The 105611-nt window shown below is 64.0% G+C and carries 110 protein-coding genes, 2 tRNA genes and 1 other RNA gene; 79 read left to right on the top strand and 34 right to left on the bottom strand.

All coding sequences use genetic code 11. The features are described 5' to 3' along the window. The first annotated feature begins 4 nt into the window (after nt 1-4). Entirely contained in the window at nt 5-400 is a 396-nt protein-coding gene (locus A3E77_RS18160; RefSeq protein ID WP_293648648.1) for a hypothetical protein, read from the top strand. A gap of 73 nt (nt 401-473) precedes the next feature. Here the strand turns inward: A3E77_RS18160 and A3E77_RS18155 are convergent, their stop codons facing one another. Further along, nucleotides 474-1019 (bottom strand): (2Fe-2S)-binding protein, encoded by a 546-nt coding sequence (locus tag A3E77_RS18155; RefSeq protein WP_293648645.1) that lies wholly within the window; start codon nt 1017-1019, stop codon nt 474-476. Between the two features lie 27 nt (nt 1020-1046). Then, nucleotides 1047-1811 (bottom strand): class II aldolase/adducin family protein, encoded by a 765-nt coding sequence (locus A3E77_RS18150; protein ID WP_293648642.1) that lies wholly within the window; start codon nt 1809-1811, stop codon nt 1047-1049. 279 nt (nt 1812-2090) lie between these two features. On the opposite strand from A3E77_RS18150, the gene rpsU reads away from it, so the two are divergent. Both rpsU and A3E77_RS18140 read left to right on the top strand, forming a co-directional pair. Then, the gene (gene rpsU / locus A3E77_RS18145) at nt 2091-2297 is read left to right on the top strand and encodes a 30S ribosomal protein S21 (RefSeq protein WP_037510267.1); all 207 of its coding nucleotides are present in this window, start codon (nt 2091-2093) and stop codon (nt 2295-2297) included. Nucleotides 2298-2324: 27 nt separating this feature from the next. Then, nucleotides 2325-2486 (top strand): hypothetical protein, encoded by a 162-nt coding sequence (locus A3E77_RS18140; RefSeq protein WP_293648639.1) that lies wholly within the window; start codon nt 2325-2327, stop codon nt 2484-2486. Here A3E77_RS18140 and mtgA read toward each other — a convergent pair. The 4 genes from mtgA to A3E77_RS18120 form a co-directional block, all read right to left on the bottom strand. Continuing rightward, a complete protein-coding gene (gene mtgA, locus A3E77_RS18135; protein WP_293648636.1) occupies nt 2477-3184 on the bottom strand; it encodes a monofunctional biosynthetic peptidoglycan transglycosylase in 708 nt (235 codons plus the stop codon). The two genes, A3E77_RS18140 and mtgA, sit on opposite strands and share 10 nt — an antisense overlap. A gap of 60 nt (nt 3185-3244) precedes the next feature. Continuing rightward, nucleotides 3245-3814 (bottom strand): hypothetical protein, encoded by a 570-nt coding sequence (locus A3E77_RS18130; protein ID WP_293648633.1) that lies wholly within the window; start codon nt 3812-3814, stop codon nt 3245-3247. Between the two features lie 91 nt (nt 3815-3905). Next, complete coding sequence (rpoH, locus tag A3E77_RS18125) at nt 3906-4808, bottom strand: RNA polymerase sigma factor RpoH (protein ID WP_293648630.1); 903 nt, start codon at nt 4806-4808, stop codon at nt 3906-3908. A gap of 80 nt (nt 4809-4888) precedes the next feature. Then, nucleotides 4889-5845 (bottom strand): RluA family pseudouridine synthase, encoded by a 957-nt coding sequence (locus A3E77_RS18120; protein WP_293648627.1) that lies wholly within the window; start codon nt 5843-5845, stop codon nt 4889-4891. A gap of 139 nt (nt 5846-5984) precedes the next feature. On the opposite strand from A3E77_RS18120, the gene A3E77_RS18115 reads away from it, so the two are divergent. From A3E77_RS18115 to A3E77_RS18070, 10 genes are all read left to right on the top strand, one after another. Next, nucleotides 5985-6638 carry a histidine phosphotransferase family protein gene (locus A3E77_RS18115; RefSeq protein WP_293648624.1) on the top strand — a complete coding sequence of 218 codons (654 nt, stop codon included), beginning with the start codon at nt 5985-5987 and terminating at the stop codon, nt 6636-6638. A 278-nt stretch (nt 6639-6916) separates the two neighbouring features. Continuing rightward, nucleotides 6917-9349, top strand: coding sequence for a chemotaxis protein CheA (locus tag A3E77_RS18110; RefSeq protein WP_293648622.1), 2433 nt, complete (start codon nt 6917-6919; stop codon nt 9347-9349). After that, the gene (locus A3E77_RS18105; RefSeq protein WP_293648619.1) at nt 9346-9783 is read left to right on the top strand and encodes a chemotaxis protein CheW; all 438 of its coding nucleotides are present in this window, start codon (nt 9346-9348) and stop codon (nt 9781-9783) included. Before A3E77_RS18110 ends, A3E77_RS18105 begins: the two co-directional genes overlap by 4 nt. A 76-nt stretch (nt 9784-9859) precedes the next feature. Continuing rightward, complete coding sequence (locus A3E77_RS18100) at nt 9860-10234, top strand: response regulator (RefSeq protein ID WP_058802094.1); 375 nt, start codon at nt 9860-9862, stop codon at nt 10232-10234. 67 nt (nt 10235-10301) lie between these two features. After that, entirely contained in the window at nt 10302-11351 is a 1050-nt protein-coding gene (gene cheB, locus A3E77_RS18095) for a chemotaxis-specific protein-glutamate methyltransferase CheB (protein ID WP_293648616.1), read from the top strand. Then, nucleotides 11348-12205, top strand: a complete 858-nt coding sequence (locus A3E77_RS18090; RefSeq protein ID WP_293648614.1) for a CheR family methyltransferase — start codon at nt 11348-11350, stop codon at nt 12203-12205. Before cheB ends, A3E77_RS18090 begins: the two co-directional genes overlap by 4 nt. Nucleotides 12206-12284: 79 nt before the next feature. Beyond that, nucleotides 12285-12974 carry an N-acetylmuramoyl-L-alanine amidase gene (locus tag A3E77_RS18085; RefSeq protein ID WP_293648612.1) on the top strand — a complete coding sequence of 230 codons (690 nt, stop codon included), beginning with the start codon at nt 12285-12287 and terminating at the stop codon, nt 12972-12974. 76 nt (nt 12975-13050) lie between these two features. Further along, an RNA gene (gene rnpB, locus A3E77_RS18080) (RNase P RNA component class A) lies at nt 13051-13445 on the top strand. 76 nt (nt 13446-13521) lie between these two features. Next, a complete protein-coding gene (locus A3E77_RS18075) occupies nt 13522-13677 on the top strand; it encodes a hypothetical protein (protein WP_293648609.1) in 156 nt (51 codons plus the stop codon). 222 nt (nt 13678-13899) lie between these two features. Continuing rightward, a complete protein-coding gene (locus tag A3E77_RS18070) occupies nt 13900-15672 on the top strand; it encodes a caspase family protein (protein WP_293648606.1) in 1773 nt (590 codons plus the stop codon). A gap of 3 nt (nt 15673-15675) precedes the next feature. Here the strand turns inward: A3E77_RS18070 and greB are convergent, their stop codons facing one another. Beyond that, on the bottom strand, nt 15676-16158 hold the full coding sequence (gene greB, locus A3E77_RS18065; RefSeq protein ID WP_293648603.1) for a transcription elongation factor GreB: 483 nt from the start codon (nt 16156-16158) through the stop codon (nt 15676-15678). 6 nt (nt 16159-16164) lie between these two features. Continuing rightward, on the bottom strand, nt 16165-18195 hold the full coding sequence (locus A3E77_RS18060; RefSeq protein ID WP_293648600.1) for a lytic transglycosylase domain-containing protein: 2031 nt from the start codon (nt 18193-18195) through the stop codon (nt 16165-16167). A gap of 100 nt (nt 18196-18295) precedes the next feature. Here A3E77_RS18060 and dapA point away from each other — a divergent pair, with 100 nt between their 5' ends. From dapA to A3E77_RS17995, 13 genes are all read left to right on the top strand, one after another. Then, the gene (gene dapA, locus A3E77_RS18055) at nt 18296-19171 is read left to right on the top strand and encodes a 4-hydroxy-tetrahydrodipicolinate synthase (RefSeq protein WP_293648597.1); all 876 of its coding nucleotides are present in this window, start codon (nt 18296-18298) and stop codon (nt 19169-19171) included. Nucleotides 19172-19179: 8 nt separating this feature from the next. Further along, nucleotides 19180-19665 (top strand): SsrA-binding protein SmpB, encoded by a 486-nt coding sequence (gene smpB / locus A3E77_RS18050; protein ID WP_293648594.1) that lies wholly within the window; start codon nt 19180-19182, stop codon nt 19663-19665. Further along, nucleotides 19662-20276 carry a DUF2062 domain-containing protein gene (locus A3E77_RS18045; protein ID WP_293648591.1) on the top strand — a complete coding sequence of 205 codons (615 nt, stop codon included), beginning with the start codon at nt 19662-19664 and terminating at the stop codon, nt 20274-20276. The genes smpB and A3E77_RS18045 overlap by 4 nt, the downstream gene beginning before the upstream one ends. 96 nt (nt 20277-20372) lie before the next feature. Further along, nucleotides 20373-22433 carry a M13 family metallopeptidase gene (locus A3E77_RS18040; RefSeq protein WP_293648588.1) on the top strand — a complete coding sequence of 687 codons (2061 nt, stop codon included), beginning with the start codon at nt 20373-20375 and terminating at the stop codon, nt 22431-22433. Between the two features lie 122 nt (nt 22434-22555). Further along, nucleotides 22556-24907 (top strand): hybrid sensor histidine kinase/response regulator, encoded by a 2352-nt coding sequence (locus A3E77_RS18035; RefSeq protein WP_293648663.1) that lies wholly within the window; start codon nt 22556-22558, stop codon nt 24905-24907. Then, complete coding sequence (locus A3E77_RS18030) at nt 24897-25250, top strand: response regulator (protein ID WP_293648586.1); 354 nt, start codon at nt 24897-24899, stop codon at nt 25248-25250. Before A3E77_RS18035 ends, A3E77_RS18030 begins: the two co-directional genes overlap by 11 nt. Nucleotides 25251-25370: 120 nt before the next feature. After that, a complete protein-coding gene (gene recA / locus A3E77_RS18025) occupies nt 25371-26450 on the top strand; it encodes a recombinase RecA (protein ID WP_293648584.1) in 1080 nt (359 codons plus the stop codon). Nucleotides 26451-26574: 124 nt separating this feature from the next. Next, the gene (gene speB / locus A3E77_RS18020; RefSeq protein WP_293648581.1) at nt 26575-27426 is read left to right on the top strand and encodes an agmatinase; all 852 of its coding nucleotides are present in this window, start codon (nt 26575-26577) and stop codon (nt 27424-27426) included. Between the two features lie 11 nt (nt 27427-27437). After that, nucleotides 27438-28064: a glutathione S-transferase family protein gene (locus A3E77_RS18015; RefSeq protein ID WP_293648578.1), complete on the top strand. Its 627-nt coding sequence runs from the start codon at nt 27438-27440 to the stop codon at nt 28062-28064. Beyond that, nucleotides 28054-28650, top strand: a complete 597-nt coding sequence (locus A3E77_RS18010) for a hypothetical protein (RefSeq protein WP_293648575.1) — start codon at nt 28054-28056, stop codon at nt 28648-28650. Before A3E77_RS18015 ends, A3E77_RS18010 begins: the two co-directional genes overlap by 11 nt. A gap of 123 nt (nt 28651-28773) precedes the next feature. Next, a complete protein-coding gene (locus A3E77_RS18005; protein ID WP_293648572.1) occupies nt 28774-29514 on the top strand; it encodes a hypothetical protein in 741 nt (246 codons plus the stop codon). Nucleotides 29515-29577: 63 nt separating this feature from the next. Continuing rightward, nucleotides 29578-32229, top strand: coding sequence for an alanine--tRNA ligase (gene alaS, locus A3E77_RS18000; protein WP_293648570.1), 2652 nt, complete (start codon nt 29578-29580; stop codon nt 32227-32229). An 11-nt stretch (nt 32230-32240) separates the two neighbouring features. Further along, nucleotides 32241-32717 carry an SRPBCC family protein gene (locus tag A3E77_RS17995; protein WP_293648567.1) on the top strand — a complete coding sequence of 159 codons (477 nt, stop codon included), beginning with the start codon at nt 32241-32243 and terminating at the stop codon, nt 32715-32717. Between the two features lie 248 nt (nt 32718-32965). On the opposite strand, the gene A3E77_RS17990 is transcribed toward A3E77_RS17995, so the two are convergent. Both A3E77_RS17990 and A3E77_RS17985 read right to left on the bottom strand, forming a co-directional pair. Further along, nucleotides 32966-33379 carry a holin family protein gene (locus A3E77_RS17990; protein WP_293648564.1) on the bottom strand — a complete coding sequence of 138 codons (414 nt, stop codon included), beginning with the start codon at nt 33377-33379 and terminating at the stop codon, nt 32966-32968. 61 nt (nt 33380-33440) lie between these two features. Continuing rightward, a complete protein-coding gene (locus A3E77_RS17985; RefSeq protein WP_293648561.1) occupies nt 33441-34010 on the bottom strand; it encodes a glycoside hydrolase family 108 protein in 570 nt (189 codons plus the stop codon). Between the two features lie 71 nt (nt 34011-34081). Here A3E77_RS17985 and A3E77_RS17980 point away from each other — a divergent pair, with 71 nt between their 5' ends. Both A3E77_RS17980 and A3E77_RS17975 read left to right on the top strand, forming a co-directional pair. Beyond that, complete coding sequence (locus A3E77_RS17980; RefSeq protein WP_293648558.1) at nt 34082-35059, top strand: NADPH:quinone oxidoreductase family protein; 978 nt, start codon at nt 34082-34084, stop codon at nt 35057-35059. Nucleotides 35060-35157: 98 nt separating this feature from the next. Continuing rightward, nucleotides 35158-35478, top strand: a complete 321-nt coding sequence (locus A3E77_RS17975; RefSeq protein ID WP_293648555.1) for an EF-hand domain-containing protein — start codon at nt 35158-35160, stop codon at nt 35476-35478. On the opposite strand, the gene A3E77_RS17970 is transcribed toward A3E77_RS17975, so the two are convergent. Next, nucleotides 35475-36248 carry a TSUP family transporter gene (locus tag A3E77_RS17970; RefSeq protein WP_293648552.1) on the bottom strand — a complete coding sequence of 258 codons (774 nt, stop codon included), beginning with the start codon at nt 36246-36248 and terminating at the stop codon, nt 35475-35477. The genes A3E77_RS17975 and A3E77_RS17970 overlap by 4 nt on opposite strands. Nucleotides 36249-36678: 430 nt before the next feature. On the opposite strand from A3E77_RS17970, the gene A3E77_RS17965 reads away from it, so the two are divergent. From A3E77_RS17965 to A3E77_RS17930, 8 genes are all read left to right on the top strand, one after another. Further along, nucleotides 36679-37998, top strand: a complete 1320-nt coding sequence (locus A3E77_RS17965; RefSeq protein ID WP_293648549.1) for a site-specific integrase — start codon at nt 36679-36681, stop codon at nt 37996-37998. Next, on the top strand, nt 37998-38204 hold the full coding sequence (locus tag A3E77_RS17960) for a hypothetical protein (protein WP_293648546.1): 207 nt from the start codon (nt 37998-38000) through the stop codon (nt 38202-38204). Before A3E77_RS17965 ends, A3E77_RS17960 begins: the two co-directional genes overlap by 1 nt. Nucleotides 38205-38286: 82 nt before the next feature. Continuing rightward, nucleotides 38287-38541, top strand: coding sequence for a DNA-binding protein (locus A3E77_RS17955; RefSeq protein WP_293648543.1), 255 nt, complete (start codon nt 38287-38289; stop codon nt 38539-38541). A 5-nt stretch (nt 38542-38546) separates the two neighbouring features. Continuing rightward, nucleotides 38547-39947 (top strand): AAA family ATPase, encoded by a 1401-nt coding sequence (locus tag A3E77_RS17950; RefSeq protein WP_293648541.1) that lies wholly within the window; start codon nt 38547-38549, stop codon nt 39945-39947. A 180-nt stretch (nt 39948-40127) separates the two neighbouring features. Beyond that, a complete protein-coding gene (locus A3E77_RS17945; protein WP_293648540.1) occupies nt 40128-40667 on the top strand; it encodes a hypothetical protein in 540 nt (179 codons plus the stop codon). A 218-nt stretch (nt 40668-40885) separates the two neighbouring features. Beyond that, nucleotides 40886-41044 carry a hypothetical protein gene (locus A3E77_RS17940; RefSeq protein ID WP_293648537.1) on the top strand — a complete coding sequence of 53 codons (159 nt, stop codon included), beginning with the start codon at nt 40886-40888 and terminating at the stop codon, nt 41042-41044. Between the two features lie 351 nt (nt 41045-41395). Then, nucleotides 41396-42013, top strand: a complete 618-nt coding sequence (locus A3E77_RS17935) for a hypothetical protein (protein WP_293648534.1) — start codon at nt 41396-41398, stop codon at nt 42011-42013. A gap of 68 nt (nt 42014-42081) precedes the next feature. After that, a complete protein-coding gene (locus A3E77_RS17930) occupies nt 42082-42531 on the top strand; it encodes a hypothetical protein (protein ID WP_293648531.1) in 450 nt (149 codons plus the stop codon). Between the two features lie 82 nt (nt 42532-42613). Here the strand turns inward: A3E77_RS17930 and A3E77_RS17925 are convergent, their stop codons facing one another. The 5 genes from A3E77_RS17925 to A3E77_RS17905 form a co-directional block, all read right to left on the bottom strand. Further along, complete coding sequence (locus tag A3E77_RS17925) at nt 42614-42856, bottom strand: hypothetical protein (protein WP_293648528.1); 243 nt, start codon at nt 42854-42856, stop codon at nt 42614-42616. A gap of 150 nt (nt 42857-43006) precedes the next feature. Then, nucleotides 43007-43591, bottom strand: coding sequence for a Swt1 family HEPN domain-containing protein (locus tag A3E77_RS17920; RefSeq protein WP_293648525.1), 585 nt, complete (start codon nt 43589-43591; stop codon nt 43007-43009). Then, entirely contained in the window at nt 43584-44207 is a 624-nt protein-coding gene (locus A3E77_RS17915; protein WP_293648523.1) for a DUF5343 domain-containing protein, read from the bottom strand. Before A3E77_RS17915 ends, A3E77_RS17920 begins: the two co-directional genes overlap by 8 nt. Before the next feature lie 69 nt (nt 44208-44276). Next, on the bottom strand, nt 44277-44858 hold the full coding sequence (locus A3E77_RS17910; RefSeq protein WP_293648520.1) for a hypothetical protein: 582 nt from the start codon (nt 44856-44858) through the stop codon (nt 44277-44279). 116 nt (nt 44859-44974) lie between these two features. Next, nucleotides 44975-45051 (bottom strand) — tRNA-Pro (locus A3E77_RS17905). A gap of 279 nt (nt 45052-45330) precedes the next feature. Here A3E77_RS17905 and yajC point away from each other — a divergent pair. The 3 genes from yajC to secF are packed head-to-tail and all read left to right on the top strand — an operon-like array spanning nt 45331 to nt 48323. Next, a complete protein-coding gene (gene yajC / locus A3E77_RS17900; RefSeq protein WP_052182143.1) occupies nt 45331-45660 on the top strand; it encodes a preprotein translocase subunit YajC in 330 nt (109 codons plus the stop codon). A gap of 52 nt (nt 45661-45712) precedes the next feature. Then, nucleotides 45713-47326: a protein translocase subunit SecD gene (gene secD, locus A3E77_RS17895; RefSeq protein ID WP_293648517.1), complete on the top strand. Its 1614-nt coding sequence runs from the start codon at nt 45713-45715 to the stop codon at nt 47324-47326. A 16-nt stretch (nt 47327-47342) separates the two neighbouring features. Further along, nucleotides 47343-48323: a protein translocase subunit SecF gene (secF, locus tag A3E77_RS17890; protein ID WP_293648515.1), complete on the top strand. Its 981-nt coding sequence runs from the start codon at nt 47343-47345 to the stop codon at nt 48321-48323. Between the two features lie 63 nt (nt 48324-48386). On the opposite strand, the gene A3E77_RS17885 is transcribed toward secF, so the two are convergent. Both A3E77_RS17885 and A3E77_RS17880 read right to left on the bottom strand, forming a co-directional pair. After that, complete coding sequence (locus tag A3E77_RS17885; protein ID WP_293648513.1) at nt 48387-49556, bottom strand: glycosyltransferase; 1170 nt, start codon at nt 49554-49556, stop codon at nt 48387-48389. A gap of 103 nt (nt 49557-49659) precedes the next feature. Beyond that, a complete protein-coding gene (locus tag A3E77_RS17880) occupies nt 49660-50220 on the bottom strand; it encodes a helix-turn-helix domain-containing protein (protein WP_293648511.1) in 561 nt (186 codons plus the stop codon). An 88-nt stretch (nt 50221-50308) separates the two neighbouring features. On the opposite strand from A3E77_RS17880, the gene A3E77_RS17875 reads away from it, so the two are divergent. After that, nucleotides 50309-50791: a DUF6456 domain-containing protein gene (locus A3E77_RS17875; protein WP_366652648.1), complete on the top strand. Its 483-nt coding sequence runs from the start codon at nt 50309-50311 to the stop codon at nt 50789-50791. 3 nt (nt 50792-50794) lie between these two features. Here A3E77_RS17875 and A3E77_RS17870 read toward each other — a convergent pair whose 3' ends face one another. Both A3E77_RS17870 and A3E77_RS17865 read right to left on the bottom strand, forming a co-directional pair. Continuing rightward, a complete protein-coding gene (locus A3E77_RS17870) occupies nt 50795-51292 on the bottom strand; it encodes a DUF2569 family protein (RefSeq protein ID WP_293648508.1) in 498 nt (165 codons plus the stop codon). Between the two features lie 62 nt (nt 51293-51354). Beyond that, nucleotides 51355-53130 carry an ABC-F family ATP-binding cassette domain-containing protein gene (locus tag A3E77_RS17865; RefSeq protein ID WP_293648505.1) on the bottom strand — a complete coding sequence of 592 codons (1776 nt, stop codon included), beginning with the start codon at nt 53128-53130 and terminating at the stop codon, nt 51355-51357. Nucleotides 53131-53264: 134 nt separating this feature from the next. On the opposite strand from A3E77_RS17865, the gene A3E77_RS17860 reads away from it, so the two are divergent. Further along, complete coding sequence (locus A3E77_RS17860; RefSeq protein WP_293648502.1) at nt 53265-54011, top strand: SIMPL domain-containing protein; 747 nt, start codon at nt 53265-53267, stop codon at nt 54009-54011. Between the two features lie 197 nt (nt 54012-54208). Here the strand turns inward: A3E77_RS17860 and A3E77_RS17855 are convergent, their stop codons facing one another. Then, the gene (locus tag A3E77_RS17855; RefSeq protein WP_293648499.1) at nt 54209-54889 is read right to left on the bottom strand and encodes a prolyl hydroxylase family protein; all 681 of its coding nucleotides are present in this window, start codon (nt 54887-54889) and stop codon (nt 54209-54211) included. A 114-nt stretch (nt 54890-55003) separates the two neighbouring features. On the opposite strand from A3E77_RS17855, the gene A3E77_RS17850 reads away from it, so the two are divergent. The 13 genes from A3E77_RS17850 (at nt 55004) to A3E77_RS17790 (ending at nt 65303) form a co-directional block, all read left to right on the top strand. After that, nucleotides 55004-55080, top strand: a tRNA-His gene (locus tag A3E77_RS17850). 116 nt (nt 55081-55196) lie between these two features. Continuing rightward, a complete protein-coding gene (locus A3E77_RS17845; RefSeq protein ID WP_293648496.1) occupies nt 55197-56249 on the top strand; it encodes a Glu/Leu/Phe/Val family dehydrogenase in 1053 nt (350 codons plus the stop codon). Nucleotides 56250-56296: 47 nt separating this feature from the next. Next, nucleotides 56297-56650 carry a YbaN family protein gene (locus tag A3E77_RS17840; RefSeq protein WP_293648493.1) on the top strand — a complete coding sequence of 118 codons (354 nt, stop codon included), beginning with the start codon at nt 56297-56299 and terminating at the stop codon, nt 56648-56650. A gap of 222 nt (nt 56651-56872) precedes the next feature. Then, nucleotides 56873-57607: a heme ABC transporter permease CcmC gene (ccmC, locus tag A3E77_RS17835; RefSeq protein WP_293648491.1), complete on the top strand. Its 735-nt coding sequence runs from the start codon at nt 56873-56875 to the stop codon at nt 57605-57607. A 3-nt stretch (nt 57608-57610) separates the two neighbouring features. After that, complete coding sequence (locus tag A3E77_RS17830) at nt 57611-57766, top strand: hypothetical protein (protein ID WP_293648489.1); 156 nt, start codon at nt 57611-57613, stop codon at nt 57764-57766. Further along, complete coding sequence (gene ccmE / locus A3E77_RS17825; protein ID WP_293648487.1) at nt 57763-58197, top strand: cytochrome c maturation protein CcmE; 435 nt, start codon at nt 57763-57765, stop codon at nt 58195-58197. The genes A3E77_RS17830 and ccmE overlap by 4 nt, the downstream gene beginning before the upstream one ends. A 106-nt stretch (nt 58198-58303) precedes the next feature. After that, a complete protein-coding gene (locus A3E77_RS17820; protein WP_293648485.1) occupies nt 58304-60274 on the top strand; it encodes a heme lyase CcmF/NrfE family subunit in 1971 nt (656 codons plus the stop codon). Continuing rightward, nucleotides 60271-60801, top strand: a complete 531-nt coding sequence (locus A3E77_RS17815; RefSeq protein ID WP_293648482.1) for a DsbE family thiol:disulfide interchange protein — start codon at nt 60271-60273, stop codon at nt 60799-60801. Before A3E77_RS17820 ends, A3E77_RS17815 begins: the two co-directional genes overlap by 4 nt. Before the next feature lie 47 nt (nt 60802-60848). Continuing rightward, a complete protein-coding gene (locus A3E77_RS17810; protein ID WP_293648479.1) occupies nt 60849-61235 on the top strand; it encodes a cytochrome c-type biogenesis protein in 387 nt (128 codons plus the stop codon). Continuing rightward, entirely contained in the window at nt 61232-61885 is a 654-nt protein-coding gene (locus tag A3E77_RS17805) for a tetratricopeptide repeat protein (protein WP_293648476.1), read from the top strand. Before A3E77_RS17810 ends, A3E77_RS17805 begins: the two co-directional genes overlap by 4 nt. Before the next feature lie 44 nt (nt 61886-61929). Then, nucleotides 61930-63891 carry a potassium transporter Kup gene (locus A3E77_RS17800; protein ID WP_293648473.1) on the top strand — a complete coding sequence of 654 codons (1962 nt, stop codon included), beginning with the start codon at nt 61930-61932 and terminating at the stop codon, nt 63889-63891. A gap of 105 nt (nt 63892-63996) precedes the next feature. Beyond that, the gene (locus A3E77_RS17795) at nt 63997-64827 is read left to right on the top strand and encodes a hypothetical protein (RefSeq protein WP_293648470.1); all 831 of its coding nucleotides are present in this window, start codon (nt 63997-63999) and stop codon (nt 64825-64827) included. After that, a complete protein-coding gene (locus A3E77_RS17790; protein WP_293648467.1) occupies nt 64827-65303 on the top strand; it encodes an AHH domain-containing protein in 477 nt (158 codons plus the stop codon). The genes A3E77_RS17795 and A3E77_RS17790 overlap by 1 nt, the downstream gene beginning before the upstream one ends. A gap of 65 nt (nt 65304-65368) precedes the next feature. On the opposite strand, the gene rsmA is transcribed toward A3E77_RS17790, so the two are convergent. The 4 genes from rsmA to A3E77_RS17770 form a co-directional block, all read right to left on the bottom strand. Further along, nucleotides 65369-66184, bottom strand: a complete 816-nt coding sequence (gene rsmA / locus A3E77_RS17785; RefSeq protein ID WP_293648657.1) for a 16S rRNA (adenine(1518)-N(6)/adenine(1519)-N(6))-dimethyltransferase RsmA — start codon at nt 66182-66184, stop codon at nt 65369-65371. A gap of 20 nt (nt 66185-66204) precedes the next feature. Then, complete coding sequence (gene pdxA / locus A3E77_RS17780; RefSeq protein WP_293648464.1) at nt 66205-67224, bottom strand: 4-hydroxythreonine-4-phosphate dehydrogenase PdxA; 1020 nt, start codon at nt 67222-67224, stop codon at nt 66205-66207. Further along, nucleotides 67224-68564, bottom strand: a complete 1341-nt coding sequence (locus A3E77_RS17775) for a peptidylprolyl isomerase (RefSeq protein ID WP_293648461.1) — start codon at nt 68562-68564, stop codon at nt 67224-67226. The genes pdxA and A3E77_RS17775 overlap by 1 nt, the downstream gene beginning before the upstream one ends. Nucleotides 68565-68809: 245 nt before the next feature. Next, the gene (locus A3E77_RS17770) at nt 68810-71113 is read right to left on the bottom strand and encodes an LPS-assembly protein LptD (RefSeq protein WP_293648458.1); all 2304 of its coding nucleotides are present in this window, start codon (nt 71111-71113) and stop codon (nt 68810-68812) included. 132 nt (nt 71114-71245) lie between these two features. On the opposite strand from A3E77_RS17770, the gene A3E77_RS17765 reads away from it, so the two are divergent. The 3 genes from A3E77_RS17765 to ndk all read left to right on the top strand — a co-directional run bounded on the left by A3E77_RS17765 (nt 71246) and on the right by ndk (nt 73670). Further along, complete coding sequence (locus A3E77_RS17765) at nt 71246-72691, top strand: leucyl aminopeptidase (RefSeq protein WP_293648455.1); 1446 nt, start codon at nt 71246-71248, stop codon at nt 72689-72691. A gap of 19 nt (nt 72692-72710) precedes the next feature. Continuing rightward, nucleotides 72711-73160, top strand: coding sequence for a DNA polymerase III subunit chi (locus A3E77_RS17760; RefSeq protein ID WP_293648452.1), 450 nt, complete (start codon nt 72711-72713; stop codon nt 73158-73160). A gap of 87 nt (nt 73161-73247) precedes the next feature. Next, a complete protein-coding gene (gene ndk / locus A3E77_RS17755; RefSeq protein WP_039575124.1) occupies nt 73248-73670 on the top strand; it encodes a nucleoside-diphosphate kinase in 423 nt (140 codons plus the stop codon). A 57-nt stretch (nt 73671-73727) separates the two neighbouring features. Here ndk and purN read toward each other — a convergent pair whose 3' ends face one another. Further along, nucleotides 73728-74633 (bottom strand): phosphoribosylglycinamide formyltransferase, encoded by a 906-nt coding sequence (gene purN, locus A3E77_RS17750; protein WP_458574469.1) that lies wholly within the window; start codon nt 74631-74633, stop codon nt 73728-73730. A gap of 159 nt (nt 74634-74792) precedes the next feature. After that, complete coding sequence (gene purM, locus A3E77_RS17745) at nt 74793-75899, bottom strand: phosphoribosylformylglycinamidine cyclo-ligase (RefSeq protein ID WP_293648446.1); 1107 nt, start codon at nt 75897-75899, stop codon at nt 74793-74795. 175 nt (nt 75900-76074) lie between these two features. Between purM and A3E77_RS17740 the strand changes: the two genes are divergently transcribed. Genes A3E77_RS17740 through A3E77_RS17725 form a run of 4 tightly spaced genes read left to right on the top strand, consistent with a single transcriptional unit; the run spans nt 76075 to nt 81572 of the window. Then, on the top strand, nt 76075-77256 hold the full coding sequence (locus tag A3E77_RS17740; protein WP_293648443.1) for a heavy-metal-associated domain-containing protein: 1182 nt from the start codon (nt 76075-76077) through the stop codon (nt 77254-77256). A gap of 11 nt (nt 77257-77267) precedes the next feature. Further along, on the top strand, nt 77268-77915 hold the full coding sequence (locus tag A3E77_RS17735; protein ID WP_293648440.1) for an HdaA/DnaA family protein: 648 nt from the start codon (nt 77268-77270) through the stop codon (nt 77913-77915). Then, nucleotides 77906-80077 carry an RNA degradosome polyphosphate kinase gene (locus A3E77_RS17730; protein WP_293648438.1) on the top strand — a complete coding sequence of 724 codons (2172 nt, stop codon included), beginning with the start codon at nt 77906-77908 and terminating at the stop codon, nt 80075-80077. The genes A3E77_RS17735 and A3E77_RS17730 overlap by 10 nt, the downstream gene beginning before the upstream one ends. Nucleotides 80078-80084: 7 nt before the next feature. Then, nucleotides 80085-81572 (top strand): Ppx/GppA family phosphatase, encoded by a 1488-nt coding sequence (locus tag A3E77_RS17725; RefSeq protein WP_293648435.1) that lies wholly within the window; start codon nt 80085-80087, stop codon nt 81570-81572. On the opposite strand, the gene rnd is transcribed toward A3E77_RS17725, so the two are convergent. Further along, the gene (rnd, locus tag A3E77_RS17720) at nt 81569-82756 is read right to left on the bottom strand and encodes a ribonuclease D (protein WP_293648432.1); all 1188 of its coding nucleotides are present in this window, start codon (nt 82754-82756) and stop codon (nt 81569-81571) included. The two genes, A3E77_RS17725 and rnd, sit on opposite strands and share 4 nt — an antisense overlap. Nucleotides 82757-82877: 121 nt before the next feature. On the opposite strand from rnd, the gene A3E77_RS17715 reads away from it, so the two are divergent. From A3E77_RS17715 to A3E77_RS17685, 7 genes are all read left to right on the top strand, one after another. After that, nucleotides 82878-83207 carry a hypothetical protein gene (locus A3E77_RS17715; protein ID WP_293648429.1) on the top strand — a complete coding sequence of 110 codons (330 nt, stop codon included), beginning with the start codon at nt 82878-82880 and terminating at the stop codon, nt 83205-83207. After that, on the top strand, nt 83207-84718 hold the full coding sequence (locus A3E77_RS17710; RefSeq protein ID WP_293648426.1) for an FAD-binding protein: 1512 nt from the start codon (nt 83207-83209) through the stop codon (nt 84716-84718). The genes A3E77_RS17715 and A3E77_RS17710 overlap by 1 nt, the downstream gene beginning before the upstream one ends. A gap of 102 nt (nt 84719-84820) precedes the next feature. After that, nucleotides 84821-86602 (top strand): aspartate--tRNA ligase, encoded by a 1782-nt coding sequence (aspS, locus tag A3E77_RS17705; protein ID WP_293648423.1) that lies wholly within the window; start codon nt 84821-84823, stop codon nt 86600-86602. A 3-nt stretch (nt 86603-86605) separates the two neighbouring features. Continuing rightward, nucleotides 86606-87481 (top strand): alpha/beta hydrolase, encoded by an 876-nt coding sequence (locus A3E77_RS17700; protein WP_293648420.1) that lies wholly within the window; start codon nt 86606-86608, stop codon nt 87479-87481. 92 nt (nt 87482-87573) lie between these two features. Then, nucleotides 87574-88359 (top strand): polyphosphate kinase 2 family protein, encoded by a 786-nt coding sequence (locus A3E77_RS17695; protein ID WP_293648417.1) that lies wholly within the window; start codon nt 87574-87576, stop codon nt 88357-88359. A gap of 67 nt (nt 88360-88426) precedes the next feature. After that, a complete protein-coding gene (locus A3E77_RS17690) occupies nt 88427-88963 on the top strand; it encodes a J domain-containing protein (protein WP_293648414.1) in 537 nt (178 codons plus the stop codon). A 246-nt stretch (nt 88964-89209) separates the two neighbouring features. Further along, on the top strand, nt 89210-89737 hold the full coding sequence (locus A3E77_RS17685; protein WP_293648411.1) for an FKBP-type peptidyl-prolyl cis-trans isomerase: 528 nt from the start codon (nt 89210-89212) through the stop codon (nt 89735-89737). 36 nt (nt 89738-89773) lie between these two features. Here the strand turns inward: A3E77_RS17685 and A3E77_RS17680 are convergent, their stop codons facing one another. Genes A3E77_RS17680 through pyrE form a run of 6 tightly spaced genes read right to left on the bottom strand, consistent with a single transcriptional unit; the run spans nt 89774 to nt 93874 of the window. Next, nucleotides 89774-90883 (bottom strand): AI-2E family transporter, encoded by a 1110-nt coding sequence (locus A3E77_RS17680; RefSeq protein WP_293648408.1) that lies wholly within the window; start codon nt 90881-90883, stop codon nt 89774-89776. Between the two features lie 18 nt (nt 90884-90901). Further along, nucleotides 90902-91738, bottom strand: a complete 837-nt coding sequence (gene lepB, locus A3E77_RS17675) for a signal peptidase I (protein ID WP_293648405.1) — start codon at nt 91736-91738, stop codon at nt 90902-90904. A gap of 7 nt (nt 91739-91745) precedes the next feature. Beyond that, nucleotides 91746-92147: a holo-ACP synthase gene (gene acpS, locus A3E77_RS17670; protein WP_293648402.1), complete on the bottom strand. Its 402-nt coding sequence runs from the start codon at nt 92145-92147 to the stop codon at nt 91746-91748. 3 nt (nt 92148-92150) lie between these two features. Beyond that, complete coding sequence (locus A3E77_RS17665; protein ID WP_293648399.1) at nt 92151-92498, bottom strand: Rap1a family protein; 348 nt, start codon at nt 92496-92498, stop codon at nt 92151-92153. A 45-nt stretch (nt 92499-92543) separates the two neighbouring features. After that, nucleotides 92544-93287 carry a pyridoxine 5'-phosphate synthase gene (locus A3E77_RS17660; protein WP_293648396.1) on the bottom strand — a complete coding sequence of 248 codons (744 nt, stop codon included), beginning with the start codon at nt 93285-93287 and terminating at the stop codon, nt 92544-92546. Continuing rightward, nucleotides 93284-93874 carry an orotate phosphoribosyltransferase gene (pyrE, locus tag A3E77_RS17655; protein WP_293648393.1) on the bottom strand — a complete coding sequence of 197 codons (591 nt, stop codon included), beginning with the start codon at nt 93872-93874 and terminating at the stop codon, nt 93284-93286. The genes A3E77_RS17660 and pyrE overlap by 4 nt, the downstream gene beginning before the upstream one ends. Before the next feature lie 232 nt (nt 93875-94106). Here pyrE and coxB point away from each other — a divergent pair, with 232 nt between their 5' ends. The 11 genes from coxB to A3E77_RS17600 form a co-directional block, all read left to right on the top strand. After that, complete coding sequence (gene coxB, locus A3E77_RS17650; RefSeq protein ID WP_293648390.1) at nt 94107-95195, top strand: cytochrome c oxidase subunit II; 1089 nt, start codon at nt 94107-94109, stop codon at nt 95193-95195. 15 nt (nt 95196-95210) lie between these two features. Beyond that, nucleotides 95211-96881, top strand: coding sequence for a cytochrome c oxidase subunit I (ctaD, locus tag A3E77_RS17645; RefSeq protein WP_293648387.1), 1671 nt, complete (start codon nt 95211-95213; stop codon nt 96879-96881). Between the two features lie 60 nt (nt 96882-96941). Further along, nucleotides 96942-97853, top strand: a complete 912-nt coding sequence (locus A3E77_RS17640) for a heme o synthase (protein ID WP_293648385.1) — start codon at nt 96942-96944, stop codon at nt 97851-97853. Beyond that, nucleotides 97850-97999, top strand: a complete 150-nt coding sequence (locus tag A3E77_RS17635; protein ID WP_293648383.1) for a hypothetical protein — start codon at nt 97850-97852, stop codon at nt 97997-97999. Before A3E77_RS17640 ends, A3E77_RS17635 begins: the two co-directional genes overlap by 4 nt. Next, nucleotides 97996-98565, top strand: a complete 570-nt coding sequence (locus A3E77_RS17630) for a cytochrome c oxidase assembly protein (protein WP_293648381.1) — start codon at nt 97996-97998, stop codon at nt 98563-98565. The genes A3E77_RS17635 and A3E77_RS17630 overlap by 4 nt, the downstream gene beginning before the upstream one ends. A gap of 80 nt (nt 98566-98645) precedes the next feature. Next, nucleotides 98646-99521 carry a cytochrome c oxidase subunit 3 gene (locus tag A3E77_RS17625; RefSeq protein WP_293648378.1) on the top strand — a complete coding sequence of 292 codons (876 nt, stop codon included), beginning with the start codon at nt 98646-98648 and terminating at the stop codon, nt 99519-99521. 1 nt (nt 99522) lies between these two features. Continuing rightward, nucleotides 99523-99915 (top strand): DUF983 domain-containing protein, encoded by a 393-nt coding sequence (locus tag A3E77_RS17620; protein WP_293648375.1) that lies wholly within the window; start codon nt 99523-99525, stop codon nt 99913-99915. Further along, nucleotides 99908-100561, top strand: a complete 654-nt coding sequence (locus tag A3E77_RS17615; RefSeq protein WP_293648372.1) for an SURF1 family protein — start codon at nt 99908-99910, stop codon at nt 100559-100561. The genes A3E77_RS17620 and A3E77_RS17615 overlap by 8 nt, the downstream gene beginning before the upstream one ends. Before the next feature lie 27 nt (nt 100562-100588). Next, nucleotides 100589-101986 (top strand): threonine synthase, encoded by a 1398-nt coding sequence (thrC, locus tag A3E77_RS17610; RefSeq protein WP_293648369.1) that lies wholly within the window; start codon nt 100589-100591, stop codon nt 101984-101986. A 4-nt stretch (nt 101987-101990) separates the two neighbouring features. Further along, entirely contained in the window at nt 101991-102869 is an 879-nt protein-coding gene (locus A3E77_RS17605) for a class I SAM-dependent methyltransferase (protein ID WP_293648654.1), read from the top strand. Nucleotides 102870-103037: 168 nt separating this feature from the next. Beyond that, the coding region (locus A3E77_RS17600; protein WP_293648366.1) for a TonB-dependent receptor at nt 103038-105611 on the top strand (2574 nt) is incomplete at its 3' end.

The raw sequence follows: 105611 nt of genomic DNA, 5'->3' as shown, positions 1-105611 counted from the left end.
GGGCTTGCTGCGCCTGCCGTTGTTGCCATTGCTGGCGTTGCTGGTCATTGCCGCGCTGCGCCTGCCATTGCTGGCGCTGCGCCTGTCGCTGCGCGTCATTCCCGCGCTGCTGCCGCATTTCGCTGCGCGGCTGCCGATCGGCCCGCGGCTGGCGGCTTTGCTGGCGCTGGGCGCGGGCTTCACCACCGCCGCGGCGCACTTCGGGGCCGCGCGGTCCACGGTCACCACGGTCGCCGCGCTGCGCGATCTGCACCCGCTCGCCCGATGCCTGTGCGGCTGCGGGAGCGATGGGGGTCAGGATCGTTGCCGCAATCAGCAATCCTCCGAACATCTTCTTCATCTCGCCATTCTCCAACTCATGTCCCGTTTGCTGGAGAGGCCAGCCGGGATGATGACGTGATTCTTACCCTGTGCAAGATGATCGACGGCTGACCGCGTTGTTGCCTGCGGTTCAGCTAGATGAACGGGCGCGTTCAGCTTCCCGGCGGCAGGCGCAGCGCCGGGACGGCCTCTGCCGCATCTTCCGGGCGGATGCCGGGCGGCGGGGCGGCGGCGATGCGTTCTTCGCCGCGGATGACGCGGCCCGCCAGCCGGATTGCGGTGCGGATACGCGGATAGGTGCCGCAACGGCAGATGTTGGTCATCGCCGCGTCGATTTCGGCATCGCTGGGATTGCTGTTCGACCGCAGCAGCGCGGCCGCGGCCATGATCATTCCCGACTGGCAGAAACCGCATTGCGGCACCTGCTCGGCAACCCACGCCTGCTGCACCGGATGGCTGCGGTCGCGCGCGAGGCCCTCGATCGTGGTGACGAAGCGGCCCTCGCATTCCGCAATCGTGACCATGCAGCTGCGAATCGCCTCGCCGTCGATGTCGACGGTGCAGGCGCCGCAATCGCCGGTGCCGCAGCCATATTTGGTGCCCGTCAGGTTCGATGCGTCGCGCAGCGCCCACAGCAGGGGCGTTTCGGGGTCCATGCGATATTCGACCGGGCGGTCGTTGACCGAGAATCGCGTCATGCCGCCCCTGTTAGCGCCGCGGTGGGATTAGTCACGCCAGCTCGTGTCGATCTTGTCGACCTTGCGCACCATTGCGTCGAATTCGGCCTTGCCAGCCTGTCCGGGAATCGAGGCCATGAACAGGTCGCGCTGGTGGACCGCGATCACTTCGTTGGGCACGGTGATCGGCTGGCCCATGCTCATCGTCGCCATCTGGATTTCGCACGCGCGCTGGAGCGCCCAATATTTGATGAAGGCTTCGGTCAGCGTCTTGCCCATCACGACGGGCCCGTGATTTTTCAGCATCAGGATGCGCTTGTCGCCGAGGTTCTGGACGAGCCGCTCGCCCTCTTCCTCGCGCACCGTCACGCCCTCGAAATCATGGTAGGCGAGCTGGCCCGCGAAATTGCAGGCATAGAAGTTCACGGGTTGCAGCCCGCCTTCGAGCGCGCACACCGCGACTGTCGCGGTGGTGTGCGTGTGGATGATCGCGTGCGCGTCGGGCAGGACGCGGTGGAACAGGCTGTGCTGGACAAAGCCCGCCTTGTTGACGTGCCAGGGATTATCCTCGTCCACCTTGTTGCCGTCGATGTCGATCTTGATCAGGTTCGACGCCGTGACTTCGCTGAAGTGCAGGCCATAAGGGTTGATCAGGAAGGCGCCTTCCTCGTCGGGCACTTTTACCGTGATGTGGTTGAAGATCATCTCGTCCCAGCCCATCATCGCGAAGACGCGGTAACAGGCGGCCAGTTCCTGCCGCGCCGTCCATTCGGCTTCGCTATATTTGCTGTTGCGCTTGAGCTGGGTCGCCATGGCCTGTCCCTCATCATGATGTTAGTTTCGTCCTGCTACCTATGCCATAAGGAAGGGGCGTGGCACAATCCCGCGAGCGGACAGCAGGGTTCGATAGCGCGCCGGGCGCGGTTCGCCGCGCGGGGGCTTGCATTTCGGCGCGAATCTCTCTAGTTGGCGCTCCATCGGAACGTCGCGTGATCGCGGCGCTCTTTTTATTGCCCGAATATCGGCGATTTACGGCAAACCGGGTTGCCCGGTGGCGCAAATCGTTTTGACGAACAGGAGACGACACGGCGTATGCAAATCATCGTTCGCGACAATAATGTCGACCAGGCCCTTCGCGCGCTCAAGAAGAAGCTGCAGCGTGAGGGCGTGTATCGCGAAATGAAGCTGCGTCGTCACTACGAGAAGCCCAGCGAAAAGCGTGCGCGCGAGCATGCTGCCGCCGTCCGCCGCGCCCGCAAGATGGAGCGCAAGCGGATGGAGCGCGACGGTATCAAGTAAGACCGTCTCCCGTTCGGGATCCTGATCGTGAAAGGGGCGCTGCGGCAACGCGGCGCCCTTTTTCGTTCTGCGCAATGCAAGATCGACAAGGATCGGGGCAAGATCGACAAGGATCGGGCGCTGCCGGTGTCTCCCCATCGCGACGCGACCGGGCGGATGTCCCGGCCTTTGGCGGTCAGCTATTCATAAACGCACGCATCCAGCCCGTCGCGCCGCACCTGGCCGATCCGCGCGGTGATCGTATTGCCGTAACGGCGGGTGAAGCCCGATGGGCTGATCGCCTCGCGCTTCTTGGGCAGCGGCAGGATCGCGGCGATCCGGGCGGCCTCGCGCGGCGTCAACTTGTCGGCGCCATGTTTGAAATAACGCTGCGCGCCCGCCTCGACGCCATAGGTGCCGATGCCGGTCTCGGCGACGTTCAGATAGACTTCCATGATCCGCCGCTTGCCCCAGATTTTTTCGATCAGGAAGGTGAACCATACTTCGGGCACTTTGCGGACGTAGCGCGTCCAGCCGCTGCCCTGCCACAGGAAGACATTTTTCGCCGTCTGCTGGCTGACCGTCGATCCGCCGCGCATGCGCTTGCCCTGGGCGTTGCGTTCGATCGCCTGTTCGATCGCTTCGGTGTCGAAGCCATTATGGGTGCAGAATTTTCCGTCCTCGGCCGCGATCACCGCGCGCACCATGTCGCGGTCGATATGCGACAGACTTTCCCAATCCTTGGTGATGCCGTTGCTGTCGAACAGCATCGTTGCGGTCACCGGCGGCGGCACCACGGCATAGACGAGCACCCACGCCACCGAAATCGCGATGAACCACAGCAGCCATTTGAACGGTCGCAGATACCAGGGAAGCTTGCGCGGCTTGGCGCGGGAAGACGTTGCCATGCCGCCAAATTAGCCGCTTGGCGGCGCGAGGCAAGCGGGGTTGATCCGGTCGATCGAAATTCAGGGCGTGGGTGGCGGATCGTCCTTTGCGGCCATGCGGTCGGCCGCGTCTTTCGCCAGCGAACGCATCTTTGCTTCGGCGTCGGCCTCCTTGCCGCTCATCACCAGCCAGGCCATCACCGCGGCGGCGATCAGCGACAGCAGCGCGAGCCAGTAACCGATTTCCCAATGGACCTGGATCATCGCCAGTGCGGCCTGATCCATATTGCCGTTCGACCCGTTCTTTGCCGCTTCAGCCAGGATCGCATCCTTGCTGTAGCGATAGGTGCCGAAGAAGATCAGCGCCAGCGCCGCCACCGACGTGCCGAGTACCAGCTTCGCGGCCTCGCGGCCCCGGGTGAAAAGGAGCACCAACCCTCCCGCAATCGCGAGCAGCGCCAGAATCAGCCAGATGTTGAGCGAGGCGCCATCGCTGGCCTGCGCGGCCTGTCCCATCGCGGTGACGCGGCCAAAAGCCAAACCGAACCCGCTCGCTTCGACCAATGTCTGGTCGGAACAGCTGACCGTCATCCACGGCAGCAGAAAGGCCAGCAGTGCGATGCCTTTGGGAATCCGTATCCATTTCCACATGACCTGTCCCCCTTCGACGTGTCCGAAAGGGGAGGCTGGTCCTTTTGGATCAGCGAGTCAAATCGCCGCTTCCACCCGTCGGCGAAAGCCGTCAGGCGGTGACCAGCCGCCGGTCGCCCGCGAGTTTGAGCATCGCCTTTTGCAGCTTCTCGAACGCGCGCACCTCGATCTGGCGGACGCGTTCGCGGCTGACGTCATAGACCTGGCTCAAATCCTCGAGCGTCTTGGGGTCGTCGGTCAGGCGGCGTTCGGTCAGGATGTGGCGCTCGCGTTCGTTCAACGTTTCGAGCGCCTCGTTCAGCAGCGAATGGCGCACGTCGCGTTCCTGCGCCTCGGCGACGCGTTCGTCCTGCAGCGGGCCTTCGTCGCCCAGCAGGTCCTGCCACTGGCTGTCGCCATCCTCGCCCATCGGGACGTTCAGCGAGGTGTCGCCGCCCATCGCCATGCGGCGGTTCATGCTGGTGACCTCTTCCTCGGTCACGCCCAGGTCGGTCGCGATCTTGGTCAGATGTTCGGGCGACAGGTCGCCGTCCTCGAACGCCGCGAGGTTGTTCTTCATCCGGCGGAGATTGAAGAACAGCTTTTTCTGCGCGGCGGTGGTGCCCATTTTGACAAGGCTCCACGACCGCAGGATGAACTCCTGGATCGACGCCCTGATCCACCACATCGCATAGGTGGCGAGGCGGAAGCCGCGTTCGGGGTCGAATTTCTTCACGCCCTGCATCAGGCCGATATTGCCTTCGCTGATCAGTTCGCTGACCGGCAGGCCATAGCCGCGGTAGCCCATCGCGATCTTGGCAACGAGGCGAAGGTGCGATGTGACAAGCTGCGCCGCAGCTTCATTGTCGCCATGCTCCTGAAACCGCTTCGCGAGCATATATTCCTGCTCGGGGGTCAGGAGAGGGAATTTGCGAATTTCGGCCAGATAGCGGTTCAGGCTCGCCTCGCCGCCGAGCGCGGGCACCGTTGCCGGAACATTGCTTTTGTTAGCCATGGGTAGAGACTTCCCTTATTTTCAGAGGAGAAATATGCCGCGGTTGGGTCCAGCGGTCAAAATAGATTTTCATTCAAAACCTAAACGCGCAATTCATCGATCAGTTCCCGCATGTCCGCTGGGAGTTCGCTGTCGAGCGCGATCCTGTTACCGGTCACCGGATGAATAAAGCCCAAATGGGCCGCGTGCAATGCCTGCCGCGCGAAATTCCGCGCTTTCAGCACCTCCGACAGAGGCTTTTTGGCGCGGCCATAGACCGGGTCACCGACCAGCGGGTGGCCGATATGCATCATGTGGACGCGCACCTGATGCGTGCGTCCGGTTTCCAGTCGGCATTCGACCAGCGTGGCATTTTTCAGCGGCTCGATCGTGCGATAGTGGGTGATCGCATGTTTGCCGCGGCCTTCGGCGACCACGGCCATCTTTTTGCGGTTGGTGCTCGACCGGCCCAGCGCGGCGTCGACGGTGCCGTTCGCGGGCATCGGGCGCCCGGTCGCAATCGCGAGGTAGCGGCGGTCGATGCTGTGCGCCGCGAACTGCTTCGCGAGGCCTTCGTGCGCCTTGTCATGCTTGGCCGCGACGATCAGCCCGCTGGTATCCTTGTCGATCCGGTGGACGATCCCCGGCCGCGCGACGCCGCCGATCCCCGACAATTGTCCTGCGCAATGGTGGAGCAGGGCGTTGACCATCGTGCCGTCGAGATTGCCCGCGGCAGGATGGACGACCATTCCCGCGGGCTTGTCGACGACGATCAGATGTTCGTCCTCATAAGCGACGACCAGCCCCATATCCTGCGCCACATTATGCGCCGGGGTGGTGGCGGGCAGGCGGACCGCGATCGTCGCGGACGCCGCGGCCCTGGCCGAAGGGTCCCACAAGATCGTGCCGGTCGCATCGGCGACACGGCCGCCCTTGATCAGGTTTTTCAATCGTTCGCGCGACAGGTTGGGCAGGGCCTCCGCCAGCGCCCGGTCGAGCCGCAACCCGGCCGCGCTATCCGCCAGTGCCACGGTCAAAATATCGTCATCCCCCTGCATCGAAGCGAATGTGGTTTTGGGGCGCCAAAATTCAAGGGTCGCGGCTCGCCGTATCATGCTTGCTCTGGGCGGCCCCGGTGCCGTAGGAGCGGCGCACGCCGGAAACGTCCGGACACTGCGCTGGGGAGCCTGTTCATCCATGACCGACGATCGCGTCGATTTCGCCTCGATGCTGGCCTCGCGCCTGTGTCACGACCTGCTGAGTCCTGTCGGAGCCTTCGCCAACGGGCTGGAACTGCTCGCCGACGAGAAAGACCCGGCGATGCGAGAGCGTTGTTTTGAACTGCTCGAACAAAGCGCGCGGACCTCGGCGAACAAGCTCAAATTCTTTCGCCTCGCGTTCGGATCGGCCGGGGGGTTCGGCGAACTGGTCCCGGCCGACGAGGCCAAGTCGGCGATACAGGGCATCATCGGTGACCGCGCGATCGAACTCAACTGGATGATCGGGACCGAACCGCTGCCCAAGCCCGCGGTGAAGATCATCCTCAACCTCTCGCTGCTGCTCGTCGATGCGTTGGTGCGGGGCGGGCGGCTCGATATCGGCTGCGAAAAACAGGGCGCCCATCCCGACGGAGCGATCGAAATCGCGCTGCACGTCGAGGCCGAACGCATCTTCCTCGATGCCGACGTCGAACGCATCCTTGCCGAAGGTGAGGGCGCCAGCCCGATGACTTCGCGCACCGCGCCCGCCGTGCTGGTGCAGGCGGTTGCGCGGCAGAGCGACGGCACCGTCATGCTTGCGCGCGAAACGCCGACGTCGCTGCTGGTTGGGGCGGTGCTGAGGGGGCGTTGACCGGCGGGCGGCACGACATCCCGCAGGAAAGCCAGCGCTCGGCAAAAGGGCCCCACAAAGCGGCGAGGCCCTTTCATCCTCTGCGGTCCTGACCAAAGGAAGCCCCATCGGCCTTCGGGGTCGCACGAAAGCCTCTGCTTACACAGCCTAGGCCTATCTGGCCCAGAGTCGATACATATCGCGCCGGAAGCGAGAGGCTGCGGTCGCGGCGATTTCATCCCTTTTGCGCGGTTCTCGGCTGCCTTGCGTAAAACCCTCCTTAACCATTGTCCGCCATGGTGAAGCCTCAGTTTTTAGGGCGCACCGATACGGCGATGGACGATCTGCTGAACGACTTTTTGGCCGAAACGGCGGAGATTCTGGCCGAAGCGGGCGGGGCGATCGTCGCGTGGGAAGCCGATCCGGCCGACCGCGCCCAGCTCGACGCCATTTTCCGCCTTGTCCACACGATCAAGGGCAGTTCGGGTTTTCTCGCGCTGCCGCGCGTTACCGCGCTGTCGCACGCCGCCGAAGATGCGCTCGACCAGGTTCGCCGTGGCAATCGCCAGGCGAATGCCGCGCTCGTATCGGGCGTTCTGGGCATTCTCGACCGTCTGGGCGATCTCTGCACGGCTTTGGGCCAGGACGGAGCCGAACCCGCTGGCGACGACCGCGAAGTCATCGGCGCGCTTGCCGAACAGGGCGCCGCGCCCGATGCGTCGTTCGAGGTCGCCGGGGTCCCGCTGCGCCGCGACGACGATTTCGGCACCGAACTGCAAAGCTGGCGTTCGATCCGTGTTCCGTTGCCGCTGCTTGACAGCGTGATGACCGGGGTCACCGACATCGTGCTCGCGCGCAATGAATTTGCCCGGATGCTCCGCGAATCGGGCGCCGACCTGTCGGTCATCGCTTCGTTCGACCGCCTGTCCGATTCGATCGCCGGAATGCGCCAGTCGGTCAGCCAGATGCGGATGCAGCGGATCGACAAATTGTTCGCGCCGCTGCCGCGGATCGTCCGCGACCTGGCGCAGGACTTGGGCAAGAAGATCGCGTTCCAGACGAGCGGCGGCGAGGTCGAACTCGATCGCGAGATGATGGAGAATATCCGCGATCCGCTGATCCACATCGTCCGCAACGCCATCGACCATGGTGTCGAGCCGCTGGAGGACCGTGTCGCCGCGGGCAAGGACATCACCGCGACGATTTCGGTGTCCGCCCGCCAGTCGGGGAACCAGATCGAAATTGCGATCCAGGACGACGGTCGCGGCCTGTCGCCCGACGCGCTGGTCGCCAAGGCGGTCGCCATGCGCGCCATTACGGCGGCCGAAGCGCGCGCGCTGGGGCCGAAGGAAAAGCTGGACCTGATCTTCCGCCCCGGTTTTTCGACCGCCGCGGAAGTGACCGCCATTTCCGGCCGCGGGGTCGGGATGGATATCGTCCGGGCGAATGTCGAAAAGATCGGCGGCATCGTCGAACTGCGCAATGAAGAGGGGCGCGGGCTGACGATCCTGCTGCGCGTGCCGATGACGCTGACGATCATATCCGGCCTGATGGTGCGCGCGGCGGGACAATATTTCGCGATCCCGCGCGGCGCCGTCCGCGAAATCCTGTTGGAAGGCGGTGACACCGTTCGCATCGACCGCGTCGGCGGCGGCGAACTGGCGACGGTTCGCGGCGAACAATATCCGCTGCTCCGCCTCGAATCCGTGCTGGGTCGCGGGCGCCACCACGGCGACGACGTCGACGACCGCGCGCTCGTCATCGTCCGTCCGGGGCAGGGGCAAAGCTATGCGTTGAGCGTCGCGGCGATCCACGACCATGAGGAACTGGTGATCAAGCCCGCGGCGCCGATGATTATGGCGACCGGGCTTTATGCCGGGACAACGCTGCCCGACAACGGTCGCCCGGTGCTGCTGCTCGACGTCCAGGGGATGCTCGCCGCGTCGGCGATCGACGCCAGCGAGGCCGGTCGCAGCCACGACCGGATGGCCGAGGCCGAGGCCGAAGCCGCCGCGGCGCGCAATGCCGCGCAGTTGCTGCTGTTCCGCGATACCAACGCCCGCGTCCGCGGCGTCCGCCTGTCGGTCATCGAGCGGGTCGAGGAAGTCCCCGCATCGGCCTTGTTTGAAAGCGCGGGCCGGGTGCAGGCCCAGATCGGCGACGAGATTTTTCCCGTCCATGCGGCGACCGCGCCGGGCGGCGAGGGGAGCTTGAAACTGCTCCGCCTTTACGACGGGCAGGCCGTGCTCTGCTATCCGATTGCCGAGGTGATCGACATCGTTCGCCTGCCCGACGCCGTCCAGCCGTCGGCCGCGCCGGGGCTGGTCGCCGGCGTTGTGCTCGTCGGCGGCGAGCCCGTCGAACTGATCGACCCTTTCTGGCTGATGGAACAATATGCCGTCGGGGCGGCCGCCGCGACGGCGCTGCGCCAGCCGCTCTGCCGCCTGGCCGACGACCATGACGGCTGGGGCGACAATTTCCTGGCGCCGATCCTGCGGAGTGCCGGTTACCGCGTCATTTCGGGCGATACCCCCTCCGACGAGGCCCCCGACGTGCTGCTGTGCTTCACGGCCGAAGGTGCGCGGTCGCGCGACGCCGCCGACGGGGTGCCGGTGATCCGCCTGCGCAGCTCGATCGCCGCCGCCGGACCCGGCGACGACACCGTCTATCGCTACGATCGCCAGGCGCTGCTCGACGCGTTGCGCCGCCAAATCGGGGGACAGGTCGCATGATGGAAAAACTCTATCTGATCGCGCGTATCGCCGACACACGGGTCGCATTGCGCAGCCGGGCGATCCATTCGGTCGTCACAGTCGGCACGCCGGTCGAGGTTCCCGCCGCGCCGCCGCATGTCGCAGGACTGTTTGCGCTGCGCAGCCGCGTCTTCACCCTGATTGACCCGCATGTCGTCGTCGGGCTGCCCCCGGTGCCGGTGGCGCCGGGGCAACGCGTGATCGTCGTCGAGGTCGCCCAGCATGGCTATGCGCTGCTCGCCGACGAAATCGAGGATGTCTGTTTCATCGACGCGCCCGAAACGCGGATTGCGGGCAAGCTGCTGCCCGGATGGGCGCGCGTCGCCGATGCGATGATCGAGCATCAGGACGCTTCGCTGCTCGTCGTCGATCCGTCGCATTTCATTACCTTACCCACCTTAAAGGCTGCATGATTCCTGCCGTTCATTAACGGGCTGAATACCCCTTCAACCTAAACAGGCCCAAGTCGCGGGGGTCGGAGTTAAATTAATGTCGAAATCTTGTCTGGTGGTCGACGACAGCAAAGTCATTCGCAAGGTCGCACGCCATATCCTTGAAAGCATGTCCTTTGCGGTCGAAGAGGCCGCCGATGGACAGGAGGCGCTGACCTTTTGCCGTGCCAATCGCCCCGATGTCATCCTGCTCGACTGGAACATGCCGGTGATGAGCGGGATGGAGTTCCTCGGCGCGTTCAACGATCTCGACTATGGGCATGAAGAACGGCCGCGCGTCGTGTTCTGTACCACCGAAAACAGCATCGACCATATCCGCGCCGCGATCGAAGCGGGCGCCGACGAATATGTGATGAAGCCGTTCGACCGCGAAACGCTCGAAGGGAAGCTGCAACTCGTCGGCATCGCTTGAAGGCAGGGGGCCAGTCGTGGCGCAACCGCAACGCTTGATACCCGATACTCCGCCAACAGCCCGCACCGTGCGCGTCATGCTCGTCGACGACAGCCTTGTCGTGCGCAGCATCCTCGAACGCATCGTCGACCAGCGCCCCGGGCTCCAAATCTGCGCCTCGGTTGCCTCTGCGCAGGATGCGCTGGATTATCTTGCGCGTGAACCCGTCGATGTCGTGGTTCTCGATATCGAAATGCCCGGAATGAGCGGTATCGACGCGCTGCCGCACATATTGGCGCGGGCCGAGAAAGCGCGCGTCCTCATCCTGTCGTCGAACTGTGTCGAGGGCGGCCCCGCCGCGATCGACGCGCTCGCGCTGGGCGCGAGCGATACGCTCGCCAAGCCGGGTCGTGGCAGTTTTTCGGGCCGCTTCGCCGAAGTGCTCACCGAACGGATCATCACGCTGGGCCATCGGCAGGAGCTTCCGGCGGCGATCCCGGTGGCCGAACGCCGCGCGCCCGCACCATCCGTGCTCGCGATCGACACCGCGCAGCCGATCGAATGCATCGCGGTCGCGGCCTCGACCGGCGGCATTCCCGCCTTCTCCAACTTCCTGGCGCATCTCGACCCGCGGATCGGCGCCCCGATCCTGCTGACCCAGCATCTGCCCGACGCTTTCATGGAATTTTACGCCAAGCAGATCGCGACGATGACGACGCGCCGCGTCCGCGTTGCCGAGGCCGGCATGGCGATCGAGCGCGACTGCATCTATCTGGCCCCCGGCGATGCCCATATGCTGGTGGTTGCCAATGGCCGCCGTCATGAAATCGCGCTCGACCGGCGGCCGACCGACAATGGCTGCTGCCCCTCCGCCGACCCGATGCTCGATTCGGTCGCCGACGTTTATGGCGCGGGCGGCATCGCCGTCATCCTCAGCGGCATGGGCCGCGACGGCGCGATCGGCGCCGCCCGTCTGAAAGGTGCCGGTGGCACGGTGTTCGCGCAGGCGCCCGAAAGCTGCGTGATCTGGGGTATGCCGGGCGCCGTCGCGAAATCCGGGGTCGCCGCCGCCACGCTGAACCCCGATGCCATCGCGCTGATGCTGGGCAGTTATCTGTCGGGGCGCAGCAAGCCATGATGGGGTCGAGCGCCAGCGAATCGGCCTATCGAGTGCTGATGGGGGTGCTCGAATCGCGGACCGGACAGACGCTGTCGCCAAACCGCATATGGCGGATCGAAATGTCGCTGAAACCCGTGATGCAGCGCCACGGCATCGCCGACCTCGACGCGCTGGTCGGCGCTCTGGTCACATCGAACAGCCGCCAACTGCTCGACGATACGGTCGACGCGATGCTGAACAACGAGACATATTTTTATCGCGAATACAGCGTTTTCGACGAAATAGCTGCGAATGCACTCGAACGAATCCGCGAAATCAACGCGCTGCGCCGACGCGTGACGATCTGGCATTGCGGGGTATCGACCGGGCAGGAGGCCTATTCGCTGGCGATGCTGATTGCCGAACAAGGTGCGAAATGGGCGGGGTGGCAGGTCGATATCATCGGCACCGATGTCAGCTATCATGCGATCAGCCGCGCGCGCGTCGGGCTTTACAGCCAGTTCGAGATCCAGCGCGGGCTGCCAGTGCAGCGCATGGTGCGCTGGTTCGACCAGACCGAGGGGGGCTGGCTCGCCAAGGCAGATTTGCGCCGCCGGATCGATTTTTCGGTGCAGAATATGCTCACCGATCGGCCGCCGCTCGCCAGCCCGGCCGACCTGATCTTCTGCCGCAACCTGCTGCTCTATTTCTCCGCGCCGATGCGGCAGAAGGCTTTTGCGCGGCTCCGCGCGATGGCGGCGCCGCAAAGTTTCCTCGTCCTCGGCGCGGGCGAAACGGTGCTGGGGCAGACCGACCAATATGTCGCCAGCCCGCGCTTGCGCGGCCTTTACGAGCCCGCCGACCAACAGGTGCGCCGCCCGGCCGCCGCCTGACCTTGCATTTTGCGGCGCACTGGCGCAGTTGGGACGCCGATCCGCACCCCGGGCGGCGCAGGCAGGAACCGCGATACGCATGAGCGATTTTATCGAACGCTGGTCTCCCAATTTCGACGAGCGCGTGCTGCCCATCTCGATGATCGTGCTGCATTATACCGGCATGAAAGACGGCTCAAAAGCCATTGATTGGCTTGCGAATCCCGATGCCAAGGTGTCGGCGCATTATGTCGTCAGCGAGGACGGCCAGATCACCCATATGGTGCCCGAGGACAAGCGCGCCTGGCACGCCGGCCAGTCGCATTGGCGCGGGATCAGCGACGTCAATTCGGCGAGCATCGGGATCGAGATCGTCAATCCGGGGCATGAATGGGGCTATGTGCCGTTTCCCGATCCGCAGGTCGCATCGGTCGTCCGCCTCGTCCACCTGATCAAGGACCGATATGCGATCACGCGCGGCAATGTCGTCGGTCATTCGGACATCGCCCCGCGGCGCAAGCAGGACCCCGGCGAGCTTTTCCCGTGGGAAGAACTGGCGCGCCGCCGCCTCGCGCTGCCGCGCCCGACGAAGAAGCTGACCGATCCCTTGTGGACCGACGCGGGTTTCCTGCTCGCGCTCGAACGCTTTGGCTATGATGTGACCGACGGGTTCGCGGCGACGGTCGCGTTCCAGCGCCGCTTTCGCCCCGAACTGATCGACGGCACGATTTGCGGCGAGTGCCGCGCGATCCTGCTCGCACTGCTGTTGCCGCAGCCCGAGGGCAATTAGAGCCACTCCTCTTTCCGTTCGCTCGACACGAAGGGATCGCTGGCGCTGTGCATTGATTGGGCCTATACTCGCCCAGCCAGAGGGTCGGGCGATCGCCGCCGGTGGGGTATCCTGCCGGGGGAGGAAAGTCCGGGCTCCACGGAAATCACGGTGCCGGATAACGTCCGGCGGACCGGGCCTCGGCCAGGTTCAGGGAAAGTGCCACAGAGAGCAGACCGCCACAGGCTTCGGCCCGGCGAAAGGTGAAAGGGTGCGGTAAGAGCGCACCGCGCGGCTGGTAACAGGCGCGGCACGGCAAACCCCACCGGGAGCAAGGTCGAATAGGGACGGTATGAGGAAACTCAGGGCTGATTCCGGCCCAGCCGTCCGGGTTGACTGCTTGAGCGTTCGGGTAACCGTCCGCCTAGAGGAATGATCGCACAGTCCCCGCAAGGGGATGGACAGAACCCGGCTTACAGACCCTCTGGCATATTCTCTCCCCACCAGCCGCGCGGGAACCGCGCTGCGCCGGGCCGCGTATTATGCGGACCAGAAAAGGAGACGGACCATGAAAGTCGTCGATGACCATGTCGAAGTGACCGAGACCGAGGCGAGCAGCGGGGTCAAAGGGCATAATGTCCGTTATGTTCTGGCGTTTTCGCTGGTTGCGGTGATCGTTGTCCTGTCCGCGATCTGGATCGTTCCCGCGCTGTTGCAGCCCTGACAGGGCGAAGGCTGTCGTCCGACCGGCGCGCCGCAGCACGGTCGCGGCGGCTTTGTGTCGCGTGGCGCTCGGCATATTTCCGCTTTGCTACTGTATGCGGCCGACCTACCCTTTGTGCCGCAGCTGTGGGAGAGGGGTGCGGCCCGAATCCCGAGTGAAGTTGCGCAGAATTCGGTCATTGGCGCGGTGAAGTGGCACGGCGACCAAAGGGGAGGGGCACGAATGACGATGCGATGGCATATCGGCGCGCTGGGAGCAGGCTTGCTGGCGTGCGCCTGTGCGATTCCCGCCGCATCGGCGCAGCCCGGCGACGCCTGCGGCACCGCGCCGCTCCAGGGCGAGCGCGTGGCGCTGCTGATCGGCAACAGCGCCTATAACGACTGGGAATGGCCGTCGCTGAAAAATGCCGTCAACGACATCGACTATGTCTGCGACGCCTTTGCAAAGGCCGGTATCGCGCCGCGGATCGTCCGCAACGCCGACATGCCGACGCTCGATGCGGCGCTGACACGCTTTGCCGGCGAGGCGGCGGGCGCCAAGTCGGTGATCGTCTATTTCGCCGGCCACGGGTTTGAATATGGCGGGCGCAACTGGCTGGTGCCGATGGACGCGCCCCCCGCGACGCGACGCGCCGATGTCGAAAAACGCTATCTGTCGATCGAAGCGGTGGTCAAACGCGTCGTGCCGCAGGGCGCGTTCACGCTGCTGTTCGTCGATGCGTGCCGCACTGCCGAACCCGTGGTGCGGGTCGAGGATGCCGATGTCGCGAAGGGCGAGGCGGGGTCGGCGCCGCTCGGACTGCTCGACATCGGGCAAGGGGCGGTATTCTATTCGACCGCAAAGGGGCGCCCGGCGCTCGATTTCGCGCCCGTGGGGTCGCCGGTCAGCCCCTTCGCGGCAGCGGTGGTCAAGGAACTGGGTATTCCCGGCCTGGAAATTTCCGATTATTTCAAGGTCGTATCGCGCGAAGTATATAAGCGGACTTTCGGGATGGAACTGGGGCCGCAGCAGCCCTTCCATTATGGCAGCTGGTTCGAGGATTATTATCTTGTCGCACCGCCCGACGTGCCGCCCGCGCCGCCGGGGCGCCGCAACTGGTCGGCGCCGCCGCCGCCGCCGCTGGCACCCCGCGCGCCCGTCAACGAGGCGGCGCGAGGGGCCGCCGCCAGCGCCGCGGCCGATCCCGCCGCGGACGAGTGGCGCGGCCGCATCTCGGCAGAGCTGTCGGACATTTCGCTCGACCGACTGGCGATCGAGGATGAGCCGATCCTGATCGCCGACATATTGTCGCGGCACCGCGCAGCCCGGATCGTGGCGCTGGCCGACGGCGGCGATCCGCTGGCCCAGCATCTGGTCGGTTATATGTTCTCGCTCGGGGTCGGGGTGAAACGCGACGCTTGGCGGGCGCGCCAATATCTCGAAAAATCGGCGCGGCAGGGCTTCCCGGCGGGACGGCAGGAACTCGCCTATTTCCTGCTCGAAAACGATCCGACACCCGACAATATCCGCCAAGCCTATGACCTGTATGTTGCCGCCTCGAACGCCGGTTTTTCCAAGGCGAAAACGCATCTGGCCTATCGGCTCGCGGCGGGCACCTTTGGTCCTGCCGACTTCGTGCGCTCGCAGGCGCTTTATGCCGAGGCAGCGGCGAAGGGGCATCCGGCGGCGATCTTTGCGCTCACCTATTTCGCCGACACGCGGGCGGCAAACCTGGCCCGGCTGCGCAGTATCGCCGATGGCGGCAACCCGGAGGGCAATCACTGGCTTTGCGAAGCGCATTTTGCCGACAAGACGCTGTCGGGCGCGATCGAGGATTGCGGTGTCGGCGCCCGTGCGGGCTTTGCCGGTTCGCGCGCCATCCTGGCCTATGCCTATGCCAAAGGCGACGGCGTCACCGCCGATGCAAAGGAAGCCGCCCATTGGGCGAAGCTGGCGCGCGACCTTCCCGAACTGAGGAAGGACCAGCGCGACCTGATTGCGGGGATCGGGGAATGATGGTCAGGGGTAGCTGACCGCGACCACTTCCCATTCCTTGGCACCGGCGGGCAGTTGCACCGTGCGCAGGTCGCCGATCGCGGCGCCGCGCAGCGCCCGGGCGAGGGGGCTGTTCCACCCGATGCGGCCGTCGCCCGCCTCCGCCTCGTCGTCGCCGACCAGCGTGACGATCCGACGCGCATCATCATCGTCGGCAAGCTCGACGGTCGCGCCGAACCAGATGCGGCTCTTGTCCGGCTGCTCGGCCGGATCGACGACCCGCGCCGCCTTCATCCGCCGCGCAAGGAAGGACAGGCGGCGGTCGATTTCGCGCAGCCGTTTGCGGCCATAGATGTAATCGCCATTCTCGCTGCGGTCGCCATTGCCGGCCGCCCAGCTGATCACTTCCACCAGCTTGGGCCGTTCGTCGCCCAGCAACGCGTCATATTCGCCGCGCAGCGCGGCATAGCCCGCGGGGCTGATGATGTTGGTCTTGTCCCCCGCCACCCGGCCTTACCCCGGTGTGCGTTTGCCAAGGTAAAAGCTGAGCGGAGCCTGTTGCCGTGCTCCGCTGCCATCGCGCAGCGTGTCGTAGACGACGGCATTTTCGAGCACGCGCTGGACGTAATTCCTGGTCTCGAAAATCGGGATCGCCTCGATCCAGTCGAGCATCTCGATCGACCCGGTGCGCGGGTCGCCATTGGCGCGCAGCCATTTGTTCACATTGCCGGGGCCGGCGTTATAGGCCGCGACGGCGAGCGGATAGCTGCCGCCGAAATAACGGAGCATCTGCTGGAAATAGGTCGATCCCAGCATCATGTTGTAATTGGTGTCGGTGGTGAGCGAACCGGCGTTATAGCTCATCCCCAGCTTGCCCGCGACCTCGCGCGCCGTGCCCGGCATCAACTGCATCATCCCGCGCGCGCCCGCGTGGCTGATCGCCGCGCGGTCGAACTGGCTTTCCTGCCGGGTGATGGCGTGGATAAAGGTCCAGTTGCTTTCATGGCCTGCGGGAACGCGCACGGTCGGGAATCCCGAGACCTCAACCGCGTCGAGGCTGTTCGCTTGCGCGCTGCGGCCGATCATCACGCCCAGGTCAGGGCGCCCGATCTGCGAGGCGAGCTTGCCCGCGAGCACATGGTCCGATGGCGAGCTGGCCTTTTGCGCCAGCGCGCGAAGGAAAAGCGACTGTTCACGCCACGCGCCGATTTCGCCGAGCGCACGGGCCGCGCGGACCAGCCGGTCGTCCTCGAACATCCGCTGTTCGGCGCTGCTGACCGCGATCGTCGGATTGGGGGTCGGTTTGGGTTGCGGCCGGTTCAGCCGTTCGAGCGCGAGCTGGCCGTAGAACTGGTCATAATGCTGCGCCGCATCGGCAAAATGCGCGTTCGCTCCATTGCGGTCGCCCGCGGCCAGCGCCGCGCGCCCGGCCCAGTAAAAGCCCTTGGTGCGCGTCTGCGCCGAGCGCGCCGCCTCGCCATAAGCGCGGTAGAGGCGCACCGCTTCGGCGGGTCGGCGCAGATCCTTGAAAGCGAGTTGGCCCGCCAGCCAGGCAAGCGAGGTGTAATCGTCGCGCACGCCGAGCGGCGTTTCGCGGATCACCGTGCCCGCCGGGAAGGCGTCGTCGAGTTGGCGTGCGATATTATAGGCGGTCATCTTGTCGCCGCCGGCGTCGGCTTGCCGGGCGTTGGTGAGCAGGGTTTCCAGCCATTCTTCGGTATCCGTCGGCGCCCTCGACAACGAACGCGGCGCGGCGAGCAGCGCCCGCGCTTCGCCGACCCGGCCCGACGCGCGCAGCCACGTCGCCTTGTCGGTGATGTAGCCGGGATCGGTGCGGATGATCGACGGGTTCGCGCTTTCGACCGCCGCCGCCTGGAAAGCGGCATCGACTGCGCTGCTGCGCATCGCCAGCCGTGCGGCAAAGATGCTGCGCTTGTCAGGCGAGGTGTAGGCCAGTTGGCGGCTTGCCGCCGAGGTGGCGCCGAGCCAGAGCAGCCGGTCCATCCGCGCATCATGGTCGGCGGGGGTGATCGCGCCGGGGAACATGCTCAGCGCGCGGCTTGTCTCATATTCGTCGAGCGGCCCGCCCGTCCACGCGCGGCGGACCGCCGCATGGGCATCGTCGCGGCGACCCGACGCGTTGAGCGCGAGCGCATAGCGCAACTGCCCGCTGGCGGTTTGGGGCGGATAAGCCTGGAAATATGCCAAGGTGCGGGTCGGGTCGTAGCTGTCGAGCGAGATGGCTTTTTCGGCACGCGTGCGCATCTTGTCGCTGTCGGGCCAGCCCTTGTTCGCCATCAGGAACCGCGAAAGCTGATCGAACGACGCACCGCTGTTGGCTGTCAGTCGGCGCCATTCGAGCACCGCGTCGCCGACCGAATTGGTCGATGGCGGTGCTCCCGACTGGCTGGCAAGGCCCATCTGTGCACGATACCAGGCCATTTGTTCGGGGGTGAGTTCGCTGGCATGCGCCGCCGTCGGGATGAGCAGGGCCGCGGCGAGCGCGAAGCGGGAGATACGGGTCAGCGAGGTCATGGCTGCCATGGTAATACCAAACTCCTTGCGGGGCGCTGAATAGACGTCCAATAGCGGCGCGCTGGCCGGATTCTATCGGCGTTCGCGGGTTCTTGTAAAGGAGCGGAGCATGTTTTCGGGGTCGATTCCCGCTTTGGTGACGCCATTTCGCGATGGGGCGTTCGACGCTCCGGCCTTCGCGCGCCTTGTCGACTGGCAGATCAAAGAAGGGACGAGCGGCCTCGTCCCATGCGGCACGACCGGCGAGAGCCCGACGCTCGGTTTCGACGAACATTATCAGGTGATCGACAGCTGTATCCAAGCGGCGGCGGGCCGCGTGCCTGTCATCGCAGGCTGCGGATCGAACGACACCGCGACTGCGGTCCGTCACATGCGCCACGCGCAGGCCGCGGGGGCGACTGCTGCCCTGATCGTCGCACCTTATTACAACCGCCCCAGCCAGGAGGGCATGATCGCGCATTTCAAGGCGCTGGCCGATGCCAGCGACCTGCCGATCGTCGTTTACAATGTCCCCGGCCGCACCGTTGCCGACATCAGCGCCGAAACGATGTGCAAGCTCGCGGATATCCCCTCCGTCGTTGCGATCAAGGATGCGAGCGGCGACCTGGCGCGCGTGACGATCCATCGCGCCGGCGCGGGTGTGGATTTCTGTCAGCTCAGCGGCAATGACGATCTGTGGCTGCCGCATGCGGTGATGGGCGGCGTTGGCTGCATCTCGGTCACCGCCAATGTCGCGCCGCGCCTTTGCGCCGATTTTGCCGCGGCCTGTGCCGCCGCCGACTGGGCGCGGGCGCTGGTGCTGCACGACCGGCTGTTCGACCTGCATCAGGCGATGTTCTCCGACACTTCGCCGGGGCCGGTCAAATATGCGCTATCACGCGTCCACGACTGGTTTTCGCCCGAAGTGCGCCTACCTATCATCGCGGCGAACGATGCGTCGCGTGCCGCTGTCGATGCCGCGCTGTCCGCGGCCGGAGTAATCTAGGTTTAGAAATGGCTCGTCCCCAGTCCGCCGCTGAATTCGACAAGAAAAAGGTCGTCGCCGAGAACCGGCGCGCGCGCTTCGACTATGCCATCGAACAGGTGTTCGAGGCGGGGATCGCGTTGCAGGGGACCGAGGTGAAGGCGCTGCGCTTTGGCGAGGGCACGATCGCCGAAAGCTATGCCGAGGTGACGGGCGGCGAAGTGTGGCTGATCAACAGCAACATCCCCGAATTCAGCCACGGCAACCGACATAATCACGAGCCGCGCCGGCCGCGGAAATTGCTGCTCAAAGAGCGCGAGATCAACAAGATGCACGCGGGCGTGATGCGGCAGGGCATGACGCTTGTCCCGCTCAGCGTCTATTTCAACAGCCGCGGCCGCGCCAAGGTCGAACTCGCGCTCGCCAAGGGCAAGAAGGCGCACGACAAACGGGAGTCGATCAAGGAACGCGACTGGAAGCGCGACAAAGAGCGGTTGATGAAGGACCGCGGATGAGCAGGGGCAAGCCTCGCGACAAGGCGGCGGTGATGAACTGGATTCGCCGCAATTCGCCGACGCGCGAAGAGTTGCTGGAAAGCCGTTTCGTCAAACCATTTGCCCACCGGGTTGCGCACAGCCATTTGTGGCGCTTTACGCGCACTTCGGTGCCCCGCGGCACCGCGCTGGGGCTGTTCGTCGGCATCTTTTTCCTGGTCCCCGGGGTGCAGATTCTGGGCGTCGCGCTGCTTGCGCTGCCGGTCCGCGCGAACATCCCGATCGGCGCGGCGATGACCTTCCTCTCCAACCCGGTGACGACGCCGTTCATCATTATCGCGTCGGTATGGCTGGGCGACTGGCTGTTCGGCCTTCATGCAAACAGTGCGACCTTTTCGGCGATGATCGAACATGGTGCGTCGGCGGGCGAATGGGTGCGCTGGGTCTTTTCTGATGCGGCCCCTGCCATGCTCGCCGGGCTGTTCGTCATTTCCATTGTGTCCGCCGCGGTCGGTTATGTCCTGGCCTCGATTTTCTGGGACAATTGGATACGGCTGCGCTGGCGGCGCAAATTGGCGCGCGCGCGCGACCAACGACATGAGGCATCGACCAGCGACACGGCGGCCGGTTGAACGCCCCCAAGGCAGGCGTATAGCTATCCCATCGCTGATCTGCGCCGTGCCTGCGCGGTGCGGATTGTCGCTTCATATCGAATACTGGGGAATATCATGACACGTCTGCATATCTCTTCGCGCCTGATGGCGACTGCCGCGTTGGGCGCGCTGATGCTCGCTGCCGTCCCGGCGGCGGCCAAGGAAAAGGCCACCACCGCACCGACATCCGAAACCGCGGCAAAGCCCGAAATTGGCGATTTCGGCTTTGACCTGAGCGGCATGGACAAGAGCGTCCCGCCGGGCGATGATTTCTATGGTTATGCCAACGGCACCTGGGCGCAGAACACCCAGATCCCGGCCGACAAGTCGAACTATGGCATGTTCACCGCGCTCGCCGACCTGTCACAGACGCGCACGCGCGAAATTCTCGACGCCGCAAAGGGCGATCCGAACAGCATGATCGGCCGCAACTATGCCGCCTATATCGATTCCGCAGCGGTGGAAGCGAAGGGCCTTGCCCCGATCCAGCCGTGGCTGAACAAGATTCGCGCCGTCGACAAGCCGGGCCTGGCGACGCTTCTTGCCGAAGCGGATCGCAATGGCGTCCAGCATTTCTTCGGCGGTTTCGTCGGCCAGGACGACAAGAACCCCGACGTTTATATCTACACGATGTTCCAGGGCGGCATCGGCATGCCCGACCGCGATTTCTATCTGAAGGACAATGATCGCAACGCCAAGCTGCAGGCCGCCTACCTCAAGCACCTCGAAAATGTCCTGACGATCGCAGGCGAAAAGGACGCCGCGCCGCGGGCAAAGGCGCTCTATGATTTCGAGAAGCAGATCGCGGCGGTCCATTGGGACAAGAATGACAGCAGCGACGCGACCAAAGTCTACAACAAGATGACGATCGCCGAACTGGCCGCAGCTGCGCCCGGTTTCGACTGGTCGACCTTTATCCGCGGGCTTGGCGTCAAGGAAGATTCGCTGCTCGTGTCGCAGCCGAGCGCCTTTACCGGCGAAGCCAAGCTGATCGCCGACGCGCCGATCGCGGTGATTCGCGACGCGCTGCTGATCCGCAGTCTCGACGGATTTTCGGGCGTGTTGCCCGATGTCGTCGCCAACGAAGCCTTCGCCTTTTATGGCACCGCGATGCAGGGCACCCCGCAGATGCAGGAGCGGTGGAAGCGCGCCGTCGATTTCACCACCGGCAACATGGGCGAAGCGGTGGGCCAGGACTATGTCGCAAAATATTTCCCGCCCGAAACCAAGGCGGAAATGGACAAGCTGGTGAAAAATGTCCTTGCCGCGATGGGCCGCCGCATCGACGGGCTGGCGTGGATGCAGCCGGCGACCAAGGCCAAGGCAAAGCAGAAGCTTGCCAATTTCACGACCAAGATCGGCTATCCCGATCGTTGGAAGGATTATAGCAAGCTTGAAATCCGCGCCGACGACCTGTTCGGCAACGCGCTCCGGTCGAACCAGTTTGCGCATGATGACAATATCAGCCGCCTTGGCGGGCCGATCCGTCGCTGGGAATGGGGCATGACCCCGATGACGGTGAATGCTTATGCCAATTTCGGGATGAACGAGATCGTCTTCCCGGCCGCAATCCTGCAACCGCCCTTTTTCGACCCGCACGCCGACCCGGCGATCAACTATGGCGGGATCGGCGCGGTGATCGGCCACGAAGTCAGCCATCATTTCGACGACCAGGGCGCGAAATATGACGAGACGGGCAAGCTGGCCGACTGGTGGACGCCGGCGGACGTCGCTGCGTTCGAGGCGGCGGGCAAAGCGCTGATCGCGCAATATGACGCCTATGAAATCCTGCCGGGCGAAAAGCTCGACGGCACCTTCACCCTGGGCGAAAATATCGGCGATCTTGCCGGCCTGACTGTTGCCTATGACGCGTACAAGGCATCCTTGGGCGGCAAGGAAGCACCCGTGTTGGGCGGGCTGACCGGCGACCAGCGATTCTTCCTCGGCTGGGCCCAGGTGTGGCGCCGCAACTATCGCGAGCAGAATCTGTCGCAGCGTATCACGACCGATCCGCATTCGCCCTCGATCCAGCGGACTTGGGTCTCGCGCAATCTTGACCCTTGGTATAAGGCCTATCAGATCAAGGAAGGCCAGAAGCTGTATCTGGCGCCGAAGGACCGCGTTCGCATCTGGTGATGCGCCAACAGGAAAGTTGATCATTGACCGCGCAAAGCCTGCCCTCCGCTGATGGTGATTTCATCAGGGGGGCGGGCGCCGCCGGACCGCTGTCGGCGCCCGCGGGGCTGTCGCGGATCGATATGGTGGTGCTTGGCGCGCTCGCGCTGCTGTCGGCCGCGCTGCTGTTCTGGGCAACGGGCAATGCGGTTCTGGCGGCCGGGTTTGTCGCGGGGCTCGCGGTCGCGGCGGGCGCTGTCCTGCTTGCGCGGCGCCTGTTCCCCGCCGCAGTGGCCGGAGAGGCGGCTTTGCCCGACTGGACGATGTTGCGCCAGGCGGTCAATCACGACGATGTCGCGATCGCCGTGACCGACCGAGCGGGACGCATGGTCTGCGCGAACGACCTGTTCGCCACCTGGTTCAACGGTTTCGTCACGCCGCCGGGGCTTCCGCTCGAGGGGCGCGGCGCCGACGTGCTCAAAAATGCAGGCCGGGTCGCATGGCGCGACGGCGAGGGGCGCGCGGACGATATTGCGATCGGCCCGCTGCAACTGCGCGCGCAGGTCACGCGGACGGGACAGGCGGAAGATTATCTGGTCTGGCGCTTTTCGGCGCTCGAGCGGCTCGACCTTGCGTCCGAAATCGTCCGCCATCTTGACGGCCCAGCGGGCCGGACGCTGGGCCATGCCGGGATCATGGCGGCGCTGGTCAGCGCCGAAGGAAGGCTGCGGGTCGCCAACCAGGCCTTTCTTCTGCGCGCATTGGGCGAGGACGACGCCAGCCATTATGCCGGCCGCGACGTCGCCCCGATGATCCGTCTTGACGACGGCGGCGCGCTCTATTTCGCGCGCGAGGGTGACCGCGCGACCCCGGTGCGGATGATCCAGATTCCGCTCGCGCCCGCCGATGCAAATACCCCGATGTTGCTGGCGATGCTCGACGAGGAGATGGGACCGGCCGATCGCGGCACCGCGCAAACCTATGTCGAGACCCTGTTGTCGTTGCTGCCCTTCGGGCTCGCCATGGTCGATCGCGACGGTCGCTTTCTCTATATGAACCGTGCCTTTGTGCGCGCCGCGAACGTTCCCGACGGCAAGATGCCGCGCTATCCCGGCGATATCGTCGTCGGCGAAGACAAGGGGCCTCTCGCCGACATGATCCGCCGCCACAGCAGCGGGCAGCAAGTTGGCGGCGACCTGTCGATCCGGCTGGCCGGGCAGAGCGGCGATCCGGTGTCGATGCGTGTCGTCGGCGTGCGCGGATTGGGCGAGGCGGCGGTGCTGCTGAGCCTGAAGGATTCGAGCGAGGAATCGCGCCTCAAGCGCCAGGTTGCGCAGGCGTCGAAGATGCAGGCGGTCGGCCAGCTTGCGGGCGGCGTCGCGCATGATTTCAACAATATCCTGACCGCCGTGCTTGGCGCGTGCGACCTGATGCTGATGCGCCATACGCCGGGCGACAGCGATTATGACGACATCCAGCAGATCCGCAGCAACGCCAATCGCGCCGCCAGCCTGACCCGGCAATTGCTCGCCTTTTCGCGGCAACAGACGTTGCGGCCGCAGATATTGCAGCTGCCCGACGTGATTTCGGAGGTCTCGCACCTGCTCAAGCGGCTGATCGGCGAAACGGTCCAGTTGGTGGTCCACCATGGTCGCGGGCTCGGTGCGGTCCGCGCCGATCCGGGGCAACTCGAACAGGTCATTATCAACCTTGCGGTGAATGCACGCGACGCCATGCCGGGCGGCGGCACTCTGACGATCGAAACATACCCGGTATCCGCCGCGGACGTGCGGCAGTTGGGCAATGAGTTCATGCCGCCCGCCGACTATTGCGCGCTGAAGGTCAGTGACACCGGCACCGGCATTCCCGCCGATGTGCTGCCCAAGATTTTCGAGCCCTTCTTCACGACCAAGGATGTGGGCAAGGGGACGGGGCTCGGCCTGTCCACCGTTTACGGGATCATCAAACAGTCGGCAGGTTTCATCTTCGCCGACAGCAAGCCGGGGCAGGGAACGAGCTTTGCGATCTACTTGCCCGTGCACCGTGCCGAGGGGGACGCGCCGGTCGCGCCGCCGCCGCCCGCAAAGCCGAAGAAAAGTCAGTGGGGCACTGGAACGATCCTGCTCGTCGAGGATGAAGACATGGTGCGTGCGGTGGCGGAGCGCGCGTTGACGCGCGCGGGCTATACTGTCGTCACCGCGGCGCAGGGCGAAGAGGGGCTCGAACGGTTTGCCCAGATGGAGAAGGTCGATTTGATCATCAGCGATGTTGTGATGCCGACAATGGACGGGCCGTCGATGGTTCGTGCGCTGCGGGCCAAGCGGCCCGACCTGCCGGTGCTGTTCATGTCGGGCTATGCCGAAGAGCAGCTCCGCCAGTCGATCGACATCGATGATGTTGCCTTCCTGCCCAAACCCTTCTCGGTTGCGCAGCTCGCCGAGGCAACGTCTGCGGCGCTCGACGACGCGGCGCATCGGACGCCCCATGCCGGATAATCGCCGCATCCTGCTCGTCGAGGACGATGTGCTGATCGGCATGATGCTGGTCGACATGTTCGACGCGCTCGACCTGCCCGAACCCGCGCAGGCGACCAGCAACGAAGAGGCGCTGGCAATGATCGCCAACGAACCGATCGCCGGTGCGCTCGTCGATATCAACCTAGGCGAAGAAAAGGGTTGGCCGGTCGCCGACGCGCTCGCCGAGCGGGGCATTCCTTTTGCCTTCACCACGGGCGGCGGCGATGTCATTCCGCCTGTGCATGCGCACCGCAAACTAATAACCAAACCGTTCCGGATCAGCGATATCGCCGCGGCACTGGATGAATTTTCCGCTGAATAGCGGCACTGTCACCCGCGTCGATTTTATTTTGTTCCCCACTTGTTCCATAAGAACAAATGTGGCACATAGTCTGGCATTGCGATGCTTCTGCCGTCGCTCTAGAGCTGGAAAGGGACGGTCATGGCCGGACAATTGTCACTCGTCGAATCGGGGAAATCAGTGAATAATACGGACAGGCAGAAGGCGCTCGACGCCGCGCTCGCGCAGATTGATCGCGCGTTCGGCAAGGGCTCGGTGATGAAATTGGGCTCGAAGGAAGCCATGCAGGTCGAGGCGATCTCGACCGGCTCGCTCGGTCTCGACATCGCACTCGGCGTCGGCGGCTTGCCGCGTGGCCGCGTTATCGAAATCTACGGTCCCGAAAGCTCGGGCAAGACAACGCTGGCGCTGCACACGCTGGCCAAAGCGCAAAAGACCGGCGGCACCGTTGCCTTCGTCGACGCCGAACATGCGCTCGACCCCGTCTATGCGCGCAAGCTCGGCGTCAATATCGACGAACTGATCGTGTCGCAGCCGGACACCGGCGAACAGGCGCTCGAAATCGTCGACACGCTCGTGCGATCGAATGCGATCGACGTGCTCGTGGTCGACTCGGTCGCGGCGCTCGTCCCGCGCGCCGAAATCGAGGGCGAAATGGGCGACAGCCATGTCGGTCTCCAGGCACGTTTGATGTCGCAGTCGCTGCGCAAGCTCACCGGCTCGATCAGCCGCTCGCGCTGCATGGTGATCTTCATCAACCAGCTTCGCATGAAAATCGGCGTGATGTACGGCAACCCCGAAACCACGACCGGCGGCAACGCGCTGAAATTCTATGCCTCGGTCCGCCTCGACATCCGCCGCACCGGGCAGATCAAGAATGGCGACGAGATCGTGGGCAACACCACGCGCGTGAAAGTGGTGAAGAACAAGGTCGCACCGCCGTTCAAGCAGGTCGAGTTCGACATCATGTACGGGCAGGGCATTTCCAAGATCGGCGAGATTCTCGACATCGGGGTCAAGGCCGGGCTTGTCGAAAAATCGGGCGCCTGGTTCAGCTATGATTCGATCCGGATCGGGCAGGGCCGTGAAAATGCGAAAAACTTCCTGACCGAAAATCCCGAACTGCGCGAAAGGCTCGAAGCCGCGATCCGTGGCCGCACGGACGCGGTGGCCGAAGAAATGATGGCCGGTCCCGACGACGAGGGCGACGACGACAATTGATCCCTTCTGTTTCGGCCGGTTCGCCTTGCTTGAACCGGCCGGATAACGGCGGCGGGCCACCAGCCCCTTTGACCTGCGCTCTTCCCCTCTCGAGCAGGTCGGCCCGTCCGCCGTTGCTTCTTGCGTGCACCGGGGCAGCGATTACAAGCGGCGGATGCTCGCGATCCGCCTTTTCGGCCTGCCCACCGACGTCAACAGCAGCTTTGAGCGTGGCGCAGCGGCAGGCCCGGCGGCGATCCGCGCCGCATTGCGGAGCGAGCGCGGCAATATGGCGAGCGAGCTGGGCCCCGAAATCGGCACCGACATCGCCTTCACCGATGACGGCGATCTGCCGCTGACCGAAGACACCGCGCGCGACGATGCGACGATTCGCCGCCACGTCGCGATGCTGTGCGAAGACGGCGACGTGCCACTCGCTCTCGGCGGCGATCATGCCGTGACCTTTCCGCTCGTCGAGGCTGCGGCGACCTGTTCCGGGCCCGTCAATATCCTCCATTTCGATGCGCACCCCGATCTCTACGACGATTTCGCGGGTAATCCGCGCAGCCACGCCTCGCCTTTTGCGCGCATCTGCGAGGCGGGCCATGCGCGGCGGCTGGTGCAGGTCGGCATTCGGACGCTCAACGCGCATTGCCGCGAACAGGCCAGCCGATTCGGTGTCGAGATAATCCCGATGGCCGATTTCACAGCCGACCGTGTGCCGGTGCTCGACGGGCCGCTATATATTTCGATCGACCTTGACGGACTCGATCCGTCGGCGGCGCCTGGGGTGGCCCATCCCGAACCGGGCGGGCTGACGGTGCGCGAAATGCTCGCGGTGCTCCGCAAGCAGACGGCGCCGATCGTGGGCGCCGACATCGTCGAACTCCATCCCGGCCGCGATATCGGCGGTGTTACGGCCATTCTCGGCGCCAAGCTGGTTCGCGAGCTTGCGGCGCTGATCGATCGCAACGGTCCCTATTCAGTCGACCCCTAGAGGAGAGCCCCATGAGCCTGATCGTCCACCATCTGAACAACAGCCGCTCGCAGCGGATCCTTTGGCTGCTCGAGGAAATCTGCGCGCCCTATGAAGTCAAATATTATGACCGTGACGCGGTCACCAACCTGGCGCCGCCCGAACTGATCGCGGTGCATCCGCTCGGCAAATCGCCGGTGATTTCGGACGGTGACCGCGTCATCATCGAGTCCGGGGCTATCACCGAATATCTGTGCGAGCGGCATGGCGGCGGCCATTTGGTGCCAGAGCGCGGCACCGACGAGCATGTCAGCCACCTCGAATGGCTGCATTTCGCCGAAGGGTCGGCGATGACGCCGATCCTGCTGCGTATCTATACTTCGCGGCTCGGTGAAGCCGCGGCGCCGCTCGAGCCGCGCATCGCCCAGCAGCTCGACGCCCATTTCGCCTATATGGAAAGCCGGGTCGGTGCGAACAGCCACTTCATCGGCAGCGACCTGTCGGCCGCCGACATCATGCTGAGCTTCCCGGCCGAGATCGCGATCATGCAGGGCATGGCGCCGCGCTATCCGAAGCTCGCAAATTTCGTGAACGCGTGTCACGCGCGTCCCGCCTGGCAGCGCGCGCGTGAAAAGGGCGGCGCCTATTATGGATATTGAGGGTTGGGGCGTCGGCCGATTGGTGCTGGCGACCGCTGCGCTTCTCGCTGCTCTCCCGGCGATCGCCGCGCCGCCGACGCTGGCGCCCGAGGTGGAGCGTGAGGTGATCGCGCCGGAGGGTGTGGCGTTCCAGCCGTCGCCTTCCGACGAGGAGGGTGCCATCGATCGCTTCGCCGAATATACGCTGGCGCTCGAACGCCGCGATTATGCGGCGGCTTATGCGATGCTGCGGCTGTCGTTCCAGGCATCGAACCCGCGGCTGGAATGGGAAATGAACCTGCGCAAACGGGCGACCTTGTGGGCGGACGGCCAGATTCGCCCGCTGCGGCTCAGCTGGTATCTGGACCCCGCCGGACAGCCACCCGGCCTTTATGCGGCGTTCGATTTTCGCGGGGATCGCAGGGACCGGACGATGGATTGCGGCTATATCGTCGTCCATCGCGCGACCCCGGCCGATGGCTGGACGGTCGTGCGCACCGACACGTCGGAAGTGCCCCCCGAACTGATAGAAGATGGTGTGCCCAAAGCCGACGTGCTGCGGCAGCTTCCCTGCTACCTGGGCAAGGGCATCGCCACAAACTTTTGAAATGGCCGAATATCGTGCTTGCGTCGCGGCGCGCTCCCTAACAACATATGACGGTGCCGCGGCGGAGTCTTCGACCATCGCGGCATAGGGTCGCGATTCGAAGGAATCGTTGGGGGTTTGTACATGACAGCCATTTTTCTCGCGGCGCTTGCGGCGTCCGCACAGCCCTTGCCCGCGATCAAAGTCGATCCGGTGCCGGGCAAAGGGTTCGCGGCGACGGTGGCGCAGATCGACGCGGACCAGTATTCGCCGGTTATCGAGCGCATCAAGGTGCTGGCGGCGCAGCGTTGCGGCAGAATGAAGGTGCGGTTCGGGCGGTTCTATTTCGATAATAAGGTCGACGCCGCACGCGGCGTAACGATCATCCAGAATTATCGCCAGGCGTTCAATTGCTACGACCCCGCGACCGACCCCTACAAACCCGTTCCGGCCGACTGGAAGGCAAGCGCCGCGGAGACGGCCGCGGCGACACGATTTGCGCAACGCTTTCTCGACAATCTTGATGCGGGGAATGCCACGATTCTGGTGAAAATGATGGACCCGGCGCTGGAGACCAATGCGACCGAGATGAAAAGGTTCAGCGACGAGGCCAAGATGTACCAGACCGGCGCGGGCGAGTTTTCGCCGCAGCTCGCCGGCTGGATGAACAACCCGCCCGACGCCAGCTATCCGGGCGCCTATGCCTATTTCGCGGTGCTGAGCACACATCCCGGTATCGTCGGAACCTGCGGCGGTGTGCTGATCCAGCGCCTGCGCGACGGCGAGTATCGAATGGCACAATATGACGTGCGTTATTTCTCGCAGAAGCTGGTCGACGAAGAGGGGATGACCGACGCCGAGCTCGACCGCCTGTGCAAGCGATAGGGGGCAGGCGCGCGACCGCGTGAAACGCTTGAGAAACGCGTCGTAGCACACTAGATCGCGCGCATGACCTCGACCAACGACATTCGCCGCTCTTTCCTCGATTATTTCGGGGGGACGGGCCACCATATCGAACCGTCGGCGCCGCTGGTGCCGTACAACGATCCGACGTTGATGTTCGTCAACGCGGGCATGGTGCCGTTCAAGAATGTATTCACCGGCCTGGAAACGCGGCCGTACAAGACCGCGGTTTCGTCCCAGAAATGCGTCCGCGCCGGGGGCAAGCACAATGACCTCGACAATGTCGGCTTCACCGCGCGCCATCATACCTTCTTTGAAATGCTCGGAAATTTCTCGTTCGGCGACTATTTCAAGGAACAGGCGATCCATCATGCGTGGACGCTGATCACCAAGACGTGGGGGCTGGCGCCCGAGCGGCTGACCGTCACCGTCTATCACACCGACGACGAGGCGTTCGCGCTGTGGAAGAAGATCGCGGGCCTGCCCGACGAGCGGATCATCCGCATCGCGACGAACGATAATTTCTGGTCGATGGGCGACACCGGCCCGTGCGGCCCGTGCAGCGAAATCTTTTATGACCATGGCGACCATATCTGGGGCGGGCCGCCGGGGTCGCCGGAAGAGGACGGCGACCGTTTCGTCGAAATCTGGAACCTGGTGTTCATGCAATATGACCAGCGCGGTCCGGGCGACCGGATCGACCTGCCGCGGCCGAGCATCGACACCGGCATGGGGCTGGAGCGCGTCGCCGCGGTGCTGCAAGGCGTCCACGACAATTATGATACCGATACGTTCAAGGCGCTGATCGCGGCGTCGGTCGACCTGACCGGCGTCCCGGCCGAGGGGGCGACGCAGGCGAGCCATCGCGTCATCGCCGATCACCTGCGCGCATCGAGCTTCCTCGTCGCCGACGGCGTGCTGCCGTCGAACGAAGGCCGCGGTTATGTGCTGCGCCGGATCATGCGCCGCGCGATGCGCCACGCGCATCTGCTCGGCGCCAAGGACCCGTTGATGTACCGGCTGTTGCCGTCGCTGACCGCCGAGATGGGCGCCGCCTATCCCGAACTGATCCGCGCCCAGCCGCTGATCGCCGAGACGCTGGAGCGTGAGGAAACCAAATTTCGTCAGACGCTCGACAAGGGGCTGCGGCTGCTCGACGAGGCGACGGTCGGCATGGGCGCGGGCGCCACGCTGCCCGGCGAGGTCGCCTTCAAGCTCTACGACACATACGGTTTCCCCTATGACCTGACCGAAGACGCGCTGCGGACGCAAGACATCGCGGTCGACCGCGCGGGTTTCGACGCGGCGATGGCGCAGCAGAAAGCCGCGGCGCGCGCGGCGTGGAAGGGCAGCGGCGAAAAGGCATCGGACGAAATCTGGTACGACATTGCCGAAACGCATGGCGGCACCGAATTCACGGGATATGGCGCCACGTCGGGCGAAGGCACGGTGATCGCGCTGGTCAAGGACGGCGCGTCGGTCGACGAGGCGAAGGCCGGCGACGCGCTGGTCGTGCTGACCAACCAGACGCCCTTTTATGGCGAGAGCGGCGGCCAGATGGGCGACAGCGGCACGATCGCAACGCTGGACGGCGCCAAGGTCGCGGTGAGCGACACGGCCAAGCCGCTGGGCCGCTTGCACGCGCATCAGGCCAAGATCGAAGCCGGGACGCTGAAGGTCGGTGATACGGTGCAACTGACCGTCGATGCCGAACGGCGCGACCGCATTCGGGCCAACCACAGCGCGACGCATCTGTTGCATGCTGCCTTGCGCAACCGTCTTGGCGGGCATGTGACGCAGAAGGGCAGCCTGGTCGCGGAGGACCGCTTCCGGTTCGACTTCTCGCATCCCAAGGCGCTGAGCGCCGAAGAGATTGCCGACATCGAATCGCAAGTGAACGCGCAGATCCGCGGCAATGAAGCGGTGACGACGCGATTGATGACGCCCGATGATGCGGTCGCCGCGGGTGCGCTGGCGCTGTTCGGCGAGAAATATGGCGACGAAGTGCGCGTGCTGAGCATGGGCAAGGCGACCGAGAATCATTATTCGGTCGAGCTGTGCGGCGGGACGCACGTCCGCGCGCTGGGCGACATTGCGTTGCTGAAGATCATCAGCGAATCGGCGGTGTCGTCGGGGGTGCGGCGCATCGAGGCGTTGACCGGCGACGCGGCGCGGGTCTGGCTCAATAGCCGCGACGAGGCGCTCAAGGCCGCGGCGGCGGCGCTCAAGACCTCGCCCGATGACGTGCCGATACGTGTCGCGCAGCTGGCCGAAGCGTTGAAGAAGGCCGAGCGCGAGCTGGCCGATGCGAAAAAGGCGCTGGCGTTGGGCGGTGCGGGCGCCGGCGGCGCGGCGAGTGGCCCGGCGGTCGAACAGATCGGCGATACCGGATTTATTGCGCAGGTCGTCGACGGGCTCGACCCCAAAGAGCTTCGCGGCACCGTCGACGGGCTGAAGAAGCAGGTCGGGAGCGGCGTCGCGATGCTTGTCGCGGTCAACGACGGGCGCGCGTCGGTGGCGGTCGGCGTGACCGACGACAGGATGGGCAGCCTGAGCGCAGTCGACCTGGTCAAGGCGGCGGTCGCGGCGCTGGGCGGGCAGGGCGGCGGCGGGCGGCCCGACATGGCGCAGGGCGGCGGACCGAACGGCGGCGCAGCGAACGACGCCGTCGCGGCGGTCAAAGCGGCGCTTGCCTGAAACCGACCGACATGAAACCCACCAAGAAGACGCGGCGCACCGATCATGCCGAACGGCTGGTCGCGGCGCCGCTGGTCGACGTCTTTGCGGCGTTTACCAGCGCTGAAAAGCTGGCGCGCTGGCTGCCGCCCGAAGGGGCGACGGGGACGTTCGAGCATATCGATTTGAGCGCAGGCGGCGGCTTTCTGATGCGGCTGACGTTCGATGACCCCGATGCCGAAACGAAAAGCGACGACGACAGCGATGTCGTCGAAGTTTATATCCCGACGCTCGACGACGGGCGGCTGATCGTCTGGGATGTCGAGTTCGAATCCGACGATCCGCGTTTTTCGGGGACGATGTCGATGCACTGGTATCTGTCGCGGCAGAGCGGCGGGACGTTGGTAACGATCGACGCGCATCATGTGCCGCCGGGGATTTCGGCGAAGGATCATGTCGCGGGGTTGAACTCTTCGCTCGCTAATCTGGCAGCAGTCGTGGAGGTCTGACGTCGGTTCCGAATGGGATTCGCGCAGAGACGCAGAGATTTTTGTTCACGCGGAGACGCGGAGACGCGGAGGAAGAAGGAGAATGGCGGCTTTGCCGCCTTTTTCTTTGCCTCTGGCTACTCTGTGATCTCTGCGCGAATATCATTCTTCTCCGCGCCTTCGCGTCTCCGCGTCAAAAATCATTATCTCTCGGCGGCGGTGGATAGTCGTCCCCCTTTTCGCGGGGACGACGATCTTTTCGCTTCCGCCTAACTCTCCAACCCCTTCGCTTTCCCCCACGCCCGCGCCGCCGTATAACCCAGATAGCCCGTACCGAAGAGCGCGTAGAGCGGTTCGGGTATGCCGGCGAGATAGGCGTTCATTCCCTCGGCGATGCCCTTTGCCATGTCGGGCCGCGCCGCAGCGATCAGGCCCATCGGGATGGCCCACATCAGCAGCGCATACATGACATAGAGGAAGCTTGGCCGCGCGCGACTGGTCCAGGGGTCGGCGCTGTTCGCTTCGGCGACGATCGCCGTCATCCGGGTGCGGATCGCCTCCATCTCCTGGCTGCCCTCCATTTTCAGCAGTTCCAGCTTGGCGCGGTCGCGCGCCTCGGGGTCGGGGATGATCTTGTCGATCAACTTGGCGATCGGGCCGATCAGGCCTTCGATGATGCTCATATTTCTGCTCCTGTGCATTCAAAGTTCAGGGAAGGTCAGCCCTGCGGCGCGCCACAAAATGTCAGTGCTGGCCGATGCGGCCCGCGAGCCAGCCGTAGAGAAACGCCTCCTGGCTGGGTCGGCGTTCGGCGAGCGCGATGTAACGTTCGCCCTGCAACGCCTCCATCGCGCGGAGGAGCACCGATTCGCCGCCGGCGCCGCGCACGCGCAAAAAACCGTCGAGCGCCGACAGGCTGCGCGGCCCGATCTCGCGGTCGACGACGATGTCGGGATAGTCGCGCGCCGCGCGGTTGAGGGCATTGAGCGCGCGTTGCAGGAAACCCGCAGCGGTGGCGGTGCCCATGTTGACCCCGGTATCGAACAATTCGGCGGCGATTTCGGGGGCGCGCAGCGCGACCCTGTCGAAACCGGGGCGCAGCCAATAGAGGCGGCGGTAGATTGATGCGGCGTCGCTGCGCGGCAAATCGCGCATCGCGCCCGCATATCCCTGTGCCCGCGCGACCGCTTCGGTGATTCCCCAGCATGTCGGGCCGCCGCGGTCGGCGGGATGGTTTACATATCGGCCTTCGCGGTCGATGACGGCATCAATCAAATTGTCGGCATCGCACGCCGATGGGTCGGGTCTTGGCATGATTCGCTCCTATGGTTCGATGAACAGGTAAAACGAACCATATCGGGATATTGTAGGAAAGGGTTTTCGCCATGCGGGCTGTGCAGGTGCGCGAATTGCTGCCCAACCATGCGGGCACGGGGTTGGTCGATGTGCCGCGGCCCGACCCGGGGCCGGGCGAGGTGCGCGTACGCGTGCGGGCGGCGGCGATCAATTTTCCCGACCTGCTGATGACCGGCGGGGGCTATCAATTAAAACCCGACCTGCCGTTTGTGCCGGGGCTGGAGTTTGCAGGCGAAGTCGATGCGGTCGGTACGGGCGTCGCCGGTTGGCGCGCGGGCGATGCGGTTGTCGGGGGCAATCGGTTCGGTGCGATGGCCGAATTTTGCGTCGTCCCCGCCGCGGCCCTGCGCGCGAAGCCGGCGCGGCTGTCGTGGCAGGAAGCGGCGGCCTATCCGGTCGCTTATCTGACCGCCTATGTCGCGCTGCTGCGCTGCGCGCGGGTCGAGCCGGGCGAGTGGGTGCTGGTCCATGGCGCGGCGGGCGGCGTCGGATTGGCGGCGGTCGACCTTGCCAAGGCGATCGGCGCGCGGGTGATTGCGGCGGCCAGCCGCGCCGAGAAGCGCGAGGCGATCGCGCGCCTTTACGCGCCCGACGCGGTGATCGACGGAGCGCCAGGGTTTCGCGAGGCGGTCAGGACGCTGACCGGCGGGGCGGGGGCCGACGCGATTTTCGACCCCGTTGGCGGCGATGTGTTCGACGAATCAACGCGCTGCATCGCCTTTGGCGGGCGGTTGCTGGTGGTCGGCTTCGCCTCTGGGCGCATTCCAGAGGTGTCGGTGAACATGCCGCTGATCAAGGGATTTTCGGTCGTCGGCGTGCGTGCGGGCGAATATGGCCGCCGCTTCCCGGCGCGCGGCGCGGAGAATGTCGCGGCGATCGACGCGCTGGCCGCCGACGGGAAAATCCGGCCGCACGTCCATGCCGCCATCGACCTGGCCGATTGGCGCGAAGGTTTCGCGATGCTCGAACGGCGCGAGGTGGTGGGCAAGGTCGTGCTGAAACCGTGATGAGCCGAAGCGGCTGCCATAGTTTTGCGACACGGGCGCTGTCATGTCCGGCGCGGGGCGTTCCGGCAACTTTGCCGAACCAGACCAAAGGACATGATATGAAGACATTGACGATGATTGCTGCGGCTTTTGGCCTGGCTGTCCCGGCGCTTGCCATCGCGCAGCCGAAGCCCGACGGCGGGCGCATTTTTGCGATGATCGACGCCAATGGCGACGGCAAGCTGGACAAGGCCGAAGTCACCAGAATGGCCGAAATGCGCGCGCAGCGGCAAGGCGATCCGACGATGGCTTCGCCCGAAAAGGTCGATGCCTTCATCAAGCATATCGACGCCAATGGTGATGGCGTGATCGACAAGGGCGAAATAGAAGCGCGGCAAAAGGCGCGCGCATCGGCGCCGCCGACGGACGACCAACCCTAAAAGAGCGTCCAGACCGGGTTGGCGGGGTCGGCGAGCAGCTTTGCGGTCAGTGCGAACGACATGACCACAAGCAGCGGCCGCACCCCGCGCCCGCCGAAGCGGATCGCGAGCCGGGCGCCGATCTGGTTGCCCGCGACATTGGCCGTCGCCATCGACAGGCCGAGCAGCCAGAGGACATGGCCGCCGACGATCATCGCGAGGAGCCCGGCGACATTGGTCGCGAGGTTGACGAATTTGGTATTGCCGATCGCGCGGACCAGTCCGAGCCCGCCCAGCGCCACAAGCGTCAGGGTCAGGAAGGAGCCGGTGCCAGGGCCGAAGAAGCCATCGTAGAAACCAAGCGCGGCGACGATGAAAGTGAGCCCGAGCGGGCCGGTGCGTGCGTGGCGATCGACGCTGCTCATCGGCGGGGCGAGGAGAAAATAAAGACCCATTGCGATCAACAGCAACGGGACGAGCGCGGCGAGGAAGTCGGAGCGCATATATTGCACCGCGGTCGCGCCCAGCACCGACCCGGCAAAGGCGCCGGCGGCAGGCCAGGCAAAGCGGCGCAGGTCAACATGTCCGCCGCGCCAGAAGGTCAGGAACGCCGACGCGGTGCCGATCGTGCTTTGCAGCTTGTTGGTGGCGAGCGCCGAGACGGGCGGCACCCCCGCCGCCATCAGCGCGGGAATGGTGAGCAGGCCGCCGCCGCCCGCCATCGCGTCGACCGCCCCCGCGATAAAGGCGACGCCGATCAGCAAGGCAAAGATTTCGGGGGCAAATTCCATGCGGCGCCTGTTATGCGCGGCGCGGCGGTTTGACCAGCGCCGCAGCGAACGAATAGCAATGGCACCCGGCTTTCGGAGATGTGACAGCTGTGCGAAGGGGGCCACAGCGCACCACGCCGTTCAACGTTGATGCGGCAACGCCGGGCAGGACGTCGCGCCACAGGGCGCACAGCAAAACGGACAGCATTCGCTATCCGTCCGCTATGTTTTTGCTGGTAATTTTGGTCGGGACGAGAGGATTCGAACCTCCGACCCCCACACCCCCAGTGGCGGGTCATAGGATTACTGGCGATTTCTAGAAATTACGCAAACTTCCGTTAACCACGAATATCAGCTACTTAAAGGCGCATTTCGCTTTACCGGGTTGTTTTGGGGTGGCATCAAATTACCGAATGCCACCTACCCAAGACCTACCCGAAGGATTTGCGCTATGTCTAAGCCCAAGCTGAACAACAGCCTCGTGGACCGCCTAGAGGCGCGCGCCAGTGACTATGTGATATGGTGTGGCGGCTTGCCGGGCTTCGGCGTCCGGGTGCGCCCATCGGGCCGCAAATCGTTTATCGTGCAATACGACTTCGAAGGTCGGTCGCGCAAAGTGACGGTTGGTACGTTCCCCACGTTGACGGTTGACCAAGCGCGGAAGAAAGCAACGGAATTGCTTGCGAAGGTCCAATTGGGCGAAGACGTCGCCGCGAAGCCTGTCGTCGAAGAAAACCCAACCGTCACCGAACTGTGTGACGAATATCTGAAAAAGGGTTGTGGGCATAAGAAGGCTTCGACGAAGGTTACGGATAAAGGGTGTATCGAGCGGCATATCAAGCCACTGTTGGGGCATCGCCGCGTCAAGGATTTGAAGCGTCGCCACATTGAAGATTTCTTCAGCGCGGTCGCCGCTGGCGAAACCGCGAAGAATGAAGTGATCGACGGCAAGCGTATCATCGTGAAGGGCGGCGAGGGGGCGGCCCGTCGCACGGTTCGCCTGTTCGGTGGCATTCTCACCTATGCCATTGGCCGCGAATACATTTCGGAGAACCCGCGTCGGGGCGTCAAAATCGGCAAGGATAACGCAAACGAACGCTACCTGTATGGTGATGAACTTCGCCGTCTTGGCGATGCGTTGCGCGAAGCTGAAACCGTAGGCTTACCGTGGCAATTCAACGAAGGCGCGAAGGCAAAGCACAGGCCGAAGAACGCCGATACTTTGCGCGAAGTGATTTCGCCCCATGCCGTCGCGGCGCTTCGTCTGTTGCTGTTGACCGGCTGTCGCTTAGGCGAAATTTTGACGTTGAAATGGACGCAAGTTGATTTGGAGCGCGGCTTTCTTCGTCTGCCAGATTCGAAGACCGGGAAGAAGGACGTTATCCTTGGCGCGCCCGCGTTGAAGGTGTTGGCGGACATTCCGCGCTTAAAGGACAATCCATATGTCATCGTCGGCGAAACGAAGGGCAAGCCGCGTAGCGATCTAAAGCGGCCATGGCGGCGCGTGATTGCCCACGCTGGATTGCCGGGCCTTCGGTTGCATGACCTGCGCCATAGCTTCGCCAGCATGGGCGCGGCATCGGGCATGGGGCTTCCCATTGTGGGCAAACTTCTAGGTCACGCTTCGCCATCGACGACGGCGCGTTACGCGCACCTTGCCGATGACCCGCTTCGTCGTGCGTCGGACAGCATCGCCGGGAGCATCGCCGCCGCCCTTGGCGTAGCTTCGGAAACGTCCAATGTTGTTCCGCTCAAAGAAGGTGCGGCATAGTGTTCGACGTAATCGAAAACGCCAATGTGCCGGGCTTTAACAACGACGTTGTCATCGCCAAGGGAAGGGCGTTGGTCGCGAACGGAATGTCGGGCCGTGCCGCCGCCATCGAACTCTACGACATGTATTTTGCTAAAATAGACGTCCAACAAACAACGCGTGAACGGCGATTGAAGTATTTGGCGCGCAAGTTCAAAACGGCTTAGGTCGTCGAAATGTGTCCCTAGAGAACTGTAATCTTGGGTAATATCTAGTCGTCTCCACTCGTTAGCAGTTAGGAGACGACAGTTGGCTGAACCAGCCTATCTTCGCCGCAATCAGGCGGCTGACTACCTTCAGGAACGCTATGGGTTCGGCACTACCGAAACCCTTGCCAAGCTGGCTTGCATCGGCGGCGGGCCGCGTTTTCGCAAGCTTGGCCGTTTCCCGGTCTATACCGCCGATGACCTTCAGGCATGGGCAGACAGCCGTCTGTCGGACCCGGTGGCGTCCACGTCAGAATATGCCGAACAGCGGCGTCAACATGTTATCGCCGCGTCATAGTTCACATGTTCTTCAAAGGCGCGCCGTCGCAGGACGAAAAGCAATTCATCATGCGGGAAGTGCTGGCGTTGATTCCGCCGGACTCTGCGGAAACCGTTCGCATTGTCGCACAGTCAATCAAGACTGATGAACTAACCTACGGACCTGTATTTCACGCATGGGCGAAGCCCTACGGGCGGCTGAAGGCGCGCAAGATTTTAGCGTTGGCGAAGCCCGACCCGGACGTGCTTCACGACCTACTCGAAATGCGTGGCGAAGCGTCGAAGCGGCGTGAACGATTTAAGTTTAGGACCGCCGCCGAACTACAGGCGTTGCCATCGCAGCCCTCGCGAATTGATGGCGTGTTCCCCGCCGAAGGTTTTGCCGTCGTGTTCGGCGCGTCAGGGTCGGCCAAGTCTTTTCTATGCACAGCGGCAGCGGCGGCAATAGCAACGGGCGAACACTTCTTTGGCCATCGCAGCCGCCCCGCGCCGGTGCTTTACATCGCGCTTGAAGGCGAGGGCGGGTATCGCAACCGGACCCGCGCTTGGGAGCGGCATAGCAATCGGCCGTTCCCAACGGACGTTCGCTTTTCTATCGAAGCCTTCAGCCTGATCGATCCGCAAGACGTTGACGACCTTGCGTCGCTATGCCCGCCGGGCGTCGTAATTTTCATCGATACGCTAAATCGAGCAGCCCCCGGCGCGGACGAAAATAGCAGCAAAGATATGGGCGCTATCATCGCGGGGGCAAAAAGGCTTCAGCGCCTCACAGCCGGATTGATCGTTCTCGTTGCCCACAGTGGGAAAGACGCGGCGAAGGGCTTGCGCGGACATTCCAGTTTGTTTGCAGCGCTGGACGCCGCAATCTACGTCGAACGCAATGGCGATGCTCGAATGTGGCGCATCGACAAAGCCAAGGATGGCGAAGACGGCAAGACACACGGTTTTCGCCTTCACAGCATTGTTGTGGGTACGGATGAAGATGGGATCGACGTCACAAGTTGCGTAGTCGTGCCGGACGATGCAGCGGCCCCGCGTCGGGACTTCAAAGAACTTACACCCAATCAGCATTTGGGCATGTCGTCGTTCCGCGAAGCCGCTGGCGAACATGGGGTCGTTGACGACGGCGGCACCTTCGTCGGTGTTCATGTCGAAGCTTGGCGTCCAAAGTTCTACCGCAATTCGACCAGCGACAATGACGATACCAAACGCAAGAATTTCAACCGCGCCCGGTCGGACTTGGTTCGCGATGGCTATTTGACGGTTGAAAACGATCTTTATCGAATGGGCGGCGCGCAAGGCGCGGTGCAAAATGCTGTCATCGCTGCCTTGCTGATCGCGGAGCGGGACACCGGGACAACAGCGGGACATTCACGGGACAGTCCCGGTGCGCTTAGCGGGACGGGACGGGACACCACCCTTTAGGGGTGTCCCGCTGTCCCGGCGGCGGCTGTGTGTTGGTTTGGCTACCCATTACCTGCCCAACGATCAATCAAGTAGATTGCGTCAAATTATATATTTGAAATTACGTCGAAAGCTTCGGCGAAGTTACCATCGGACCCCGCCTCTAGACGGCGAAGGTCGTAGGTTAAAGGCGACAATGCAATGAACATCGCAGGTTTCAACGACCGCGCCCACGAACTCATAAGTGGCGCCCTTGATCGCAGCGAAGATAGGATCGGTCGCAACGGCGTTTGCCCGGCTAATCAAGCTGCCGACTATCTGACGACCAAATACATCGAAGCTTGCGCCAGCATCATTCGCGGCGGCGTCGCCTATCTCGCCGCCGACGAACGCATCGGCGCCGACATATTCTTGTCGAAGCTAGGCGACGCGAGGTTCAATCGACTTGTGCCGCGAACGCAAACGATGTGCGCAGAGCATCTGTCGCAACATACTCACGTCTATTTTCCGAACTATCACACGCTGCTTCGGCTCGCCTATCTTCACGTCCTGCGAAACTGTGGGCAAACCCCATTCCATAGCCACGGCGTTGTGTTGCTCGCGGCGGCGAAGCTACCCGGCGTCATAACGGACATTCGGCGCGAGTGTCGTCGTCGCGGTTTAAGTTATGATCGCGTGTTAGTTCCAATTCCAATTAAAGAGAGCAAAAGTATTACCCTTAAGATTTCGTCATATAATTGATTGAATGTTACGCATAACTCTAAGTATTCGACAGATTATTTTGACTTATTCGGCATTGTGACTAAATATGTCGCCATATCGGTTGTTTCGATTGTCTTATTGGCAGAACTATGTGGTCTTCAGCTTCAGCAACGGCAGCAAATCAGGGGGTTTCGACGCCAACCCCACCCCCTGCGAAACCGAAGCGCTATCGGTGCAAGCTGTCGAACGTTGCCGACGTGAACCGCGAAATTCAGCGGGTCTATCGCGAGGCGCGGTCGAATATTCTCGATACCGGCGACGCGTCGAAGCTGGCGCATATCCTGTCGATGATCGCCCGCATTCACGAAGCCACCGATCTTGAAGCGCGGCTTGCGGCATTGGAAGCGCGGTCGTGACTATGGCTCGCCGCATAGCCCGGCTTGAACGCGGCAACGCCGCAGCCGTGCCGCACGTGCTTGAAGTCGCGCACGGCGAAACCGACGAACAGGCCGTCGCGCGCTTCATCGCGAAACACGGCGCGGCGCCAAGGTCGTGCATCGTTGTGCCGATGCGAATTACTCCGGACCAACGCGCCGACCGCGAACCTGCATGGGCGGAAATGCAACGAAAGCTGATTGCCGACGCCCGCGACATAAACTTGAAGGAAAGGAACGACAATGAATACGACCCCCGGTGTTACCCCGGTTCCAACGCAGGACGCCGTCGCCTTCTGTCAGCAGATGCGACTGCCGACGCAACGATTGCCGATGCTCGGCGACCCCAACGGCTTTGCCCACGATAACGTCGTCTATAACGCGCTGAAGGACGTTCACGGCAGCGCCGAAAGCAGCGCCGAACTGCTTGGCCGCATTACGAACGATTTGACGGTGACGGAGCCGGTGCGACACGAAATGGCGGCGAAGGTGGCCAATCAGCTTGCCGCGACCGCCGAAGCGACGCAACGAACGCTGGAAACGCGAGCGAAGGACCATATGGCGGCGTGTGAAAGCGTGATGGGGTCGCGCTTCGTGCCGGACCCCGTTCGTACCCCAATCTACATGCGCTGTCTTGATTGGGTCGCCCGCGAAGCCCAGAACGGCGACGGTGGCTACACCAACATTCGCGAAGCCGTGACCGAAGACCCCGACTTTGCTTTGACCATGTATAACCATTCGTGGCGTTTGATGGGACTTCCCGAAGACGTCGTGCTTGGTTTCAAGGAAAAGGTTGTCGCAAAGTTCGCGCCCGAAGCGCTTGAACATATCGAATCTTCGACGAAGCTGGACCGGCTGGCGAAACGCTATCCCGGTTTCATCGCGAAGGTGCATGCGTCCTTCTATTCGCCGCTCGAACTTGCGAAGCTTCGGACCCGCGTTGAAGTATGACCGCAGCGACGCGCCTTTCGCGGTTGGCCGCTTGGCTGGATAAATCGAGCGCCAGTCGGCCTAGCCCTATGGGCGATACGATGGTCTTCGGTCGCTACGCCGAACTCTTGCCTTGGGACTTTGACGAACCGCCGACCGAAGACTTCGCCGAACACGCGTTGCCGCTGTTCGTTTCCTACGAGCAAGCGAACGGCGTAACGCTCCCCGAAGCCGCCGATCTAAGCCCGCCGCGGGGGCAGCTTCGTGCGTTTTTCAGATTGCAGCATTTGCTGTTCCGTATGGAAGACGCCGCGCTCAATTTGGCGTGGCATGGCAAAGCCCAGGGCGACCAGTTGCCGGTGTGCGCCGTCGTCGGCCTGTCCGAGCCCGCGCAGCCCATTGCCGCCGCCGTCGCTGCCGCAGGGGCCGGTGCGATCGATCTGGACGCCGTGCCGCTGCTCGCGGTGCCACTGTGGGCAATGTCGCCAAAAGAGCGCGCCGAAGTCGGCCTGCGGCTTCCGTTCCTGCCATCCGGTTAGTCGGCGACGCGTTCCCTTTTCCTTCCGCGTCCCCCCGACTGCCCCGGCCACGTTATGCCATGCGTGGTCGGGGCTTTTGTCGTCAAAGGCCCAGCCGGACGAACTCTTGGATTGCATAAGCTTCGGTGATGCGACGGTCGATCACGTTGTTGAAGACGTCGCCGTTATCGTCGCGCGAGACGCCTTTTTTATCGCGTATATATTCGCCCATGGCTTCGGGGCTAAATTTAGGATCGCGAACAATCTTCGACAACGCCTTGTAAAAGCGTTGGTCGTCGAGAGGATGCGACGTGTGCCACGTGTCCACGTCCAAATAACTGTCCATAGCATTATACATCGGAAATCCCCTTAAAGTGTATTCCTTCGCCTACATGATGTGGCGAGCAATCGTTTTTGGAAATATAAAATTGAACGAAATCATTGATTAATGAGTTGAAGGTGGCTCCAATCCACACTTGGGTAGGGTATGGGTAGGTCATCCCATCGAGCGGAACCAGTCTCGAACAGACAAATGCAGCCGAACGACTTCGTCTTCAGCTAGTGGTTTGCAATGAGCGATTGGCCCACGAAGCACGTTTAAAGTCGCGATCACTTTTTCTAGAGCTTTTATGTTCTGGAAAATGTCGGTGAAATCAGACCAATTCGACTTAATAATTTCGCCAAGTTCGCCGAACGTCGTGTAGTCTATGGGCTCTTGTGACCGGATCGCTATCCCCGATTCGGCTTCTTTTTTCTGCGTTGCCGACACGTGAGTTTTGACGGACTCTGGCACGGCACTGTTCCACCAATCTTCGTTGTGCTTTTCGAACAATACTTCTGTGATGAGAGATCGAATAGCGTTTTCCAGACAATAAAACACCCGATAGTGAGCACTCATTTCCGAGGCTTCCCGACGAATTTTTTCGTCAAATTGCGGGTAGTATGTTTCGTCGGGACCGCTTTCGGTGACTGGAAGATGGCCTAAATCAACGCCTAAATCGCGTTCAACGCGCTGAACTGCCGCTTCAATCGCGAGGTTGTTTAGAGCAAAAAGACGAATTTGGTTTGAACCGCTAGTCATCGGTCAACAAATTCTGCTTGATAGCCGAGAAAATTGCGTTGTAAACTTCGACATTAGTAGTTTCCGGTAGGTTCACGTTGATCGTGTATGCCAGCCGCAGTTCAGCTTTCCCGGCTTGTTTGGGTTCGTGTTTTACCAGCGATTTTGAAGGTTCCAGTGGCTCGACTATTCCGACGTCCTTAGTTTCATTTGCATCGAAGTCGGCAAGCAACTTACAAGCTTTAAAGCTTCCTACGATGGCCGCTACTGTCCCATCGTTTGGCTCTTTCCCCGTAATTTCAACCACCAAGTTTTTCAACTTGTCGTCCGACAACGCATTGGCGAATTCGTTCTTTTGGAAGATGTCGGCGAACCCAATCCGCATTGCTTCAGCCATCGCGGCACCGCTGCTGTCGGCATTGCGGAAACGCGTGTACAAATCAGTGGGCGTTCCGTCGCTTTGGATAAAGTTCAGCCGCTTTAAAAAGGGGATGAAGGGTCTAGCGCTGCCGCTGCCATAGCCCAGAACTGTGGCTTGAAAGTCCTGCGTGTAGCGCGGTGGTACTTTCGCCTGTTGTATTTTCTCGAAAATCTTGCCGATCAATCCCGTCGAATTGATGAATGGTGGTCCTGCCATGCCCGTCTCCCTTATGCGATGTTACGTTGGTATCTACTGCGAGTCCAACGCAAGGGGCGCTTACACGGCCTAATTTTCGTCCGTTGTGGATGCATGAACGCCAGTACGTAGAAAAACGGCCAAGTCTCGCGGCACCCGCGACATTACGGGCTTTCGACCCGTGATGTTCACCATTGCCCATATCGGGCAATAGCCAATCACCGGAAGTTTGCGGGTGAACATTTCGTTCCGCGACTCTTCGGCGTTTGCGCTCTTCATGTCTGCGACCGTGACATAAAAGCCGTCATGTAATCCCGGATCGACGATGTGTGGCGACGGGCGTTGATTGAGCATGATATTCGTTTTTTGGATAGCGTATCGGTACTTCAATACGTTCGGCCCCCAGCCTAACCAGCCCGTGCGCCAGCCTACGCTCGTCACATGAAATGGACGAACGCCGACATTGGTTACGTCAATGCCGACCAAGTATGTTCCCGGAGTGCCATCGCCTACGAACTGAACCATTATCCGCGCCGACGCCTTCGCTTTCATCGACCTTTCGGAGGCTACGATCCAAAGTGAAACGGCGACAGCGGCAAAAGTTGCGGCGGCACCTACTGCTTGTGCAATAGCGCCGAAGGCGGTCCACCATGTCACGGGATCGTTTGGCATCGGCGGTTAATGTAGAACACGCGACGGTCGCGGTCGATCCCGTTTAAGCAACCTGCCCATGGCCTACCCGCGCGGCATTTTGCAGCGGGTAGGTGATATTAAGCTATTGAAATAATTGGTCGGGACGAGAGGATTCGAACCTCCGACCCCCACACCCCCAGTGTGATGCGCTACCAGGCTGCGCTACGTCCCGACCGGCCCTGTTGGGCAGGCGAGGCCCCTAGCGCGGGTTGGCGGGCGATGCAAGGCTCTCCTGAGCAAAGTGAAGGACGGCGATGACCCTTGGTCGCCGCGATCGGTCATGCGGGCTTGATCTGGCGCCCAAGCTTCCCATTTCGGCGGCGGCTGCCAAAGGGGGGTGGACGCGCGACCAGTTGCGCGCAAGGCCCCTGCATGATAGGCGCCGCGCCATCTTTGCGCGCCGGTTCCACAAGGGGAACGGCTGCGCGCTCGAACGGAAAGTTTTTCATCCATGTCGACGCAATTGCTTCTGACCCAAGCGGCCGGATCGGGCGGTGGGGCCGCCGGTTTCCTGATGCTGGTCCCCTATCTGCTGATCTTTGCCGTATTCTGGTTCTTCCTGATCCGCCCGCAGCAGGTCCGCGCGAAGGAACATCGCGCCAAGGTCGCAGCGGTGAAGCCGCGCGACCAGGTCGTGACCGGCGGCGGCATCGTCGGCAAGATCACCCGCGTCGACGATGATTTCGTCGATGTCGAAATTGCGCAAGGGGTGAAGATCAAGGTCGTGAAGTCGACCCTTGCCGACGTCCTGCAACCCGGTGGCAAGCCCGCCAACGACTGACGCGACGGTGGCCGCGCCCGCCGCGGCTCCGCTCTTGCTATCGGATTAAACAATGCTCGATTTCCCGCGTTGGAAAACCATCGGCATCAGCATCATCCTGCTGCTCGGTATCCTGTTTTCCATCCCCAGCTTCCTTCCCGAAAAAACGCGAGAAAGCCTGCCGGCGGTTCTCCAGGCCAAGGTCAACCTGGGCCTTGACCTGGCGGGCGGCAGCCACCTGCTGCTCGAAGCCGACATCGCCGACCTGCGCAAGACGCAGCTGGCGAACATGGAAAAGACCGTGCGCACCGCGATGCGCGGCGAAACCGGTCCCGACGACGACATTGCGATCGGCGAACTGTCGACGGCCGGCGGCCGGATCAGCTTCCTCGTCCGCGACCAGGCGCAGCTCGATGCCGCGCGCGAACGGCTGTTCAGCGAGACGCAGGGCGCGGGGATGACGGGCCAGCGCGACTGGAGCATCAACGTTATCGATTCGACCCGGATCGTGATGACCCCGACCAGCGCCGGGCAGGCGCAGGCGGTGGCAAATGCGATGGATACCGCGCGCGACATCATCGACAAGCGCGTCAACGCGCTGGGCACGCGCGAACCGACGATCATCCGCGAAGGCACCGACCGCGTCGTCGTGCAGGTGCCGGGCCTTCAGGACCCAGCGGCGCTGAAGGAATTGATCGGCAAGACCGCGCGGCTTGAGTTCCGCATGGTCGATACCAACGCCGATCCGAATGAAGCCGCGGCGGGCCGCGTTCCGGTGGGGAGCGAGATTGTTCCTTATGCCGAGGGCGAGGGCAGTGGCGCCGCATTCGAGGTGCTGCGCCGCCAGGTGATGATCAGCGGCGAACAGTTGATCAACGCGCAGCAAAGCTATGACCCCCAGAACAGCCAGCCGGTCGTGTCGATCCGGTTCGATTCGGGCGGGTCGAGCACCTTTGCCAAAGTCACGGCGCAAAATGTCGGCAAGCGTTTTGCGATGGTGCTCGACGGCAAGGTGTTGTCGGCGCCGTCGATCAACGAACCGATCCTGGGCGGCAGCGCGCAGATTTCAGGCAGTTTCAGCGTCGCGAGCGCGAATGCGCTGGCGATTTCGCTGCGCTCCGGTGCGTTGCCGGTGAAGATGACCGTGGTCGAAGAACGCACGGTCACCCCCGAACTCGGCGCCGATTCGATCCGCAAGGGCGCGATCGCGGGCATCATCGCCACGGTCGCGGTGCTGGTGCTGATGATCATCGTCTATGGTCGTTTTGGCGTTTACGCCTGTATCGCGCTGATCTTTAACGTGTTCCTGATCATCGCGATCATGGCGGCGTTCAACGCGACGCTGACGCTACCGGGGATCGCGGGTTTCGTGCTGACCATCGGCGCTGCGGTCGATGCCAACGTGCTGATCAACGAGCGCATACGCGAGGAGTTGAAGCGCGGCAGGCGGCCGTTCCAGGCGGTCGAGCTGGGCTATTCCGAAGCAAGCCGCGCGATTTTCGACGCCAACGTCACCAACGTCATCGCGGCGTCGCTGATGTTCTGGTTCGGTTCGGGACCGATCAAGGGCTTTGCCGTGGTGCTGACGATCGGCATCGTCACCAGTGTCTTCACCGCCGTGACCGTCACGCGCATGTTCGTCGCCCATTGGCTGCGGACCAAGCGTCCGACGTCGATCAACATTTAAAGGAGGGAGCGAAATCATGCGCTTGCTGAAACTCGTCCCCGACGACACGAACATCGATTTCCTGAAGTGGCGCAAGGTCGCGTCGGCCATGAGCATAATCCTGGTGATCATCTCGATCGCGCTCGTCGCGGTGAAGGGGCTGAACCTTGGCATCGATTTCGTCGGCGGCCAGTCGGTCCGCGTCGAATTCACGCAGGACATGCCGCCGATCGACGAAATTCGCGAAAAGGTCGGCGACATCGGCCTGGGCGAAGCGACGATCCAGCAATTCGGATCGGACAAGGCGATTTCGATCCGCACCGCGCTTCCCGACGGCGACAAGGCGGCGGCCGAACGCGCCGGGCAACAGCTGGTGGCGGGCATCCAGAAAGCCTTCCCGACCGCGAAGGCTGGTTCGGTCGAAACTGTGTCGGGCAAGGTGTCCGAAGAGTTGCTGCGCACCGGGGCGATCAGCCTTGCGCTCGCGATGCTGGGGATTTCGATCTATATCTGGATCCGATTTGAATGGCAGTTCGGCGTCGGTGCGCTCGGCCGCCTGTTCCACGAAGTTGCGCTGACCTTCGGCTTTTTCGCGGTGACGCAGATCCAGTTCGACCTTAACAGCGTCGCGGCCCTACTGACGATTGTCGGTTATTCGTTGAACGACACGATCGTCGTTTATGACCGCATCCGCGAGAATCTGAAAAAATACCGCAAGATGGACATCGTCCCGCTGCTCAACCTCAGCATCAACGAGACGCTGTCGCGTACGGTGATGACCAGTGTCGCGATGCTGCTCGCGCTCGGCGTGCTGCTGATCTTCGGACCCGACGTGATCTTTGGCTTCACCGCCGCGATCCTGCTCGGCGTGTTCGTTGGCACCTATTCGTCGATCCTGATGTCAACGCCGATCCTGGTGTGGCTGAAAGTCGGCCCGCACAGCTTCGTCCCGCGCACCGTCGCGGGCATGGACGGCGGCGAACGCGTCGAACGCAAGGATGACGGCGCGGTCGTCTGAACCGGCGGCGCATCACGTAAATCCGGCGCCGGCCCGCTTTCGAGCGGGTCGGCGTTGCCGTGTCTAGGCCCCGGCGCAGCGGCGCAGGTGCGCGGCGAGTTCCTGCCCGTTACGGTCCCAGTCGAAGCGGCCGCCCAGGATTGCGGCGACATCGGCGGACGGCGGCGGGTCGGTGAGGATGGCATTCACCGCCGCAGCAATGGCCAACGGCGTGCGATCGACGATGCGTCCGGCAACGGGCGCCGTGACGAGTTCGGCGGCGCCGCCCGCGTTGCTGATGACGATTGGCGTGCCGCAGGCAAGCGCCTCGACCCACGCATTGGCAAGGCCTTCGCTGGCCGATGGCATGACCACCGCATCGGCCGCCCGGTAAAGCTGCGGCAGGTCGGCGTTGGCGACGGGTCCCATGAAATGAACGCGCGTTTCGACACCGAGCTGCCGTGCAAGTGCGCGGTAGCGGCCCTCCTCGTCACCGGCCCCGGCAAGCCAATAATGGACGCCGGGAAGCGCCGGAAGCGCCTCGATGACCAGCGCCTGCCCCTTGCGCGCGATCAGCGCACCGACGGTGAGGATAGCCGGGGCATCGTCCATCGCGAGCGCCGTGCGCGCCGCGCCGCGGTCGCCGGGGTGAAAACGCGCGGCGTCGATGCCGGTGTAGTGAACCGCAATTTTTGCTGCGTCGATGCCGATCGCGGCCATGTCGTCGCGCATTGCCGCCGATACGGCGAGCAGCCCGGCGGCTTTGTCGGCGGCGTCGATCACCTGATTTCGTGTCGCGGGATCATGTCCGAAATGGCTGATGTCCGCGCCGCGTGCCTTGGCCGAAAAAGGCAGGCCGAGCGCATCCGCGACGCGCATTGCGGCAGGGCCGTCAGGGTAGAAGAATTGCGCATCGATCACATCGAAAGACCGGCCGCGCGCGGCCGTCAGCACGGCGTCCGCGACTTTTGCCGGATTGAAGCTGGCACCGACGCGCGGGATCAGCGTGAAGCGCGGGCGGAGAACAGTCAGGCCGTTCCATTGCTCGCTTTGCGGGAGGCCGCGGAGCGCGCGATAGCGTTTGTGGAGTGAGAGCGGAAAAGGGGGCAGGCCGACCGGCGCAATGATGGTGAGGTCGATGCCGGGCTGGGCCGCGAGCGCACGCAGGCTGCGTTCGACGAACAGGCCGAAATTCGGTCGCGCGGCGTCGGGGAAAAGGGTCGCGATCGAGAGGACGCGCAGGGATTTGGTCATGCGCGGCCTCTCTTCCGTTCGTGCTGAGCTTGTCGAAGCACTGTTCTTCCTCTTGAGAAAAGTAAAGGAGGGCCCTTCGACAAGCTCGGGGCGAACGGGATGGTTAGAGCGTGCGGAGCAGGCGGACGGCGACGGCGGCCCAGGGTGGATTGCTGACGACCTGCTGGCGCTGGCCGGTGCCGAGCGGGAGCAGGTGCAGCTTTTCGCCATCGACGTTGAGCAGGCGGGCGAAGAAAAAACGGCCGGCAGGGCGGGGAACAAGCAGGTCGCGGTTGAGTGCGCTCGCCCAGTCGCCCTCGATCCGGCGGCACCAGATTTCATCGCCGGCGCGGTAGTCGCCGATCGACGAGGTGACGCGCACCGCGACCATATCCTCGCCCGGGCGCGCAGTGAGCGCCTGTTCGACGCGTGTCGGCGCCTGTGCACCGTCGGCACCGAGCAGCGCGGTGATCGTGAGCTGAGTATCCTGCGGCAATTGCACCAGCTCTGCCGCGTCGACGCCGAGCGCGGCGGCGATGCGGTTCATCCAGCCGAGCGAGAGGGTGCGCGTGCCCGTTTCGAGGCGCCCGATCGTCTGGGCGGTGGTCGGCGGGACGCAACGCTGTCCGACTTCTTCGAGCGTCAGGCCCTTGGCCCGGCGGACCGAGCGGATGCTGTTGATCATGCGGACGACCTTCTAATAACCAAATCGGTTTGTTATTTCCTACAAAATATCCCGATGTCAAGCCCCGCGCGTTGCACAGGAGAATCGCATGACCGCACGCCGCCTTGAAACCCGTATCCATCCCGACGACCGCGTCGACCCCGGCAAGACGGGGCCGCAGGTGATGCGGCATGTGACGGTGAATGTCGGCGAAAGCCCGATCGCCTGGCTGGCGTCGCGTGGGATGCTGACAGCCGCGCAATTGGCCGCTGGCGAGCGGCTGCGCGGCGATTATGAGCGTGCCGGATTGTCGGCGCGGGTGACGATGCGCTGGGATGCGTCGCCGCCGGGCAAAAGTCGCGGCGGGGCGCGCGCGTCCGACGCATCGCTGGCGCGGATTGACGCGCACCGGCGTTTTCACGCCGCGCTCGATGCGGCGGGGCCGGGGCTGGCCGATATCTGCTGGCGGGTGATTTGCGCGGGGGAAGGGATCGGCGGCGCGGAGAAAGGGCTGGGGTGGCCGGCGCGGTCGGGGAAGCTGGTGCTGGGGTTGGCGCTGGATCGGCTGGTGCGGTTTTATGGGACGGGGTGATTGTTAGCCGAAGATGTGCTGCGTTTCGTCGTTATCCTTGATGTAGGTATTCGCGACGCGCTTCGATTTCATAAGATAGGCTGTCCAGATCGTCGCCGAAATGCTCGATTTGGCGGCCGACCATAGAGCTTCAGAAACTATGGCGCCAACAAACTCAGGAAAAAGGATCGATCCAACCAAAGCATCAATCAGCGTCGGGATAGAGGCAAGGCACCAGAGGCCAATGAGGACGATCCGGACCGATGACCAGCGATGAACCGCCAGCAGCCGATAGGCGAGAAAGATCGACCCGGCAGCTGATGCTGCGACCAGCGCCCAACTGAATTGAATATAGATAGATGCGTTGGGGCCAAGCACCTGACCCATGATGGCCGTTTCACGTATGTTCGCGATTGTCTGGAACAACATTCGCGCCGGTGAGAGGATACCGAGGACGAACACAAGAAAGCCCAGCCATCCCCCGACGCCCTGCAATTCAGATCGGTCTGTATCGTCACTCATGTCGTTCCCCCTTGGTTACGACATGTTCGAATTACTTCTGTCTGCCAAGCGCAATCCAAGACTTAGCCAAGCGATTCGATCTCTTCTGCCAGTTCCAGCCAGCGATCTTCCGCCGCCGACTTTTCTTCGCGCAGCTTTTCCAGCTTGCCCGTCAGCGCGGTGAATTTTGCATGATCGCGCGTGAACAAAGCGCCGTCCGACAGCTCGGTTTCCGCCGCAGCCATCTCCGCCTCGATCTCCTCGATCCGGACGGGTAGCAGGTCGTAGTCGCGCTGGTCCTTGTAGCTGAGTTTCTTGCGTGCGGTGGGCGGGGGCGCTGGTGCGGCGGCGGATGCCTTGGCTTTGACGCTATTCGGCTTGACCCGCTTGGCCTCCCAATCGGCATAGCCGCCCGCGACGATATCGACCTTGCCCGATCCGTCGAGGCCGAGCGTGACGGTGACGGTGCGGTCGAGAAAGTCGCGGTCGTGGCTGACGAGCAGCACGGTGCCGGCGTAATCGGCGATGACTTCCTGCAAGAGGTCGAGCGTTTCGAGGTCGAGGTCGTTGGTCGGCTCGTCGAGGACGAGCAGGTTCGATTCGCGGGCAAATTCGCGCGCGAGGAGGAGGCGCGAACGCTCGCCGCCCGACAGCGCGCCGACGCTGGCCTCCATCACGCCGGGATCGAACAGAAATTCCTTGAGATAACCCTGGATATGTTTTTTGACGCCGCGCACTTCGACCCAGTCGCCGCCGTCGGCAAGCACGTCGCGGACGGTCTTGTCGGGTGACATCAGGCTGCGCTGCTGGTCGATGATGATGCCGTCGAGCGTCGGGGCAAGGGTGATGCTGCCTGCGTCGGGCTGGATTTCACCGGTGAGGAGCTTGAGCAGGGTCGACTTGCCCGCGCCATTGGCGCCGACGATCCCGATGCGGTCGCCGCGCTGGACGCGGAAATCGAAATTCCTGATGATCGTGCGGTCACCGAAGCTCTTGCTGACACCCTCGGCCACGATCACCGATTTCGAGCGGACGTCGTCGTTGGCGAGGCCGAGCTTGGCGACGCCGGGGCCGCCGATCATCGCGGCGCGGGTGGCGCGCATTTCCTTCAGTTTCTCAAGGCGTCCCTGGTTGCGTTTGCGGCGCGCGGTGACGCCGCGTTCGAGCCAGTGCGCCTCGAGCCGCAGTTTGGAATCGAGGCGCTGCGCGGCGCGCGCTTCCTCGGCGGCGACCGCGTCGCTCCATTCCTCGAAGCCGCCGAAACCGATGTCCTTGCGGCGGATGCTGCCGCGATCGAGCCACAAAGTCTGGCGCGTCAGGCGGGTGAGGAACGTCCGGTCATGGCTGATCGCGACGAAGGCGCCGGTGTAGCGTGCGAGCCAGGATTCGAGCCAGTCGATCGCGGCGAGGTCGAGATGGTTGGTCGGTTCGTCGAGCAGCAACACGTCGGGGTTCTGCGCGAGCGCGCGGGCGAGAGCTGCGCGACGGCGTTCGCCGCCCGAGGCGCTGGCGGCAGTGCGCGTCATGTCGATGCCGAGCTGGTCGGCGATCGCGGCGACCTCATGGGCCTCTGGCGCGTTGGGCGCGGAGACGGCGAAATCCATCAGCGTCGCGAAGGGACGGAAATCAGGTTCCTGTTCGAGCATCACGACATGCGTGCCCGGCACGATGACGCGCTTGCCCTTGTCGGCGTCGATCTGGCCCGCGAGCAGTTTGAGCAAGGTCGTCTTTCCGGCGCCGTTGCGGCCGATCAGCGCCAGCCGGTCGCGGGGCCCGACATAGATGTCGAGATCCTGGAACAGCCAGCCGCTGCCCTGCACAAGGCCGAGGCCTTCATAAGATAAGATCGGTGCTGCCATGATGAACGGCGCGCTACCGTGCCGTTCAGCATCATGCAAGCGCGCTGCGCACAAAGGCCGGAACGGGTCTGCTCCGTCTGCGTTACGGGGCGGAGATCAGAAACGGCCGGAACCCCGGTTCACAGGAGAATGAAATGACGAAGCAATTGTTCGCCGTTATGGCAAGCGGACTGGCGCTGATGGCGGCAACGCCTGCGTTTGCCCAGCAGGGAGGTTCGACGGTGACGGCAGCAACGACGCAGGGTCCGATCCTGAGCTTCAGCGTCAGCGAGGAAGTGCGCTCGCGCCCCGACCAGGCGACCGTTGGCGCTGGCGTGACGACCACCGCACCGACCGCGGTCGAGGCGATGCGTGCCAATGCCGCCGCAATGGACAAGCTGATTGCCGCCGCGAAAGCCCGCGGCATCAAGGCCGAGGACATCCAGACGAGCGGTATCAACCTGTCGCCGCAATATGATTATAACAATCAGACCCCCGGACAGCCGCCGCGCTTCCTGGGCTATCAGGTCAGCAACACGGTGCGCGCAACGACGGGCAAGATCGAGGATATCGGGCCGCTGCTCGACGCGCTGGTTGCCGCAGGCGGCACCAATATCGACGGCCCGTCGTTCGGCATGAAGGACCCCGACGCGCAGCTGGTCGGCGCGCGCGGCACGGCGATCAAGGCGGCGGAAGCCAAGGCGCAGGATTATGCGCGACTGGCGGGCTTCCGCGGCGTCGAGCTGGTTTCGATCAGCGAAGGCAGCTTTGGCGGGCCGCAGCCGCCGATGCCGATGGTGCGTTTGCAGGCGATGGATGCCGCGGGCAAGGCAACGCCGGTCGAGCCGGGGCGCGTTTCCAATACGCTGACGCTGAATTTCCAGTATCGGCTGGTGCGGTGATAGGCTCCTCCCCCTTGATGGGGGAGGCAGCGAGACTTGCCAGCTTGCTGGCTTAGTCGCAGCGATGGGGGTGCGGTTTCGTTCTCAAGCCAGGGTTTAACGACGCAGCATCACCCTCATCCCACTTCGCCTAACCGCTTTGCGGCAAGGCTGCGTATCCTTCCCCCATCAAGGGGGAAGGGAACGGATATTGCGGGCTACGCCAGCTCCCCCTCCGCCCACGGCCACGGCCGTTCGCGGAACCATTTGGTGATGATATATTTGCGGCCCTTGCGCACCTTCATCCCGTGGTGAAGCGTGTCGGGGTTTGCGGTGCCGTCGAGATGGACATTGTTCCACGCGAGCAGCTTGCCCGTTTCGGGCTGGTGCATCTTGCCGGTGGCGAGGAAGCGCGTCGCGCCGCCCGCCGCTGGTTCGTTGAGATAGATCATCAGCGTCCAGCTGCGCTGGCCGGGAATGGCGCAATAGGTTTCCCAGTCGCTGCCGTGCGGGTCGAAATAGTCGGTGTGCGCCTTGAATTCCTGCCCGACGTCGTAACGCTGGCCCTGCATCGGTTCGCCAAAGGCCAGCGGGATGCCGGTGAGGTCGTGGAGCCGATTGTTGACCGCAATCACCAAGGGATCGCGGTGATCGAGGTCGCAGGTCGTACTGGTGCGAAACGCCTCGTCCCCGTTCGGATCGGCGATCGTCGACGGCCGCACGTCGCGGTCGATCTGCGCGATCAGTGCGGCGCAGGTTTCGGCATCGAGGAAGCCGGACAGCATGAATTGTTGCAGCTTCGGCGTCGGCGCGCGGCGGATGCCGGGGACGGCGGCGAGCCGAGCGGCGGTGCGGTCGGCGCCCGAGGTCGCCATGTCGACAAGATCATTCGCAGCCATGGCGCGCGTTTTAGCAGGGAAGCGCGTGCGAACAATGCTTGACGAGCGGGGGGATGCGCGCCTATTCGCCGCGCGCTGTCGAGGGCGCTTCATGCGCCGCTCGTCGCTTATGTGGCGACCATAGCTCAGTTGGTTAGAGCGCCGGTTTGTGGTACCGGAGGTCGCGGGTTCGAGCCCCGTTGGTCGCCCCATTTTCCCCTAATCATCGCGCGGCGACGCTTTTCGGGTGACTCGATGCGCCCGTTGCATTATTGCGCCATCACGTAATTTTCTTGTGCGCCAAAAATTCGTGTGGAGGGATGAGCCAATGTCCGCAGTCTGGGATTTCGCCGATTTCGACGATCATGAGCATGTCCACATGTTCCGCGATCGTGCCAGCGGGCTGACGGCGGTTATCGCCGTCCATTCGACCCACCTCGGGCCGGGCGCGGGCGGTGTGCGCTATTGGCATTATCCGCAGCGCGCGGCGGCGATCACCGATGCGCTGCGCCTGTCGCGCGGCATGAGCTATAAAAATGCGATGGCGGGGCTGCCGATGGGCGGCGGCAAGGGCGTGATCCTGGCCGACGAGGGCGCCGCGAAGACCCCCGAACTGCTCGCGGCGTTCGGCCGCGCGGTCGAGTCGCTGGGCGGCGCCTATGTGACCGCCGAGGACGTCGGGATCACCGACGCCGACATGGTCGAAATCGCCAAGCAGACGAAGCATGTCAGCGGACTGCCGGTGGCGAGCGGCGCCGATGCCGGCGGCGACCCGGGTCCGTTCACCGCGCTGGGCGTGTATCTGGGTATCAAGGCCGCGATTCGCGAAGGGCTGAACACCGACAGCGCCAAGGATGTCCGCATTGCGATTCAGGGTGTCGGCAGCGTCGGCGGCGGTGTCGCGCGGCGGCTGGCGGCGGAAGGGGCGAAGCTGACGCTGGCCGACGTCAATTTGGCGCGGGCGAAGGCGCTGGCCGAAGAACTCGGCGCCGAACTCGCCGATTCGGCGGCGATCATGGAGGTCGAGGCCGACGTGCTGAGCCCCAATGCGCTGGGCGCCATCCTGACCGAGGCGAGCATCGCGAAGCTGCGCGTCCCGATTATCGCGGGCGGAGCCAACAACCAGCTGGCGACCGCGCTCGACGGGCAACGCGTGCATGACCGCGGGATCGTCTATGCCCCGGACTATGTGATCAATGCGGGCGGCATCATCAATGTCGCGCTGGAATATCTGGGGCAGGGGAGCCGCGAGGAAGTCGAAAGCCGCATCCACCTGATCCCCGGCCGACTTGCCGAGATCTGGGCGGAGAGCAAGGCGAGCGGCGCACCCGCATCGTCGGTTGCCGACCGGATGGCGCAAAAGCTGATCGGTCGCGGCTGATTGTCGAGGGCTGGCGCGGGATCGGATTTCCGCTAAGCCAGCCGTCGATGAAACGGCATTTCTATCTGATCGCGGGCTGGGCGGCGCTGGGCCTGGGTGCGATTGGCGCTTTCCTGCCGCTGTTGCCGACCGTGCCGTTCGTGATCCTGGCCGCCTTTTGCTTTGCGCGCTCCTCGCCGCAGCTTGAGGCCTGGTTGCTCACCCATCCGCATTTCGGGCACCATATCGCTGCGTGGCGCGAAAAGGGGGCGATCAGCCGCAAGGGCAAGATGGCCGCTACCGCGGCATTCGCGGTCAGCATCGTCCTGGCCGCAATCCTCTCGCCCTGGCCGTGGGTGATGTTGCCCGTGATTGCGGCTGCGGTGACGGGAAGCTGGATATGGACGCGGCCGGAGGGTTGAGTTCGCGCAAGGCGATTTCGCTTCCTTCGTCATCCCGGACTTGATCCGGGATCCATGGCCGCCGCCGAAGTCGTGGTCCCCGGATCAAGTCCGGGGTGACGAGGAGGTTGCAACCCGACGCTTGACCTCAAGCGTCGGGCACGTGACATGGGGTCCGCCGGGTCGCGCCGGGCAAATTGCTGGACCCTCCAGTCCGGCTCGCCTAAGGACGACGCGAAACCGATGCACGCCTATGCCAATCCGACCCGTTTTCTGGCGATCGCCAAGCCGCTGACGCCGTGGTTGCTCGGCGCCGGGCTGTTGCTCGTGCTCGCGGGCGCTTGGGCCGGGCTGACGATGGTGCCGGGCGATTACAAGCAGGGCGAAACCGCGCGGATTCTGTACGTTCACGTTCCGTCGGCCTGGCTCGGCATGGGCGGCTGGACGTCGCTCGCGGTCGCGGGGCTGGTCCAGCTGGTGTGGCGCCATCCGTTGTCGGGCATCGCGGCGCGCGCCATCGCGGTGCCGGGAATGCTGTTCACTGCGCTGTGCCTTGCGACCGGGTCGATCTGGGGCCGCCCGACCTGGGGCACATGGTGGGAATGGGACGGGCGGATGACCTCGATGCTGGTCCTGCTGTTTCTCTATGCGGGCTTTATCGCGCTCACCACCGGCGACGACAGCCAGCGACAAGGCGGTTCGCTGTCGCGCGGCGCGGCGATCTATGCGCTGGTCGGCGCGATCAACATCCCGATCATCAACCGCAGCGTCGTGTGGTGGAACAGCCTGCACCAAGGGCCGAGCATCACGCTGCGCGGTTCGAGCATCGACGGCGCCCTGTTGTGGCCGCTGGGCTTGACCGTGCTGGGTTTTTCGCTGTTGTTCGGTGCCATCGTGCTGATGCGGATGCGGCGAATTATTGCCGATAACCGCGTGGCGGCGCGATTGCGGCGGTTGGCCGACGACGAAGGGATATAGAGCGTGACGGGGGTGATCAGCGGGGGCGGTCAATGGGCTTTTGTCGCCGCGGCCTATGGGCTGACGGTGGTGCTGACCGGGATTGTCCTGTGGACCAGCTGGCGCGCGATGACCAAGGCCGAAAAGCGCAGCGATGCTCTGCGAAGGGATCGCAAGTGAAAGCCAAGCACCAAAGATTGATTCTGGCCCTGGTCGCGCTGACCGGCGTGGCAGGCGCCGGCGTGCTCGCGGCGAGCGCGCTGCGCGACGAGGCCGCCTATTTCCGCACCCCGGTCGAAATCAAGGGTGGCAAGGCCGAGGTCGGCGAAGCGATGCGGCTGGGCGGCATGGTCGCAAAGGGTAGCATCGAACGGCAGGCCGATGGCCTGACGATCCGCTTCGTCGCGACCGATGGAAAAGCGTCGGTCCCGGTCGAGTATAAGGGCATCGTACCCGACCTGTTCGGCGAAGAGAGCGGCATGGTGGCCGACGGCCGGATGCGCGCCGACGGGACGTTCGTTGCCGACCGCATCCTGGCGAAGCATGACGAACGCTATATGCCGCCGCAGATGGGCGATATGCCGAAAAATATGAAGGCGCCGACGGCGTGAGCCATATCCTTTGCATCGTCATCCCGACGAAGGTCGGGATCTCAGCGGCGCGTATGGGCGCCGAGGGCGAGACCCCGGCCTTCGCCGGGGTGACGGAGGTCGGGTTGTGATCGCCGAACTCGGCCTTGCCCTGCTGTGGATCGCGGCGGCGCTGGCGTGCCTGTCGCTGATCGCCGGGGCGCTGTATCTGCGCGGCGGACAAAAGGATATGGCGGCGCTGGTCCGCCCGGCGAGCGTGGCACAGGGGGTGCTGACGACGGCCGCCTTCGGTCTGCTGATCGCGCTGTTCGTGCGGTCCGACATGTCGGTCGAACTGGTGGCGCGCAACAGCAACAGCCTGAAGCCCATGATCTTCAAGATTGCGGGAACATGGGGCAACCACGAAGGGTCGATGCTGCTGTGGCTGATGATCCTGTCGCTGTCAGGCGCGCTGATCGCGATATTCGAGCGGCGGCTGCGCGAAGATACGCTGGTGGCGACGCTTGCCGCGCAAGCGGCGCTGAGCCTTGGCTTCTTTGCCTTCCTGCTTTTTTCGTCCAATCCCTTCAATCGCCTGGCGGTCGCGCCGCCTGACGGGCAGGGGCTCAATCCGCTGCTCCAGGACATCGGGCTGGCCTTCCATCCGCCGACACTTTACGTCGGTTATGTCGGGCTGTCGGTCGCGTTCAGCTTTGCGGTCGGCGCGCTGATTACGCGCGAAATCGGCCCGGCGTTCGCGCGCGCCATGCGCCCGTGGGTGCTCGGCAGCTGGATATTCCTGACGCTCGGCATCACGGCGGGCAGCTATTGGGCCTATTATGAGCTCGGCTGGGGCGGCTGGTGGTTCTGGGACCCGGTCGAGAATGTGTCGCTGATCCCCTGGCTGGCGGGCGCGGCACTGTTGCACTCGGTTGCGGTGACCGCGACCCGCAATGCCCTGCGCGCTTGGACGGTCATGCTCGCGGTCATCGGTTTTTCGATGTCGATGGTCGGCACGTTCATCGTCCGATCGGGCCTGCTGACCAGCGTGCACAGCTTTGCGGTCGATCCCGAGCGCGGAACCTTCCTGCTGGCGTTGATGGCAATTTATATCGGCGGCGCGTTGACACTGTTCGCGCTGCGCGCCGGAAGCGTCGCCGAGGGCAAGAAATTTGCCTTGCTCAGCCGCGAAGGCTCGCTGGTGATCAATAATTTGCTGCTGACGACGATCCTCGCGCTCGTTCTCCTCGGCACGCTCTATCCGATCGTCGCCGAGGCGATGGGAGAGAAGATTTCGGTCGGCCCGCCCTATTACAACCGCGTTGCCGGACCGCTCGCGCTGATCTTGTGCCTCGTGATGGTTGCGGGGCCGCTGCTCAGCTGGCGCAAGGATGACGGAAAGCGGCTTTGGTCGCGGCTGCCGCTGGCGATCTTGGCCGGGGCGGCGGTGTTGTTCGCGCTGATCCTGTTCGGCGGGACCGTCGGGATATTGCCCCTGCTTGGCATGACCGTGGCGGGCGTCGTCGCGGTTGCAAGCCTTGCGCCGCTGTGGGGCCGCAATCTGCGCCGCACGCCGCTGCCGACATGGGGCATGGTGATCGCGCATTTCGGTGTCGCCGTGTGTCTGGCCGGCATGGGCGCGGAAAGCGCCTTCATCAAGGAACGGCTGGTCGCCGCGGCGCCGGGCGATGTGGTAAAGGTGGGCGATTTTTCGGTGCGGTTCGTCGGCGTCAAACCCGTCGCCGGACCGAATTATACGGCGATCGAAGGCACGCTGGTCGCGACGACGTCGTCGGGCGGCAGCTTTGTCATGCGCCCCGAAGCGCGGACCTTTCCCGGCTTGCTGGGCACCGCGCCGACCGAAACGAACGAAGCGGCGCTGCTGACGCGGCCGGGCGGGCAGCTTTACGCCGTGCTGGGGCAGCCGGTGGCGGGCGACGATGGCCGGGCCGACCGTTACCAGATCCGCCTGTGGTGGAAGCCGCTGGTGTGGTGGATATGGCTCGGCGGCGGACTGATCGCGCTGGGCGCATCGCTGTCGCTGCTCGGCCGCGCGCAGTTGGTGGGCATCTGGCGTGCGCGGCGTCACCGGAAAGCACAGGAGCGTTTTGCGCCATGACCAATCGCTGGGTCCTTTTTGTGCCGCTGGCGATCATGGGATTGCTGTTCGGTGCCTTCGTTTATCGGCTGGTGACACCCGCTGAGACGTTGATCCAGTCGCAATGGATCGACAAGCCGATGCCGCTGTTCGACTTGCCGCCCGCGACCGCGGGCGTCGAAGGGCTGAAGAGCAGCCAGCTTGCCGACGGCCGCCCGCGGCTGGTCAATGTCTTCGCAAGCTGGTGCATCCCGTGCCGCGCCGAGGCGCCGCAGCTCGAGGCGTTGAAGGCGGCAGGGGTGCCGATCGACGGCATCGCGATCCGCGACCGGCCCGAAGACGTCGCGATGTTCCTGCGCGAATATGGCAACCCGTTCGACCGCATCGGGTCGGACATGCAGAGCAGCGTCCAGATCGCGCTGGGGTCGTCGGGGGTTCCCGAAACCTTCCTGATCGACGGCAAGGGCATCATCCGCGAGCAAATCCAGGGCGTGATCCTGGCCGACCAGGTGCCCGAAATCGTGGCGAAGCTGGAGGCGATGAAGTGAGGGGCGCGTTTGCTCTTTTGCTTGTCCTCGTCTCATTCGGTCTCGGCTTGCCGACGGCCGCGCAGGACCGGCTGCCGCCTGCGCCCTACGCCTACGAGCAGCTGCGCGATCCGGCGAAGGAGGCGCGCGCGAAGGCGTTGATGGAGGAATTGCGCTGTCTGGTCTGTCAGGGCCAGTCGATTGCCGACAGCGACGCGCCGCTGGCGGGGGACATGCGGCACGAGGTGCGCAGCAAGATTGCCGCGGGCGAGAGCCCGGACGAAATCAAGACCTGGCTCGTTGCGCGCTATGGCAATTGGGTCAGCTATGACCCGCCTTTCGATGCCGCGACCGCCTTTCTGTGGCTTGGCCCCTTGTTGTTCCTGGCGCTGGGCGGATGGCTGGCTTTCGGCCGGTTCCGCCGTAGCGAAGGCGACGGGGAGGAGGCGGCATGATCTGGCTGTGGATCATGCTGGTCGCCGTGGCGGTCATCGGGGGCATTTTCTGGATCGGCAAACTGCCCGCCGCGTCGCGGCCGCTGGCGGCGGCGGCGGTCATGCTCGGGCTCGCCGGCTATGCCCTGCAGGGCAGCCCGTCCTTGCCGGGCAAGCCGGTGGCGGCGCCCGAAGAGCCGGAAGGGTTCGGCGATGCGATCACCGACCAGCGGCAGGGCATGGCGGAACGATTTGGCCCAGCGGCGCAGTGGCTTGGCATGTCCGACGGCTTTGCGCGCACCGGCAAGACCGAACTGGCGGCGCAGACGCTGGAAAAAGGGCTGGAGAAATATCCCGATAATGTCGACCTGTGGGTCGGCCTTGGCAACGCGCTTGCCGCGCATGGCGGCGGGGTCATGTCGCCGGCGGCGGCGCTGGCGTTCGACGAGGCGGCGAGGCGCGATCCGTCGCATCCTGCGCCGCCCTTTTTCGCCGGATTGGCGCTGGCGCAGGGCGGTGACCTGAAAGGGGCGGAGGCGGTGTGGAGCCAGCTTCTGGCGCGGAGCCCCGCCGACGCGCCGTGGCGCCCCGATCTGGAGATGCGGTTGGCGCAATTGCACCAGGCGCTCGGCACGCCGCCGCCGCCATCCGACGCGCCGGGTGGGTCTTGATTTGAAAGCTATTCCAACAGCGCGGGCTCGTCTAAAGGCGCGCGATGACTGCTGAGTCGCACCAAGGGGCAAGCGGCGCCGAAAGCGCCGCACCGGCCGCCGCCGATACGGTCCATCCGGGCCATGGACATCATGGCGATGGCAAGCTGAAGCTTGCCGTCGGGGCGATTGGCGTGGTGTTCGGTGACATCGGCACCAGCCCGCTTTACGCGTTTCGCGAGACATTCGCCGGGCATCATCCGATCGAGGTCGACCGGCTGCACATCTATGGTGTGCTGAGCCTCGTCTTCTGGTCGATGATGCTGGTCGTCACGTTCAAATATGTTCTGACGATCATGCGGGCCGACAACAAGGGCGAAGGCGGCAGCCTGGCGCTGCTCGCGCTGATCAGTCGTTCGTCGGGCGAAAAACGCTGGACGTGGCCGATTATCCTGCTCGGCGTGTTCGCCACCGCGCTCTTTTATGGCGACAGCATGATCACCCCAGCGATGTCGGTGCTTTCGGCGACCGAGGGGCTCAGTTACGTAAACAAGGGGTTTGAACCCTATATCGTGCCGATCGCGCTCGCGATCCTGATTGCGCTATTCGCGATCCAGTCGCGCGGGACGGCGAAAGTCGGGATGTTGTTCGGCCCGATCATGCTCGCCTATTTCACCATGCTGGCGATCCTCGGCCTTATCCATATCGTCGATCATCCGTGGATCATCGTCGAAACGCTGAACCCGGTGAATGCGCTGCGTTTCTTCTATGTCGACGGGTTTACGGCGTTCATCGCGCTGGGCGCGGTGGTGTTGGCGGTGACGGGCGCCGAGGCGCTTTACGCCGACATGGGCCATTTCGGCCGCGGGCCGATCGGGCTGAGCTGGCTGACCTTCGTACTGCCCGCGCTGATGCTGAACTATATGGGCCAGGGAGCCATGGTGCTCGATGCGGAACGCGGGCCGCGCGGCGACCTGATCGCCGATCCCTTTTTCCAGATGATGCCCGACGCCTGGCAGGTGCCCGTCGTCATCCTTGCGATACTTGCGACGATCATCGCGAGCCAGGCGGTGATTTCGGGTGCCTTCTCGCTGACCCAGCAGGCGATCCAGCTGGGCTTCATGCCGCGCCTGCGCGTGGAACACACCAGCGCGTCGGCGGCGGGGCAGATCTATATCCCGATGGTCAATTGGGGGCTGATGGTGATGGTGATCATCCTCGTCCTCTTCTTTGGATCGTCGAGCAACCTCGCCGCAGCCTATGGCATTGCGGTGACGGGGGCGATGTTCATCGATACCTGCTTGCTCAGTGTCGTGCTTTTCACATTGTGGAAATGGCCGGCATGGAAGGCGTTGCCGGTTCTCGCGGTCTTTTTCATCGTCGACATCGCCTATTTCGGTGCGAATCTGATCAAGGTGCCCGACGGCGGCTGGGTGCCGCTGGCGATCGGCCTGATCATCTTCACCTTGCTCACCACCTGGTCACGCGGACGCAAGCTGATGCAGCAGGAAATGGCCGAGGGCGCGATGCCGATCCCGGTTTTCGTCAAATCGGCGGCGAACAGCGCGACGCGCGTGCCGGGCACCGCGGTATTCATGACGTCGAGCAGCGACGGTGTGCCGCACGCGCTGCTCCACAACCTCAAACACAACAAGGTGCTGCACGCGCGGATCATCCTGCTGACGATCAAGATCGCCGACGTGCCGTTCGTGCAGGAGGAGAAATTCTGCCTGCTGGAGGATCTGGGGCAGGGCTTCCATCGGCTCGTGCTCAATTACGGCTTCATGCAGCCGATCGACGTGCCCGAGGCGCTGACCCGCGTCACGAGTTGCGGCGGAGAGTTCAAGATGCTGGAAACCAGCTTTTTCCTGTCGCGCCAGACGCTGATCGCCGCGAGCAAGCCGGGGATGCCGATCTGGCGCGAAAAGCTGTTCGCGTGGATGCTGCGCAATTCGGAAAGCGCGATGGAATATTTCCGTCTGCCCACAAACCGCGTCGTGGAACTGGGGAGCCAGGTTGCGATCTGACGCCGGCCTTCGCAAGGTTAACTTCGCGACATGTGCCAATAAGCGTTTGAACATTGCGGACAGTCTTGCGATGCAAGGACGAACCCACAAAGGCCGTGCAACGCGATGGACGACGGCGACCAAGATACACTGATCCTTCCGGTCCCGCCGGAGCCCTTCGCGCTGATCGTCGGCGCGGCGATGCAGGGCCAGTCCGACGCGGAACTCGAAACCTCGCTTCGCCATATGGGGTTGCAGCCCGAGCCGGTGCGCGCGCCCGGCCCGGACGCGGCGGCGCGGATCGCGGCCCCCTGTTTTCGCCTGACGTTCGGGTCGATATCGGTGCTCGCCGGTCCGGCCGCCGATCCGGCGCTAGCCATGGCGGACCCCGAACACCCATCGACCAGCCTGCTCGCCGCCAGCTTGCCGACCGGATGGCGCGATCGCGGCGCATGCTGGGTTTTCGTGCCCGAAACGGCGGCGAAGGACGCGTCGATCGAACCGCCCATTCATATGCGCGAATTTTTCAAGCTGATGGTGCTGTTGATCGACCTGTTCGACGCCAGCCATATGTTCTGGTCTCCGGCCCGGCTCTGGTCTGACGCGCCCCAGTTCCGCGCGTCGATCGCCGAAATGCTGGCGAGCGGGATGCCCCCGGTGCTCCACCTCGTCGCATTTCGGCGTCAGGAAACGGGGTCGGGTGCGAGCATGGGAACGCGAGGGCTGGCAATTTTTTCGGGGCAGGAACTGGAAGCGCGAATACCGGGCGGCTGGACGGTCGCCGAAATGGTCCGTCGGCTTTCGCGGCTTGCGCTCGACATCATGCTCAACGGCCCGATCCGCTCCGCCCGGACGATGCGCGGGCTGGAGGCGGGCGAATGGATGGACCTGTTGCCGCGCCCTTCGGACGGCAGAATGCGATCGACGGTGGTTGTCGAATTCGGGCGCGACGGTTGATGCCGTCGCGCGGCTGGCAGGGCGCCCCGCCGCCGCGAACCGGGTTCCAGCGTCATCACCTGATCCCCGCCGCCCTTTTGCAGCGGCCCCAGATGGCAGCGATGTTCGAGCAGTTACACGCCGAGGGGTTCGCGCTTCAGCATTTCGGGCGTAACGGGCTCATGCTTCCGGCCTGCGAGCCCTTGGCGCTGCGGTGGGGACACGCGCTGCATCGCGGCCCGCACCAAGGCTATAGCGATGTCGTCACGGCGCGGGTGGAGAGCATCAGGGCGCATTTCGTGCTTCATGCGCCGGTGGATTTGCCCAAGGCGCGGCGCACCGCCGTCATGCGCCTGCGCCTGTTGCAGGACACGACGCGGCGCGCGCTGACCGACCGCCACGGTGGGAGCTTTTGGCTAAACCGCCGCGATCCGATGCGGTTGTTCCACGATCGCCCCTATCTGGACGACACGATCGACAAACTTTTCGGTGTCTAGAGGCTGCGGTCGGTTTTCGGCCGATGGCCGATGTTCCGGCCGTCGCAAAGCGGACGCAATGTCCGTCAGCGACCGAGGTGCCGCGCGAGTTCGATCCATTCGGCGACGCTGACCGTTTCGGCGCGGCGGGTCGGGTCGATCCCGATGGCCTCGGCGCCATCGACCGCGCCTTCGACGCCCTTCAGGCTTTGCCGCAGCATCTTGCGACGCTGGCCGAAACCCTTTTCGGTCAGTTTGGACAAAAGCTTCGGATCGACGCCGTCGGGCTGGCTTGCGGGCGTCACATGGACGATCGCCGACATCACCTTGGGCGGCGGGGTGAAAGCCGAACGATGGACTTTCATCGCGATCCTGGCGGTCGACCGCCACTGTGCAAGCACCGCCAGGCGGCCATAGGCCCCGGTGCCGACCGGCGCGACGATGCGTTCGGCGACCTCGAGCTGAAACATCAGGGTCAGCGACAGCCAGCGCGGCGGCCAGGCCGCAGGCTCCAGCCAGCGCGTGAACAGCGCGGTGCCGACGTTGTAGGGCAGGTTCGCGACGATATGATAAGGTTCGCCGCCGGTGACGGCATCGACATCGACCGCCATCGCGTCGTCGGCGATAACGGTCAGCTGCCCCGGAAAAGCGTCGCCCAGTTCGGCCAGCAGCGGCAGGCAGCGGTCGTCGCGCTCGACCGCGATGACCTTGGCACCCGCACGGAGCAGCGCGCGCGTCAAGCCGCCAGGGCCGGGGCCAACCTCGAACACCGTTACCCCGCCCAGATCGCCGGGCAAAGCTGCGATGCGGTCGAGCAATTGTTCGTCGAACAGGAAGTTCTGGCCCAGCGCCTTGCTCGCCGACAGGCCGTGCGTACGCACCGTCTCCCGCAGCGGGGGCAGCGGAGCCTTGGGTTCGACCCTCACTTGGCAGGCGCGCAGTTGCGCTCGCGCGCCAGCGCCATCCGCGCGGCCATCGCGATCGCCGCGATCGTCGGGCCGGGGTCGGCGGCGCCAGTGCCCGCGATATTGAACGCCGTGCCATGGTCGGGCGAGGTGCGGATGATCGGCAGCCCGAGCGTCAGGTTCACGCCGTCGTGGAAATGCAGGGCTTTGAACGGCGCCAGCGCCTGATCGTGATAGGCGCAGAGCAGCGCATCATATCGTTCGCGGATAGCTGGCGCGAACAAGCCGTCGGCGGCAAGCGGCCCGTCGACCACCAGCCCTTCGTCGGCGAGCTGCGCCACGGCAGGGGCCATGATGCGGTCTTCCTCGCTGCCCAGCTGGCCGTTTTCACCAGCGTGCGGGTTGAGCCCTGCGAGCGCGATGCGCGGTGCGTCGATCCCGAAATCGCGTCGCAGGCCGCGCGCCACGATGCGCGCCTTGGCGACGATCAATTCGCTCGTCAGCCGTTCGGGCACCTCGGCCAGCGGGATATGCACGGTCAGCGGGACAACGCGCAGGCCGGGCCCAGCGAGCATCATCACCGCATTGGTCGCGGTCACGCCGCATCGTTCGGCGATAAATTCGGTCTGGCCGGGATGCGTATAGCCGATACCGTGCAGCGCATATTTCGACACCGATCCGGTCACCAACGCCGAACTCGCCTGGTTGCGGGTCAGGCCGATCCCGGTTTCGAGCGTGTGGAGCGCACAGGTCGCACCGGCCGGGGTCGGCTGGCCGGGGGTCAGCGGGCCGCTATCCTCCAGATGCCAGACGGGCAGGGCGTCGCCGAAGGCCCGCACCACCTCATCCATGTCGGTGACGCGCGCGACGGGGCCGTCCCAAACGGCGGAAATTGCGGCAGCATCGCCGATGGCGACGAAGGGGGGCAGGCTGTTTTCGCGGCGCGCGGCCCACGCGCGGGCCGTGACCTCTGGACCGACGCCCGCCGGGTCACCCATGGTGACCGCGATCGGGCGTCGATTATCATATTCCGACATCAGCTGTATTCGATCACGGCATCCCGGCGCAGGTCGCGCAGATAGCGCTGGGCCCGCTTGTTGACCTTGTCTTCCAGCAGCTTCTGTTCGATCTGCTCGAGATTCGGGGCCGTCGCGGTTTGCGGCATGTCGCGGCCGCACAGGACGAGGACGCTGACGCCCTCGTTCGCGGCGCCGAAAGGCTGCGTCGTCTGGCCGATCTGGAGATTGGCAAGCGTGGCCTGGAGCGGGGCGGGCAGTGCCCGCATTTCGATATTGTCGCGTGACACGACGGTGGCGCCCAGGCTCTGCGCCACCGCGTCGGCGGCGCCGCAACCGGCAATGGCGCGGGTCTTTTCGGCAAAATCGCCGGCGAGTTCGGATGCCTTCGCCTGTGACGTGCCCGCCGGAAATTCGAGCGAAAGCTGTTTCAGGCTGAGGATCGCATCGCGCGGATCTGCGGTCAGCACCTGACGGCGGTCGATCATCAGCATGATCGAGATGCCGCCGGGCACCTCGACCGGACCGACAAGCTGGCCCGGCTGCATCTGCATCGCGGCATCGCCCATCGAAGCGGGCAGCTGGCCGGCCTTTACCCAGCCAAGGTCGCCGCCGACTACCGCCGTCGACGCCTCCGAAAACTGGCGTGCATAGGCTGCAAAGCTGCCGCCCGCCTGCAACGCCTGCATGATCTTCTTGGCATTTTCGCTGACCGCCGCGATATTTTCGGGGGTGGCGGACAGATAGATTTCGCCAAGGTGGAATTCATCCTGCCCCTTGGAATCGGTCAGCTGCTTGACCACGATCTCGACCTCTTCAGGGGAGACGTTGGTCGTCGATTGGATGTTGCGCGACAACAGGCGGTCCCACGCGAATTCGCCGCGGATCTGCTGCTTCACGGCCGCCGCCGACGAGCCGCGGGAGGCCAGATAGGCCGAAAACTGGTCGGGCGTCTGCTTGAACCGCGTCGCGAGCCGCGCAAACTGGTCGTTCACGACATTCTCGTCGATCGTGATTTCGGCCGCCTTGGCTTCCTGAATCTGCAATTTTTCGTCGATCAGGTTGCTGAACACCTGGTTGCGCAGCCGCTGGACTTCCTCCGGCGGCAGTTCGACATTGTTGTTCGCGATGCGGATCAGCGCCATGCGCTGCTCGATATCGGTCGCGGTGATAATCTCTCCGTTCACCGACGCGGACGGGCGGTAGACGTTCGGCTTTGCGTCGCCGAAAAGCTGCACATTGCCGGGGATGTTCAGGCTGGTCGTCGGCACTTCGCTGTCAGCGACAGTCTGGGCCAGCACAGGCGTAACGCCGACGGCAGCCAAGGCTATCAGGCCGGTCATGGTCGAAAATTTGGTCATCTTTACCCTATTCGAGAAAGTCCGGACGCTCCGTATCAGCGGACACGCCTCATGGTCCAGCGCAATCCGCCACGGACGCCATTTGATGCCCGACCATATACGCCGGACGCTGAACCTAGGCTGAGCGAAGCGGCGAGGGCGGGCTGGGCCTTAAGATGGCGAAACATCCGCATGGGCGCGTCAAAAATGCCTCCGGTGTCGCTTAGCGCCGAGAGGCACGAAAGGCCGGCGGCCGAGATCCGCCGTCAGAAACCCAGGTTTCGGAACGCGATGCGGAACGAGAAGCTGTTGCCGCGCCGCGCATCGCCGGTGTCGGCATAATCGCGCCGCCAGGTCAGCGCGATCGACAGGCATTCGTCGTCGAACGCGACACCCAGCCGGTGGCGTATCGGTTCAAACCCGTCGGCGCCGCTCAGCGGATCGTCGCTTTGCTGGGTCAGGTCAACGATTGCCGACCCGAACAGCGACCAGTTTTTCGCGAATGCGACGCGGCCGCCGGCCCGCACTTCCTCGCGGTCCTGCAGGTCTTCGCCCAGCAACAGGATGTCGCGGTTAAGCCGTGAATAGCCGAGCACGGCGTAAGTCGAACGGCTGCCGATCGTCGCGTCAAATTCGTTGCGGCGAACCGCCAGATTGTCCTTGTCGAGCCGGAAGCGGTGCGTCAGGCGCAGGAAATCGCGATAGGCAATCGTCGTCCGGCCGACGACGTCCGACGTCCGGTCGGTCAGCCCGGTGCCATCGGGAAACAGGCTGGGCTTGTCCGACAGGCGATAGCTTTGGCCGACGCTGCTGCTGATGTTGAAGCCCGGCCGGCTGAAATTCCATTCGATGCCATAGGTGATCCGGGCGCCATCCTCGAACCGATCATGGCCGTTGAACCGATTGATCGCGAACAAATTGCTGTCTTCGAGGTCGAACGCGCGCGAATCCTCGTTCGGGATATCGAGATTCTTGATCGGCGGGGTGGCGACGATCTGGACGCGCGGCGTCAGCGTCTGGGTGCCGCCCAAGAATTCGCCGATGAACGGCCAGCGCATGTCGGCGGCCACCGCGGCGATACCGCGCGCCTGCCAGCCCGACTCGCCGCGATAGCCGGGAATCGCGGTCAGCAGATTTTCATCGCTGTGATAGACGTCGCCGCGAACGAGCGCGGTCAATGTCACTTCCTGGCCGAGCGCGGTCAGCCCGCGCAGATTCCATTGCGCGCCTGCAAAGGCGCGCTGCGTGTCCTGCCCGGCGGTGCGGCCGATCGCGAGCGTATTCAGTTGCAGTTCGAGCTGGCCGCCGAACAGCGGATCGTCGAAACGCTGGCGATAGTCGATGATCGGCAGCGCGATCGCCTGTTGCCCCTGCACATCGTTGGCGCGCAGCGTCTGGGTCGCCCAGCCGGCGATCGAGAGATAGGAGTTGCCGCCGATTCGTTCGAGCTCGAAAGTCGACCGCAGGCGGTCGTCGCGGCTGATGTCGTAACGGCGCATGAAGGTGCGGTCGGTTGCGATGCGACCCGAATAGGTCAGGCTCCACCGCGGATCGAACTGGAATTTGCCCGCGCTTTCCAGATAGCCGCGAAACCGTTTCTGGCTGTCGGGGTCTTCGCCGGTCAGCGGAACGAGCGATCCATAGGTCGCATAGCCGTTGATGCGGAACGAGCCGATGTCGGTCAGCGCGCGGAACTCGCCCTCCAGCATCGGCGCCGCGCTGGTATAGACGTGCGGCGTGATCGTGATGTCGCGGTCGGGCGCGAGCCGCAGATAATAGGGAACCGCGATTTCAAACCCGTTACTGCGATCGAGCCGGATTTCGGGGACAAGGATGCCGCTGCTCGGCTCGTTGTTGATCGAATGGCTTAACCCGGGGAGCGGGATGAGCGGCAAGCCGAAAATCTCGACCCGTGCGCCTTTGTAGCGCACCTTGTTCTTTTCGCGGTCGTACAGCACGCGGACGGCGCGGATCTGCCAGCTGGGGTTTTTCGGACAGCCCGCGTCATCTTCGACCGGGCAGGGGGTGTAAGCGGCATTCTCCAGCTCGATATTGCCATTGTCGAAGCGCGTGCCCTTGATCGCGGCGAGCCGCGAGCCATTGTCGAGCACGACGAGGAGATTTTCGACGACGCCGTCGCGCAGGCTGTCGGTCAGCTCGATCTTGTCGCCATAGGCGGTGTCGCCTTCGGGGTTCTTGATCGTGACATTGCCTTCGGCGAAGACCCGTCCCGTCTGGCGGTTCCACGTCACCTTGTCCGCGCGCATCTCGATCGCTTCGCGGTTCATCTGGACATTGCCCTCCGCCACCACGACTTCGCTTTCGCTGTCGTAGTTGAGGTTGTCGGCCGCGAAACCGATCTGGTCTGCGGACGGCGTCGCGGGGGCGTCGGCGGTCGTCGGCACGACATCGGGGGTCTGGAGGTCGGGTTCGCCCGCCGCCACCTCCGCCTGGGCCGGATTCGCCTCGCTCTGGGCCATCACCGGGCATGCAGCCAGGGCCACGCCGCTGGCCGTCGCCAGCCAGAAAGGCCGCGCACGCGCCGCCCGATGGAACAAAGTCCAGCTCATCTAAATTCTTTGTCCCACACTTTGTTTAGCGTCCACCCGGCTTGGACCGGCTGCTTTGTTTTTGCAACTCGCAGGCGAAACCCCTATCGGTCCGGCACGTTCCAATCAATCATCGCATAAGAAAGTTAAGGCATGGACATTCAGTTTGTCGCGCAAATCGACGCGTCTGCCGACGTCGTCGCTTTTCCGGTCCGCAAGGGCGAAGCTGGCGCGCTTGGCGCGCTGCTGGGCGCTGCGGCGGCGCAGGCGCGCTTCGACGGCGCCGCGGGCACGGTGGCGGAGACCGCGGCGATCGACGGCGACCAGGCGAAGCGCCTGCTGCTCGTCGGGATCGGCGAGGGCGGCGAGCAGGACCTCGAACGCGGCGGCGCGGCGCTGACCGCGAAGCTGCAAACGAGCGGCGTCACGGCGGTCCATGTCGATTTTGCGAGCACAGGCGAAAGCGATGCCGACGATGTGCTCGCCTTTGCGATGGGCGCGCGCCTCCGCAACTGGCGCCTCGACACCTATCGCACGCGCCTCGCGGATACGGCGAAGCCGAGCCTGAAGACGGTGACGATCGCGTCGCCGCATGGCGACCTGTCCGGCCGCTGGGCGGAAAATGAGGCGATTGCCGAAGGCGTCGCCCTGACCCAGACGCTCGTCGCGGAACCGCCGAACATCCTTTACCCCGAAACCTTCGTCGAACGGTGCCAGCACCTGACCGACCTTGGCGTCGAACTCGAAATACTCGACGAACGCCAGATGAAGGCGCTCGGCATGGGCGCGCTGCTGGGCGTCGCACAGGGGTCGACGCGTCCGCCCCGGCTGCTCGCGATGCGCTGGAACGGCGGCAATGCGGGCGACGCGCCAGTCGTGTTCATCGGCAAGGGCGTGACCTTCGACACCGGCGGCATCAGCATCAAGCCCGCCGCGGGCATGGACATGATGAAATGGGACATGGGCGGCGCAGGCGCGGTCGCGGGCGCGATCAAGGCCATTGCGGGGCGCAGGGCCAAGGCGAATGTCGTCGGCGTCGTCGGCCTCGTCGAAAATATGCCCGACGGCAACGCGATGCGCCCCGGCGACGTCGTGACCACCATGTCGGGCCAGACGGTCGAGGTGCTCAACACCGATGCCGAAGGCCGGCTTGTGCTGTGCGACGCGATCAGCTGGGCGCAAAGCGCCTATGACCCCAAGGTGATCGTCGATCTTGCGACGCTGACCGGCGCGATGGTGATCTCGCTCGGCCATGAATATGCGGGCATCTTTGCCAATGACGACACGCTCGCCGCCGACCTGCTCGCCGCGGGCGAAGCCAGCAACAACAAGCTGTGGCGGTTCCCGCTGTCACCCGCATATGACAAGCTGATCGACAGCCCGATCGCCGACATGAAGAATATCGGCCCGCGCGAAGGCGGTTCGATCACCGCGGCGCAGTTCCTGAAACGCTTCGTCGGCGAAGGCGTCGCGTGGGCGCATCTCGATATCGCGGGCATGGCGTGGGCGGACAAGGACGGCCCGGTGTGGGCGAAAGGCGCGACCGGCTATGGCGTGCGCCTGCTCGACCGCTACATCGCGGCCAACCACGAAGGCTGAACCGGGCAGGGCAGGGGGCGTGGCGCGCGTCGACTTTTACCGGCTGACCCGCGACCCCGCCGAGCGGGTGCTTCCGGCGCTCGCGACGCGCGTTCTTGCAAATGGCGACCGCCTGCTGGTGGTCGCCGCCCCCGCGATGCAGCGACAGGCGATCGACGAGGCGCTATGGACGCTGAACCCCGCCAGCTTCCTGCCGCACGGCCATGCCGGGTCGCCCGACGAAGCGATCGAGCCGATCCTGATTTCGGGCATCCTCGCGTCGCCGCCGCCCAATGGCGCGACGATCGTGGCGCTCGCGGACGGCGAATGGCGCGACGAGGCGCTGACGTTCGATCGTGTGTTGCTGCTCTTCGACAACAGCCGGATCGACGACGCGCGCGCGTTGTGGCGCACGCTGGCGGCGCGCGAGGATGTCGATAATCGCTTCTGGAAACAGGATGAAAACGGCCGCTGGTCGGAAGGGCCTTAGCGCACGCGCGCTCTATCCTTGCAGTGCAGCAAAAGCGCGGCTAGAGGCGCGCGCATCGCAAACTATAACAAAGCAGGAGCTTCCCCCATGGCGGTCACTCGCACTTTCTCGATCATCAAGCCCGACGCCACGCGTCGCAACATCACCGGCGCCGTCACCAAGATGCTGGAAGACGCCGGCCTGCGTGTCGTCGCGTCGAAGCGCATCCACATGAGCCGCGAACAGGCCGAAGGCTTTTACGCGGTCCACAAGGAACGCCCCTTTTTCGGCGAACTCGTCGATTTCATGATCAGCGGCCCCGTCGTCGTGCAGGTCCTTGAGGGCGAAGACGCAATGCAGCGCAACCGTGACATCATGGGCGCCACCAACCCCAAGGACGCCGCCCCCGGCACGATCCGCAAGGAACTGGCCGAAAGCATCGAAGCGAACACGGTTCACGGTTCGGACAGCGACGAAAACGCCGCGATCGAAATCGCCTATTTCTTCAAGCCCGAAGAAATCGTCGGTTAAACGACATTTGCCTTAGGGCAGCAAAGGGCCGCCGGAGCGATCCGGCGGCCTTTTTCGTCAGAAATCTTCGGCAATAGCCATCAAACCCGCCAGTTTCTTCGGCGCGACCGCCAGCCAGCTCTTGCGCAGCCAGTCGCTGATCGCGTCCCATTCGGTATCGCCGAGGTCGAGCCGGATGCCGATCCAGCCGTCGCCGAAATAGGCGGGGCGGTAATAGCGATCCGCGTCCATCTCGATCAGCGCGGCCTGTTCGTCGGCGCCGCTGATCTTGACCAGCAGCGCGATCTTGCCATCGCCGTGGTGATCCTCGGTAAAATAGGCGAATTTCTTGCCCTTCACGATCCCGAAACAGGGCATGCCGTGCGAAGTGACCTCGTCGGCTTCGGGCAGCGCCATCGCGAGTTCGCGCACGCGGGCGCGCAGATAGTCGGGCGAGCGTTCGCGCGTCACGAAGGCGGCGAGGGTGGCGGGGTAAAGCTGGTGTTCCGCGAACTGGACCCGCCGCGCGAGGGTTTCGGGGGTATCGCCGGGGATGATCGCGACCGGCGTCTGTGCGAGCACCGGGCCATCATCGACCCCGGGGGTGACGATATGGACGCTGCACCCGCCGGATTTGTCGCCTGCGTCGATCGCGCGCTGGTGGGTGTCGAGTCCCTTGTAGCGCGGCAGTAGACTGGGGTGAATATTGAGCATCCGGTTTTCCCAAGCCCGGACGAAATCTTCAGGCAGGATGCGCATAAAACCGGCGAGCGCGATATATTCGGCGCCGGCCTTACGAATCTGGATATCCAGCGCCGCAAAGAACCGAGATTTATCTTTTGGCGTCGGTTTTGGAATGCGGACGACCGCAATCCCCTCGACCTCGGCAAGCGAAAGACCGGGCGCCTCGGGATTGTCGCCCGTTACCAGCACCAGCTCGTACGGACAGGCCTCCGCCTTCGCGGCATAAAGCAACGCCGCCATATTGGTCCCGGCGCCCGAGATCAGGACGGCGACCTTGGCTTTCACGTCTCCCCTCCCGCTTGCGGGAGGGGTCGGGGGTGGGCAGCGACATGGCAGGAACTCGCTTCGCTCGCGCCCACTCCTAGCCCCTCCCGCAAGCGGGAGGGGGACTTTGCCGCGTTATGCATTATGCGTCGCGCTCCACGCCCCCATCGCGCTCCAGGTTTCGGTGCTGCCGGTCACGGTGCAGCCCTTGTCGCCAGCAGCGATATGGCCGATGCGAAACACCGTTTCGCCTGCGGTTTCCAGCGCCGCGGTCACAGCGTCAGCATCGGCTTCCGCCACGACGACCGCCATCCCGATGCCGCAATTGAACGTCCGCGCCATTTCTTCGGGTTCGATATTCCCCTGCGCTTGCAGAAAGGCCATCAACCGCGGCTGCGCCCATGCGTCGGCGTCGATGTGCGCGTGCAGCGCCTTGGGCAGGATGCGCGGGATATTTTCGAGCAGCCCGCCGCCCGTGATATGCGCGAGCGCGTGGATCTGGCCGGTCTTCACCAGCGGCAGCAGGCTTTTGACATAGATGCGCGTCGGCGCCATCAGCGCGTCGATCAGCAGGATATTCTGGTCGAACAGGGCCGGGCGGTCGAGTTTCCACCCCTTGTCCGCGGCAAGGCGGCGGACGAGCGAAAAGCCGTTCGAGTGGACACCCGACGAGGCAAGGCCCAAAATCACGTCGCCTGCCGCCACCTTGTCGGCGGTGAGCACCTGGTCGCGCTCGACCGCACCGACGCAGAAGCCCGCGAGGTCGTAATCGCCATCGGAATACATGCCCGGCATTTCGGCGGTTTCGCCGCCGATCAGCGCGCAGCCGGCCTGTTTGCAGCCTTCGGCAATGCTCGCGACGACTTCGGTCGCGACATCATTGTCGAGTTTCCCGGTGGCATAATAGTCGAGGAAAAACAGCGGTTCGGCACCCTGGACGATCAGGTCGTTCGCGCACATGGCGACCAGGTCGATGCCCACACCATCATGCTTGCCCGATTCGATGGCGAGCTTGAGCTTCGTGCCCACCCCATCGTTCGCGGCGACCAGCAACGGATCGTTGAAACCCGCCGCCTTCAGGTCGAAGAAACCGCCAAAGCCGCCGAGATCCGCGTCGGCGCCCGGACGGCGCGTCGCACGGGCGAGCGGGGCAATGGCACGGACCAGCGCGTTGCCGGTCTCGATTGATACGCCCGCACCGGCATAGGTGTAAGGCGTCGGTTGGTTGTGCTTGGAATCCATGGCACGCGCGACTAACGGTTTCAGCCGAGAATTGCCATGATTTCCTTGTCGGGGCCCGCGCTTTTGGGCAGAGCATAGAGTAGATATGATTTCGGCTGCCTTTCCCCGCTTCACCCCTCGCTTTTACTTCGGCGCCCTGCGTGGCCGCGATTGGCGTTGGGCCGCTCTTTTGGGCTTGCTCAGTGCGATTCTGCTCGCCGGCATCGTCGATGGTCAGATCACGCGCGGCAATCGCGGCATCACCCCGATCAACAGCAGCGGCGATTTTCTTGCCGGCGGTATCATCGTCGATGTGACAGGCGACAATGCCGACGACGCGCGATCGAAGGGTTGGCGGGAGGCGCAGCGCAAGGGCTGGGCCCAGTTGTATCGCAAGTTGAACGGCAGCGACGGGCCCGCGCTCGGCGATTCGGTGCTCGACGGCATCGTCACCGCGATCGTCGTCGAGGAAGAGCAAATCGGTCCGCGTCGCTATGTCGCCCGGCTGGGCGTCCAGTTCGATCGCGTGCGCGCGGGTCAGATCCTGGGCGTCAGCGGACGGACGCTCCGTTCGCCGCCGCTGCTGGTCATCCCGGTCTATGCAATCGACGGCATTCCGCAGGTGTTTGAACAGCGCAGCGCGTGGCAGCGCGCCTGGGCCGAATATAATACGGGGCAGAGCGCGATAGACTATGTCCGTACCGCGGGCACCGGCGCCGACACCTTGCTGATCAATGCGGGGCAGACCGGCCGCCGCGGGCGCGTGTGGTGGCGCGTGATCCTCGACCAATATGGCGCCGCCGATGTCCTCACCCCGATCGCGCGGGTCGAATATTCCTATCCGGGCGGGCCGATCAAAGGCCATTTCACCGCGCGCTTCGGCCCCGACAGCAAATTGATTTCCAGCTTCACGATGACCGGCCCCAGCCCCGCCGCCTTGCCCGACATGATGGAAAAGGCGGTCGCGCGGATGGACCGCATCTATATCGATGCCCTCGCTGCGGGCGTGCTGCGCACCGACACCTATCTGGTCCTTGAAAAGCCGGTCGAAAAGGAAGACCTGCCCGAAGAGGTCGCGACCGATGAAGACGCGCTGCCCAGCGAAATCGACAGCAGCGTGCCGACCACGACGGCGGTCGGGGTGCAAAGCTTCACCGTCCAATATAGCTCTCCCGACGTCGATTCGGTCACCGCGACCGAACGTGCGGTCGGCGGCATATCGGGCGTGCAGTCGGCATCGACCACCAGCCTCGCGCTGGGCGGCACGTCGGTGATGCGCGTGACCTTCCGCGGCGACATCGCCGCGCTGAAGGCGGCGCTCGCCGCGCGCGGCTATTCGGTGCAGGAGGGCGGCAGCACGCTGCGGATCAGCCGCTGATGGCGCGCGCCGTGTCCGGCCAGATCGCCCTGCCGCTCGACTGGAGCGCGGGCGGCAGCAACGATGGCCCGCTGATCATCGGCAGGAGCAATGCCGACGCGGTGCGCTATCTGCGCCACGTCGCGACCTGGCCGGTCCGTACGGCGGTTCTGGTCGGGCCACGCGGTTCGGGACGCAGCCTGATCGGCCGCCTGTTCGCGCGCGACACCGGCGGACGGGTGATCGACGGACCGGACAGCGTTTCCGAAGAAGAGATTTTCCACGCCTGGAACGCGGCTGCGGACAGCGGCGCGCCGTTGCTGGTCATTGCCGACACGCCGCCCATCGCGTGGACCATCGCGCTGCCCGATCTTCGCTCGCGCCTCGCCGCGGTGCCGGTGCTGACGATCGGCGAGCCCGACGACTGCCTGGCCCGTGACCTGATCGAAGCTTTGTTTGCCCAGCGCGGCATGGCCTTGGCGCCCGGTGTCGCATCCTATATCGTGCCGCGGATGGAACGCAGCTATGCGATGATCCACCGCGTCGTCGCGGCGCTCGACGCCGCCTCGCTTGAACAGGGGCGGCGTGTGGGCGTTCGTCTTACCCGTGAAACATTACTGTCACAGGGGCTGATCGATCCCGATCTCCTCGAAAGGCAGGATGCAGATACATGTCGCTAACCGGACAGCCCCTTCGTGCCGACAATGACGCCCAGGGCGCGTCGCAAATCCCCTTCGGACCCGAACGTTTCTTCAACCGCGAACTGAGCTGGCTGGCGTTCAATCGCCGGGTCATGGAAGAGGCGCGCAATCCGGCACATCCCTTGCTCGAACGCCTGCGCTTCCTGTCGATTTCGGGCAGCAACCTCGACGAATTCTTCATGGTCCGCGTCGCCGGGCTGAAGGGGCAGCAGCTTCAGGGAATCGACGATCCGTCGGCCGACGGACGCTCGCCGGGGCAACAGCTCGCCGAAATCGAGGCGGAAGTGAATCGCCTGGTCGACCAGCAGCAGGGCGAGTGGCATCTGCTGCACCGCCTGCTCGCCGAACAGGGGATCGTCGTTCATGGCACGGGGTCGGACAAGGAAGTGCTGCGCACCGCGCTGCGCCAATATTTCATCGACCAGATCTTCCCGATCCTGACCCCGCAGGCGCTCGATCCGGCGCATCCCTTTCCGTTCATTCCGAACCGCGGCCTCGGCGTCATTTTCGACCTTCAGCGCAAGGCAACCGGCGACACGGTGCGCGAACTGGTGATGATCCCGGCGTCGCTGGCGCGTTTCGTGCCGGTGCCGGGCCAGGTCAGCAGCTTTGTGCCGATCGAATATCTGATCGAACTGTTCGGCGACCTGTTGTTTCCGGGCTTCACGATCCGCTCGCTCGGCGTGTTCCGCATCATCCGCGATAGCGATATCGAACTGGAGGAAGAAGCCGAGGATCTCGTCCGGCTGTTCCGCACCGCAATCCGCCGCCGCCGCCGCGGCCGCGTCATCCTGCTTGAACTCGAAGCCGACATGCCGGGCGAAATCGCCGAGGTGCTGGGCGCCGATATTCAGGGGCACGAGGCGATCGTCGCCAAGATCGGCGGCTTCATCGGGCTCGCCGCGCTGTCCGCGCTGGTCGATGTCGATCGCCCCGACCTGAAATTCCCTGCCTATTCGCCCCGCTTTCCCGAACGCATTCGCGAACATGGCGGCGATTGTTTTGCCGCGATCCGGTCGAAGGACATTGTCGTCCATCACCCCTATGAAAGCTTTGAGGTCGTTCTGGCCTTTTTGCGGCAGGCGGCGGCCGACCCCGATGTCGTCGCGATCAAGCAGACATTGTACCGCGCCGGCGACCAGTCGCCGGTGATCCGCGCGTTGATCGAGGCGGCGGAGGCGGGCAAGTCGGTGACCGCCGTCGTCGAATTGAAGGCGCGGTTCGACGAGGAGCAGAACCTGCTCTGGGCAAACCAGCTCGAACGCGCCGGGGTGCAGGTCGTCTATGGTTTCATCGAATGGAAGACGCACGCCAAGATTTCGATGGTCGTGCGGCGCGAAGGGCAGGGGTATCGCACCTATTGCCACTTTGGCACGGGCAATTACCACCCGGTGACGGCGCGAATCTATACCGACCTCAGCTTCTTTACCGCCGACCCGCGCGCCGGGCGCGACGCGGCGCAGCTGTTCAACTATATCACCGGCTATGTCGAACCCGAACGGCTCGACCTGATCACCATGTCGCCGCTGAACATGCGCGCCCATCTGAGCCAGTTGATCGACGCCGAAATCGCCGCGGCAAAGACGGGGCAGCCGTCGGGCGTCTGGGCCAAGATGAACAGCCTGGTCGATCCCGACATCATCGACAAACTCTATGAGGCGAGCGCGGCGGGCGTGCCGATCGAATTGATCGTGCGCGGCATCTGCTGCCTGCGGCCCGATGTGCCGGGACTGTCCGAAACGATCCGCGTCAAATCGGTCGTCGGCCGTTTTCTGGAGCACAGCCGCGTCTGGGCCTTTGCGAACGGCGCGCCGCTGCCGCACCGTGCGGCAAAGCTGTATATCAGCAGTGCCGATTGGATGCCGCGCAATTTCGACCGCCGTGTCGAATATATGATCCCGATCCAAAATCCGACAGTTCACGATCAGATCCTCGACCAGGTGCTGGTCGCCAACCTGATCGACAATGAACAAAGCTGGATATTGCAACCCGATGGCACTTCGGTGCGGATGGCGCCCGATGACAAGCCGTTTAACCTGCACCATTATTTTATGAACAACCCGTCGTTGTCGGGTCGCGGCACCGCGCTTCACAAGCGCCAGGACGTGCCGACGCTGGCATTCAACATGCGTGAAGATTGAGAAGAATTTGACCTTTTTGCGTGCCTCGAAACTGGCGGTCAGCCGATCGGCCGTCATCGACATCGGCTCGAACTCGGTACGCCTTGTCGTCTATGAAGGGCCGGCGCGCGCGCCGGCGGTGATTTTCAACGAAAAGGTCGCGGCCGGACTGGGGCGCGGCCTCGCGATCGACGGGCGCATCGCCGATCAGGATGCCGAGCGCGGCCTTGTCGCGCTCCGCCGTTACGCGCTGCTTGCAAAACATATGGATGTGAAGAACGTGCAATGCGTCGCGACCGCCGCGGTGCGCGACGCCGCGAACGGCCCCGACTTCATTGCCGCCGCGGCCGAGGCGGGGCTGACGATCCGTTTGCTGTCGGGCGAGGAGGAGGCCGAAGCCGCCGGTCACGGCGTGCTCGCGGCGATTCCCGACGCGCATGGGATCGCCGTCGATCTTGGCGGCGGCAGCCTCGAACTCGCGGAAGTGTCGAACGGCACGGTCGGCCGCCGCGCGTCCTTCCCGCTCGGTGTGCTTCGCCTGCCAGCGTTGCGCGCGGACGGCGACCAGGCGTTCGAGCGCGCGGTGCGCAAGATGCTCCGCGCGGCGGGATGGCCGGGCGAAGGGCTCACCGGCCTGCCGCTCTATCTCGTCGGCGGTTCGTGGCGCGCGCTGTCGCGCCTCGACCTCGAACTCACGCGCGATCCGCTGGCGGTGCTCGACCAGCATCATTTGCCGCGCAGCGCGCTTCGCCGCCTGATTCGCGCGTCGAAACGGCTGAGCTTCGAGGAACTGCGCGCGATCCCGGGCATGGCATCGAACCGCGCCGCGGCGCTGCCCGATGCGGCGGCGCTGCTCGCCACGCTGGTCAACATCCTCGACGTGCCCGAAATGACGGTGTCGTCGTCGGGGCTTCGCGAAGGGCTACTCTACCAGGCGCTCGATGCAGAGACGCGCGCGCAGGACCCGTTAATTGTCGCCGCCGAGTTCGAGGGACGCCGGCTGGCGCGATTTGCCCCGCACGGCCGCGCGATAGCCGAATGGATCGCGCCGCTGTTCGCCGAAGAGGTGGCGGCCGACAGCCGCGTGCGCCTCGCCGCCAGTTTGCTCAGCGACGTCGCCTGGTCGGCGAACCCCGATTTCCGCGCCGAACGTGGCACCGAAATCGGTTTTCACGGCAATTGGCGCAGCATCGACATTCCCGGTCGCATCCTGCTTGCGCGGGCGCTTTACGCAGGTTTCGGCGGCGCGGATTCGGAATTTCCGGCGATGGGGTCCCTTGTGTCGGCCGAACGGCTGGCCCGCGCGCGTCAATGGGGGCTCGCGATCCGGCTTGCGCAGCGGCTGACCGGCGGCGTCGAGACGCCGTTGAAGGCCAGCGGTATTTCTTTGGTCGATGGCAAGCTGAAGCTTTGTCTCGAAGCCGGGTGGCACCAGCTCGCCGGCGAATCGGTCGAGCGCCGACTGCGTGTGCTGGCGCAGGCGCTCGATGCGAAGCCCGAACTGGTGTTGCTTTAAATTTCGGCGGCGGTTGCGGCGTCGATCTCGCTCATCACCAGCTTGCCGTGTTTGACGGCAAAGCCCATCCGCCCTTCGACCAGGTCGAGTGCGGCATGGCCGAACACGTCGTAACGCCACCCCTGCATCATCGCGATGCCCTCGCGCCCGCCAGCCGCCAGCGCCTCCAGGTCGTCGCTTCGCGCGATCAGCCGCGCCGCGACGTTGAGTTCGCGCGCGCGGATTTTGAGCAGCAGTTTGAGCAGGTCGGCGACGAGCACGCCCTCCTTGCCCAGCCCCGGCCCGCGCGGCGCGCGATCGGGCATGTCGTCCTTTGCCATCGGCTTCGCATTGTTAAGTGCGTCCATCAGCCGCGCGCCGATATCGTTGCTGCGCCAGGTCGCCGACAGCCCGCGGACACGGCCCAGACCGTCCTGGTCCTTCGGCGGGTGCGCGGCGAGGTCGGCCAGCGTCTCGTCCTTGACGATCCGGCCGCGCGGCAGGTTCTTGTTCCGCGCTTCACGTTCGCGCCAAGCGGCAAGCGACTGCAATCGGCCGAGCACGTCAGGCTTGCGCGACGGGATCTTGATCCGCTGCCACGCCTTGTCGGGATCGACGCTATAATTCGCGGGATCGGCAAGCTTTTCCATTTCCTCGTCGAGCCAATGGCCGCGGCCGGTCTTGATCAGCTTGTCGAGCATCATCGGGAAAATCCTGGCAAGATGCGTGACGTCGCCGATCGCATAGTCGATCTGGCGCTTGTCGAGCGGACGGCGGCTCCAGTCGGTGAAGCGTGCGCCCTTGTCGAGTTGCAGCCCGATCCATGCCTCGACAAGATTGGAATAGCCGACCTGTTCGGCCTGGCCGATCGCCATCTGGCCGATCTGGGTGTCGAAAATCGGGTGCGGCGTCTTGCCGGTCAGGTTGAAGATGATTTCGACATCCTGCCCGCCGGCGTGAAAGACTTTCAACATATCCTCATTATCGACCAGCAGGTCGAGCAGCGGCTTCAGGTCGATACCGGACGCCATCGGATCGATCGCCGCCGCATGGTCGCGGTCGGCGACCTGGATCAGGCAAAGCTCGGGCCAGAAGGTATTTTCCCGCATGAATTCGGTATCGACGGCGATGAAATCGCTGTTGCGGATCAGGTCGCAGAATTCGGCGAGCGCGGCGCTGGTTTCGATCAACGGATGGACTTGCATAGCGCGCCTATACAGCTAGTTGAAAGGAACGGGCAGGAAAAATTGTAGGGCACCTGGCCGTTGCTCTTCGGGTCGCGAAGCCGGAACACCGGCTGGGGAAAATGACGAAGGGGATAAGGGCATGATGTGGCTCGGTTGGGCGCTTGCCGCGCTTGGTTTTGCAATGGTTTTCGGACAATATGCCGCGGGGCAGGCGGATATTTTCCTATCGATCGCCAATCCACGACCACTCGACGAAGAAGCGATGGTCGTGACGCTGAAGGGCTGGGGGTTCGCGAGCGCCGCGGCGCAGCCGTTCGTTACGCCCGAATCCGATCATGGCCTGTGCGACGTTCGCGTCTTTGCAACGCGCCGCCAGATGCTGATCGGAATCGCGACCTTCGGTTTCCTGCGCCCGGTCACCATCGCCTGGCGCGCCCATGCCGGTATCCTGCCGCTGGGAGACGCGTGATGCCGATCGTGAAGCTGGGCGAGGAAGGGCGCTGGACCAATTATCATTGCACCGGCACCTGCGACGCGGCGACGCGCTTTGCGTTACGCAGCGGCGACGCGCCGCGCGGCCGCGACGAAATCGCGATCGCCGCGAAGTCGGTGCAAGACTGGCTGGTCGAGGCCGCAGCGGCCAAGCGCCGCGTCCGTCCGCTCGGCGCGGGCTGGTCGCCGTCGAACGTCAATATCAGTTCGCAAAGCTGGCTGCTCCACACGCGCCGTTTCAACCGCTGTTTCCGCATCAACGCCGACGATGTGCGCCCCGGCATCGATGCGGGCGCGTTGATGCTCGTCGAAGCGGGCGCGCTGGTCGACGAAGTGTCGGACAAGCTGGAGGAACAGGGCCGATCCTTGTGGACGAGCGGCGCGGGCAACGGCCAGACCTTTGCCGGTGCAGCGGCAACGGGCACCCACGGGTCGATGATCGCAGCCGGCGGAATCCAGGACCATATCCGCGCCGTGCAGATCGTCACGCCGGGGGGCATCCACTGGGTCGAGCCCGATGTGGGCGTGATGAGCGACGCCTTCATCGCCGCCACCGGCTCGGCGCCGCTGCGCGACGACGCGATGTTCGCCGCGGTGCAGCTTCCGGTCGGGGCGCTCGGCATCGTCACCGCGCTGGTCGTGGAGAGTGTGCCGAAATTCCTGGTCCGCCCGATCCAGAATCTGCGCAAGGTCGACTGCGCGGCGCTCGACTGGCTCGCGGAGGGGGATTTCAGACGCTTCTCGGCGGCTTATGCGCTCGATCAGGACCCCGATTTCGTCCAGATGATCGTCAATCCCTACAAGCCGTTCAAGCGACCGGCGATGCTGCGTTTCCTGTATCGCGAGCCGTGGCGCGACGACTATCCTCGTGCGACGCCGGGCCAACTTGGCGCCGGTTACGATGCGCTCAGCCTGCTCGGCCGGTTCCTCAACGATTATCCATGGGCGCGCGGCGCGCTGCTGCAATTCGCCATGAAGCAAGGCTATGCCAGCGGCCCCGACGTCGACGCGCCGCCCGTTTATGGGAGCTGGGGAGAGGGGCTGGATACGCACCGGCCGCTCGCCGACCTGTTCAACGCGTCGGTCACCATCGACCGCGCCGATCTTGCGCATGTCTTTGAAATGGTGTGCGCGGTTTATGCACGGCATGGCGGATCGACCGTGGTCACGCTGCGTTTCATGGAGCGTGCGCAGGGGCTGCTTGCCCCCGCGCGCTTTGCGCATAATGCGGTGATCGATTTCGACGGCCCGCGCAGCCAGCGCACCGCCGACGCCTATGCGCGCGTTCTCGAACGCCTTGATGCCGAGGGGGTCGCCTTTACCCGGCATTGGGCGAAAAGCTGCCGGCTCGACGCGCTGCGCGTCGCCGCTGACTATGGCGAGGATTTTCGCCGCTGGCGCGCGGCGCAGCGGCGGCTGCTTCCCGATCCGGCCGATCGCGCCCTGTTCGGCAGCGAGGTGCTCGACGGGCTTGGATTGACCTGCTGATTGCGCCTTCCACCTTGACAAATGGCTCGCCGGGCTGCCTTAGGCGCGGCCGTATCGGCGCGTTTTTTCGGCGCGCCTCCCCGGACATTGAAAGACGATCAAATGCACGCCTATCGCACCCATAATTGCGGCCAGCTTCGCGCCGAACAGGTCGGCCAGACCGTCCGCGTCTCGGGCTGGGTGCATCGCAAGCGCGACCATGGCGGGCTGTTGTTCGTCGACCTGCGCGATCATTATGGCCTGACCCAGATCGTCGCCGACAGCAGCGATGCCGTGTTTGCGACGCTCGACGGCCTGCGCGCCGAAAGCGTCGTGACGATCACCGGCGACGTCGTCGCGCGCTCGCCCGAAACGGTGAATGCGGGCCTGCCCACCGGCGAAATCGAAGTGCGCGCACGCGATGTTACGGTCCAGTCGGCGGCGATCGAACTGCCGATGCCGGTCGCGGGTGAACAGGAATATCCCGAGGATATCCGCCTGAAATATCGTTTCCTCGACCTGCGCCGCGAGCGGCTGCACGCCAACATCATGCTGCGCTCGAACGTCATCGCTTCGCTGCGCCGCCGCATGGTCGGGCAGGGCTTCACCGAGTTTCAAACCCCGATCCTGACCGCCTCTTCGCCCGAAGGTGCACGCGACTATCTGGTGCCGAGCCGCGTCCACCCCGGCAAATTCTACGCGCTGCCGCAGGCGCCGCAGATGTTCAAGCAACTGCTGATGGTCGCGGGCTTCGACCGCTATTTCCAGATCGCGCCCTGTTTCCGCGACGAAGACGCACGCGCCGACCGCTCGCCGGGTGAGTTCTACCAGCTCGATTTCGAGATGAGCTTTGTGACCCAGGACGACGTCTTCAACGCGATCGAGCCCGTGCTCGCGGGCGTGTTCGAGGAGTTTGCCAACGGCAAGTCGGTCACCCCGGCCGGTTCGTTCCCGCGCATCCCGTATCGCGAATCGATGCTGAAATATGGCAATGACAAGCCCGATCTCCGCAACCCGCTGATCATCAGTGATGTGTCGTCGCACTTCACCGGATCGGGCTTCGGACGTTTCGCCGACATCGTGGCTGCGGGCGACGTTGTGCGCGCGATCCCGGCGCCGGGGACGGCCGAGAAAAGCCGCAAATTCTTTGACGATATGAACAGCTGGGCGCAGGGTGAAGGCTTCGCCGGGCTTGGCTATGCGACGCGCAAGGGCGGCGAATGGGGCGGTCCGATCGCCAAGAACCATGGCACCGACAAGATGGATGCGCTTGCCGCCGAACTGGGCATTGGTCCCGACGACGGCCTGTTCTTTGCCGCGGGCAAGGAAGCGGTGGCGGCCAAGCTGGCCGGGTTCGCCCGCACCCGCGTTGCCGAGCAGCTGGGCCTGATCGACCCCAACAAGTTCGAGATGTGCTGGATCGTCGATTTCCCGATGTTCGAGGCCGACGAGGACACCGGCAAGATCGATTTCAGCCACAATCCGTTCAGCATGCCGCAGGGCGAGCTGGAGGCCCTCGAAACCAAGGACCCGCTCGACATCCTGGCGTGGCAATATGACATCGTGTGCAACGGCGTCGAGCTGTCGTCGGGCGCGATCCGCAACCATCGCCCCGACATCATGTACAAGGCGTTCGAGATCGCGGGATACAGCCAGGCCGAAGTCGATGCGAATTTCAGCGGCATGATCAACGCTTTCAAGTTCGGGGCGCCGCCGCACGGCGGATCGGCGCCCGGCGTCGACCGCATCGTGATGCTGCTCGCCGACGAGCCGAACATCCGCGAAGTCGTCGTCTTCCCGATGAACCAGAAGGCCGAAGACCTGATGATGAACGCGCCCGCGCCGGTGAGCGACAAGCAGCTCAAGGAACTGGGCATCCGTATCGTCGACGGCCCGAAGAGCTAGGGCATGGGCGAACAGCCGCGCGAACACCGGCTGGACACGCCGGAGGGCGATATATGCTGGTTTGAATGGGGCAGCCGTTCGGACCGGCCGTCGCTCCTCTTGCTCCACGCGACCGGCTTTCACGCGCGCTTGTGGGACCAGCTTGTCGCCGCTTTGCCCGCGGGGACGCATGTCGTGGCGCCCGACCATCGCGGTCATGGGCGCAGCTATCGCCCCGCGACCCTCGCCAATTGGGCGGCGAATGCCGATGTGCTGTTGCCGTTGCTCGACGGCTTGGGCGGGCATCCGATCGTCGGTGCCGGGCATAGCATGGGCGCCTATATTTTGACCCGGCTTGCGGCGCAGCGGCCGGCCGCCTTTGCGCACCTCGTTCTCATCGATCCGGTGATCATGGACCCGGCGCTATACGAAGGCGAAGCCGCGCGCCCGATCCCCGATCCCGCCGAGCATCCGGTCGCGCGCCGCCGCAACGCGTGGCCCAGCGCCGAAGCGATGCGCACCCGTTTTGCCGACCGGCCGCCCTATGCCAATTGGGACCCGCGCGTGCTCGCCGACTATTGCACCTACGGGCTGCTTCCCGCCGCGGATGGCGATGGGGTTGAACTGGCTTGCCCACCGGCGCTCGAGGCATCGGTGTATCAGAATGCGCTGCGCACCAACCCGCACGAATGGTTGCATTATCTCGCTGCGCCGTCGATCGTCATCCGCGCGCCGACGGGCGAGCGCGGCGGCCCGCTCGATTTTTCGCTGAGCCCCACATGGACCGGGCTCGGTGCGGCGATCGGCGCCGAACGCGACGAACTATGGGCCGAGCACAGCCACTTCATCCCGATGGAAGCCCCCGCACGCGTCGCGGCGCTGCTCGCCGAACGGCTCTGACCGCGTAAGAACCGCGGGGCATCCTGTGCCAGAAAATGACATCGCTGCATCGCCCTTGGAAGGATGGGCCGGGTTGCGCTAGGGAAGGCGCCATGACCATTTCGCTTTCCGATTATGAAGCCGGCGCCAAATATGATGGCGACTATTCCGACGCCCTCGACGCGCTGCAAGAGCGGCTCGAGCGGGTGCAGGCGGCGCACATCACCCACGGCCAGCGCAGCATCATCATGTTCGAGGGCTGGGATGCGGCGGGGAAGGGCGGCATCATCAAGCGGATGACCGCCATGCTCGACCCCCGTTTTTTCGAGGTGTGGCCGATTAGCGCACCGACCGACGAGGAAAAGGCGCGTCATTTCCTGTGGCGTTTCTGGAAACGGCTGCCCGGTAACCGCGAAATCTCGATCTTTGACCGTAGCTGGTACGGCCGTGTCCTGGTCGAACGTGTCGAAGGCTTTGCAACCGAGGCCGAGTGGCGCAAGGGATATGACGAGATCAACGAGTTCGAGGCACAGCTGACCGGTAGCCGCACCAACCTCGTCAAGATTTTTGTCCATGTGACGCAGGCGGAACAGGACAAGCGCTTCGCCGAACGGCTCGACGATCCGTGGAAGCGGTGGAAGACCGGCGCTGAAGATTATCGCAACCGCACGAAGCGCAAGGAATATCTTGCGGCGATGGACGATATGTTCGCGCAGACGAACACCCGCTGGGCACCGTGGAAGGTGATCGACGGCAACAACAAGAAGGCGGCACGTATCGCCGCGCTGACCTATGTCGCTGACGCGCTGGAAGCCGCCGTGCCGATGACGCCGCCCGATCCCGACCCCGCCGTGGTCAAGCTTGCGGGCAAGGCGTTCGGTTACAAGCCCGGCAATTAGCGGCGAACCCTCGGTTTTTCGACCTTCCTAGCTAGCAATTGCGCGCCCCAGCCGCTACATGGGGACGATGAGGCGCGCCAAGAGATCCGATGACTGGGGTTTTCCCCGCTGGCGCCCCTATGGATCGAGCACCGAGGCGCAGAAGGTTCGCCTTTGCGACCGTCACGGCTGCGCCAACCCTGGCAATTGCCCGGCGCCCAAATCGCCGAACAGCCCCGAACGCTGGTATTTCTGCGAAACCCACGCGGCCGAATATAATCGCGGCTGGGACTATTTCGAGGGATTGAGCGCCGAAGATGCCGCGGCGCGCGCCGTCGAGGAAGAACAGGGCGCGCGCAGCTATGCCCGGGCGCAGCATTATGCGTGGGGCGGATCGGGCGACGGCAGCCGCAGCGCCGACGAGATGCGTGCGCTCGAAATTCTCGACCTTGAACCCGACGCCGATTTCGACGCGACGAAAAAGGCGTGGCGAAACCTCGCCAAGGAATGCCACCCCGACGTCAAGCCCGGCGACGCCGACGCCGCGAAACGCTTTGCGGCGGGGCAGGCGGCGTTCGAGGTGCTGAAACAGGCCGAAGAACGCAAGAGCTGGAAGCCCGCGTAGCGGCTATATTCCGCGTTGGAGCGTGGGCAGCGCGGCTGCCGATCGCTGTCCCGTTCCATGCCGTCGCCCCCGACTATATCGGCGGTGACGATGCCGGGGAAGTCAACGTCCGCTTCACCACTCCCGCGCTGGCTTCGCAGGATAAGCGCCGCGCGTGCATATTGCCTCTGGACCGGCGCGCGCCGCTCCGCCTATAGGCCTCGCCAGCATTTCGCCCCGGCCGGGGCAGCGGAAGGATCTCTGAAAATGAGCGTAACGACGGTTCCATTGCGTCCGGTGAGCAAGGGCGGCCTGTGGCTGATGTGGTTCGGCCTTGCAGCCTTGCTCGTCGCCGGTGCAGCCTTCGCCTGGCACATGACCCCGCGCATCGGGTTCGAGGTCGTCAAGGAAGGCACCGGGCCGAGCCCGACCAAAGCCGACGTCGTGCTGGTGAAATATGAAGGCAAGCTAGACGACGGCACCGTTTTTGACGCGAACGAACAGGCGCCGATGCAGGTTGCAGGGGTTGTTCCGGGCTTTTCCGAAGCGTTGACCCGTATGAAAAAGGGCGGCGAGTATAAAATCACCATTCCCGCCCAACTCGGCTATGGCGACCGCGCGGTCGGACCGATCCCGGCGGGCAGCACGCTGCATTTCGACGTCACGCTGCTCGACTTCCGTTCGGAGGCCGAAGTTCGCGCGATGCAGCAGCAGATGCAACAGATGCAGCAAATGCAACAGCAAGGCGGTCCGGCTGGACCTCCGGGCGCGCCCGCTATGCCGCCGCAGCAATAAGCGACACAGCCTGACGAAGGCCGAAGCGGCGGCGGGTTAGGAGCCCGTCGCCGTTTTCGTTTCGGCGTTGCCTGCGTTGCGTTCAGCCTCTCGTTCCAACGCGACCTTGATCATCGCGACGATCGGGTCGGCGAGGAAGAGGCCCATCAGGCCGAGCAGCGCGCCGAACAATATCTGTGCGCCAAGGACGAGGGCGGGAGCGAGGTCGACCGTCTTTTTCGCGACCATCGGCACGATCAGATAACCGTCGACCGTCTGGACGATGAAATAGATGGCGATGGCCCAGAGGCCGGTGTCGGTACCCGCCGAGAAGCCGACGAGGACGAGCAGCACGCCCGAGACGATCGCGCCAATATTGGGAATGAAGGCGAGGAGGCCGGTGAGCAGGCCCATCAGCGCCGCCATCGGAATGCCGACGGCAAGGCAGGCGAGCCAGGTGCCGACGCCTTCGACGAGCATGCCGAGCAGGCGTCCCGCCATCAGACGGCGGAGGGTGAAGCCCATGCGCGCGGTGGTGATGTAGAAATTCTCGCGGCTCTTCATCGGCAGCATCCACGCGACGCCGCGTTCGTAAAGGCGCGGCTCGATCGCGATAAAGATACCGAGGACGATGATCATCACCAGGCTGGTGAGGCCGCCAAGCACCGATCCGACCGCCGCGGTGACACGCCCGAATGTGCCCGCAAAATTGTCCGAGATGGTCTTTGTGTCGAGCTGGAAATTGCCCATGCCATGGTCGCTGGCCCATGCCGCAACCCTTTCGATCTGCCCCATGACGACCGTCTGTAAGGTCGCGGCCTGATCGGCGATTTGCGAGCCCGCGAACATCGCAGTCCAAACCATGAAGACGAGGAGCGAAAGGCAAACGATCAGCAGCCGCCAGCCGCGCGCGATCGGCAGGATGCGGCCCAGCAGCCGCGTACCGCCATCGAGCATCGACGCCATGACGATCCCGGCGAAGATCAGCAGGATCGGTTGGATCAGGATGATGCACACGCCGATCAGCAGCGCCAGGCCAAGCCATATGCCTGCTTTCAGCAATTCGGTCCTGACCGGCTGGCTGCGAATCTCGGTGGGGCCGGGGGCTTCCTTGTGCGTGTCGGCGCCGGCGGCGCGTGTCCCGGTTGTTTTCCTTGTCGCCGCCATCGCTTTTCCCCCGTTGTGCTAGTCGCTTTGACGCTCGGGTCGCAGGTCGGTTCCCGCACGGCCCGATCGCAAGGCATTAAACCAGCTCAACGGGTTATACCATTCGGCCGTTCCGTCGGTCGAAAAACTGACGATCTCGGCGCGTCCGGCGATCGCGTCGAACGGCACGGGTCCGCCAAGACCTTTCTGGTTCGTGCCGACCCGGCTGTCGGCGCTGCCGTCGCGGTTGTCGCCCATCAGGAACAGATGGTTCGCGGGGACGGTGACGGGACCATAATCGTCGGTCGTGTAGCCGGGCCCCATGTCGATCGTGTCGAACGTGGCGCCGCCGGGCAGCGTTTCGCGGACGATGGGAAGTTCGAGCACCTCCTTGCCATCGGTGCCGCGGCCGATGAAGCGATAGAGGCTGCTGTCGGGGCCGGGCAGGTTCGGGTCGACCGGGATCGTCAGCATCGGCTGGACCTCGCGCTTCACCGGCTTGCCGTTGATGCTGAGCTCGCCGTTGGTGAGCTGGACGCGATCGCCAGGCAGGCCGATCACGCGCTTGATATAGTCGATGCGCGTCACCGGATGTTCGAGGACGACGATATCACCACGCTGCGGCAGCTTGCCGAACAGGCGACCTTCGACCTTGGGCGCGAGGTGGAAGCTGACCGACGAATAGGACCAGCCATAGGGATATTTGCTGACGATCAGCCGGTCGCCGTTGCGCAGCACCGGCATCATCGAATCGGATGGGATATAGAAGGGTTTCGCGACGCAGCTGTGGATGCCGAGCACGAGCAGCAATATCACCACGATATCGCGGATCAGCTTGCCCCAGCCCCCGTCATCCTTCGTCTTTCCCTTCGCCATTATAACCTCAGTCCTTGATTGCTTCGATGATGACAAAGGCCTGCGCCCACGGATGGTCGTCGGTCAGCGTCAGATGGATATGCGCGCTATGCCCCGGTGGGATCATCGCCGCGAGCCGTTCGGCCGCGCCGCCGGTCAGCGCCAGCGTCGGCGCGCCAGAGGGCGCATTGACCACGCCGATGTCCTTCATGAACACCCCGCGTTTGAAGCCCGTGCCGACGGCTTTCGAGAACGCCTCCTTGGCGGCGAAACGCTTGGCATAGGTCCCCGCGCGGGTGAACGGCCGCCGGGCCGCCTTCGCGCGCTCGATATCGGTAAAGACGCGATTCTCGAACCGCTCGCCAAAGCGGTCCAGCGAGGCCTGGATGCGTTCGATATTGCAGAGGTCGGAGCCGAGGCCGATGATCATAGTTCAGACCTCGCATCTTTCCTTCAGCATCGCCCGCAACCACGGCTCGGCGGGCGACATAGAGCTGTAATCCACCGGCCCGTTCACGCTTTCGCGGACGGCGGCGATCAGCTGGTCGGTCGTCGCGCGCCAGTCGCATGGCGGTATGATTCGGCCATTTTTCAGCTTGAATTCAGTGGCGAAGTAGCGATCGACGACCGCCCGGATATAGCCGCGGCATTCGCCGGCAACCCCGCGCGATGCCGGGTCCTCGGCGTTTTCGAGCTTTTCGTCGCACATGTGTTGGAGGGTTGAAACGCCGAGAAAGGGAGGCGGCATCGCCAGCGATCGGGATTGCGCGGGATGCGACACGACAAATATCATGCCGAGCAGAAGGGTCCGAACGCCCCGGTGCATCTACCGCGCCTCGTCCATCAGGTCGCGCATCCGGCGCACCGCGTCTTCCAGCCCGGTAAAGATCGCCTCGCCGATCAGATAATGGCCGATGTTGAGTTCGGCGAGTTGCGGGATCGCCGCGACGGGCACGACATTCTCATAGGTCAGGCCGTGGCCGGCGTGCGGTTCGATGCCGTTCTTCCATGCCAGCGCGGCGGCGTCGGCAAGACGGCGCAACTCGGCGGCGCGCTCCTCACCCTCGACGTGCGCGTAACGGCCGGTGTGAAATTCGACGACGGGCGCGCGCAGCCGCATCGCGGCTTCGATCTGGCGCGGATCGGGTTCGATGAACAGGCTGACGCGGATGCCGGCGTCGTTAAGCCGCGCGACGATGGGGGCGAGGTGATTGTGTTGGCCCGCCGCATCGAGCCCGCCTTCGGTCGTGCGTTCTTCGCGTTTTTCGGGGACGATACACGCCGCATGCGGTTTGTGGCGCAGCGCGATCTCGAGCATCTCGTCCGTCGCCGCCATTTCGAGGTTCAGCGGAAGGTCGGTCGCGGCCTGGATGCGCGCGAGGTCGTCGTCGCGGATGTGGCGCCGGTCCTCGCGCAGATGTGCGGTGATGCCGTCGCCGCCGACCGCCGCGACGATCTCCGCCGCGCGCACCGGATCGGGATGTTCGCCCCCGCGCGCGTTGCGGATCGTCGCGACATGGTCGATGTTGACGCCGAGCCGCAGGCGGTGCGGGGAGGGGACGGCGTTCAAGCCGCGACGCTCCGGCTGCCGGGCTTGACGGCTTGCGTGCCCTCAAGTTCAGGCGGCAGTTCGTCGGCGGCATAGGTCGGGAAATTGATCGCGACGAGCGGATAGAAGGGCACGCCGAGGTCGATGTTGCTTCCGGCCGAACGGTCGACGAGCGCGGCTTCGGCGATGACTTCGCCGCCCGCGGCGCGGACCGCATCCATCGCTTCGCGCGACGACAGGCCGGTGGTCACCACATCCTCGACCATCAGAACCTTGGCGCCGGGTTCGATCGTGAAGCCGCGGCGCAATTCAAAGGTGCCGGTCGGACGCTCCACGAAAATCGCGGGCTTGCCGAGCGCGCGGCCCATTTCATGCCCGATGATGACGCCGCCCATCGCGGGCGAGACGACGATGTCGATGGCCTGCTTCAACTCGCGCGGCAGCCTGGCGGCGAGCGCGACGGCCAGCCGTCCGGCGCGTTCGGTGTCCATCAACACGCGCGCACATTGCAGATAATATTCGCTGTGGCGGCCCGAGGAGAGCAGGAAATGGCCTTGCAGCAAGGCGTCGGCGGCGCGGAATTCGGCCAGGATTTCGTCATCGGTCATGGGAGAATTGTTCTTTTGTCCAGTGCGTCGCCTGTGCCAGGCGACCGGGTTTTGGCGGCAGAGATTATCCAGCCGCAAAATAGTGTTAGAGATGCTTGAGGCAAGCGGCAAGCGGGTCTATAGCGCCCGCGAGATTCAGCCTCTTTCCGGCTGCCGCGACGCGTGTCCGGCCGCTATCGAAAAGGGGGTGGGGCATCGATAAGAACAACAGGCAACGGGCGGCACTATCCTTATGAAGAGCTTGAAAACCCTTGTAATTGCGGCGGCTTTGTCGCTTGGCGCGGTGGGCGCGGGCCATGCCCAGACCCCGGCTTCGCCCGCAGCGGCTCCGGCCGAAGCACCCGCTGCAACGGCTGTGGCGAATCCGGCTCCGGCCGCCAATGATACGGCGGCACCGGCCGCGACCACCGCCGCGGTTCCCGCCGGCGATGCAACCTATGTCCCGATGAAGCCGACCCCCGGGGTCGGTCAGCCGGTCGACAAAGGCATTGATTTTCAGCCGCAGGTCAGCCCGATCGGCGAACAGGCCTATTGGTTCAACCATGTCATCCTGCTGCCCGTCATCACGGTGATCACGCTGATCGTCCTCGGCCTTCTGCTTTGGGTGATGTTCCGTTTTCGCGCCAAGGCGAACCCGGTGCCGTCGAAGACGACGCACAACACCTTCATCGAAATCATCTGGACCGCCATTCCGGTGCTGATCCTCGCGGTGATCGCGGTGCCGTCGATCCGTCTGCTCGCGGCGCAATATGAACCGCCGAAGAAGGACGCGCTGACGATCAAGGTCACCGGCTATCAGTGGTATTGGGGCTATGCCTATCCCGATCAGGGCATTGGCGAATATGTCTCGAAGATCCTGCCCAAGGACAAGGCCGAAGCGGCGGGCGAGCCCTATCACCTCGCCGTCGACAACCGCATGGTCGTCCCCGTCGGCCGCCAGGTAAAGCTGATCATCACCGGCGCCGACGTGATCCACAGCTTTGCGGTCCCCGCTTTCTGGACCAAGATGGATGCGGTCCCCGGCCGCGCCAACGAAACGACCTTCACCGCGAACAAGGTCGGCGTCTATTACGGCCAGTGTTCGGAACTGTGCGGCGTCGATCATGGCTATATGCCGATCGCCGTCGAGGTGCTTCCGGTCGACAAGTGGGAAGCATGGGTCCGCTCGAAAGGCGGAAACCCGGCTGGTCCGGTCGCCGCGGCACCCGCTGCCGCTGCACCGGCCGCGGCACCCGCCGCAACGCCGGTCGCCGCCACGACCACTGCACCCGAAGCTGCGCCCGCAGCGGCGCCCGCCGCCGCGCCGGCTGCCAAGAATTAACAAGGGGTCCGACAGATGACCGATATCGCAGCGACTGCACCCGCGCACGGCCACGGCCACGCGCATGACGACCATGATCACGACACGCCCGGCTTTTTTGTCCGCTGGTTCATGTCGACGAACCACAAGGACATCGGCACGCTCTACCTGATCTTCGCGATCCTCGCGGGCATCATCGGCGGCGCGCTGTCGGGCATGATGCGCCTCGAACTCGCCGAACCCGGCGTCCAGTATCTGGGCGGCTGGGCGAGCGCCCTCGGCGGCGGAGCCGACGAGGTTGCGGGCAAGCATTTCTGGAACGTGATGATCACCGCGCACGGCCTGATCATGGTGTTCTTCATGGTCATGCCGGCGATGATCGGCGGCTTCGGCAACTGGTTCGTGCCGCTGATGATCGGCGCGCCCGACATGGCCTTCCCGCGCATGAACAACGTGTCCTTCTGGTTGACCGCCGTGGCGTTCGTCATGCTGGTCGGATCGATGTTCGTTCCGGGCGGCAGCGGCAATGGTGCCGGCACCGGCTGGACCGTCTATGCGCCGCTGTCGACCAGCGGTTCGGCTGGTCCCGCGGTCGACATGGCGATCTTCTCGCTCCACCTTGCAGGCGCGGCGTCGATCCTGGGTGCGATCAACTTCATCACCACCATCTTCAACATGCGCGCACCGGGCATGACGCTGCACAAGATGCCGCTGTTCGTGTGGTCGGTGCTCGTCACCGCTTTCCTGCTGTTGCTCGCGCTGCCCGTTTTGGCCGCCGCGATCACGATGTTGCTGACCGACCGCAACTTTGGCACCACCTTCTATGATGCGGCAGGCGGCGGCGATCCCGTGCTTTACCAGCATCTCTTCTGGTTCTTCGGCCACCCCGAAGTGTATATCATGATCCTGCCGGGCTTCGGCATCGTCAGCCAGATCATCTCGACCTTCAGCAAAAAGCCGGTGTTCGGCTATCTCGGCATGGCCTACGCCATGGTTGCGATTGGCGTCGTCGGTTTCATCGTGTGGGCGCACCACATGTTCACGGTCGGCATGAGCGTGAACCTGAAGATGTACTTCACCGCCGCCACGATGGTCATTGCGGTCCCGACGGGCATCAAGATCTTCAGCTGGATCGCCACCATGTGGGGCGGTTCGATGACGTTCAAGACGCCGATGATGTGGTCGCTCGGCTTCATCTTCATGTTCACCGTGGGCGGCGTGACCGGCGTCGTGCTTGCCAACGGCGGCGTCGACACCAATTTGCACGACACCTATTATGTCGTCGCGCACTTTCACTATGTGCTGTCGCTGGGCGCGGTCTTCTCGCTCTTTGCCGGCTTTTATTACTGGTTCCCGAAGATGTCGGGCCGGATGTACAGCGAGCTGCTCGGCCAGCTGCACTTCTGGGTCTTCTTCATCGGCGTGAACGTCATGTTCTTCCCCCAGCATTTCCTGGGCCAGCAGGGCATGCCGCGCCGTTACCCCGATTATGCGGAAGCCTATGCCTATTGGCATTACATCTCGTCGTTCGGCTATGTCATCATGGCCGCCGGCATGGTGTTCTTCTTCGTGAACATTCTCTACTCGCTGTTCGCGGGCAAGAAGGCCGCCGACAACCCGTGGGGCGAAGGCGCGACGACGCTCGAATGGACGCTGTCGAGCCCGCCGCCGTTCCACCAGTTCAACGAACTGCCGCGTATCGCCTGATTTGTGCTGCCCCCTGCTGCCTGACGGCAGGGGGCGCACGATTTTCGGGCCGGAGTAAATATGGCGCAGAGCCTGACCCACGGCGAAACGGCGCTTCCCGCCGATTGGCGCGACCTGTTCGCGCTGACCAAGCCGCGCGTGATGTCGCTGGTGGTGTTTACCGCCCTGTGCGGCCTGCTCGCGGCGCCGGGTGACGTGCCGCCCGTGCTTGCTTTCTCGTCGATCCTCGCGATCGCGCTGGGGGCAGGGGCTTCGGGGGCGCTCAACCAATGGTATGAAGCGGGGCTCGACGCCAAGATGAAGCGGACCGCGGGCCGACCGCTGCCCGCCGGGCGGCTCGATCCGCAGACGGCGTTGCAGTTCGGCGTCGGCCTGGCGGCCTTTTCGCTGTTCCTGATGCTGTTTGCCTCCAACTGGCAGGCGACGCTGCTGCTCGGCGTTTCGATCCTCTTTTACGTTTTCGTCTATACGATGTGGCTGAAGCCGCGGACGCCGCAGAATATCGTTATCGGCGGCGCGGCGGGCGCCTTTCCGCCGCTGATCGGCTGGGTCGCCGCAACGGGGGCGGTCGCGCCGTTGCCGGTGCTGCTGTTCCTGCTGATCTTCCTGTGGACGCCGCCGCATTTCTGGGCGCTGGCGCTGTTCGTTCGCTCGGATTATGCTGCGGCGGGCATCCCGATGATGCCGGTGGTCGCGGGCGAGAAATCGACGCGGCGCCAGATCCTGCTCTATGCGCTGATCATGGCTGCTGCGGCGATCGCGCCCTGGCCGCTGGGCTATACCGGCGCGCTCTATGGCTGGACCGCGGCGATCCTGTCGGCGGTGTTCGTGGCGCTGTCGATCCAGGTCGGCACGCGCACGACGGGCGAGGGCGACCTGATGCAACCCGAAAAGCGCCTGTTCGCTTATTCGATCGCCTATCTTTTCATATTGTTCGGCGCTGTCGTTGCCGACCATTGGTGGCCGCTATGACCGAAAAACCGAATCCCGAACCCTTTGACGAGGCCGAATATCGGCGCCGTCAGCGCAGCCGCGCGAACATGATGGCGTGGATGCTGGGTGCACTGGCGATCCTCTTTTTCTTCATCACCATTGCGAAGATGCAGATTTTCTCATGATCGGGCGCTTGTCTCCGAACGCAAGGACAGCAAGCTTTGCGGCGCTGATTGCGGTCGCGATGACGGGCCTTGGCTTTGCCGCGGTGCCGCTTTACGACCTGTTCTGCCGTGTCACAGGCTTTGGTGGCACCACCCAGCGTTACGATCCGGTCGCCGCCGCGGCCGAGCCCGAGATATTGAGCCAGACGATTTCGGTCCGTTTCGACGCCAATGTCTCACCGAACCTGCCGTGGAAATTCTATCCCGAACACCCGCGCGACACGGTCAGCGTCGGCGCGCGCGACATGGCGATCTTTATCGCCGAGAATAATTCTGCGCGCCCGGTTGTCGGGACGGCGAGCTTCAATGTGACCCCCGATCAGGCGGGCAAATATTTTACCAAGATTCAGTGCTTCTGCTTCACCGAACAGCGGCTGGAGCCGGGGCAGCAGATGCGTATGCCGGTGTTGTTCTTCGTCGATCCCAAGATCATGGACGATCCCGACGCGCGCGACGTGCAGGAAATCACCCTGAGCTACACCTTCCACCCTGTAGATGCGGTAGACGGGGGTAAAAAGGCGAGCTAAGGCCGCCAACAAGAGTCTAACAAGACCGGCAGATGATGGGGAATCGTCATGCTGGGGCTGCTAAAAACGGGAAAAACGCCATGTCCGGTGCGAAACATCATGACTACCACCTCGTAAATCCCAGCGTCTGGCCGCTCATCGGCTCGGTTGCTGCCTGTGTGATGTTCTTCGGGCTCGTCATGGCAATGCACGACGACTATTTCGGCGGCATCGGCAAATGGGTCCTTGGCCTCGGCTTCATGGGCGTCATCGCGACCTTCTTCAGCTGGTGGTCGGATGTCATCAACGAAGCCCATGCCGGTGACCACACTCCGGTTGTCCAGCTGCACCTGCGTTACGGCATGATCCTGTTCATCGCATCGGAAGTGATGTTCTTCGTGGGCTGGTTCTGGGCGTGGTTCGACTTCTCGCTGTTCCCGGTTCCGATCGAATATGCCGAAGGCGCGGTCACGTCGCTGTTCGGACAGGAGGGCGCCGACGCGATCGCCATGTGGCCGCCGAAGGGCATCGAAGTCATCGACCCTTTCTCGCTGCCGCTGCTCAACACGCTGATCCTGCTTTGCTCGGGCACCACGATCACCTGGGCGCACCATTCGCTGATCCACGGCGACCGCGAAGGGTTGAAGAAGGGCCTGTGGCTGACGATCATCCTCGGCGTCATCTTTTCGATGATCCAGGCTTATGAATATGCCCACGCCCCGTGGGGCTTCGGGCAGAGCAACTACAGCTCGGCTTTCTACATGGCGACCGGCTTCCACGGTTTTCACGTGCTTGTCGGCACGATCTTCCTGATCGTCTGCCTGGCGCGGACCTACAAGGGCCACTTTACCCCGACCCAACATTTCGGTTTCGAGGCGGCGGCCTGGTATTGGCACTTCGTCGACGTCGTGTGGCTGTTCCTCTTCATCATCGTCTATGTCTGGGGCGGCTGGGGCGCGCCGGTCGCCGCGCACTAAATTGCCGACTGGCGACCATATTCAAAAGGGGCAGCCGCCAGTCTGGCGCGCTGCCCTTTTTGGTCTCTGCCCCGAATGCGGTGCGTCGACCCTTTTCGACGGGGCGGTAAAGTTCGAGGCGCGGTGCCGCGTCTGTTCGCTCGATTACAGTCGCTACAATGTCGGCGATGGCCCCGCGGCCTTTCTTACTCTGATCATCGGGGCGCTGCTCATCGCGATCGCGCTCACCCTCGACGCGTTGGTGCGGCCGCCGATCTGGGTGCATATCATCCTGTGGGTTCCGCTGACCGCCGCGGCGGTCGTCTATGGCCTGCGCGTCGGCAAGGGTGCCTTGCTGGCGAGCGAACATCAGCGTCAGGCGGCCGAGGGTCGCAAGGTGGACACGGATGACTGAATCCTCCGTACCGGCAACCGAACCCACACGCGGCTGGCCGCTGATCCCGACGCTGCTCGTGCTCGTCGCAGTGGCGGTCATGGTTGCGCTCGGGGTCTGGCAGCTCCAGCGCAAGGCGGAGAAAGAGGCGCTGATCGCGCTGTTCCAGCGCAATATGGCGATGTCGGCTACGGTCGCCTATCCCGAACTGCCTCCCGTTTCCGAGAATTTTCTTTACCGCAAGAGCAGCGTCGTCTGCCTTGAACCCGTGCGCTGGGACCAGCGCAGCGGCACCGATCGCCGGGGCAAGTCGGGCATCCGCATGATCGCCGATTGCCGGACGGGCGCGGAGGGGCCGGGGGTGCTGGTCGATGTCGGGATCGGTGACGGTTTCACGCCGCCCAAATGGAGCGGCGGGACGGTGCAAGGAACGATCGTGCCCGGCCCCGAACAGCCGACCGTGATGGAGCGCGCGATGGACAAGGCGGTCCCTGCGCGCGCGATGCTCGTCGCCGACGTGCCCGTCGCCGGGCTGCGTGCCAGCGCGGTGCCATCGGCCGACGACACGCCGAACAACCATTTTGCCTATGCGGTGCAATGGTTCCTGTTCGCCGCCGCGGCGCTCGTCATCTATATATTGGCGGTCCGTCGCCGCTTGCGGCCGTGAGCCTCCACCGCTAGGCGCATTTGCGTCATGGACTATATCAGCACCCGCGGCTCCGCGCCGACCCTCGACTTTCGTGCCGCAACCCTTGCGGGCCTTGCCAGCGACGGCGGCCTTTATGTGCCGTCGAAATGGCCGCAGATGACGGTTGAGGATATCCGCGCGCTCGCTGGGCTCGACTATGCCGAAACCGCGGTGCGGATCATGCGGCCCTTCGTTGAGGGGGTGCTGGCCGAGGATGAGCTGCGCGAGCTTTGCCGCGCCGCCTATGGCCGTTTCAGCCATGATGCCGTGACCCCGCTTGTCCAGCTCGATCATCGCCACTGGCTGCTCGAACTGTTCCACGGCCCGACGCTGGCGTTCAAGGACGTCGCGTTGCAATTGCTGGGGCAATTGTTCGAGAAATTTCTTGCCGGCGGCGATACGAACATCATGATCGTCGGCGCGACGTCGGGCGATACCGGATCGGCAGCGATCGAAGCGGTCGCAGGCCGCGAGCATATCCAGATTTTCATGCTGCATCCCGAGGGCCGCGTCAGCGACGTCCAGCGCCGCCAGATGACGACGGTGCTGGCGCCCAACGTCCACAATATCGCCATCGACGGCAGCTTCGACGATGCGCAGGCGATGGTGAAGCGGCTGTTCGACGACCAAGAGGCGCGCGGCCAGGTCAATCTGTCGGCGGTGAACAGCATCAACTGGGCGCGGCTGATGGCGCAGGTCGTCTATTATTTCTATGCCGCGGTCCGGCTTGGCGGTCCTGACCGCCCGGTCGCCTTTTCGGTGCCGACGGGCAATTTCGGCGATGTGTTCGCAGGCTATGTCGCGGCGCAAATGGGCCTTCCTATCGCAAGGCTTGTGGTCGCGACCAACGTCAACGACATCCTTCACCGCGCGCTGACCAGCGGCGACTATAGCGCGGGCACGGTCACGCCGACCGCGACACCGAGCATGGACATCCAGGTCAGCAGCAATTTTGAACGCCTGCTGTTCGACCTTGCGGGGCGCGACGGCGACGCGATCACTGGCATGATGGGCGAGTTCGACACGAACCGCGCGATGACGATCCCCGCCGACATGCTGGCCGGCGCGCGCGACCTGTTTTCCAGCGCGAGCATCGACGGCGACGCGATGGCGCTCGCGCTGCGCTGGGCGCAGGAGCATGGCGGGCAGATCATCGATCCGCACAGCGCCGTCGGCCTTGCGGCCGCACGCGCGCTCGAAATCGACGCCGACATCCCCGTCGTCACGCTCGCGACGGCGCATCCGGCGAAGTTCCGCGAAGCGGTCGAGCGCGCGACGGGCGTGCGGCCGCCGCTGCCCGCGCGCCTCGGCAACCTGTTCGACCGCGAGGAACGCTATACCCGCCTGCCGGGCGACTATGACGCGGTAAAAGCCTTTGTCCTTGCGGAAGCCGCGCGTGGCTGATTTGCTGCCTCTGGTCACGCTCGTCGGCGAAGCGTGGGACGATTATGGGCTGGTCGACAGCGGAAACGGGCGCAAGCTGGAACGCTATGGCCGCTTTCGCTTCATCCGCCCCGAACCGCAGGCGATGTGGGCGCCCGCGCTGCCCGCCGGCGAATGGGAAAAGGCCGATGGCGAATTTATCCCGGCGTCGGACGATGATGGCGGTGGCCGCTGGTATTACAACAAGCCCGTTCCCGCCGAGGGCTGGCCGCTGGGCTGGCGCGAAACGCGCTTCACCGCCCAATGCACGCCGTTTCGGCACCTGGGCTTTTTTCCCGACATGGCACCGGTGTGGGATTGGCTGCGCAGCCAGATCGCCGACAAGGCGGACCCGGCGTTCCTGAACCTGTTCGGCTATACCGGCGTGGGCAGCCAGGCGCTTGCCGCCGCAGGCGCGTCGGTCACGCATGTCGATGCGTCGAAAAAGTCGGTGGGGCAGGCGCGCGAGAACGCCGACCTCGCGGGCATGGCTGACAAGCCGGTGCGCTGGATCGTCGATGATGCGGGCAAATTCACAGCGCGCGAGGTGCGGCGCGAGCGGCGCTACGATGCGATCCTGCTCGACCCGCCGAAGTTCGGCCGCGGGCCCGGCGGCGAACGCTGGCAGATTGAGGAGGGGCTTGGGCCGCTGCTCGCCGACTGCCGCCAATTGCTCGACGCCGACAGTCGTGCGCTGTTCCTGACAGTCTATGCGGTGCGCATGTCGGCACTCGCGATCGGGGAGCTTCTGGCGCAGCTGTTTGCCGACCTGCCGGGCAGGGTCGAGTGCGGTGAGTTAGTGGTCCGCGAAGAGGCGCGGGGACTGCTGCTTCCCACCGCCATTTTTGCGCGCTGGAGCCGCTGACACCCGCGCGAGCGTCGTTCATTCTGCATACGTTTGCGGCATAAATCTGTCATATTGTGACCCAAATGCCACAGCCGATGCGTTGACAATGAGAACGTTCCCATTTAGATAACGTTCACATAACGGGAATGCCGCCAGCAAAAGAGCGGCTATTTGGGAGGAATAGGGATGCGGGCGTCTCAAAAATACTGGCTTGCCAAATTTCTGGTGGGAACGTCGGCGCTGTCCTTGATGGGCGCGGCGCAGACGGCGATTGCGCAGGATGCGCCGCCGGCCGACGAGGTGAATGGCGACGAGATTGTCGTGACCGGCATCCGGGCCAGCCTTGCCGCGTCCGCCGACATCAAGCGCGAGGCGCAAGGCGTCGTCGATGCGATTTCGGCCGAAGACATAGGCAAATTCCCCGACACCAACCTCGCCGAATCGCTTCAACGCATCACCGGCGTGTCGATCGACCGCTCGAACGGCGAAGGCTCGCTCGTGACCGTCCGCGGCTTCGGTCCCGAATTCAACCTGGTCACCGTCAACGGCCGCCAAATGCCGACCGCGCTGATCGGTGGCGGCGACGGCGCGCCCTCGTCGCGCTCTTTCGACTTTGCCAACCTGGCGTCCGAAGGCATTGCGTCGGTCGAGGTTTACAAGAGCGGCCGTGCGACGATCGAGTCGGGCGGCATCGGATCGTCGATCAACATCCGCACGCCGCGCCCTCTCGACAATCCGGGCATGCGCGGCAGCCTGTCGGTCAAGGGCGTGTATGACTCGTCGCGGAACCAAGGCAATCCGATTACTCCCGAAGTGTCGGGCATTTTTAGCACCACCTTTGCCGACGACACGATCGGTATCATGGTTGCGGGGTCATACCAGAAGCGCAAGTCGAGCACGAACACCGCGAATGTCGGCTGGCGCGACGGTTATCTGGGCAGCGAAAACAATTGGGGTTCGCTGGCGCAGCCGGGGACTCCGCGCGCTGCCAACATCACCAACCGGCCCGACCCGACCGATGTGTATCAGGTCCCGCAGAACGCGTCCTACGACCTTAACGATGTCAATCGCGAGCGCATCAACGGGCAGGCGGTTCTACAATTCCGTCCGAGCGACGCGTTCACCGCGACGGTCGACTATATCTATTCGCGCAACACCGTCGAAACGCGCAACAGCAATGTCGGCGTGTGGTTCAACCATGAAGACACGTCGAGCGCCTGGACCGATGGCCCCGTTGCCGGCCCGCTGTTCTACAGCGAACGCTTTGCGGCACCCACCGGGGTCCCCGGTCCCAATGCGCTCTATGGCGGCAAGGATCTTTCGTATAGCGGCGCGCTGACCGAGAACCGCGCCGAAAACAACTCGATCGGCGTCAATCTGGAATGGCAGGGGCCGGGCGGCGTCACATTCGAGCTCGATGGTCATCATTCGACGGCAGAGGTTAATCCGGTCAACCGCTTCGGGTCGAGCATGTCGCTGGGCAACGCGGTCTTCGGCGTCCAGAATCAGACGATCAACTTCGAGAACGACCTGCCGATCATTTCCTATGGCATGTATCCGGGTATCGACCCGCTGGACACGTCGCTGATCACCCCGACCGGCAACGCGTTCCGCAACGCATTCTTCCGCAACCGGATCAACCAGGTGCAGTTGCGCGGCCAATATGACCATGATGGCGGCTTTCTGGACAGCATCGATTTCGGCGTATCTTATGTCGACAGCAAGGTGCGTTCGGCGTTCGGCACGATCCAGAACGACGATACCTGGGGCGGCGCCGGTCCGGCGTCGAGCATCCCCGACGATATCTTCTCGCTCGTGACGCTGCCGGACAAATTCCCGGGGCTTGCCCGCGACGGGATGATCCAGAGCTTTTATACCTTCGATTTCGAGCGGATGGCCGATCTGGTCGAACAGAATTTCCAGACGTGCAGCAATCCGGCGACGGGATCGGCGCAGCCAGGCACTTGCCTTGCCAATTTCAACACCGATCGGCGTATTTCTGAAAAGACGCTTGCGCCCTATCTGCAAGTCGGCACGGTGTTCGACCTGTTCCAGAATCCGGCGCACTTCCGGGCGGGTATCCGGTATGAGACCACCGATATTTCGTCGGCGGCCTTGGTGCCCGTACCCACCACGACCCGCTGGATCGGCGACAATGAATTCAACGTGGTCTTTTCAAACGAAAGCGATTTCACGCGCTTCAAGGGGTCCTACGACAATTGGCTGCCCGCATTCGACTTCGACATGTCCCCGATGGAGGACGTCAAGCTGCGGGCATCATATAGTCACACGATTACGCGCCCCGACTATGCCAGTATGCAGGGCGGACGCACGATCGACACCTTGTTCCGCGTCGGCGGCGGCACGGGCGCGCAGGGCAATCCGGGGCTGATCCCATACAAGTCGAAGAATATCGACCTGTCGGCGGAGTGGTATTACGGGCGCGACAGCTATGTGTCGGTCGGGTATTTCCACAAGGATGTGAGCAATTTCATATCTTCAACCCGCATCGACTCCAGCGCATTCGGGCTGACGACGCCGGTAAACGGGCCGCGCTGGAATGCTGCAATCGCTGCGCTTGGCGCGGATGCGACGGTGGCCGACATCCGGCAGTATATCATCACGACATTCCCCGACACGGTGACGGGCAATATCATCAATGCTGCACCGGGCGATCCGCTGGTCAATTTCGAGATTACGACGCCGATCAACAGCGACCAGAAGGCATCGATCAACGGCTGGGAATTCGCGCTCCAGCAC

The sequence above is a fragment of the Sphingopyxis sp. RIFCSPHIGHO2_12_FULL_65_19 genome (genome assembly GCF_001830555.1).
In the GTDB taxonomy this organism is placed as follows: Bacteria; Pseudomonadota; Alphaproteobacteria; order Sphingomonadales; family Sphingomonadaceae; genus Sphingopyxis.
Note: the sequence above shows the minus strand (reverse complement) of the source record. Positions and strands in the feature narration are given on the sequence as shown.

Excerpts from the sequence above, each read along its gene's own strand:
- A3E77_RS18155 (WP_293648645.1), bottom strand. The coding sequence starts at position 1,019 with ATGACGCGATTCTCGGTCAACGACCGCCCGGTCGAATATCGCATGGAC.
- A3E77_RS18150 (WP_293648642.1), bottom strand. The coding sequence starts at position 1,811 with ATGGCGACCCAGCTCAAGCGCAACAGCAAATATAGCGAAGCCGAATGG.
- rpsU (WP_037510267.1), top strand. The coding sequence starts at position 2,091 with ATGCAAATCATCGTTCGCGACAATAATGTCGACCAGGCCCTTCGCGCG.
- mtgA (WP_293648636.1), bottom strand. The coding sequence starts at position 3,184 with ATGGCAACGTCTTCCCGCGCCAAGCCGCGCAAGCTTCCCTGGTATCTG.
- A3E77_RS18130 (WP_293648633.1), bottom strand. The coding sequence starts at position 3,814 with ATGTGGAAATGGATACGGATTCCCAAAGGCATCGCACTGCTGGCCTTT.
- rpoH (WP_293648630.1), bottom strand. The coding sequence starts at position 4,808 with ATGGCTAACAAAAGCAATGTTCCGGCAACGGTGCCCGCGCTCGGCGGC.
- A3E77_RS18120 (WP_293648627.1), bottom strand. The coding sequence starts at position 5,845 with ATGCAGGGGGATGACGATATTTTGACCGTGGCACTGGCGGATAGCGCG.
- A3E77_RS18115 (WP_293648624.1), top strand. The coding sequence starts at position 5,985 with ATGACCGACGATCGCGTCGATTTCGCCTCGATGCTGGCCTCGCGCCTG.
- A3E77_RS18105 (WP_293648619.1), top strand. The coding sequence starts at position 9,346 with ATGATGGAAAAACTCTATCTGATCGCGCGTATCGCCGACACACGGGTC.
- A3E77_RS18100 (WP_058802094.1), top strand. The coding sequence starts at position 9,860 with ATGTCGAAATCTTGTCTGGTGGTCGACGACAGCAAAGTCATTCGCAAG.
- A3E77_RS18090 (WP_293648614.1), top strand. The coding sequence starts at position 11,348 with ATGATGGGGTCGAGCGCCAGCGAATCGGCCTATCGAGTGCTGATGGGG.
- A3E77_RS18085 (WP_293648612.1), top strand. The coding sequence starts at position 12,285 with ATGAGCGATTTTATCGAACGCTGGTCTCCCAATTTCGACGAGCGCGTG.
- A3E77_RS18075 (WP_293648609.1), top strand. The coding sequence starts at position 13,522 with ATGAAAGTCGTCGATGACCATGTCGAAGTGACCGAGACCGAGGCGAGC.
- A3E77_RS18070 (WP_293648606.1), top strand. The coding sequence starts at position 13,900 with ATGACGATGCGATGGCATATCGGCGCGCTGGGAGCAGGCTTGCTGGCG.
- A3E77_RS18060 (WP_293648600.1), bottom strand. The coding sequence starts at position 18,195 with ATGGCAGCCATGACCTCGCTGACCCGTATCTCCCGCTTCGCGCTCGCC.
- dapA (WP_293648597.1), top strand. The coding sequence starts at position 18,296 with ATGTTTTCGGGGTCGATTCCCGCTTTGGTGACGCCATTTCGCGATGGG.
- smpB (WP_293648594.1), top strand. The coding sequence starts at position 19,180 with ATGGCTCGTCCCCAGTCCGCCGCTGAATTCGACAAGAAAAAGGTCGTC.
- A3E77_RS18045 (WP_293648591.1), top strand. The coding sequence starts at position 19,662 with ATGAGCAGGGGCAAGCCTCGCGACAAGGCGGCGGTGATGAACTGGATT.
- A3E77_RS18040 (WP_293648588.1), top strand. The coding sequence starts at position 20,373 with ATGACACGTCTGCATATCTCTTCGCGCCTGATGGCGACTGCCGCGTTG.
- A3E77_RS18035 (WP_293648663.1), top strand. The coding sequence starts at position 22,556 with ATGGTGGTGCTTGGCGCGCTCGCGCTGCTGTCGGCCGCGCTGCTGTTC.
- A3E77_RS18030 (WP_293648586.1), top strand. The coding sequence starts at position 24,897 with ATGCCGGATAATCGCCGCATCCTGCTCGTCGAGGACGATGTGCTGATC.
- recA (WP_293648584.1), top strand. The coding sequence starts at position 25,371 with ATGGCCGGACAATTGTCACTCGTCGAATCGGGGAAATCAGTGAATAAT.
- A3E77_RS18015 (WP_293648578.1), top strand. The coding sequence starts at position 27,438 with ATGAGCCTGATCGTCCACCATCTGAACAACAGCCGCTCGCAGCGGATC.
- A3E77_RS18010 (WP_293648575.1), top strand. The coding sequence starts at position 28,054 with ATGGATATTGAGGGTTGGGGCGTCGGCCGATTGGTGCTGGCGACCGCT.
- A3E77_RS18005 (WP_293648572.1), top strand. The coding sequence starts at position 28,774 with ATGACAGCCATTTTTCTCGCGGCGCTTGCGGCGTCCGCACAGCCCTTG.
- alaS (WP_293648570.1), top strand. The coding sequence starts at position 29,578 with ATGACCTCGACCAACGACATTCGCCGCTCTTTCCTCGATTATTTCGGG.
- A3E77_RS17995 (WP_293648567.1), top strand. The coding sequence starts at position 32,241 with ATGAAACCCACCAAGAAGACGCGGCGCACCGATCATGCCGAACGGCTG.
- A3E77_RS17990 (WP_293648564.1), bottom strand. The coding sequence starts at position 33,379 with ATGAGCATCATCGAAGGCCTGATCGGCCCGATCGCCAAGTTGATCGAC.
- A3E77_RS17985 (WP_293648561.1), bottom strand. The coding sequence starts at position 34,010 with ATGCCAAGACCCGACCCATCGGCGTGCGATGCCGACAATTTGATTGAT.
- A3E77_RS17980 (WP_293648558.1), top strand. The coding sequence starts at position 34,082 with ATGCGGGCTGTGCAGGTGCGCGAATTGCTGCCCAACCATGCGGGCACG.
- A3E77_RS17975 (WP_293648555.1), top strand. The coding sequence starts at position 35,158 with ATGAAGACATTGACGATGATTGCTGCGGCTTTTGGCCTGGCTGTCCCG.
- A3E77_RS17970 (WP_293648552.1), bottom strand. The coding sequence starts at position 36,248 with ATGGAATTTGCCCCCGAAATCTTTGCCTTGCTGATCGGCGTCGCCTTT.
- A3E77_RS17965 (WP_293648549.1), top strand. The coding sequence starts at position 36,679 with ATGTCTAAGCCCAAGCTGAACAACAGCCTCGTGGACCGCCTAGAGGCG.
- A3E77_RS17950 (WP_293648541.1), top strand. The coding sequence starts at position 38,547 with ATGTTCTTCAAAGGCGCGCCGTCGCAGGACGAAAAGCAATTCATCATG.
- A3E77_RS17945 (WP_293648540.1), top strand. The coding sequence starts at position 40,128 with ATGAACATCGCAGGTTTCAACGACCGCGCCCACGAACTCATAAGTGGC.
- A3E77_RS17935 (WP_293648534.1), top strand. The coding sequence starts at position 41,396 with ATGCTCGGCGACCCCAACGGCTTTGCCCACGATAACGTCGTCTATAAC.
- A3E77_RS17930 (WP_293648531.1), top strand. The coding sequence starts at position 42,082 with ATGGGCGATACGATGGTCTTCGGTCGCTACGCCGAACTCTTGCCTTGG.
- A3E77_RS17925 (WP_293648528.1), bottom strand. The coding sequence starts at position 42,856 with ATGGACAGTTATTTGGACGTGGACACGTGGCACACGTCGCATCCTCTC.
- A3E77_RS17920 (WP_293648525.1), bottom strand. The coding sequence starts at position 43,591 with ATGACTAGCGGTTCAAACCAAATTCGTCTTTTTGCTCTAAACAACCTC.
- A3E77_RS17915 (WP_293648523.1), bottom strand. The coding sequence starts at position 44,207 with ATGGCAGGACCACCATTCATCAATTCGACGGGATTGATCGGCAAGATT.
- A3E77_RS17910 (WP_293648520.1), bottom strand. The coding sequence starts at position 44,858 with ATGCCAAACGATCCCGTGACATGGTGGACCGCCTTCGGCGCTATTGCA.
- yajC (WP_052182143.1), top strand. The coding sequence starts at position 45,331 with ATGTCGACGCAATTGCTTCTGACCCAAGCGGCCGGATCGGGCGGTGGG.
- secD (WP_293648517.1), top strand. The coding sequence starts at position 45,713 with ATGCTCGATTTCCCGCGTTGGAAAACCATCGGCATCAGCATCATCCTG.
- secF (WP_293648515.1), top strand. The coding sequence starts at position 47,343 with ATGCGCTTGCTGAAACTCGTCCCCGACGACACGAACATCGATTTCCTG.
- A3E77_RS17885 (WP_293648513.1), bottom strand. The coding sequence starts at position 49,556 with ATGACCAAATCCCTGCGCGTCCTCTCGATCGCGACCCTTTTCCCCGAC.
- A3E77_RS17880 (WP_293648511.1), bottom strand. The coding sequence starts at position 50,220 with ATGATCAACAGCATCCGCTCGGTCCGCCGGGCCAAGGGCCTGACGCTC.
- A3E77_RS17875 (WP_366652648.1), top strand. The coding sequence starts at position 50,309 with ATGACCGCACGCCGCCTTGAAACCCGTATCCATCCCGACGACCGCGTC.
- A3E77_RS17870 (WP_293648508.1), bottom strand. The coding sequence starts at position 51,292 with ATGAGTGACGATACAGACCGATCTGAATTGCAGGGCGTCGGGGGATGG.
- A3E77_RS17865 (WP_293648505.1), bottom strand. The coding sequence starts at position 53,130 with ATGGCAGCACCGATCTTATCTTATGAAGGCCTCGGCCTTGTGCAGGGC.
- A3E77_RS17860 (WP_293648502.1), top strand. The coding sequence starts at position 53,265 with ATGACGAAGCAATTGTTCGCCGTTATGGCAAGCGGACTGGCGCTGATG.
- A3E77_RS17855 (WP_293648499.1), bottom strand. The coding sequence starts at position 54,889 with ATGGCTGCGAATGATCTTGTCGACATGGCGACCTCGGGCGCCGACCGC.
- A3E77_RS17845 (WP_293648496.1), top strand. The coding sequence starts at position 55,197 with ATGTCCGCAGTCTGGGATTTCGCCGATTTCGACGATCATGAGCATGTC.
- A3E77_RS17840 (WP_293648493.1), top strand. The coding sequence starts at position 56,297 with ATGAAACGGCATTTCTATCTGATCGCGGGCTGGGCGGCGCTGGGCCTG.
- ccmC (WP_293648491.1), top strand. The coding sequence starts at position 56,873 with ATGCACGCCTATGCCAATCCGACCCGTTTTCTGGCGATCGCCAAGCCG.
- A3E77_RS17815 (WP_293648482.1), top strand. The coding sequence starts at position 60,271 with ATGACCAATCGCTGGGTCCTTTTTGTGCCGCTGGCGATCATGGGATTG.
- A3E77_RS17805 (WP_293648476.1), top strand. The coding sequence starts at position 61,232 with ATGATCTGGCTGTGGATCATGCTGGTCGCCGTGGCGGTCATCGGGGGC.
- A3E77_RS17800 (WP_293648473.1), top strand. The coding sequence starts at position 61,930 with ATGACTGCTGAGTCGCACCAAGGGGCAAGCGGCGCCGAAAGCGCCGCA.
- A3E77_RS17795 (WP_293648470.1), top strand. The coding sequence starts at position 63,997 with ATGGACGACGGCGACCAAGATACACTGATCCTTCCGGTCCCGCCGGAG.
- A3E77_RS17790 (WP_293648467.1), top strand. The coding sequence starts at position 64,827 with ATGCCGTCGCGCGGCTGGCAGGGCGCCCCGCCGCCGCGAACCGGGTTC.
- pdxA (WP_293648464.1), bottom strand. The coding sequence starts at position 67,224 with ATGTCGGAATATGATAATCGACGCCCGATCGCGGTCACCATGGGTGAC.
- A3E77_RS17775 (WP_293648461.1), bottom strand. The coding sequence starts at position 68,564 with ATGACCAAATTTTCGACCATGACCGGCCTGATAGCCTTGGCTGCCGTC.
- A3E77_RS17770 (WP_293648458.1), bottom strand. The coding sequence starts at position 71,113 with ATGAGCTGGACTTTGTTCCATCGGGCGGCGCGTGCGCGGCCTTTCTGG.
- A3E77_RS17765 (WP_293648455.1), top strand. The coding sequence starts at position 71,246 with ATGGACATTCAGTTTGTCGCGCAAATCGACGCGTCTGCCGACGTCGTC.
- ndk (WP_039575124.1), top strand. The coding sequence starts at position 73,248 with ATGGCGGTCACTCGCACTTTCTCGATCATCAAGCCCGACGCCACGCGT.
- purN (WP_458574469.1), bottom strand. The coding sequence starts at position 74,633 with ATGGCGGCGTTGCTTTATGCCGCGAAGGCGGAGGCCTGTCCGTACGAG.
- purM (WP_293648446.1), bottom strand. The coding sequence starts at position 75,899 with ATGGATTCCAAGCACAACCAACCGACGCCTTACACCTATGCCGGTGCG.
- A3E77_RS17730 (WP_293648438.1), top strand. The coding sequence starts at position 77,906 with ATGTCGCTAACCGGACAGCCCCTTCGTGCCGACAATGACGCCCAGGGC.
- rnd (WP_293648432.1), bottom strand. The coding sequence starts at position 82,756 with ATGCAAGTCCATCCGTTGATCGAAACCAGCGCCGCGCTCGCCGAATTC.
- A3E77_RS17715 (WP_293648429.1), top strand. The coding sequence starts at position 82,878 with ATGATGTGGCTCGGTTGGGCGCTTGCCGCGCTTGGTTTTGCAATGGTT.
- A3E77_RS17710 (WP_293648426.1), top strand. The coding sequence starts at position 83,207 with ATGCCGATCGTGAAGCTGGGCGAGGAAGGGCGCTGGACCAATTATCAT.
- aspS (WP_293648423.1), top strand. The coding sequence starts at position 84,821 with ATGCACGCCTATCGCACCCATAATTGCGGCCAGCTTCGCGCCGAACAG.
- A3E77_RS17700 (WP_293648420.1), top strand. The coding sequence starts at position 86,606 with ATGGGCGAACAGCCGCGCGAACACCGGCTGGACACGCCGGAGGGCGAT.
- A3E77_RS17695 (WP_293648417.1), top strand. The coding sequence starts at position 87,574 with ATGACCATTTCGCTTTCCGATTATGAAGCCGGCGCCAAATATGATGGC.
- A3E77_RS17690 (WP_293648414.1), top strand. The coding sequence starts at position 88,427 with ATGAGGCGCGCCAAGAGATCCGATGACTGGGGTTTTCCCCGCTGGCGC.
- A3E77_RS17685 (WP_293648411.1), top strand. The coding sequence starts at position 89,210 with ATGAGCGTAACGACGGTTCCATTGCGTCCGGTGAGCAAGGGCGGCCTG.
- A3E77_RS17680 (WP_293648408.1), bottom strand. The coding sequence starts at position 90,883 with ATGGCGGCGACAAGGAAAACAACCGGGACACGCGCCGCCGGCGCCGAC.
- lepB (WP_293648405.1), bottom strand. The coding sequence starts at position 91,738 with ATGGCGAAGGGAAAGACGAAGGATGACGGGGGCTGGGGCAAGCTGATC.
- acpS (WP_293648402.1), bottom strand. The coding sequence starts at position 92,147 with ATGATCATCGGCCTCGGCTCCGACCTCTGCAATATCGAACGCATCCAG.
- pyrE (WP_293648393.1), bottom strand. The coding sequence starts at position 93,874 with ATGACCGATGACGAAATCCTGGCCGAATTCCGCGCCGCCGACGCCTTG.
- coxB (WP_293648390.1), top strand. The coding sequence starts at position 94,107 with ATGAAGAGCTTGAAAACCCTTGTAATTGCGGCGGCTTTGTCGCTTGGC.
- ctaD (WP_293648387.1), top strand. The coding sequence starts at position 95,211 with ATGACCGATATCGCAGCGACTGCACCCGCGCACGGCCACGGCCACGCG.
- A3E77_RS17640 (WP_293648385.1), top strand. The coding sequence starts at position 96,942 with ATGGCGCAGAGCCTGACCCACGGCGAAACGGCGCTTCCCGCCGATTGG.
- A3E77_RS17635 (WP_293648383.1), top strand. The coding sequence starts at position 97,850 with ATGACCGAAAAACCGAATCCCGAACCCTTTGACGAGGCCGAATATCGG.
- A3E77_RS17630 (WP_293648381.1), top strand. The coding sequence starts at position 97,996 with ATGATCGGGCGCTTGTCTCCGAACGCAAGGACAGCAAGCTTTGCGGCG.
- A3E77_RS17625 (WP_293648378.1), top strand. The coding sequence starts at position 98,646 with ATGTCCGGTGCGAAACATCATGACTACCACCTCGTAAATCCCAGCGTC.
- A3E77_RS17615 (WP_293648372.1), top strand. The coding sequence starts at position 99,908 with ATGACTGAATCCTCCGTACCGGCAACCGAACCCACACGCGGCTGGCCG.
- thrC (WP_293648369.1), top strand. The coding sequence starts at position 100,589 with ATGGACTATATCAGCACCCGCGGCTCCGCGCCGACCCTCGACTTTCGT.